Genomic DNA, 109,301 nt, shown 5'->3' on the forward strand with positions numbered 1-109,301 from the left:
CGAAGACGTCGCGGCGCAGCGCGGCGCCGCCGCGACCACGGGTCAGTCCGACGGCGCCGCTGACGACGTCGATGCCGAGCACCACGCCGCCGCGCTCGGCGAGCGCAGCGGTCAGCCGGCCCGGGCCACACCCGACGTCGAGCGTCGGGCCGGTGCACCGGGCGAGGATCTCGTGGTCGTCGGCGTCGGCGGGCCGGTCCCACTCGTCGAGGCGGAGCCGAACGGTCGGCAGGTCGATGCTCATGCGGGGCGGGCCTCTCTCCAGGCGCGGGCGAACTCCCCCGCGGCGGCCTCGGCGGCGACCGCCTCGGCGTCCTCGACGGTGTCGACGTCGCGCAGGGTCGCCGTCACTGCGACGTCGAGGCCCTCGCCCACGAGCGCCGCGCGGGTGTCGTCGTACGTCGTGGGCGTCGACATCGGTACGTCGTGCAGCGAGCGCGCCGCGGTCGGACGGCGGAGCGCGAGGACCCACCAGCCGCCGTCCTCCGCGGGCCCGAGCACCGCGTCGTGGAGCTCGGCGGCGGCCGCGACCTCGGTCAGCAGGGCGGGCGTGACCTGCGGCGTGTCCATGCCGACCTGGACCACGGGTCCGCCGGGCGGGACGTCGAGGTGGGCGTTCGCGAGCCGCTCGGCGAAGGTGCTCCCTCGCTGCCGGGCGACCGACCAGCCGTCGACGGCGCGGGTCAGCTCGTCGCCGCGCACGGCGTCGGCGAAGTCGCCCTCGATCGAGAGCAGGCAGGCGTCCGGGCCGAAGGCGGCGCGGCACGCGGCCATGGTGTCGAGGAGCGCGGCGGCGGCGATCTCGGCCGCCGACGCCATTCCGATCTCGGCCCCGAGGCGGGTCTTCACGCGCCCGGCGATCGGAGCCTTGGCGACGACAAGCACTCGCGAGTCGGTCATGTCAGCACCTTCCAGAAGTCGCGGGCGGCGCGGACGGTGCCCCGCACCGAACCCGAGACCTTCGAGCGGGTGCCGACCGCGCGCGGCCGGTAGGAGACGTCTCGCTCGGCGAACCGCCACCCCGCGGTGGTCGCCTTCTGCAGCAGCTCCACCGGGTAGCCGAACCGTCGGTCGCGGACGTCCAGTGCCAGGAGTTCGTCGCGACGGCAGATCCGGATGGGTGCGATGTCGTGCGCGGCCATCCCGATCCGGCGGCGCAGCCACCACACGATCAGGCCGTTGCCCAGCCGGGCGTGCCACGGCCAGACCGCGCGGGAGACGGGCCTGCGACGGCCGACGGCGAGGTCGGCGCGACCGGACCGGACGTCGTCGAGCATCGGCAGCAGCTCCGCCGGGTCGAACGAGTCGTCGCCGTCCATGAACGCGACGTAGTCCCGCGTCGCCGCGAGCAGGCCGGCGTGCACGGCCGCGCCGTACCCGGGCCGGTCCTCGGTCACCACGGTCGCGCCGAGACCGCGTGCGACGTCGGCGGTGCCGTCGGTCGAGCCGTTGTCCGCGACGATCACCGCGAACTCCGCCGGGACGGCGGGCAGCAGGGTCCGGAGCGCTGCGGCCTCGTCCCGGCACGGGAGCACGAGGTCGCAGACGGGTTCCATGACCTGAAGGTTGACAGGTTGTCGCTCCGGCAAACTCCAGGAGAACTTACGAAGCCGTGACGTCCACCGTCCGGCCTGGGTCCACCCCCTAGGGTCGGGACCATGCCGACGACGCGAGCGCGCGCGCCCTGGGTGGGCTTGGCGGCCGCGCTGGTGCTCGTGGCGGTCGCGTTCGCCCTGCCGCCGCTCCTCGACTGGGAGGTGTGGGCGCGCGCGCCACGCAGCCTGCACACGGGCGAGCTGCCGCCGCTGCACGGCTACTGGGACCCGAAGCTCTTCGGTGCCGGCACGCTGCCCGCGATCGCGATCGCGCTGCTCGGCTGGAGGTACGCCGTCGACCTCGCGGAGCGGCTGTCCTGGGGGCGGCTCCTCGCGACGTCGTACGTCGTCGGCCTGGCCTGGCTGCTCGCTCTCGCACTGGTCGACGGCAGCGACGGCATCTCGCGCGTGCTCGGAGACAAGTACGAGTACCTCCGCAGCGCCCGCGAGGTGACGAACCTCCACACGTTGCTGTCGACGTACGCCGACCGGATCCCCTACTCGGCGCCGGACAACTGGCCGACCCACCCGGCCGGACACCCGCCGGGCGCGCTGCTCTTCTTCGTGGGGCTGGTGAAGGTCGGCCTCGGCGGCGACCTCGCCGCCGGACTCGTGGTGACGGGAATCGCGGCGGCCACCGCGGTGGCCGTGCTCGTGACGCTGCGGGCACTGGGTGCCGAGACGGTGGCCCGCCGGGCGGCGCCGTTCCTCGTGCTGACCCCTGCCGCGGTCTTCATGGCGGTGTCGGCGGACGCGGTCTTCGCGGCGGTCGCCGCGTGGGGCCTGGCCTGCCTCGCGATCGGCGCGACCTCCGCGTCGCGTGGCCGGCTCGTCGCGTGGTCCGCGCTGGCGGGGCTGCTGCTGGGCGCCGGCGTGATGATGTCCTACGGCCTGCCGCTGGTGGGCCTGCTCGCCGTCGCGGTGCTCGTGCTCGCGCGGTCGTGGCTGCCGCTGCCGGTGGCCGCGGGCGCGGCGCTGGTCGTGGTGCTGGCGTTCGCCGCAGGTGGCTTCTCGTGGTGGTCGGCCTACCCCGTCCTCAACGACCGCTACTGGGACGGCATCGCCGCGGACCGGCCCGCGGCGTACTGGATGTGGGGCAACCTGGCCGCCCTCGTCGTCTGCGCGGGACCACTGCTGGGCGCCGGCCTGGCGCAGGTCGTCGCCCTGCGCCGGCGCGCGGACCGCGTGGTGCTGTGGCTCGTCGGCGCCGCAGCCCTGGCGATCGCTCTCGCCGACCTGTCCCGGATGAGCAAGGCCGAGGTGGAGCGGATCTGGCTGCCCTTCGTGCCGTGGCTGCTCGTCTCGACTGCCCTGCTGCCGGAGCGCTGGCGACGCTGGGGCATGCTCGTGCAGGTGGTCAGCGCCCTGCTCGTGCAGCAGCTGCTCTACACGAGCTGGTGATCACGCTCTCAGGGGTGCGGTCGCGAACTCGCGCAGCCCGTCGGCGGGCCGGACCGACGCCGCGAAGCCGAGCTCGGCGCGCGCCTTCTCCGGCGAGGCCACGATGTGCCGGACGTCGCCGAGGCGGTAGCCGCCCGTGACCTCCGGCGCGATGCCGGCGGCCGTGCCGGCGCCGACCATCTCGGCGACCCGGAGGATCGGGACCGGCTCGCCGGAGGCGACGTTGTAGGCGTCGTACCTCCCCGCGTCCGAGGCGACGACCGACTCCAGCGCCGCCACGTTGGCACGCGCGACGTCGGCGACGTGCACGAAGTCGCGCATCTGCCCGCCGTCCTCGAAGACCCGCGGCGCCTCGCCCCGCTCCAGCGAGGAGCGGAACATCGCCGCCACCCCGGAGTACGGCGTGTCCCGGGGCATGCCGGGGCCGTAGACGTTGTGGTACCTCAGCGCGACGGCCGAGGCGTCCGCCTGGCGCACCCAGGCGTAGGCGTAGTGCTCCTGCGCGACCTTGCTGGCGGCGTACGACGAGCGCGGGTCGAGCCGCGCGCTCTCGTCGACGAGCGACCAGCCGAGGACGGCACCGCAGACCGGGCAGTGGTTCTCGAAGTCGCCGCCCTCGAGGGCGGCGACGGCCCGCGGCGGCGGGGCCTGGTCGCCGTGCTCGGCGCAGGTGTAGCGGCCCTCGCCGTAGACGACCATCGAGGAGGCGAGCACCAGGCGGCCGACGCCGGCCTCGTGCATCGCGGCCAGCAGCACGGCCGTGCCGAGGTCGTTGTGGCCGGCGTAGTCGGGCAGGTCACCGACCTTCACACCGGCCCCGACCACGGCGGCCTGGTGGCAGACCGCGTCGACGCCGTCGAGCAGGTGGGTCCACGAGCCCGCGTCGCGGACGTCGAGCTGGTGGGTGCCGTCGGGCGCCGAGGACGAGCCGTGCGCCATCGGCAGCATCAGGTCGACCCGGACCACCTCGTGGCCGTCGCCCTCGAGCGCCGCGCCGATCGCCGTACCGATGAAGCCGGCGGAGCCGGTCAGGAGGACCTTCACGACGGCACGTCGTAGGTCAGGTCGATGCCGTCGGCCCACGTGGAGCACGAGCAGCCGTCGGGGTCGGGCAGCGTCTCGATGGTCCTGGTCAGGATCCCGGTCAGCCGCTCGAGGTTGGCCTTGAAGAGCGCGAAGACCTCCTCCTGGCCGACCCCCTCGCCGCTCTCGGCGCCGGCGTCCATGTCGGTCACGAGCGCGATCGCGGCGTAGCACTGCCGCATCTCCCGGGCCAGCGCCGCCTCCGGATGGCCGGTCATGTTGATCAGCGACCAGCCGGACTCGGCATAGCTGCGCGACTCGGCGCGCGTCGAGAAGCGTGGGCCCTCGATGACGACCATCGCTCCCCCGGACGTGATGACCGGGTCGGCGGCGGTGACGGCCGCGGAGAGCCGGTCGCAGTAGGGGTCGCCGAAGGGCAGGTGCACCGCGCCGGTCTCGACGTACGACGGGATCCGGCGGTAGGTGCGGTCGACGAGCTGGTCGGGCACCACGATGTCGCCGGGCGCGACCTCGGGTCGCAGGCCGCCGACGGCGCACGGCGCCAGCACCTGGCGTACGCCGAGCGAGCGCAGCGCCCAGAGGTTGGCGCGGTAGGGGATCGCGTGCGGCGGGAAGTCGTGGTGCAGCCCGTGCCGCGGCAGGAACGCCACCGACCGTCCGGCGACCGTGCCGACGGCGATCGGGGCCGAGGGCGCGCCGTACGGCGTCTCGACGGTGTGCTCCTCGTACTCGTCGAGGAAGGCGTAGAAACCCGTGCCGCCGATCACGGCCACGTCAGCAACAGTCATGGGCTCACCCTGTCAGCCGCGGTCAAGCCCGTCGTGGTGGCACGGGCGCCGAACCCGGCGATGGCGACCAGCGCGACCAGGCCGATCGAGCAGAGGGTGAGCGCGGGGTAGCCCCACGCGTCGACGACCAGTCCGGCGAGGCCGCCGGCGGCGGCCGCGGTCAGCCCCATCACCAGGTCGCTGGCGCCCTGCACGTCGGTCCGTGCCTCGAGCGGTGCGTGCTGGGCGATCAGGGTCGAGGCCGACACGGTCGCGAACGACCAGCCGAGGCCGAGCAGGAAGAGCCCGGCGAAGATCTGCCAGGAGCTGCCCTCGGGCGAGCGCGCGCAGAGCACCATCGCGGCCAGGAGCAGCACGGCTCCGGTGACCAGGGTGACCGGCCGTCCGTAGCGGTCGGCCAGGAACCCGACGACCGGCGAGAAGGCGAACATGCCGAGCACGTGCAGGCTGATCACCAGCCCGATCACCTCGAGCTCGGCGTGCCCGTGCTCCATGTGCAGCGGCGTCATGATCATCACGCCGACCATCGCCGCGTGGGCGCAGGCCATCCCGAGCATCGCGAAGAAGAGCACCGGACGCTCGCGTGCGGCCACGATCGCGCGTGCCCAGGCGGTGCCGGTCGGCGGCGTCTCGGCGACGCCGGCGACCTCGCGGGCGAGCAGCAGCGGGTCGGGTCGGAGCATGACGCCGACGACGACGGCGGCGACGACCATGCCGATCGCGCCGAGGGCGAACGGACCGGTCAGCTCGGGGATGCCGAGCACGTCGGCCAGCCAGCCCGCCGGCCCCGTGAGGTTGGGCCCGAGGACCGCGCCGATCGTGGTCGCCCACACGACCGTCGAGAGCGCCCGGCCCTTGTGGGCGTCCTCCGCGAGGTCGGTGGCGGCGTACCGCGCACTGTTGTTGGCGGCCGTCGTCGAGCCGAGCAGCAGCGCGCCGACGAGGAGCAGCGGCATCGAGCCGACCACCCCGGCGAGCACGGCAAGGACCGCTCCGGTGGCGCCGAGCAGGTAGCCGGTCACCAGGCCGATCCGGCGCCCGCGGTGCGACATCAGCCGGGCCAGGAGGTACGCCGCGAACGCGGTCCCCAGCACCTGGGCGGTCTGCGCGAACCCGGCCTGGCTCTCGGAGCCCGACAGATCGCGGGCCAGCAGCGAGGCGGTCGCGATGCCGATGGTGATGCCCAGGGCGCCGACCGCCTGGACGACGACGAGGGTCCGGATCGTGTGCCGCTGGACCGCGGCGAGGTCGCTCATTTCTGGGAGGCAGGCAGGTCGAGGGTGCGCCAGACCGCGAGCCAGACCTCCTTGGGCGGGACCCCGGCGTCGATGGCCTCCTGGGCCGTGCGACCGTCGAGCTCGCGCATCACGAAGCTGCCCGCCCACGACCGCGCGTACGACGGTCCGAGCGCCTGCTCCATCCGCACCCAGAACTCGGTGTGTCTCACGCGCGGACCGCCCGCACCTCGAGCCAGGGCTGGCCGGTCTGCTCACCGAGCCGGGTCTCCAGCGACGTGACCCGCCAGCCGGCGCCGTCCAGCACCGCCCGCAGCGGGTCGGCGCGCCAATAGACGAACTGCCGCGGCGCCGCGACGTGGCCGTGCGTCGAGGTCGACTCCCCGTCGCCCTCCTTCAGCGAGAGCGCGAGGACGCCGCCCGGCCGGACCGCTGAGGCCAGGCGCGACAGCACGGTCGGCAGGTCAGCCCGCGCGACGTGGAGCAGGCAGGCCGCCGCCCACACCCCGTCGTACGGCGTGCCCGGTCGCGCGGGGTCGTCGAGGTCGTCGGTGAGCGGGTCGAGGACGTCGGCGTCGTGGCCCGTCTCGCGCAGCAGCTCGACGAACCCGGGCGTGATGTCGGTGCGGCGGACGCTGAGCCCGGCCGCCTCCAGCTCGGCGGCGTCGCGGCCCGGTCCGCTGCCGACCTCGAGCACCCGGCCGCCGGCGCCGACCTCGGCGACGAACGAGCTGACCTGGTCGGTGACCCAGGCCGGCGTCGCCGGGATGCCGTCGCGGTAGGCCGCCGCGTGCGCGTCGTAGGCCTCGACGGTCGCGCGGGCGGCCGCGGCGCGCACGTCCCACGCGTGGTGGACGATGTCGTGCAGGTGGTAGAGCCCGATGCTCTCGACCGTGAACTCGCTGCCGTTGCTGCGGAACCCGCGCCTCCCCCAGGCGCCGGGAGGCACGGACTCGTAGCGCTCGGCCACGGACTCGGCGGCGTCGAGCAGCTCGGTCGCGACGGTCGCCGGGTCCTGCTCGGCGTACCTCTCGGCGAGGGCGGTCTCGTCCTGGTCCCAGTTGGCGAAGGTCGGGTCGTCCTGGTCGAGCATCAGCCCGACCCGCAGGTCGAAGATCCGGTGCACGTCGCGGACGTGGCAGGCGTACTCGAGCGGCGACCAGGTCGTCGGCTCCGGGCGCGCCGCGGCGTCATCGAGGGTGAGGACGGCCTCCCAGGTCGTCGCGTTGTCGCGGACCACGCTCGGGATCCGGTCGACGGTGACCGTCGCCGCCTCGAACCCGCACTCGGGACACGGCTGGTCGAGGACCCAGGTCCAGTCCTTGGTGTCCGGCTCGATCGTCATGGCGCCCATCCTTCCAGCCGGGTCCGACGGTCCGCGCGCGAGTTCCGGCCAGCGTCCGCGAAGATGGCGCCATGCTCGTCCGCCCCGCCACGGAGACCGACCTGCCCGCGATCGCGGCCATCTACGACGTCGAGGTCCGCACCGGCATCTCGACCTTCGCGACCGAGCCGCCGGGGCTCGACTACTGGCGCGAGCGGCTCGGCAGCACGCAGCCCGGCGACCACCTGCTGGTCGCGGACGACGGCGGGACGGTTGTCGGCTACGCCTTCTCGGGCAGCTACCGACCTCGGGCGGGCTACGCCCACACCCGCGAGACGTCCGTCTACCTCGCCGGCAGCGCCCGAGGTCGCGGGCTCGGCCGGCTCCTGTACGACGAGCTGCTCGACCGGATGCGCGTCGACGACGTACGTCTCGTGGTCGCCGTGATCGCCCTCCCCAACGACGGCAGCCAGGGCCTGCACCGGGCGTGCGGCTTCGAGCGGGTCGGCGTGCTGCACGACGTGGGCTGGAAGCTCGACCGGTGGATCGACACCGAGCTCTGGGAGCTGCGGCTGGGAGGCACGGCATAGTAGGACCGTGAGACTCGGGCTGAGGGTGACGGCCGCCGGCGCGCTCGCCGCGGTGAGCCTGTGCGCGGCCGGGTGCGACGACGGCTCCGCCACCGCCGTGGCCGGTGACGACGCCCTCACGGTGTACGCCGGCGAGCTCGGCCAGGTGCTCGTGCTCGAGAACGACGTGGGTCCGGACGGCGAACCGGTCCGCGTCTGTGACACCCGTGACGGGCGCGACGAGGGGCTCCGCTACCGCTATCTCGACGGCGCCCTGATGGTGGAGGCCGGGCTGCGGGCCGAGCCAGGCGACCACGACCTGTCCTACACGGCGTGCGCAGGGACGGCGAAGGAGCGCGCAGACGTCCGGGTGACGGTCCTGGAGCGGCCAGCCGTCACGGTCGTCCGGACCTCGCAGCCCGGACGGCTGCGCGTCACCAATCCCGCCGACGTGGCGATCCGGGTCGACTACGGGCACGTCGACGACGACAACATGGGCCCGGACGGACATCTCCGGGTCGGGCCCGGCGGGTCGAGGGAGTTCACCGTGCAGCGGCACACGATCAGGTGGACCGCCTTCGGAGGCCCGGCCGACGGCCCGAGCTTCGGCTCCGACGGCAGGGTCACCGGGATCGAGCTCCCGCCGGGGGTCGAGCCGCTCCCGGGTCCGCGCGCCCCCGGGGCGAGCTGACGGCGCCCGGGCTCAGCCTCAGCGCAGCTCGGTGAGGAACGCGTCGACGTCGTCGATGCTGAGGGTGAGCTCGCGCAGCCGGACCGGTACGCCGAGGACGCGCCCCGCGGCCGGCGGCTCGATGGTCACCCGCACCAGCGGTCCGGAGGCGGTGTTGACCAGCCAGCGGCCGCGCCAGCCGTGGGCGCCGATGCTGAGACGGCGCCACGGGACCGCCGCGACGGCGGCGACCGACGCCCGCGGGACGACGGTGCGGAAGGACCAGCCGAGGGTGACCACCAGGGAGCTCGGGGTCACCTCGACGCGCGGCCAGATCAGCAGCATCGCGAAGAGCGCGCGCAGCACGGGGTTGCCTCGTGGCATCGGGTGCCGGCTCACGTGAGCAGCAGCCCGTCGAGACGGCGGCCGACGATCCTGAGGCCGATGACGCCCATGGCGACGAGGTAGACCACCGAGATCGCGGAGCCCCACGACAGTGCACCGGTGGTGAGCTCGCGGCACAGCACGACACCACGGTAGAGCGGCGTCAGCTCGACGACCCAGCGCACCACGGTCGGGTAGGCCTCGACCGGGAAGAACGTCGCGGAGAAGAGGAACATCGGGATCGTCGCCAGCGTCACCCACTCGAAGTCCTGCCACGAGCGCATCCAGGTCGTCAGCGCCATGCAGACGCCGCCGAACGCCAGGCCGATCAGGAGTGCCGCCGGCACGACCAGCAGCGCCCACCACGACGACACCAGGTCCATCGCGACCATCACCAGCAGGAAGCCGGCGGAGTAGATGCCGCCGCGCAGCAGCGACCAGGTCAGCTCGCCACGGGCGATGTCCATCGTCGTCAGCGGCGTGGCCAGCATCTGGTCGAACAGCTTGTTGTACTTGAGCTTGAAGAAGAAGTTGAAGGTGCTGTCGAGCAGCGAGCCGTTCATCGCGGACGCGGCCAGCATGCCGGGCGCGACGAACTCGGCGTACGGGATGTCCTGGCCGTTGAACTCGAAGCCGGTGATCAGCTGGCCGACGCCGACGCCGATGGAGAAGAGGTAGAAGACCGGCTCCAGGAAGCCGCTGGCGAAGATGTACCAGGCCCGACGGTAGGCGAGGTAGTTGCGGTAGACGAGGAGGCCGGTGGCCTCGCTCGGGGAGAGTGGGCGGGCGGCGGAGCGGCCGACGGCGCTGACGGTGAGGGACATCAGCCGACCATCCGCTTCGTCAGCCGGCGGACCGCCCAGAACCAGCCGAGCACGGCGAGCACCACCAGGTAGGCGACGTGCACGAGCGCGGTGCTGCCGTCGAGGGTGTCCAGGGTCAGCATCCGGGTCAGGTCGACGCCGTGCCACAGGGGCGTCGCCCTCGCCAGCGCCGCCATCCAGGGGTCGAGGTTGTCGATCGGGAAGAAGGCACCGGAGAAGAGGAAGAGCGGGATCATCCCGAGCCGGAAGACGAGCGCGAACGGGCTCTCGTCCTTGAGGCCCGCCGACAAGGCGTAGATCGGCGTCGCGAACGCGAGCCCGAGGAGGAACTGGACGAGGTAGGCGAGCACCGCTCCCCACACCGTCGCGAACACCCCGAACGGCGCCATCACCAGCGTGAACACGCCGCAGGTGAGGCCGACCCGGAACATCACGAAGCCGAGGTGTCCGAGGATCACCTCGCTCACGGTGAGCGGTGACGCCGTCATCCCGAAGTAGGTCTTGTGCCACTTGACCATGCCCATGACCGGGTAGGTGACCTCGCCGAAGACGGTCTGCATCGACTGGGCGGCGAGCAGGCCCGGGGCGATGAAGACGAGGTACGACGTCGCGCCCTCCAGCTGCGCCGGGTCGCCCTCGACGTAGTCCCCGAGCAGCACGCCCATCGCCAGCACGTAGAAGAGCGGGGTGACGAACGACGAGATCGCCGAGCCCTTCCAGGTCCGCCTGTATACGATCGCCCAGTAGTCGACGAGCCGGGCGGCGCCGGCGAACGGGTGGGACGGAACTGTGCTCCGGCTGTCGCTCATCAGTCGACCAGCGTCCGGCCGGTGAGGCGGAGGAAGACGTCCTCCAGGGTCGCGCGGCGTACCAGCGTCGCGACCGGCTCCAGGCCGCGCTCGTGCACCTTGGCGACCGTCTCCTCGCCGTCGGCGGTGTAGAGCAGCAGCCGGTCGGGCAGCACCTCGACGCGATCGGCCAGGTCGGCGACCTTGTCGGCCGCGGCCTCGTTGTCCCCGACCCCGAAGCGGAGCTCGGCGACCTCGCGGGTGGAGTGCTCGGCGATCAGGCTCAGCGGCGAGCCCTCGGCGACGATCAGGCCGTTGTCCATCACGACGAGGCGGTCGCAGAGCTGCTCGGCCTCGTCCATGTAGTGGGTCGTGAGGACCAGCGTCACGCCCTGCTGCTTGAGCCGGAAGAGGCGGTCCCAGACGACGTGCCGCGCCTGCGGGTCGAGCCCGGTCGTCGGCTCGTCGAGGAGCAGGATCTCGGGGCGGTTGATCAGGCTGCGCGCGATCGTCAGCCGTCGCTTCATGCCGCCGGAGAGGTCCTCGACCATCGAGCCGGCCTTCTCGGTCAGCTGCACGAACTCGAGGAGCTCGTCGACCCGCTCGCGGACCTCCTTGCGCGGCAGCCCGAAGTAGCGGCCGTAGACGAAGAGGTTGTCGCGCACGGTGATCTCGAGGTCGAGGGTGTCCTCCTGCGGGCAGACCCCGATCCGCGACCGGATCTGCGGGCCGTCGCTCGCCGGGTCCATGCCGAGGATTCGCAGCGTCCCACCGCTGACCGGCGACACCGCCGCCACCATCCGCATCGTGCTCGACTTGCCGGCGCCGTTGGGGCCGAGGAACCCGAACGCCTCGCCCCGCCGTACGTCGACGTCGATGCCCTTGACGGCCTCGAACTGCCCGAACGACTTGCGCAGGCCCTGGGCCAGGATCATGGAGTCCGAGGTCACGAACGACGACCCTACAAAGGTCCGCCGACATCGCTCACCTGGATATCGGCGGCCGGCGCCCTCGCGCGTGCTCCGCGTCTGCCGTTGGTGACCAAACGTGGTGTGGGAGCGCCCCAGATCTGCGGTTGGTGACCAAACGACGGCCCTAGGCTGCGACCATGACCCGCACCTCCGCCCGCTCCGGCTCCCCGTTCGAGACCTCCATCGGCTTCAGCCGCGCCGTCCGGGTGGGCAGCACCATCGCCGTGAGCGGCACGGCGCCGGTGTGGCCCGACGGCAGCGTCGACCCGGATCCGGCGGTCCAGGCCCACCGCTGCTGGGAGATCATGCTGACGGCCCTCGAGGAGCTCGGCGGCACGGTCGACGACGTCATCCGCACGCGGCAGTACGTCGTGGACGCGGCGGACGGGGACGCCGTCGGTGCCGTGCACGGCGAGGTCTTCGGCGACGTGCGCCCGGCCAGCACGATGGTCGTCGTCAAGGAGCTGCTCGACCCGCGCTGGAAGGTCGAGATGGAGCTCGACGCCGTCGTCGACTGACCGGTGGACGCCACCGCCCTCGTCCTGACGCTGCTCGCCGCGGTCGTCCACGCCGGCTGGAACCAGCTGCTCTCCGGTTCCCGCGACCCCCAAGCACGCGTGGGCGTCGCGATGCTGGTCGGGGCCGTCGCGACGGCCCCGTTCGCCCTCGTCGGCTTCCGGTGGGACCCGGCGGTGTGGCCGTACGTCGGGGCCTCCGTCGCGTTCGAGCTCGCGTACGTCGTGCTGCTGGCGGCGGCGTACCGCGTCGGGCCCATGTCCACCGTCTACCCGGTCGCCCGCGGCAGCGCCCCCGTGCTGGTCCTCGGCGTCGGCGCCCTCCTCGGCGTGCAGGTCGGGCCGCTGCCCGCGCTCGGGGCGGTCCTGGTCGTCGCCCGCATCCTGCTGGTCCGCACGCCCTCGGCCACCTCCGCCCGCGGCCTGCTGATGGCGCTGGCCGTGGGCGCCTGCATCGCCGGCTACACGCTGGTCGACGCCCACGGCGTCGACCACGCCAGCGTGCCGGCGTACCTCCTGGTGGTCCTCGGCCTCACGGCCATCGCCCAGGTCGTGGTCGCGGCGCGGGGCCGCGGGGTCGACGACCTGGTCCGGGCCGCGTTCGCCCGCGACGAGTGGTGGCGGACGGTCCTGGTCGGGCTCGGCTTCTTCCTCGCCTACGGGCTCGTCCTCCTCGCCCTGCGTACGGCGCCCGCCGGCCCGGTCGCCGCGATCCGCGAGACCAGCGTCGTCATCGCCGTGCTGATGCTGACGGTCACCGGACGGGAGCCGCTGCGCACCCGGACGCTGGTCGGCGCGGCCGTCGTCACCGCCGGCGTCGCCCTCGTCGTCCTGTGACTCAGGTGGTGGCGATGACCTCGGCCACCACCCGGCCGAGCTCCGGGCCGGCGTCCTCCTGCAGGAAGTGGCCGGCACCGGCGATGGTGACGTGCCGACGACCGCGCGCACCGGGCACCCGCTCCTGGAACACCGCGTCCCAGCCCCGGGTGGCCGGGTCGCCGTCCGAGTAGGCGGTCACGAAGGGCCGGTCGAACTCCTCGAGCGCGCGCATCGTCCGGCGCCCGATCCGCGCGCCGACGTCGTTGCGGGTCAGCGGCAGCAGCGCGATCATCTGGCGCAGCCCGGCGGTGTACTCGGCACTCGGGTACGGCGCGTCGTACGCCGCCAGCACCTCGGGGGTCGGTGGCGTCGTCGTCGCGGCGCCGACGAAGTCGCTCGGGCGCAGCACCGGCGCCCGCTGCGTGTGGAGCAGGTAGTCGACGAGCCCCTCCTCGATCACCACCCGCGACTCCCCCACCCCGTGCACCGCCCACGTGAGCCGGTCCGCCAGCGCCGGGTCGGCCGTGTGCAGGATCGTGTTCGCAGCGACCACCCGGGCGAACCGGCCCGGCTCCGCCGCCAGGACGCTGAACCCGATCGGCCCGCCCCAGTCCTGGGCGACCAGCGTGACGTCGCGGAGGTCGAGCCGGGTGACCAGGCTCCGGGTCCACTCGATGTGCCGGGCGAACGTGTAGTCGGTCGCCACCGCCGGCTTGTCGGAGCGGCCGTAGCCGATGTTGTCGGGCGCGATCACCCGGACGCCCGCCGCCACGAGCACCGGTACGACGGTCCGGTAGAGGTAGGACCAGGTCGGCTGACCGTGCAGCAGCAGCGCCACCGGCCCGTCCGCCGGACCCTCGTCCAGGTAGTGCATCCGGACGGGGTCGAGCCCGGACGCCTCCACCTCGACGTACTGCGGCCCGAAGGGATAGCCCGGCAGTCCCACGAACCGCTCGTCCGGGGTCCGCAGCACGTCGCTCACGCGGGTCAGTGTGGCGCAACCGTGCACGATCGTCGGCCGATCGCCCGCTAGGTGCCCGACTTCGCCTTCGGCACCGGGTACGGCGTCCTGCCCTCGGCGAGGGCATCGGTGAGCTGCTGGATGCGGCGTGCACGGGTCTCCGGACGCACCGCGGTCTGGACCCGCTGCACGAACGCGAAGCGGTTGCGGCCGTCCAGCGCGGCGTAGACGTCGGTGAGGCCGCGCGTGGCCAGGGCGGCCTCGAGGTCGTCCGGCACCACTGCGGTGGCGGGGCCGTCGTACGCGGCGTCCCAGCGGCCGTCCGCCATCGCCCTCTCCACCTCGGCCACGCCGGCCGGGCGCATCCGCCCCTCGGCCGTGAGTCGCTCGATCCGCTCGCGGTTGATCTTCGACCAGACGGACCTCGCGCGCCGCGGGGTGAACCGCTGCACGTAGCAGTCGTCGTCGATCCTCCGGGCGATGCCGTCGATCCAGCCGAAGCAGAGCGCCACGTCGACGGCCGTCGTCCAGTCGATCGACGTGACTCCGGAGCCCTTCTTCGCCATCCGCACCCAGACGTGCGAGGCGGTCGACGCGTGGGCGTCGAGCCATGCCTCGAACGCCCCGTCGTCCTCGAAGAACACCGCGTCGGAGTGGTCCATCGACATGCCGGCACCCTAGCCTCGGGCACCGACACACCTGCCGCGAGACGGTGGGCGCCGGCTCAGGCCGTGAAGGCGAGGAGGTCCGCGACTCCGGCACGGATCGCGTCGTACGCCTGTCGCAGCGTCGCAGGATCGGTCGACACGCTCACCACGTCATCGGGCGAGTGGAACTCGCGGAAGTTGCCGGCGACGGAGAGCAGCGGCACGCCGTCGCCGAGCCGGTCGTGCCAGACCTGTCCCTCGCCCGGCCACTTCGCGGCGACGCCGATGTTCGCGACCGACAGGTCGTCGACCAGGTCCGGGACGGTGGCGTTCGCGGGCTGGCTGTAGGCGGCGCGGGGGCCGAGCACGCGGGAGCCGTCGGGCTGCTGGCGGGTGGCGCCGATCGCGGAGCCGAGGTGGAAGACGGCTCGGGGCTCGAGGTCGAACTCCTCGGCGAGGTACCTCCGGGCCCCGTAGTTGTACAGCTCGTGGGCCGTGTTGCCGACGAACAGCACCGGATGCTCCTGCGCGAGGTCCGTCGCCAGCTCCAGCGCGACGGCGAGCCCGGTGGCGCGCTCGGCGGCGCAGTTGAACCAACCGGTGAGCGGCGTCGTGACGACCACCGGGTCGGCGACGGGCTTCCGGGTCCCGAACCAGGCGGTGACGACCCGCGTCCGTCGCGTGGTGGTCCGTGCCGAGAACTCGACCTCGGCGCCGTACGCCGCCAGGTCGTTGGCGACCCGACCGGGGACGAGCAGGGTCGGGACGCCCGTCTTGGGGAGGTCCGGGTCGCTGTTGTAGCCGATCAGGCCGTCGTACGACGGGTTCGTCCCGAGGGCGGCGTTCGTCGCGAGCACGGCGAGCCGGGCGCCGGCGGCCTTGGCGTCGGCGAGCGCACCGAGCACTGCCGGGTCGTTGCCGTCCAGCTTGGTCGTGACCGGGCGCACGAAGTCGGCTCGGCCGGAGAAGCTGCCCTCGCCCTCGAAGTAGAGCGGCACGGTGTCGACGCGGTGCTGCCCGACCCGCACGTCCGCGTGCCAGTCGTAGAACGGGAAGTCGTAGCCCCAGCTCCCGACGCGACCACCGCGGCGCCTCAGCTCCTGCTCCAGCCACCCCAGGGCCTGCTCCTGCGAGGGCGTGCCGGTCCGGTGGACGCCGAACTGGCTGTAGCCGCGGACGGACGTGTGCAGCGACTCGTCGAGCCCGGGTTGCTGGCCATGACGCCCGGCCACCCGACCGGCACGGCCGAATGCCGGGGTCACGCCGAGAGCCACGGTGCCGGCGAGGCCCGCGGTCGCGACGACGGCGCGGCGCGAGAGCCGGCCCGTGCTTGTTCCGAGTGGAGCGGCCATGTCTTCTCCCGAGATGTCGTGACGCCCGATGATCAGTCGACTATATCGACTGTATTTGTAGGCATTCGATCGGGGCAGGATGACCCGCATGACCCTGACCACGCCGACGCTGATCACCGAGCGCCTGCGGCTGCGCCCGTTCACCGACGCGGACTCCGACGACGTCTACGCGCTGCACTCGGACGCCCACGTGCTGCGCTACTGGGACTCCCCGCCGTGGACCGACCGGGCACGGAGCGAGCAGTTCGTCGCGCGGTCTCGGGCGATGGCCGAGGAGGGCAGCGGGGCGCGGCTGGCGATCGAGCTGGGCACCGACGGGACCTTCGTGGGGTGGTGCAGCCTCAGCCGCTGGAACCCGACGTACCGGAGCGCGGCCCTGGGCTACTGCTTCGGCGAGACAGCCTGGGGCCACGGGTACGCGACGGAGGCGGCACGCGCCGTCCTCGCCTGGGCGTTCGGGACGCTCGACCTGAACCGTGTCCAGGCCGAGACCGACACCCGCAACCTCGCCTCGGCAAGAGTGCTGGAGAAGCTCGGCTTCCAGCACGAGGGGACGCTCCGCGAGGACTGCGTCGTGGACGGCGTGGTCTCGGACTCATGGGTCTACGGGCTGCTCCGGCGCGAGTGGCCGGACGGCCAGTGAAGCGCATCGTCACGATCGTCGCCGTCGCGGCCGCGCTGCTCGCCGCGGTCGTGACCTCGCTCGTCGTGCGCGGGTCCGCCGACGAGCCGGCTACCGGCCTCACCGTCGGCTGGGGCGGCGGCGAGGGGCGCCCTGCTTGCGTCTACGCGGCAGGCGACGACAGCGCGCACGCCACGATCGCGATCGACGGCTCGGTCCCCCACGAGCAGTCGGTGACGATCACCGTGACGGCGTACGCCGACGAGAACACCTCCGACCTGGTCGGCACCGGCACCAGGACCGTGGAGGTCGACGGGGACGTGCACGAGTCGGTCGACGTCACGATCCCGGTCGACCGGCCGCCGCACGTCGACGAGGACGGCGTCGCCGCCTGCGCCCTCGACTGGACGTACTGACGACCGGTCGACCGGGACTCGCCTCAGAGCACCTTCGCCGTGAGGTCGATGGCCGTGTCGTACCGGTAGCCACACTCCGAGTAGACGGTGCCGACGGTGCCGCTCGGGCAGAGGCTGTTGTTCTCGGCGTGCTGGACGTAGAGCATCTTGCCGGCCGAGTCGACCGAGACCTTGCCGCCCGTGCCGATGTTGAGCTTCACGGCGCCCAGCGTCACGGTCGCCGTGGCGTCGCGCGGCCCGCCGCACTTGACGTCGCCGCCGCTGTCGGTCACCAGCTTGCTCACGGTCCAGTGGGCAACCTCCCGGATCGCGGTCTCGGTGAGGTCGCTGAGCTTCTTGGGCAGGGGGACGAAGTCGATGGCCAGATCGAGGATGTCCCCACGGTGGCTCGCCGGCTGCTTGAAGCAGGCGATGCCGGCGAAGGTGAGCGTGGCCGTGCCCGAGCTCTTGAGGGCCGGCCCCGGCTGGATCCCCCAGCCCGTCTGGCTGTAGACGGCCTTGCCGTCGCTGCGGGTGACGTCGACGTCCGTCAGGTTCACCCCGGTGAACGGGAGCACGATGTCGCGCGCGTACCACCCGTCGTCGTTCTTGCAGGTGGTGATGTTGTACGTGAGCGCACCGAGCCCGTTGTCGGCGGAGTCAGTGGGGGCGTCGGTGGCCTCCCCGCCGGTCCGGTAGTCGTAGTACACCCGGGCGGAGTACTTGACCGAGGACGAGATCTTCACCTTCTGGATCTCCTGGCAGGGCTGGGGCTTGTCCTCGGCGGACGACGGGCCGGCGACGCCGCCGGTCAGGGTGGTGGCGGCGATGGCTCCGGCGAGCGCCAGACGCAGGTGCTTCATGGTGCCTCTTTTCCGAGATTCTCCGAGAGATGGAATGTGACAATAACGTGTCAAACTTCGTCAAGTCACGCGGTTCTCGGAGCTGTCGGTGCCGTGAGCAAAGATGGTCCGGTGACCGGTCCCCTCGCCCGCTTCAGCGAGCCGACCCGCACCTGGTTCGGTGCGGCGTTCGCCGAGCCGACGCCTGCCCAGGTGGGGGCGTGGGACGCGATCGGGGCCGGCCGGCACGCGCTGGTGGTGGCGCCCACCGGCTCCGGCAAGACGCTGAGCGCGTTCCTCTGGTCGCTCGACCGGCTGCTGAGCACCGAGGAGCCGCCGGAGAAGTCGAAGCGCTGCCGGGTCCTCTACATCTCCCCGCTCAAGGCCCTCGGCGTCGACGTGGAGCGCAACCTCCGGGCTCCCCTGACCGGCATCCGGCACACCGCCGACCGTCTCGGCACCCCCGTGCCGGAGGTCAGCGTCGGCGTCCGCTCCGGCGACACCCCGGCGGCCGACCGCCGCAAGCTCACGACTACGCCGCCCGACATCCTCATCACGACGCCCGAGTCGCTGTTCCTGATGCTCACCAGCCAGGCGCGCGAGTCGCTGCGCGGCGTCGAGACGGTCATCGTCGACGAGGTGCACGCGGTGGCCGGCACGAAGCGCGGCGCCCACCTCGCCGTCAGCCTGGAGCGCCTCGACGCCCTGCTCGACAAGCCCGCGCAGCGCGTCGGTCTGAGCGCCACCGTCCGCCCGCTCGACGAGGTGGCCCGGTTCCTGGGCGGCACGGCGCCGGTCGACATCGTCGCCCCGCCGAGCGAGAAGGAGTGGGACCTCAGGGTCGTCGTACCCGTCGAGGACATGACCGCCCCCGACGACTACGACGAGGACAGTGACGACCCGCAGCGCGCCCAGAGCATCTGGCCCCACGTCGAGGAGCGGGTCGTCGACCTGATCGAGCAGCACCGCTCGACGATCGTCTTCGCCAACTCGCGCCGGCTCGCCGAACGGCTGACCGCCCGGCTCAACGAGATCGCCGCCGACCGGGCCGGCGTCGCCGTCGACACGGAGGGCGAGGCGCCCGCCCAGGTGATGGCGCAGTCCGGGCAGTCCTACGGCGCCCAGGCCGTGGTCGCGAAGGCCCACCACGGCTCGGTCTCGAAGGAGCAGCGGGCGCTGATCGAGGATGACCTCAAGCGCGGCCGGCTCCCCTGCGTCGTGGCGACCAGCAGCCTCGAGCTCGGCATCGACATGGGCGCCGTCGACCTGGTGATCCAGATCGAGAGCCCGCCGAGCGTCGCGAGTGCCCTCCAGCGGGTGGGCCGCGCCGGGCACCAGGTCGGCGAGGTCTCACGAGGCGTGCTCTTCCCCAAGCACCGCGGCGACCTGGCCCAGACCGCGGTTGCCGTCGACCGGATGCGCACCGGCTCGATCGAGTCGCTGCGGGTGCCGACCAACCCGCTCGACGTGCTCGCGCAGCAGGTGGTCGCCACCACGGCGCTCGAGGCGTGGCAGGTCGACGACCTCTTCGAGCTGGTGAAGCGGAGCGCGCCGTTCGCGCAGCTCCCTCGCAGCGCCTACGACGCCACCCTCGACCTGCTCAGCGGCCGCTACCCCTCCGACGAGTTCGCCGAGCTGCGCCCGCGCGTGGTCTGGGACCGGGTGACCGGCTCGATCACCGGCCGGCCGGGCTCCCAACGCCTCGCGGTCACCAGCGGTGGCACCATCCCCGACCGCGGCCTGTTCGGGGTCTTCCTGGTCGGGGGCGAAGGTCCCGGCCGTCGGGTCGGCGAGCTCGACGAGGAGATGGTCTACGAGTCGCGGGTCGGCGACGTCTTCGCGCTCGGCGCGACCAGCTGGCGGATCGAGGACATCACCCATGACCGGGTGCTCGTCACCCCCGCGCCCGGCATCCCCGGCCGGCTGCCGTTCTGGAAGGGCGACACCCTCGGCCGCCCGGCCGAGCTCGGCCGGGCGATCGGCTCGTTCACCCGCGAGCTCGGCGCGCTCCCCCGCGAGCGTGCCGAGGAGCGCGTCCGCGCCGACGGCCTCGACGAGTACGCCGCCGCCAACCTGGTCGGCTACCTGCACGAGCAGCTCGAGGCGACCAACCTGCTGCCCAGCGACCAGACCCTGCTCGTGGAGCGCTTCCGCGACGAGCTCGGCGACTGGCGGCTGGTCGTGCACTCGCCGTACGGCGTCCCGGTGCACGCGCCGTGGGCGCTCGCGATCAACGCCCGCCTGCGCGAGCGGTACGGCGTGGACGGCCAGGCGGTCGCGTCCGACGACGGCATCGTGATCCGGATCCCCGACACCGACGCCGACCCGCCCGGCGGCGACGTCATCGTCTTCGAGCCCGACGAGATCGACACGATCGTGACCCAGGAGGTCGGCGGCTCGGCGCTCTTCGCCTCCCGCTTCCGCGAGTGCGCCGCTCGAGCGCTGCTGCTCCCCCGGCGCGACCCCGGACGTCGCTCGCCGCTGTGGCAGCAGCGCCAGCGCTCGGCGGCGCTGCTCGAGGTCGCCGTGCAGTACCCGTCGTTCCCGATCGTCCTCGAGGCGGTCCGCGAGTGCCTCCAGGACGTCTACGACCTGCCGTCGCTCACCGCCCTGATGCGCGGCATCGACCGCCGCGAGGTGCAGGTCGTCGACGTCGCGACCCACCAGCCGTCGCCGTTCGCCCGCACCCTGCTCTTCGGCTACGTCGCGCAGTTCATGTACGAGGGCGACTCCCCCATCGCCGAGCGCCGCGCCGCCGCCCTCGCACTCGACCAGGGCCTGCTCGCCGAGCTCCTCGGCCGCGCCGAGCTGCGCGAGCTGCTCGACCCCGAGGTGCTGGTCGAGGTCGAGGCCGAGCTGCAGCGGATGGCCCCCGACCGCCGCGCCCGGGACGCCGAGGGCGTGGCCGACCTGCTCCGCCTGCTCGGTCCGCTCGCGACCGCCGAGGTGGCGGCGCGCTCGCTCGACGGCGCCGACACCGACGGCTGGCTCACCTCGCTCACCGAGAGCCGACGCATCGTCGAGGTCCGGATGGCCGGCGAGGAGCGGTGGGCGGCGATCGAGGACGTCGGTCGCCTCCGCGACGGGCTCGGCGTCCCGGTGCCGCCCGGCACTCCCGACGTCTTCGCCGAGCCCGTCGACGATCCGCTGGCCGACCTGGTCGCCCGCTTCGCACGCACGCACGGCCCGTTCACCGTGGACGACGTCGCGGCGCGCCTCGGCCTGGGCGTCGCGGTCGTCCGTCTCACACTGCAGCGGCTGGCCGCCCAGGGCCGGGTGCTCGACGGCGAGTTCCGGCCGTCCGGCTCCGGCACCGAGTGGTGCGACGCGGAGGTGCTGCGCAAGCTACGACGGCGGTCGCTGGCCCGGCTGCGGCAGGAGATCGAGCCGGTCGAGCCGGCCTCCCTCGGTCGGTTCCTCACGACCTGGCAGCACGTCGGGGGCCGGCTGCGCGGCGTCGACGGGGTGGTCAGCGTCATCGACCAGCTCGCCGGCTGCCCGGTGCCCGCCTCGGCGCTCGAGCCGCTGGTGCTCGGCTCACGGGTGCGCGACTACGAGCCGTCGTACCTCGACGAGCTGACCGCCTCCGGCGAGGTCATCTGGGCGGGCCACGCCGCCCTGCCCGGCGCCGACGGCTGGGTGTCGCTGCACCTCGCCGACCAGGCGGCGCTGACGCTCCCCGATCCGACGCCGATCGAGTTCTCCGCGCAGAGCGAGGCGGTCCTCGAGGCGTTGCGACCCGGAGGCGCATGGTTCTTCCGGCAGCTGTCCGACGCCGTCGGCTCCACCGACGACGCTGCGCTGTCCGCGACGCTGTGGGAGCTCGTCTGGTCGGGCCGGATCAGCAACGACACCCTCACCCCGCTGCGGGCACTCACCCGCGGCGGCACCCCGGCACACCGCAGCCGACGACCACCGCCGCGCACCAGCCGCCCCGGCCGGCCGACCCGCACCGGCCCTCCCGAGACGGCGGGTCGCTGGGCGCTGCTGCCCGAGATCGACACCGACCCGACCCGACGCGCGCACGCGACCGCCGAGCGACTCCTCGACCGGCACGGCGTCGTGATCCGCGGTGCCGTGGTGAGCGAGCGGGTGCCCGGCGGGTTCGCGGGCGTCTACAAGGTGCTCTCGGCCTTCGAGGACTCCGGCCGCTGCCGCCGCGGCTACTTCGTCGACGGGCTGGGCGCCGCCCAGTTCGGCACCGCGGGCGCGATCGACCGACTGCGCACCTTCTCCGAGGTCCCGACCGACGCCAAGCCGGTCGCCGTCGCGCTCGCCGCCACCGACCCCGCGAACCCCTACGGCGCAGCCCTGCCCTGGCCGGAGACGAGCGGGCACCGACCGGGCCGCAAGGCCGGGGCGATCGTGGTGCTGGTCGACGGCGTCCTCACGTTGTACGTCGAGCGCGGCGGGCGCACGCTGCTCACCTGGAGCGAGGACGCGGACCAGCTGACCCCGGCCACGGCGTCGCTGGCCGAGGCGGTCCGGCGGGGCTCGCTCGGCCGGCTCACCGTCGAGAAGGCCGACGGCGAGCCGCTGCTCGGGTCAGGCTCGACCCCGCTGCGCGAGGCGCTCCAGGCGGCCGGCTTCGTGGCCACCCCGCAGGGATTGCGACTGAGGTCCGCCGGTGCCTGAGGGCGACGCGGTCCGCCGCGCCGCACAGCGACTGCAGCGCGGGGTCGCGGGCGAGGTGCTGACCCGCACCGACTTCAGGGTCCCGCAGCACGCGACCGCCGACCTGACTGGCGGCACCGTGGTCGAGACCGTGTCGCGCGGCAAGCACCTGCTGACGCGCATCGACACCGCCGACGAGCAGTACACGCTGCACACCCACCTCAAGATGGAGGGCAGCTGGCGGATCCGCGACCCTGGCTGGGACAGCCGGTCCCACGAGGTACGGGTGGTGCTCGGGACCGAGCGGGCAACCGCCGTCGGTTCCCTGCTCGGCATCGTCGAGCTGATCCCCCGCGACTGGGAGCCCGAGGTCGTCGGACACCTCGGCCCAGACCTGCTCGGACCCGACTGGGACGAGGATGAGGCGTTGCTCCGGCTCCGACGGGAGCCGGAGCGGCCGGTGTTCGAGGCGCTGCGCGACCAGACTCTGCTGGCCGGTGTCGGCACGATCTACGCCGCCGAGGCCCAGTTCGTGATGGGCGTGGCGCCCGGGACACCGATCGGCGAGGTGGCCGACCTGCCCCGCTTGGTGCGCAGGGTGCGCCAGATGCTCGACCAGGAGTGGTCGCGGTCCAACCGTCTCTGGGTCTACCGGCAGCGCCTGTGTCGTCGCTGCGGGACTCGCGTGACGATCACCGCCTTCGGCCGCCCCGGGCAGGAGCGTACGGCGTACTGGTGCCCCAGCTGCCAGCGTTGACCAGCGCTCAGGCGGCGGAGTTGACGACCTGGCCCGCGCGGGGAGCGACCGGGATGCGCGTGAGCGCCGCCGCGGCCTCCTCGAGGGCGACCAGGTCGGAGACGTCGCGCAGGACGTCGGAGAGGGGGACGTCGAGGGCCGCACACAGCGAGGCGAGCAGCTCGGAGGACGCCTCCTTCTGGCCGCGCTCGATCTCGGAGATGTAGCCCAGGCTCACCCGGGCGTCCGCGGAGACCTCGCGCAGGGTCAGCCCGCGCTGCATCCGGGCGTCACGAAGCACGTCGCCGAGCAACCGACGAAACAGCACCATGCGCGCCTCCTTCTCCGACAGAACATCGGCAGACATCACGTCAACCTGTGGGGCAACGCTACCCGAGAGGTGTTTCTTCCCGCCGGAGGACCTGCTCAAAGGATGAGAGCGCTTCCCGGCAGGTGCGGTCCTGGATCTGCCCGCGCCTGCCCCGCAGCTCGAGTGCCACCGCCGCGACCAGGTCGGGACCGGCGATCCCCACGAAGACCGTCCCGGCGGGCTTGCCCTCCTGCTCGGCCGGCCCGGCGACCCCGGTCGTCGCAACGCCGTACGTCGCCCCGGTCAGCGCCCGCACCCCGGCGGCCATCGCCTGGGCGCACTCCGACGACACCACGCCGTGCTCCTCGATGACCCGCTCCGGGACGCCGAGCAGCGACGCCTTGAGCTCGGTCGCGTAGGTGACGACGCCGCCGACGTACACGTCCGATGCTCCGGGCACCCCGGTCAACAGCGCGGCCAGCCGACCGCCGGTGAGCGACTCGGCGGTCGCGACCGTCTCCCCCGCCGCGCGCAGCAGCGCGTGCACGCTCTCGACCGGATCCTTCACACCCCGAACGTTAGTGTCCGAGCATGGCGCTTCCCATCGAGGACTACGCACTGGTCGGCGACCGGCGCAGCGGGGCGCTGGTCGGCCGCAACGGCTCGGTCGACTGGCTGTGCCTGCCGCGCTTCGACTCCCCCGCGTGCTTCGCCGGCCTCCTCGGCACCGACGACCACGGTCACTGGCAGCTGTGCCCCGTCGCCGAGTACGACGTACGCCGGCGCTACCTGGACGCCTCCGCGGTCCTGGAGACGACCTTCACGACCGCGACCGGTGAGGTCACGCTCACCGACGCGATGCCGCAGGGCGACGGCCGGGCCGACCTGGTCCGGAGGGTGACCGGGGTCCGCGGCACGGTCTGGATGCGACACGAGTGGAGGGTTCGCCTCGACTACGGCGCGATCCTGCCGTGGGTGCGCCGCCAGACCGTGGACGGCGAGGACGTCATCACCGCGACCGGCGGCCCGGACCGCCTGGTGCTGCGCGGGCCGCGGCTGCCCCGCGCCGACGACCACCGCCACGTCGACGAGTTCGACGTCACCGAGGGCGACGTCCTGACCTTCTCGACGACCTGGCTGCCGTCGTACGCACCGCTCGACGGGATCGGCGCCTCGGACGACCAGATCGAGGCGTCCGTGCACGAGAGCACCCGCTGGTCGGCCCACTGCCGCGCCGACGTGCCGCGCGTCGAGGTCGTCCGCCGCTCGCTGCTCACCCTCCGGCTGCTCACCGACGAGCAGTCAGGTGGCATCGTCGCCGCGCCCACCACGTCGCTGCCCGAGGACCCGGGCGGCGAGCGCAACTGGGACTACCGCTACTGCTGGCTGCGCGACGCCGCCCTCACGATCGGCGCCCTGATCCGCGCCGGGCACGTCGACGAGGCCCAGCTGTGGCGCGGCTGGCTGCTGCGCGCCGTCGCGGGCGACCCCGACGACCTCCAGATCATGTACGCCGTCGACGGGCGGCGCCGCCTGACCGAGGAGACCCTGCCGCACCTGCCGGGCTACGCCGGGTCGACCCCGGTGCGGATCGGCAACGGAGCCGCCCTCCAGCGCCAGCTCGACGTGCTCGGCGAGGTGATGGTCGCGCTCGAGCAGACCCGCCAGGCCACCGGGCACGCCGACCGCGACGCCTGGGCCGTGCAGCGTGCACTGGTCGGCAACCTCGCCGAGAACTGGCACCGCAAGGACCACGGGCTGTGGGAGATCCGCGGCCCGCAGCAGCGGTTCACGCACTCGCAGGCGATGGTCTGGGCGGCGTTCGACCGCGCCGTGCGGGCCGTCGAGGAGTTCGACCTCGACGGGCCCGTGGACGAGTGGCGTCGGTTGCGCGACAAGGTCAGGAACGAGGTGCTGACCCACGGCTTCGACGCCGAGCGCAACACCTTCGTGCAGTTCTACGGCAGCACCGAGGTCGACGCGGCACTGCTGGTGCTCCCCCAGATCGGGATCGTGGCCGGCGACGACCCGCGGATGCTCGGCACGATCGAGGCGGTCGAGCGCGACCTGCTGCGCGACGGACTGCTGCTCCGCTACCGCACCGAGACCGGCGTCGACGGACTCGCCGGGGACGAGCACCCGTTCCTGGCCTGCTCCTTCTGGCTGGTCTCGGCGTACGCCGGCGCAGGGCGCCTCGACGACGCCACGGCGCTCTTCGAGCGGCTCTGCGACCTGACGAACGACGTCGGCCTGCTCTCGGAGGAGTACGACCCCGCCGGCAAGCGGATGGTCGGCAACTTCCCGCAGGCGTTCAGCCACCTGGCGCTGGTGCACGCGGCGTTCGACCTCGAGGCCGCGCGCACCAGCAACCCGGTCAGAAGAGCTTGATCACCCGGACGTTCACCGTCTGGCTGCTCGGTGCGATCGCATCGGTGCCAGCGTAGGTGACCGTCACCGGCTGAAGGCCGGCCTGGGTGAACGGTCCCACCAACGTGGTGGCGTAGCCGCGGACGAGGCGCACCTGCTTCGTGTGCCCCTCCCAGCCGACCGTGACCGAGCCGGTCGGCGTGCCTGCGGCCGACGTCACCTTGACCACGAGTCCGACCGGGGTCAGCTTGGCGATCGCCACCTGCGGGACCGCCGTGGCGGTGACGGTCGACGGCGCCTTGATCGCGGGCAGGTCGAGGCCGACGACCTCCGGGTCGTGGTCGGAGGCCCGGTAGGGGTCGGGCTCGTAGAAGTCCGTCGCGTTGTAGTTGTAGCGGCTGTACTCGAACGCGATCGACTCCTCGGCGTTGATCTGCCAGACGTCGGTGCCGGTCACCATGGCCTCGGCGGCCGAGTTCGCGAGCACGTGGTCGAGCGAGCCCGCGAGACCGTCGAAGTTGTACGTCGTCTCGCCGCCGTTGAACTGGGTCTGCAGATCGACGTAGCCGTCGCCGTACAGCACCTGGAGCGGGTCCTCCTGGGTGTAGGAGTTGAAGTCGCCCGTGAGGAAGATCTTGTCCGTGCCGAGGTCGTCGGCGAAGCCGTCGGCGAAGTCGCTGAGCGCGTGTGCCTGGGCGACCCGGTCGGGGTTGGCGTTGCCCTGACCGGTGCCGTCGTCGACACCCGAGCCCTTGGACTTGAAGTGGTTGACGATCACCGCGAAGGCGTCCGAGTCCGGGGCGCCGGTGGCCTTGAAGCCCTGGGCGAGCGGCTCGCGGGCGTCGGCGAAGGCGGCCGATCCGGTCAGCACCTTCGAGCCGCCGACGAGCACGACGTCGGCAGGCTTGTAGATGAACGCCGTCCGGATCACGTCCTGCTCCTCGGTCGGCGGCAGGTCGGCGGCGGCCGGCGACGGGGCGAAGGCCCAGGTGCCGGCACCGGCGGCTGTGTTGAGCGCATCGACCAGGGTCGAGACGCCGGCGTCGCGGTCCTGACCGAGCTTGACCGAGTTCTCGATCTCCTCCAGCGACACGATGCTCGCGCCGAGGTCGTTGATCGCGCTGACGATCTTGGCCTGCTGGCGAGCCAGGCTCTCTTCGGTCGCGGCGCCGCGCGGGCCGGGGCTCGCCTCGGTGCCGCAGGTGTTGTCCGTGATGTGGTTGCCGGCCCGGTCGTCGTAGTAGGTGCAGCTGCCCTGCCCGGAAGCGACGTACTCCTCACCGGTGGTCGGGAAGTAGTTGAGCACGTTGAACGTCGCCAGCCGGATGTCGCCGCCGACGTCCTCCGGGGCCGCGGTGCGGGTGTTGGTGAACGTCGCGACGTCCGCGCCGGAGTCGGTCACCGGGCTGGTGGGCTGGAAGTTCCAGAGGCTGTTGCGGTACTCGAGGATCACCGGCTCGTGGAAGCTGACCGCTGAACCGACGCGTACGGGGTTGGTCTTCGAGAGCCACGGCAGCGGGGTGCCCTTGTTGGCGGCGCTGTTGAAGTTGACGCTCTGCCCGTCGTCGAGGGTGACCGCCTTCGCGGCATTCTCGGCGCTGATGGCCGCGATCGCGGCCGTGTCCTGGGCGTCGGCGACGTCGGTCGGCTGGACGAGCGGCGTGTCGCCGGAGGCGAGCGTGAACGACGCGTAGTAGTTGGTGTCGTAGTTGTCGGTCACCGTGAAGTCGCCCTGGGGAGCCACCAGCTCGCCCTCGTGGGACTCCTTCTCGGCCGGCGTGTCGAGGTCGCTCCACGGGACGGTCAGCGGGGTGACGGTCCCGAGAGATTCGGGCAGCACCGCGACGTCGTCGGCACCGACGCCGGTGATCTCGGTCGTGCCTTGGTACTCGCTCACATCACCGGTCACCTCCACGCTGTCGCCGATCTCGACCTGCGCGGTGGCGGCGCTCCCGTAGACGAACACTCCGTCGGAAGCACCGGGGGTGTCGGGGGTTCCCGGCGTCTCGAGGTAGAAGCCGCTGAAGCCTCCGGTCGGGTATGCCGCCGTCACGACACCCTCCGTGGTCACGGCCTGACCCACCAGGGGCGAGGCATCGCCGGTGCCCTGGATCTCGGCGATGGTCGCCTCGGTCGGGTCCGGGTCGTCCGGCGGGGTGACCGTGCCGGCGTTCTGCGGGTTCGGTGCGCCGACGGCGAAGTCGGCCGCGTTGTCGTCGGTATCGCCGGCCGTGCGGCTCGCGGACGTCGCGTTGGCGGTTCCGGCAGCCTTGGCCGTCTCGAAGGTGTTGCTGTTGACGCCGACCAGGTCGACGATCCCGGTGCGGGTGGTGGAGCCGTCGGCGGTCGGGTTGAGTGCCGTCGTGCCGGTGGCGAGCCAGACCGTGAAGGCGGTTCCGGACATCGCGACGGTGCCGGTGGCGTCCGGCGTCGGCAGGGGCGTCGTTCCCCCCGTGCCGGCGGCCTCCTGCACGAGGTAGTGGCCACCGGCCGGGACGCTGCCGCTGAGGGCCGTCACGCCGGTGGCGGCGGCAGTCCCGGCCGAGCTGCGGTACTGGACCGACATCCCGGCGACGCTGATCGGCGCCGAGGTCGGGTTGTAGAGCTCGATGTAGTCGTTGGTGTACGTCGCGCCGGCGTTGCCGCCACCGCCGTACACCTCACTGATGACCAGCCCGGTGCTCGCCGCACCGGCCGGAGCAGCCGCGCCGAGGGCGAGGCCGGAGGCTGCGACGGACAGACCGGCGACGAGCGCCAGTCCGCGCCGCGACGCCCGAGACGTCGTGAACATGGAGAACCTTCCGAGAGGACCTGCGTGATGGAGGAGGAGGCACGGCGTCGGAGCCCACCGAGTCGATGGGCCCCGACGTCGGCCTAGCGGTGCCTGACGACCCTGACCTTCAGCGAGGTCGCCGACGGCAGCGTGTTGCTGGTGCCGAGGTAGCGCACCTTGACCTTCTTGATGCCCGTGGTGCGGAACGGCTTGAGGGTCGCGACGCCCAGTCCGCGCTCCAGCCGGAGTCGGTAGAGCTTGCCCTGGGCCTGGACCAGGACTCTGCCCGGCGCGGTGGCGCGACCGGCCCGGACCCGCACGATCACCGTCACTCGGGTCTTCTTCGCCACCGCCTTGACGGGACGGAGCCTGGCCGACAGCGACGACGTCGCCTTCATGAGCTTCACCGGCACCGCGACGGCGCTGCCGGTCTGCTCGCCCGTGACGGTCAGCGTCTTGGTGCCGACCGGCACTCCGGCCGGCAGTCGGAACGAGACCGACGCCGTGCCGGCCTCGTCGTCGGTCGCGCCGGGCGCGACCGTGTTGTCGACCGGGAAGGAGCCGAGCTTGAACCGCCCGAGCGACACCGCGACCTTCGAGTCCTGCAGGTCGCCCGCCCCGGTCATCGCCAGCGACGAGAGGTCGAACGCGACCCGCTGGCCGGCACGGTACGACGACGGCGCACCGGAGGGGAACGTCAGCCCGACCGCGCGCTGGCCGTAGTCGACCGGGAGGGCCGTGCTGCTGGCGAACGCGGACATGTAGTCGACCATGCCCTCGAGGTCGGTCTTGCCGGTGTCCTGCTTGCCGGTGCCACCGGCGAACGCCCCGAAGTTGTCGCCGCCGGTGGACAGGAACGAGTTGACCGTGACGGAGAACGTGTCGGATCCGGTGATCCGGGTGCCCTTCAGCCACATGCCGGTGACCTTCTTGGTCGCCGGGTCGTAGGTGTAGGTGAACCCCTTGGACACCCCGAGCCGCAGGAACGGACGCGATGCACCGGCGGGCTGCCACTGCTGCTCGAGCGCGTCGCGGATCTGAGCGCCCGTCAGGTCCATGTTGACCAGTGTGTTGGCGAACGGTTGGACGTTGGCCGCCTGCTTGTAGGTCAGCGTGGTCGGGTAGGTCCCGGGGGTGTTCCCGACCATGTCGGCGCGCAGCCCGCCGGGGTTCATGAACGCGATCTGGGCGGAGCCGGTGGTCGCCGACTCGGTCGCCCACCGCTGCGCCTCGGCGACCAGGTTGCCGAGCGACGACTCGCCGCCGCGGTTCTCCTCGGTCGCGGTCGGGTCCGCGGCCTTCGGCCGCGCTGCCCGCTTGAACGGGCCGGCGATGTCACCGAGCGGCACTGCGCCCTTCACCTCGGCACTGGCAACGGCTGCGTCGACGATCGACTTGGTCGCCGAGTCCGCCGGGTAGTTGGGCGTGTAGGTGGGCGACGACGTCGTGCAGCCTGCGGTGCAGGTCGCCAGCGGGAGGATGCCCTGGTCGATGCTCAGGATCTGTCCGGTGTCGGAGTCGACGGACATGTCCAGCTGGTTGAGGTTGTAGCCGTACTGGCCGGCGGACACGACGGGGCGCTCCGTCACCGGTCGGCCTGCCCAGCCGGCGACCGGGAAGTGGCAGTTGTAGGCGAGGTGGGTGTGCCCGGAGACGATCGCGTCGACGTTGTCGTTCACCCCCGCGATGATGCTGCCGAAGTCCGAGGTCGGGTCGTCGTCCATCGTCGCGCAGTCGGTGCTGGCGGCCCCCTCGTGGACGAGGAGCACGATGACGTCCACGCCGCTCGCCTTCAGGGCGTTCGCCTCGGTGTTCACGGCCGTCGGGATGTCGGTGACGGAGATGTCCTGGATGCCGCCGGGCGACACCAGCTCGGGCAGGTGCTCGGTCACGGCTCCGATGAAGCCGACCTCGACGCCGCCCATGGTCTTGACGAAGGTCGGGTCCAGCGCCGGATTGCCGGACGCCTTCATCTTCACGTTCGCGCCGATGTACTTCCACGATGCTCCGCCGTCTGGATTGCTCGGCGAAGCTGGCGCCATCACCCGGTTGACCAGGTCGTTGTAGCCCTTGTCGAACTCGTGGTTGCCGACCGCGGAGACGTCCAGGCCCGCCTCGTTCAACGCATCGATCGTCGGCTTGTCGTTGTTGATGAACGACTCGAACGTCGATGCGCCGATCAGGTCGCCGGCAGCGGCGAAGACGGTGTTCGGCTGGGCGGTCCGGATCTGCTTGACCGCGCCGGCGAGCACGGCCGCGCCGGCCTCGACGCCGTTCGACTTGATCCGGCCGTGGAAGTCGTTGGTGGCGAGGATGTTGATGTCGACCGGAGTGACGGCCTGAGCGGGCGTCGCGACGAACACCAGCGACGTCGCCGCGACGGCACAGCCGGAAATGACGGCAAGAGCACGCATGCCCCTGCGCGCCCGAGAACTGGGGGGCACTAGGTGAACCTTTCGGTGGTCTGGACCGATGTCCTCGCCACCTAACCCCAGGCACCAGCAGAAAATCCAGGCCTCGTCGATAACGGGAGGTAAACATTTCGGCTGGAGCCGTCGCCAGCAGGAGGGACGCCTGCATGACCTCGATCTGGCAAGAGCAGATCTCTACAAACGCCCGCCTCCGGAGTTGCGCAGCGTTGCCCGCTGCTTCCAGACGTCGCGGTAGAACTCCCACCCGGACCACAGCGTCAGGGCGACCGCGACCGCCAGGAACGCCTGAGCCAGGTAGAAGATCACCTCGCCGGGGACCTCCAGCCCGCTGGGCAGGTCGGGGTCGCGCAGCGGCAGGCAGAGCGTCGCCAGGGCGACGGCCTGGAAGGTCGTCTTGATCTTGCCCAGGTCGGCGGCCGCGATGACCACCTTGGAGAGGATCGAGAGCCGGAGCAGCGTGACGCTCCACTCCCGGATCAGCACGACGATCGTCACCCACCACCAGATGTCGCCGACGATCGAGAGGCCGATGAAGGCCATGCCGGTGACCGCCTTGTCGGCGATCGGGTCGGCGATCTTGCCGAAGTTGGTGATCAGGTTGTGCTTGCGGGCCAGGTCACCGTCGATCTTGTCGGTGATCATCGCGAGGGAGAAGATCACGAACGCGACGCAGCGCCAGGTGATCGAGTCGCCGCCGTCGACCAGCAGTGCCCACGCGAAGAACGGGACCGCGACGATCCGTGCCGTCGTCAGCACGTTGGGGACGTTCCAGTTGCTGGGCTGCGCCTGCGTCGCCTCTGCCATCACAGGACCCGAGCGTAGAGGTCGGCGCCGTCGGACTCGACGACCACCGCGCGGACCAGGTCGCCGACCTGGGCGTCCGAGTCGAGCAGGTAGGTCGAGCCGTCGACCTCGGGGCCCTGGTGGATGGCCCGTCCCTCGACACCCTGCCCGTCCTCGGCGCCGACGTTCTCGACGAGCACGTCGACGGTCTCGCCGATCCGCTCGGCCGCCCGCTGGGAGGTGAGCTCCTCGACCAGGTCGCCCACGTGCTCGACCCGGGCCCGGACCTCGTCGTCGTCGAGCTTGCCGTCGTACGTCGCGGCCTCGGTGCCGTCCTCGTCGGAGTAGCCGAACACGCCTGTCACGTCGAGGCGGGCGGCGACCAGGAAGTCGCAGAGCGTCTGCAGGTCCACGTCGCTCTCGCCGGGGAAGCCGACGATCACGTTGCTGCGGACGCCGGCCTCGGGCGCCAGCGCCCGGATCTGCTCGAGCAGCGCGAGGAAGCTCTCGGGGTCGCCGAAGCGGCGCATCCGACGCAGCACGCCCGCGCTCGCGTGCTGGAAGGAGAGGTCGAAGTACGGCGTGACGCCGGGCGTGCCAGCGATCGCCTCCACCAGCCCGGGCCGGGTCTCGGCGGGCTGGAGGTAGGAGACCCGCACGCGCTCGACGCCGTCGACGGCGGCCAGCTCGGGCAGCAGCGTCTCGAGGAGTCGCAGGTCGCCGAGGTCCTTGCCGTAGGACGTGGAGTTCTCGCTCACCAGGAAGAGCTCGCGCACGCCCTGCTCCCCCAGCCAGCGTGCCTCCTGGAGCACGTCCGAGGGCCGGCGGCTGACGAACGAGCCGCGGAAGGACGGGATCGCGCAGAAGGAGCAGCGCCGGTCGCAGCCGCTGGCCAGCTTGAGGGACGCCGTCGGGCCGGAGTCGAGGCGGCGGCGCAGGGACGCCGGGCCGGACGCGTGCCCGGGGACCGGCGTCGTCGACAGCGCGCGCTCGACGGGCGTGATCGGGAGCAGCAGCCGGCGGTCCTGCGGCGTGTGCGCGGCGTGCGACTCCCCCGCCACGATCGAGCGCAGCCGTGCGGCGATGTCGGGGTAGTCGTCGAAGCCGAGCACCGCGTCGGCCTCGGGCAGCGACTCGGCCAGCTCCTTGCCATAGCGCTCGGCCATGCAGCCGACCGCGACGACGGCCTGGGTGCGACCGGTCGCCTTGAGGTCGGCAGCCTCGAGCAGCGTGTCGACCGAGTCCTTCTTCGCCGACTCGACGAAGCCGCAGGTGTTGACCACGACGGTGTCGGCGTCGGCCGGGTCGCCGACGAGCCGGAACCCGTCGGCCTCCAGCCGGCCGGCCAGCTCCTCGGAGTCGACCTCGTTGCGCGCGCACCCGAGGGTCACCATGGCGACCGACAGCAGTTCGCGGGCGGGGGCAGGGCTGACAGTCACGCTGTCGGATGAGGTCGTCATGTCCGACCGAGTATGCCAACCCGGGCCCGCCCCGGACGAACTCGCGCGGGGCTCAGGCGGGCTTCACGGCGAGCACCGGGCAGGCCGCGCCGAGCAGGATCCGCTGCGCGACGCTGCCCATGATCAGCTTGCCCACCGGCGTACGCCGGCGCAGGCCGAGCACGATCAGCGACGCGTCGACCTCGGCCGCCACGTCCAGCACCTGGTCGCCGACGTCGAGGCCGACCGACTGGCGCACGTCGTAGGACAGGCCGGCCTCCTCGAGCTCGGCCCGGACGCCCGCCAGCTCGTCGTCGCTGGCGAACCGGTCGTCGACCAGCGCATCGCCGCGCGAGGCGTTGACCACCACCAGCCCCAGCCCGCGCATCCGGGCCTCGGCCACCCCGGAGGTCAGGGCCGACCGCCCGAACTCGTCCGGCGACCACGCCACCACGACACGGGTCATCGCTGCACCTTCTCGTCGTCGTTCTCGAGATCCCGGGCATGGGCGACCTCGGCAGCCGGCGTGTCCAGGTCGGGCCGGACCCGCTTGAGGACGATCGGCACCACGACCACCAGGGCGGTGATCAGGTAGACCGCCACGGCGAGCGGCTCACTCCACAGACCGGACAGGTCACCGTCGGAGATGGTGAGCGCCTCACGGAGCTTGAGCTCCATGATCGGCCCGAGGATGACGCCGAGGATCAGTGGCAGCACCGGGAGTCCGAAGCGCCGCATCGCCAGGCCCAGCAGGCCGAACACCAGCAGGAGGAAGATGTCGAACGCGTCCTGGTTGGCCGCGAACGCGCCGAGGCAGGCGAAGAACAGGATGCCGGCGTAGAGCTGCGGGCGCGGGATGCGCAGCAGCTTGGCCCACAGCGGAGCCAGCGGCAGGTTCAGCACCAGCAGCAGGGTGTTGCCGATCAGCAGGCTGGCCAGCAGCGTCCACACCAGGTCCGACTGCTCGGTCATCAGCTGCGGCCCCGGCTGGATGCCGTAGCTGGTCAGCGCGGCCAGCATCACCGAGGCGGTCGCGGTGACCGGAATGCCCAGCGCGAGCAGCGGCACGAACATGCCGGCCGCCGACGCGTTGTTGGCGGCCTCCGGGCCGGCCACGCCCTCGATGGCGCCCTTGCCGAACTCGTCGCCGTGCTTCGAGAGCCGGCGCTCGGTGATGTAGGAGAGGAACGTCGGGATCTCCGCACCGCCGGCCGGGATCGCACCGAACGGGAAGCCCAGCGCGGTGCCGCGCAGCCACGGCTTCCACGACCGGCCCCAGTCGTCGCGCCCCATCCAGGGCCGGCCGACGGGGATCACCTGGAGCGGCTTGCGGCGCAGGTGCGCGGCGACCCAGAACGCCTCGCCGAGGGCGAAGATGCCGACGGCCACCGCCACGATCTCGAGCGGGTCGCGGAGCTGGGCGACCCCGAGGCTGAGGCGGGCCTGGCCGGTGTTCAGGTCGAGGCCGACCAGCCCGATCGTCAGGCCGAGGAAGAGCGCGAGGAAGCCGCGCACCTTCGAGGAGCCGAGCAGCGTCGTCGTCATGACCAGCGCGAAGAGCAGGATCGCGAAGTACGACGGCGCGCCGATCGTCACGGCCACGTCGGCCAGCATCGGGGCGAAGAACGCGACCAGCAGGGTGCCGATGGTGCCGGCGATGAAGGAGCCGATCGCCGCGGTCGCGAGCGCCTGCGCCGCTCGACCGGCCTTGGCCATCTTGTTGCCCTCGAGCGCCGTCATCACCGACGCCGACTCCCCCGGTGTGTTGAGCAGGATCGACGTGGTGGACCCGCCGTACATGCCGCCGTAGTAGATGCCGGCGAACATGATGAAGGCCGAGGTCGGCTCCAGGCTGAAGGTCACCGGCAGGAGCAGCGCCACCGCCATCGCGGGGCCGATGCCGGGCAGCACGCCCACGAACGTGCCGAGCAGGACGCCGATGGCGGCGTACATCAGGTTCTCGGGGGTGGCCGCCGACTGGAGGCCGCCGAAGAGGAGGTCGAGGTCGCCCATCACAGGATCCCGTCCAGGATGCCCGCGCTGAGCGGGATGCCGAGGCCCGAGTAGAAGGCGTACCAGCTGACGACCGCCAGGACGCAGCCGACGATCACGTCGCGCACGAGCGTGCGGCTGCCGAGCGCCCAGGCGGAACCGGCGAAGAGGATCGCCCCGCTGATCGCCCAGCCGAGGAAGCCGATGGTGGCGATCGTGATGCCGATGATGCCGACCAGCTTGGCGACCGTGACCCAGTCGGCCCGGACGTCGAGGTCGACGTCCTCGCCGCCCTCGGCCTCGGGGCGGTCGCCGCGCAGGGCGGCGACGACCAGCAGCGCGCTGGTGACCAGCAGGCCGGTGCCGATGGCGTAGGGGAAGATCCGCGGCCCGACCGGGTCGGCGAAGCCGACCTGGAGCGTGCTGGCGTCGTAGATCGTGTAGGCACCGATGACGGCGGTGACCGCGGCGAGCCCGATCTGGGCCAGGTCGCGCCGCGGCGCGTCTCCGGGCGTCGCGACCTGGTGGTCGCGGTGCGTCGTGCTGCTCATATGAGTCCCAGCTCCTCGAGGGTCGAAGCGACACGGTCGTCCTGCTCCTGCAGGAATGAGGTGAAGTCGTCACCGGTGACGAAGGCGTCCGTCCAGCCGTACTTCTCGAGGGTCTGCTGCCACTCGGGGCTGTCGTGCATCTCGGTGAGGTAGGCGATCAGCTCGTCGCGGCGCTTCTCGGAGATGCCCGGTGGGGCGAGCACGCCACGCCAGTTGGTGAAGACGAGGTCGATGTCGGACTCGGTCAGGGTCGGGATGTCCTTGAGCACGTCGCTCTCGAGCCGCTCCTCCCCCGACACCGCGAGGGCGCGCAGCTCGCCCGACTCGATCTGGCCCTCGAACTCGCCGAGACCGGAGAAGCCGACCTTGATCTTCTTCCCGACCAGCGCACTGGTCAGCGGGCCACCACCGTCGTACGGCACGTAGAGGACGTCCTTGGGGTCGATCCCGACCGTCTCGGCCAGCTGCATCGGGAAGAGGTGGTCCGGGCCGCCGGGCGACGAGCCGCCGCCGACGGCGATGGAGCGCGGGTCCTTCTTCCAGGCGGCGACGAAGTCGTCGATCGTCTGGTACGGCGAGTCCGCGGGGACCAGCACGCCCTCCTGGTCCTCGATCAGCTGGGCGAGCGGCGTCGCGTCGTCGAGGCGGTCCTCGAGGCCGAAGGAGTAGAGGGAGCCGACCACGCCGAGGCCGACGGTCATCATCGTGTGCTCGTCGCCCTCGGCGCCCATCAGCCGGGTCATCGCGACCGAGCCGCCGGCCCCCAGGATGTTGGTGACCTCGAAGTTGCCGCCGGTGACGTCGTCCTGCTCCATGACGGACACCGCTGCGCGGCCGGTCTGGTCGTAGCCGCCGCCGGGGCTGTTGGGGATCCACATCGCGACGTCCTTGGTGTCGTCGCCGCGGGTGACCCCGCAGGAGGACGTCGCGGCGGCCAGGGCCAGCGCCGTCAGCACGGCGAGGGCGGCGCGGGCGGGTCTGCGTCGCGCTCGCGGTCGGGTGGCCATGACAGGCTCCTCTCGGTGGTCGGTCCTGCCGATCGTTCACCCCCGCTGTGGCGGGCGTCACCCTTGAGCACGTAAAGGAGGTTGTGGAACTTGTGGTCACCAGCGCGGGCTCCACGGCCACGCACCCTCGCCGGTCAGTTCCTCGCGCTCCAGGCCGTGCTGCTCGTCCTCGTCGTCGCCGTCACGAGCGTGGTCTCCTTCCGCCAGAGCGATGCGGACTTCCGCGACGCCCGGGGCGCCCGGCTCCGGGCGAGCGCTGAGAACCTCGCCAGCACCGCCGCCGTGCAGGTCGGGATGGCCAGCGCGGGCCAGCGGCGCGCACTGACGATCTACGCCCAGCAGCGCCAGGACGACTCGGGTGCCTCGGCCGTGCACCTGACCGACACCTCCGGCACCATCCTCGTGTCGACCGACCCGACCCGGACCGGCGGTAAGGTCGACCTCGGCCCCGGCGTCGTCGACGGCCGTGCGTGGACCGGTGACCTCGACGACCGCGGCGAGCGGGCGATCGCGGCCCAGGTCCCGGTCGTCGGGATCCAGCGGGACGTCGACGCCGGCGAGGTGGTGGGGGTCGTGGTCGTCACCGAGCGCTACCCGTCCCTGACCGAGCGGTTCCGGCAGACGCTGCCCGACATGGTGGCCTTCCTGGCCGTCGGCCTGGCGCTCGGGCTGGCCGGCGCCTGGCTGCTCGCCCGCCTGATCAAGCGACGCACCCGCGGGCTCGAGCCGGCCGAGATCGCGGACCTCGCCGACCAGCGCGAGGCGCTGCTGACCTCGCTGCGCGAGGGCGTGCTGGCTGTCAACGAGGCCGGCGTCGTCACCCTGCTGAGCGAGAGCGCCCGCCAGCTCCTCGACCTGCCGCCCGACAGCCAGGGCCGCCAGCTCGCGGACCTCGACCTGCCCCTGCGCGTCCTCGAGCTGCTGCTCGGTGACGACGACGTCCGCGACGCCCTCGCGGTCGTGGCCGGGCGGGTGCTGGTCCTCAACAGCAACCGGGTGGTCCAGGACGGCCGTCCAGCCGGGACGGTCACGACCCTGCGCGACCGCACCGAGCTGCTGGCGCTCCAGAGCCAGCTGAGCGCCCGCGAGAGCGTCACGGAGACGCTGCGCGCGCAGACCCACGAGTTCGCCAACCAGCTGCACACCATCTCCGGGCTCCTCGAGCTCGAGGAGTACGACGAGGCCGGCCGGCTGATCGGCACGCTCACCCGTCGGCGCGCGGAGATCAGCGACTTCGTGCTCGAGCGCGTGGAGGACCCGTCGGTCGCCGCGCTGCTGGTCGCGAAGACCAGCCTCGCCATCGAGCGCCGCGTCGAGCTCGCGCTCAGCGTCGACAGCCGACTCCAGCGCCTCGCCCCGGACGCGTCCGCCGACGTCGGCACCGTCCTCGGCAACCTGGTCGACAACGCGATCGACGCCGCGGCAGGCGCCGACGCCGCGCGCGTCGACGTACGCCTCACCACCGACGGGGGCGACGCCGTCGTCCAGGTCGCGGACTCCGGCCCGGGCGTGCCCGCCGAGCGGATCGACGACATCTTCGACCGCGGCTTCAGCACCAAGCCCAGTGACGCCAGCGGACGCGGCGTCGGCCTCGCCCTCGTGCAGGTCGTCTGCGAACGCCGAGGTGGTTCGGTGTCGGTGCACAATGACGGCGGCGCGGTCTTCACCGCGCGGCTGCCCGTCACGACCGAGGACCCGGATGACCGACGATCCTGAGCTCACCGTGCTGGTCGTGGACGACGACTTCATGGTGGCCTCGATCCACACCCGCTTCGTCGAGCGGAGTCCGGGCTACCGGGTCGTCGGCACGGCGGCGACGGGCGCGACCGCGCTGAGCGAGATCGACCGGCTCGTCCCCGACCTGGTGCTCCTCGACGTGCACCTGCCCGACATCAGCGGGATCGAGGTGCTGCGCCGGCTGCGCGGCGCCGGCAACGACGTCGGTGTGCTGGTCGTGACGGCCGCGCGCGAGGCCGACACGGTGCGCGCGGCGGCCGCGGCCGGAGCGGCGCACTACCTGGTGAAGCCGTTCGAGTACGACGACCTGGCCACCCGCCTGGCCGCCTTCCGCAGGACCCACCGAGCGCTGACCGGCGTCGACCGGGCCGGCCAGGACGACATCGACGCGGTCTTCGCTCCCCTGGGCACCGGCCGCGAACTGCTCCCCAAGGGCCTCAGCGCCGAGACGGCCGAGGCGGTGCTGGCCGCCCTCGGCGGAGGCCGCGAGGCCTCGGCCAGCGAGTGTGCCGAGGAGGTCGGCCTGTCCCGGGTCAGCGCGCGTCGCTACCTCGAGCACTTCGTCGCCCGCGGGCAGGCGGTCGTCCGGCTCCAGTACGGCGGCAGCGGCCGCCCGGAGCGGCGCTACCGGCTCCGGGACTGACCTCTACTGCGACGCGGCGTAGGTGTTCTGCGAGGGCTGGCCGTCGGCGCCGAGCGGACCGCGCTTCTGCCCGTCGACGGTCACCTGGAGCGCACCGTCCGAGGACTGCACGTGCACGGGCGGCGCGGCCTTCACGGTGCGCTTCTCGCCGAACGCCAGGTCGCCGTTGAAGACCACCTCGCCGGCGCCGTCGCGGACCACCACGTGGGTGCCGCCCGAGGCGGCGTCGAGCAGCACGGGCACGGCGGGGCCGAGCTTCGTCTGCGCTGACGGGGACCCGTTGAGCACCGGCTTGCTGGTCAGCTCGACCGGGCTGTCCATGATCAGCCGCGCGATCGACCAGGCCAGCACGAGCGCCATCACCGCGGCGATCAGCACCGACCAGTTCGGGCCGCCGCGCATGCTGCGGATCGGACCCTCGGCACCGGTCGCCAGCTCGGCTTCGAAGACCCGGCGGGCGTCGATCGGGGCGTCGGCGTAGCGCTCGTCGTACGACGTGAGCAGCGGCGCCGCGTCCACGCCGAGCACCCGCGACAGGGTGCGCAGGTGGCCCCGGGCGTAGAAGTCGCCGCCACAGGGAGCGAAGTCGTCGACCTCGATGGACTCGATGACGTGCGGGCGGATCCGGGTGCGCTCGGCGAGCTGGTCGACCGACAGCGCGAGCCGGGTGCGGGCGGCGGCGAGCACCGGTCCGACCACCGGGTCGTCCGCAGGCTCGATCTCGGGCTCGGCAGGCACGTCCTCGAACACGAAGTCCTCGTGGCGGCGCAGCTCCGCGAGCTCGGGCAGGCTGGTGGCGTGGTCCTCGCCGTCGGCGGGGTCGAGCTGCAGCGCCGCCGCCCCCTCGAACCTGGCCTCGACCCGCGAGCCGCCGACGGGGTCGCGCAGCGGCAGCGGCGTCGCACTGGCGACGACCAGCGGCACGGTGTGCTCGGGGCCGTTCGCGACCGGCCCGGCCGGGAGGGCCGGCTCGGGCTCGCGGTGCGGACGCAGCCGGTCGGCCAGGAAGCCGATGCCACGGGCCAGCGCGGGACGCGGGTCGTGCATGACCGGGTGGGGGTCGTCCTCGACCCAGTCCTGGTCGGTCTCCTCGTCGTCCCACTCCTGCTCGTCGTGCTCGTCCCAGTCGTCCACGGGCTCGTCGTCGCCGACCTCGACGACCACGGCCGGGTCGTCCGCGAGACGCTCGAGGGCCAGGGTCAGGCCCTCGTCGGCCCCGGCGACCCAGGTGGAGAGGGACAGCGGGACCGAGAGCTCGGTGTCCGCGTCGCGGGCGAGCACCACCAGGCGCCCGTCGCGCAGCAGCCCGCGGCGCGGCACGTGGGCGACCTCGTCGAGCGCCGCCCACGGGAAGCCGTGCCAGCGCCGGCCCTTGCGGATCCGGATGCCCTGCTCGTCGGCGACCAGCAGCGGCGTACGCGCGTCCAGGCACGCCTGCAGGTAGGCGACCGCGACGGCCCCCATCGCGAGCGCCAGCAGCCAGTCGAGGACGGAGCCACCGCCGATCGCCCGGGTCAGGTAGGCGAGCGCGACGACGGCAGCGACCACGCCGATGCCGCCGGAGAGCGCGCCGTTGCGGCGGACCTCCACCGGCTCGGGCGCCGCCTGCACGTCGGTGGGCTCCTTGAGGTCTGCGCTGAGGCTGCTCACATCTCCCCCTGCAGGGTCGCGATCACACCATCGATCTCGTCGGGCTTGACCAGCACGTCGCGGGCCTTCGAGCCTTCGCTCGGCCCGACCACGCCACGGCTCTCCATGATGTCCATCAGGCGGCCGGCCTTGGCGAAGCCGACCCGGAGCTTGCGCTGGAGCATCGAGGTCGAGCCGAACTGCGTGGAGACCACGAGCTCGATCGCCTGGATGACCAGGTCCATGTCGTCGCCGATGTCGTCGTCGAGGTCGCGCTTGGCCGCGGCCGGCGCCGTGACGTCCTCGCGGTAGGTCGGCTCCAGCTGGGTCTTGCAGTGCTTGACGACCGCGTGGATCTCGGCCTCGGTGACCCAGGACCCCTGCACACGCACGGCCTTCGACGAGCCCATCGGCAGGAAGAGCCCGTCACCCTGGCCCACCAGCTTCTCCGCACCCGGCTGGTCGAGGATGACCCGGCTGTCGGCGAGGCTGGAGGTCGCGAACGCGAGCCGCGACGGCACGTTGGCCTTGATCAGGCCGGTGACGACGTCGACCGACGGCCGCTGGGTCGCCAGCACCAGGTGGATGCCGGCCGCACGGGCGAGCTGGGTGATCCGGACGACCGAGTCCTCGACGTCGCGCGGGGCGACCATCATCAGGTCGGCGAGCTCGTCGACGATCACCAGCAGGTAGGGGTACGGCGTGAGCTCGCGCTCGCTGCCCGGGGGCACCTGCACCTTCCCGGCCCGCACCGCCTTGTTGAAGTCGTCGATGTGGCGGAAGCCGAAGTTGGCGAGGTCGTCGTAGCGCATGTCCATCTCGCGCACGACCCACTGCAGCGCCTCGGCGGCCTTCTTGGGGTTGGTGATGATCGGCGTGATCAGGTGCGGGACGCCCTCGTAGGCGTTCAGCTCGACCCGCTTCGGGTCGACCATGATCATCCGGACCTCGTCGGGCGTGGAGCGCATCAGGATCGAGGTGATCATCGAGTTGATGAAGCTCGACTTGCCGGAGCCGGTGGCGCCGGCGACGAGCAGGTGCGGCATCTTCGCCAGGTTGGCGACGACGAATCCGCCCTCCACGTCCTTACCGAGCCCGGCCACCATCGGGTGGTGGTCCGAGCGCGCGGTGTTGGAGCGGAGCACGTCGCCGAGGGAGACGATCTCCTTGTCCAGGTTGGGGATCTCGATGCCGATCGCGGACTTGCCGGGGATCGGGCTGAGGATCCGGACGTCGGCGGACGCCACGGCGTACGCGATGTTCTTGGAGAGCGCGGTGACCTTCTCGACCTTGACCGCGGGGCCGAGCTCGACCTCGTAGCGGGTGACGGTCGGGCCACGGGTGTAGCCGGTGACCTGCGCGTCGATCCCGAACTCCTCCATCACCTGGGTGAGCCGGTCGACGACCGCGTCGCTCGCCTTGGAGCGGGCCTTGTGCACCGACCCGGGCTTGAGGACCTCGTTGGCCGGCAGCGTGTAGGCGATGTCGCCGGACAGCGCGAGCTGCTCGACGCGCGGCGGGAGCGGCGTGTGCGGCGGGGGCTCGAGCTCGACCTTCTCCTCGACGACCGGCGCTGCGACCTCCGTCGGCGCCTCGGGCGCGAAGATGTCGAGGCCCTCCTCGGTGGTCTCGAGGCGCTTCTTGCGCTTGCGCAGCTCGCGGTCGCTGAGGACCGGGCTGTCGTACGCCGGGTCGCCCATGTCGGGGTCGATCTCCCCGGCCTGGTCCGTCTTGCGCTTGCGGCTGCGGACCGCGGGCATGGCCTGCGTCTCGTCGGGGTCCTCGGCCAGGTCGTGCTCGCGACCGAGCAGCTGGTCGCGGGCCGCGGCGAGCCGGGCGGGGACCTGGTAGAGCGGCGTCGCGGTGATGATCAGGACGCCGAAGAAGGCGAGCAGCGCGAGCAGCGGCACCACGACGTACGCCGAGCGCAGCAGGTCGAGCAGCAGGCTCGCGACGACGTACCCGACGGCGCCGCCGGCGCGCTGGAGGTCGCTGGTGTCGCCGAGGTCGGGCTGCGGGTTGCCCTCCGCGATCTGGACGATGCCGAGGATGCCGAAGGAGAGCGATGCCCAGCCGATGACCTGGCGTCCCGCGGGGCCGGTGTGCTCGGGGTCGCGCATCGTGCGCCAGCCGACGAAGAGCAGGGCGAGCGGGACCAGGAAGCCGACCTTGCCGACCGAGCCCTGGACGACGGTGCGGGCCGCGTCCATGACGGACCCGGGCAGCTGCCACCACACGGCGGCCGCGACGATGACGGCTCCCCCGAAGAGGAAGAGGCCGAAGCCGTCGCGACGGTGCTCGGGCTCGAGGTCGCGGGCGGTGTGCCCGATGCTGCGCGCGACGGCACCCAGGCCGTGCGCGATGGCGAGCCAGACCGCGGCGACGCCGCGGAAGACCAGCACGAAGAAGCGGGCGATCGGGCCCGGCCCGCTGCGCACCGCACGCGGTGCCGGGCGCTTGGCCGCGGGACGCCGCGGAGCAGGCTTGCGCTTGCTCGCGGCGGTCTTGGCCGTACCCTTCTTCGGGGCAGGCTTGCGCTTCGGGCTGGTACTCCGGGATCGGGTGCTCGAGCCGCTGGTGCCCGGACTACGGGTGGTGCTCGTGGTCCGGGTGCTGGACGTGCTCTTGCTCCGCGACCCCGGCGGGGAAGACGTACGGGTCGCCATAGTCCCCACCCTACGCACGGGCCACACCAGTCACACGCACCACAGGAGCGCGTGTCTTCATCGGAAGAGTTTTGTCGGCTGGCCGATGAAACTCACGCTTGGACGATGAAGTTTCGTCGTCCAGGCGTGAGTTTCATCGGTCGACCGACAAAACTCTTCACGCCTCGATCACGACCGGGATGATCATCGGGCGGCGGCGGTGGGTGTTGCTCACCCAGCGGCCGACCACACGGCGCATCGTCTGCTGCAGCTGGTGCGCGTCGGTGTTGCCCTCGGCGATGGCCCGGTCGAGCGCGTCGATGATCGGCTGCCGCAGCTCGTCGAACGTCTCGCCGTCCAGCGCGTTGCCCCGGGCGTGGATCTCCGGGCCGGCGGCGACCTTGCCGCTGACCGAGTCGACGACCACGATCACCGAGATGAAGCCCTCCTCGCCGAGGATCCGGCGGTCCTTGAGGTCCGACTCGGTGATGTCACCGACCGACGAGCCGTCCACGAAGACGTAGCCGCAGTCGACCTTGCCGGCGACCTTCGCGACCCCGCCGACCAGGTCGACGACGACGCCGTCCTCGGCGATCACGACGTTCTCGACACCGGTGGCGCGGGCCAGGTCGGCGTTCGCGAGCAGGTGCCGGATCTCGCCGTGCACCGGCATCACGTTGCGCGGCTTGACGATGTTGTAGCAGTAGAGGAGCTCGCCGGCGCTCGCGTGGCCGGAGACGTGCACCATCGCGTTGCCCTTGTGCACGACGCGGGCGCCCCACCGGGCCAGCCCGTTGATGACGCGGTAGACGGCGTTCTCGTTGCCCGGGATCAGGCTCGAGGCGAGCAGGACGGTGTCGCCCTCCTCGATGTGCACGAAGTTGTGGTTGCGCTGCGCGATCCGCGACAGCGCGCTCATCGGCTCGCCCTGCGAGCCGGTCGAGATCAGCACCTGGCGCTCCGCCGGGAGGTCGGCGAGGTCCTTGGTGTCGACCAGCACGCCCGGCGGCACCTTGAGGTAGCCGAGGTCGCGGGCGATCGCCATGTTGCGGACCATCGAGCGGCCGACGTACGCGACCTGGCGCTCGTGGGCGTACGCCGCGTCCAGGACCTGCTGCACGCGGTGCACGTGCGAGGCGAAGCAGGCGACGATGATGCGCTGGTTGGACTCGCGGAAGACCTGGTCGATGACCGGGGTGATCTTCTTCTCCGACGGCGTGAAGCCAGGCGTCTCGGCGTTGGTCGAGTCGGTGAGGAAGAGGTCGACGCCCTCCTCCCCCAGCCGACCGAAGGCCCGGAGGTCGGTGATCCGGCCGTCGAGCGGCAGCTGGTCCATCTTGAAGTCGCCGGTGTGCAGCACCATGCCGGCGCCGGTGCGGATCGCGACCGCGAGCGCGTCCGGGATGGAGTGGTTGACCGCCACGAACTCGAGGTCGAAGGGCCCGAGCGTGAGCCGGTCGCCCTCCTTCACGACGTGGTGGACGGTCTCGCGGAGCCGGTGCTCGCGCAGCTTGCTGTCGAGCAGCGCGAGGGTGAGCTGGGAGCCGACAAGGGGGATTTCGCGCCGCTCGCGCAGGAGGTACGGCGTCGCGCCGATGTGGTCCTCGTGGCCGTGCGTGAGGACCAGCGCCTCGACGTCCTCGAGGCGGTCGCTGATCGAGGACCAGTCCGGGAGGATCAGGTCGATGCCGGGCTGGTGGTCCTCGGGGAAGAGCACGCCGCAGTCGACGATCAGGAGGCGACCGGCGTACTCGAACGCGGTCATGTTGCGGCCGACCTCGCCGAGGCCGCCGAACGGGATGACCCGGAGGCCGCCCTTCTTCAGCTTGCCGGGCGCGGACAGCTCGGGGTGGGGGTGGCTCACAGGAGACCCGCCGCCGTCAGACCTTCGCGGAGTGCGGCGACCTCGTCGTCGTCGAGCTCGACGAGCGGAGATCGGACATGTCGGTTGTCGGTCACCCCGAGGAGCTGGAGCGAGGCCTTCGCCGTCGTGGCGCCGTAGTTGGGCACGCCCATCACCGCCTCCATCGCCGGCAGCAGCCGCTGGTACGTCGCGAGAGCGCCCTGGTGGTCGCCCTCCAGGAACTGGTCGATCATCGAGGCGAGCTCCTTGCCGGCGGCGTGGCCGACGACCGAGACGAGGCCGCACGCGCCGTGCGCGAGGAAGCCGAGGGTGTTGATGTCGTCGCCGGAGTAGACGGCGTAGCCCAGCTGGGCCAGCTTGGCGGCGCGGGGCATGTCGCCGACGGCGTCCTTGACCGCGATGACCGACTCCCAGCCGGCCATCTCCTCGTAGGACTCGAGCGCGATGGTGCTGCCGGTGCGGCCGGGCACGTCGTACATCATCACCGGGATCTCGGCGGCGTCGACGACCTGGCGGAAGTGGTGGAGCATGCCGCGCTGGCCGGGCTTGTTGTAGTACGGCGAGACGAGCAGCACGCCGTCGGCGCCCCGCTCACGGGCCTGGTTGGCGAGGAAGACCGAGGTCGCGGTGTCGTTGGTCCCGACGCCGGCGACGAGCTTGACGTCGGGGCCGACCGCCTCGCGGACGGCGGCGAGGGTCTCGCCGTCCTCCTCCTTGGTCGTGGTCGGCGACTCGCCCGTCGTGCCGGAGACGACCAGGCCGTCGTGGCCGTGGGCCACGAGGTGCTTGGCCACCCGCTGCACTCCGTCGAGGTCCAGGCTCCCGTCGGGACCGAAGGGGGTCGCCATCGCGGTGAGCATGCGGCCGAACGGCGCAGCAGGTGCAGACGTCATAGGTGCCAGGTTAGTGCGTCGGAGTCCTCAGGCGACGTGCGGCATGACGTCGCGCGCCACGAGTCGCAGGTGGTCGAGGTCGGAGAGGTCGAGGACCTGGAGGTAGAGCCGCTCGGCGCCGAGCGCGGCGTACCGCCCGATCTTGTCGACCACCTCCTGCGGCGTGCCGGCGATGCCGTTCTCCCGCAGCTCGTCCTTCTCGCGCCCGATCGCGGCGGCCCGGCGCTCGACCTCGGCCTCGTCGGCACCGACGCAGAGCACCAGCGCGTTGGACCAGCGCATCGTCGCCGGGTCGCGGTCCTGCGCCTCGCAGGCCTCACGGACCCGGGCGAACTGGGCCTTCGTGGTCGCCTCGTCGACGAAGGGCAGGTTGAACTCGTCGGCGTACGTCGCCGCCAGGGCCGGCGTGCGCTTCTTGCCGACGCCGCCGATGAGGACGGGCGGCTTGGCCTGGGTGGGCTTGGGCAGCCCGGGGCTGTCGACGACCTGGTAGTGCGTGCCGTGGTGGGTGAACCCGCCCTCGGTCGCCCAGAGCCCGGTGATGATCGCGAGCTGCTCCTCGAACCGGTCGAACCGCTCCCCCGTGCTCGGGAACGGGATGCCGTACTTCGTGTGCTCCTGCTCGAACCAGCCCGCGCCGATCCCCAGCTCCACGCGACCGTTGCTCATCTGGTCGACGTTCGCGACCGAGATCGCCAGCGGGCCTGGGTGCCGGAAGGTCGCGCTGGTCATCATCGTGCCGAGCCGGATCGTGCTCGTCTCCCGGGCGATGCCGGCCAGCGTGATCCAGGCGTCGCTCGGCCCGGGCAGCCCTTCCGTCCCCATCCCGAGGTAGTGGTCGGAGCGGAAGAACGCCCCGAACCCGAGTCGCTCGGCCTCCTGGGCGACGGTCACCAGGTCGTCGTACGTCGCGCCCTGCTGGGGTTCGGTGAAGATGCGCAGCTCCATGGCGTCAGCCTGTCAGATGCTGCACAACGCCGATGATCTCGCGTGCCAGGACGTCGGGCTCGGCGGTGGCGAGCGGCTCGTCGGGCAGCACGCCACGGAGCTGGAAGACGCCGGCCAGCAGCGCGAAGACCAGGTCGGCGCGCAGGCGGGCGGTGTCGTCGCCGCCGATCAGTCCGGCGAACGCGTCGATGGCCGAACTCAGGGCCTGCCGGCGCAACGCTCCGACGCGGTCGTCGTCGATGTCCCGCAGGAGCAGGACCATCGGGTTGACGTGGTCGAACTCCGGCCAGGCGTCGGGACGCAGCGAGTCGGCCAGCGCGACGGCCAGGTCGTCGATCGAGCCCGGCTGCCACGGCTCCATGAGCTCCGCGGAGTCCTCGATGACCGCCGCGAACAGGCCCTCCTTGGAGCCGAAGTAGCGCGAGATCAGGGCGACGTTGACCCCGGCGTCGGCCGCGATGTCTCGGGTCGTCGTGCGCTCGTAGCCCAGGACGGTGAAGCGGCGGCGGGCGACGCGCAGCAGGTCGAGGCGGGTGGCCTCGGCGTTGCGGGGGCGGCTGGTCGGATCGACAGGCGGCATGCCGCCATTGTGACCTATGTAATCGCTTGTTGACTTAGGCCCGGCGTACTCGTTAGGTTCGCGACCGCCCCGTGCCGTGCCCAGCCCGAAGGACCCCGATGAACCAGCAGGTCCCCCCCATGCGCGCCAACCTCGAGATCGGGGCCATCGGCCTCGGCGCGCTGATGGCCGCCCTCGCGCAGACGCTGGTGATCCCGGTGCTGCCGGTCATCGAGGCGGACCTCCGCTCGTCGACGACCGAGTCGCAGTGGCTGCTGACCTCGACGCTGCTGGTCGCGGCCGTGTCGGTCCCGATCGTCGGCCGGCTGGCGGACATGTTCGGCCGGAGGCTGATGCTGCTGGTCGCGCTCTCGTGCCTCTTCGTCGGGTCCCTGATCTGCGCGCTCACCAGCAACATCGACGTGATGATCTTCGGCCGCGCGCTGTGCGGGGTCTCCAGCGCCGCGATCCCGCTGGGCATCAGCCTGCTGGCGACCGTGCTGCCGCCGGAGCGCCGCGGCTCGGCGACCGCCCTGATCAGCGCGATGCTCGGCATCGGCGGCGCGCTCGGGCTGCCGCTGGCCGGCCTCTTGGCCGACAACGTCGACTACCACGCGCTCTTCTGGATCGGCGCCGTCGGCGGCGCGGCCAGCGCGGTGGCCGTCCTGCTCCTGGTCGAGGAGCCGGCGCAGCGCAGCGGCGGGGCGATCGACTGGTACGGCATGGTGCTGCTCGCCACCGGACTCGTCGCCCTGGTGCTGCCGCTCTCCCAGGCCTCGTCCTGGGGCTGGGGCTCGGCGCGGGTCCTCGGTCTGCTCGTCGCCTCCGCGCTGCTGCTCGGTCTCCTCGTCGTCGTCGAGCGCCGCGTCGTCAGCCCGCTGGTCGACATGCGCACCCTGGGCCGGCCGCCGATCCTGATCACCAACGTCGCCTCGATCTTCTTCGGCTTCGCGCTCTTCGCGAGCTTCGTCGGTACGGCGACCTACGTGCAGATGCCCGAGGCCACCGGCTACGGGTTCGGCGCCTCGGTGCTCGTCGCGGGCCTCTGCCTGCTGCCGAGCGGCATCCTGATGCTGCTGCTGGCCCCGGTCACCGCGCGGCTCAGCGTCGCCTGGGGCGCCGCCCGCGTGCTCTCGCTCGCCGGCCTGATCCTGGTCGTCGGCCTGGTCTTCCGGATCGTCTTCGTCGACGCGCTCTGGCAGGTCGTCGTCGGCACCGCGATCATCGGCGCCGGCACGGGCATCGGCTACGCGACCCTGCCGACCCTGATCAACAGCCACGCCCCGGCCGCCGAGCTGGCCGCCGCCAACGGCATCAACACCCTCGCCCGCTCGCTGGGAAGCACGCTGGCCAGCGCCATCGGCGGCACCCTGCTCGCCTCGATCACGATGGACCTGGGTGGCGTGGCGGTGCCGTCGCTCGCGGCGTTCCGGGTGCTCTTCGCGATCTGCGCCGGCGCGGCCCTCGTCGCCAGCCTCGCCGGGCTCCTGCTCACGTCGTCCCGGGTCGACCGTCCTCAGGACCTCGAGCCGGCGCTGCCCTGAGCCGTGGAGCCGTGGGCCGTCCGGCGCTACAGCCGATCCGCCGCGCGCACCAACCGCACTCGCTCGTACCCGTCGAAGACATCCCGGGAGGACTCCAGCCACGCAGCAGCGTCGTACGCCGGGTAGAGCACGTCGCCCTCGGGCTCCAGGGGGATCTCGCTGAGCACCTGCTCGGTGGCGAGGGGCAGCGCGGCGGCGTACACCTGCGCCCCGCCGACCACCATCACGTCGCCGGGGAGCGTGGCGGCGAGGGCGAGGGCCGCGTCGAGGTCGTGGGCGACGAGCACGCCCTCCCCCGACGGGCCGGCCGACCACGCCGGGTCCCGGGTCAGGACGATCGTGGTGCGGCCGGGCAGCGGGCGGCCGATCGACTCGTACGTCGTCCGGCCCATGACCAGGGTGTGCCCCATGGTCAGCTCCTTGAAGGCGCGCTGCTCGCCCGGCACCCGCCAGGGGATGTCGGGGCCGTTGCCGATCACCCCGTTGCGGGCGACGGCGGCCACCATCACGATCCTCATACGGCCTCAGACAGCAATGGGCGCCTTGATCCCCGGGTGCGGGTCGTAGCCCTCGACGGCGATGTGCTCGAGGTCGAAGGCGTCCAGTTCGGTGACCGACGGGTCGAGCCACAGCGTGGGCAGCGGCCTCGGGTCGCGGGTCAGCTGGAGCTGCGCCTGCTCCAGGTGGTTGAGGTAGAGGTGGGCGTCGCCGAGGGTGTGCACGAAGTCGCCCACCTCGAGACCCGTCACCTGGGCGACCATGTGGGTGAGCAGCGCGTAGGACGCGATGTTGAACGGCACGCCGAGGAAGACGTCCGCTGAGCGCTGGTAGAGCTGGCAGCTCAGCCGGCCGTCCGCGACGTAGAACTGGAACATCGTGTGGCAGGGCGCGAGCGCCATGTCGGGGATGTCGGCGACGTTCCACGCGGAGACGATGTGGCGACGCGAGTCGGGGTTGCTGCGGATCTGGTCGACGACCTGCGCGATCTGGTCGACGTGCCGACCGTCGGGGGTCGGCCAGGACCGCCACTGGTAGCCGTAGACCGGCCCGAGGTCGCCGTTGTCGTCGGCCCACTCGTCCCAGATCGAGATACCGCGGTCCTGGAGCCACTTCACGTTCGTGTCGCCGCGCAGGAACCACAGCAGCTCCCCGAAGACCGAGCGGGTGTGCACCTTCTTCGTGGTCACCAGCGGGAAGCCGGCGGTCAGGTCGAAGCGCATCTGGTGCCCGAACACCGAACGCGTGCCGGTGCCCGTGCGGTCGCTCTTCTCGACGCCCTCGTCGAGGATCCGCTGGAGGAGGTCGAGGTAGGACTGCACGCTCCGAGCCTAGACGTCAGAGCTCGACGGTTCCGGCCACGGTCGTCCGAGTGTCGCCCCCCACCCACAACTCCGACCCCTCCAGCACCACGTGCACCCGGCCGGCCCGCTGCAGGACCGTCCCCTGGCTCGCGACGTACGACGTCGGCAGCCGACCGCCCGCCAGCCACTGGCCGATCCCGGCGTTGAGCGAGCCGGTCACCGGGTCCTCCGGCATGCCGTAGCCGGGGCAGAACGCACGCACCTCGACGGCCAGCGGACCGTCGGCGTAGGGGCCGACGACGCCGATCTTCAGGTCACCGAACGCCGCCCAGTCCGGGTCGAGGGCCAGGACCGCGGCGGCGTCCTCGAGCAGCACGCCGACCCAGCCCGGCCCGTTGTCGATCCAGGTCGACTCGACGATCGCGGACTCGGGGACCCGCAGGGCGCGGCAGATCCCGGCGACGTCGGCGGCGTCGACCGGGCCCGAGCGCACCAGCGGCGGCGCGGCGAAGGCGAGGGTCTCGCCGCGTCTGATGGTCACCAGGCCCGCGCCACACTCCTGCACGAGGTCCTCGCCCGCGGGGACTCCCCCGGCCTCGAGCCACGCGTGTGCACTGCCGAGCGTCGGGTGGCCCGCGAACGGCAGCTCGCCGCCTGGTGTCCAGATCCGCAGGCGGTAGTCGGCGGCGGGGTCGGTCGGCGTCAGCAGGAACGTCGTCTCCGACAGGTTCGTCCAGCGCGCGAAGGCCGCCATCTGATCGTCGGTGAGGCCGTCGGCGCCGTGCACCACGGCCACCGGGTTGCCGCGCAGCGGCTCGCTGGCGAAGACGTCGACCTGGCTGAAGCGCATGCGCTCACGCTAGTGGGCGAGGACCGCCGCGTCCGTCCCGGAGGGCACCGGCGCGACGTCGGTGCACTGCGCGCTGGTCAGGTCGCAGGTGCGGAGCACCAGGAGCGGGTCCACGTTGCCGTCCAGGTCCGACCCGCCGGCGAGGTCGGAGACCTGCGCGACCAGGTAGACGGCCGTGTTGTTGCGCCCGAACGTCGCGTCCACGGCCCTCTCGCCCGGCCCCACGCCGCTGGGCTTCCGGTCGCCGGAGCGTGCGTCGTACAGCAGCGGCCGGAACGGCCGGCCGTCGGCGACGCCCGGCCCCTCGGCCTTGCTGATCACCAGGATGCCGGCGTCGGAGAGCTGGGCGCCGACGCCCGGGAGGACGAACGAGACGCTGAAGAACGACTGCTCGATCTCGATGCGGCCCGGTGCCAGCTGGTAGACCCGGTTGGCGGACTCGACGTCGAGCAGGCCGTCGCGGACCACCGGCACCGGCCGCTCGACCCCCGGGGTCCAGGCGTAGCCGCCCTCGGAGTCCGCGTAGAAGACCTGGTGCTGGTCGATCGCGATCGGGCGCGTGTCGGGCGGCACCCCCTTGGCGTCGAGCAGCGACCCGTTGCTCACGTCGTAGACCACCAGCGCGGGTGGCTGCCCCTCGTCCGACCCCGGGTCGACCCACGAGACCCAGCCGTCGGCAGTCGAGGCGACCAGCGGGGTCGTCGGGTCCTTGTCGCCGATCTCGCGACGCTTCCCGTCCGCGGCCACGAACGCCACGGTCCCCTCGGCGTCGCCGTAGACCGCGCCGCCGTTGATCTCGACCAGGTCGGTCACCCCGGACACCGCCACCGCGACGTGGTCGAGGTGCAGCTGGCCGTTGGCGTACCACGCGACCCGCACCGGGTTCTGCTCGCGGGTCACGCGCGCGGGACCGAGCTCCTCGGAGGGCGGGTCCTCACGGTTCGCGACGAAGGTGAGGACGCCGATCACGAGGGCGGCCGCCGCCACGGCGACCCCGACGACCCGCCACCGGCGCCGGCGCTGCGCCCGCGCGTCCGCGACGACGTCGTCGTACGGCGTGGTGGGCACCGCGATCGACTCGCCGGCCCGCCGGAAGGTCTCGGCGGGCGCCGCGTCGAGGTGGAGCCGGCCGAGGCCGTGGGTGATCCGCGCCTGGACGGACTCCAGCGACACGTCGCGGGCGGCGGCCACCTGGGACTCGTCGAGCTCGGCGACGAACCGGAGCACCAGGCTCTCGCGCTCGTCGGGGTCCGCGTGCCCCAGCTGCTCGAGGAGTGCCTCGCGCAGCAGCTCGTCGTCGGTGGGCTCGTCGGGCAGGGGCTCCGGCGCGGGCGGCGGGACCCGCCGCCGGTGTCGGTGCAGGCGCGCGAGGACGACGCCGTAGACGTAGGCGTCGACGTCGTCGGAGCGGCGTACCCGGTCCCATTCGCCGTAGCAGCGCGCGGCACCGTCGCGGGCGACGACCTCCGCCTCGGCCCGGGTGCACCCGAGCAGCACCAGCGTGCGGACCAGCGACGGCCAGCGGGCGGCCAGGTAGGCAGCGAAGTCCGCGTCGTCGCCGGGCATGGGAGCATCCTGCTCCCTGGCGGTCAGGCGTGCAGCGACATCGGCCCGTAGATGCGCCGGTCGTGCTCGAAGAGCACCACGGCGTCGACGCCCTCGGCGGCCAGGTCCGACCAGAGCTCACCGACCCACGACTCGGCGTCGGCCTGGCTGGCGAAGCGCTGCTCCCCGAGCTCGCCGGTCACCGACACCTCGGCGCCGGTGTTGTCCTCGAGCCGCCACCACCAGGGGCGCTCGGCGGGCGACGGGGGGCGGAAGGTCGGCGGCTGCTCGGGCAGGTTCATGAGGTCAGTCCTCTCGTACGGACGGGTCGAGGAAGGGCGGCTTCACCAGCTGGAAGATCTCGCGACGGCCGCGGATGTCGACGCCGACCTCCGCCTCCGGGTCGACGAACGACGGCACCAGGGCCAACCCGATGCCCTTGCGCAGCGTCGGGGAGAAGGTGCCGGAGGTGATCTCTCCGAGGGGTACGTCGGCGGTGAGGCTGACCGTCATGTGCGGGCGCGGGATGCCGCGACCGGTGGCGACCAGGCCGCGCAGCACGCGCTCCGGCCCGGCGGCACGCTCGGCGCTCAGCACCTCGCGGCCCCAGAACGCGTCCTTCTTCCAGCCGACCGCCCAGCCGAGCCGGGCCTGGTTGGGGGTGACGTCGAGCGAGATGTCCTGGCCGTGCAGCGGATAGCCCATCTCGGTGCGCAGCGTGTCGCGGGCGCCGAGCCCGCAGGGCAGCACGCCGTACGGCGCACCGGCCGCCATGATCGCGTCCCACAGGGCGACGGCGACGTCGTTGGGCGCGATCAGCTCGTAGCCGCGCTCGCCGGTGTAGCCCGTGCGGCACACCACGACCTCGGCACCTTCGAACTGCGCGACCGCGAACGACATGTAGTCGTGCCCGGTCGGGAGCCCGACGGCGTCGAGCACCTCGTCGGACTTCGTGCCCTGGACGGCGAGCACCGCGTGGTCGCGGTGCTCGTCGGTCACCGTGACGCCGTCGGGGGCGGCCGCGGCGAGCCGACGGACGACCTCGGCGGTGTTGGCGGCGTTGGGGACCAGCAGCACGCGGTCCTCGGCGTACACGTAGGCGATCAGGTCGTCGACCACGCCGCCGGTCGCGTCGTCGCAGCACAGGGTGTACTGCGCCTGGCCGGGCCCGATCCGGCGCAGGTCGTTGCTCAGCGTGCTGTTGACGAAGTCGACCGCGCCGGGCCCGGCCACGACGGCCTTGCCGAGGTGGCTGACGTCGAAGACGCCGACGGCCTCGCGGACCGCCGTGTGCTCCTTGACGACGCCGGAGGGGTACTCGAGCGGCATCGACCAGCCGCCGAAGGCCGAGAACTTCGCGCCGAGCGCCTCGTGCCGGTCGTGGAGAGGGGAGCGGAGCAGGTCGGACATGTGGCGACCCTAGCCGAGCGGGTCGGCCGCCAGGCGCGGACTATCCTGCCCCGGTGACGACGTACACCCTGCGCAGCGCCAGCCCCGCCAAGACCAAGTGCGATGCCGTGGTCGTGGGGGTGGTCCAGGCGGCGAAGGGTGCCGAGCTCGCCGACGGTGCCGACGACGTCGGCAAGGCCTACGGCCGCAAGCTGCGTCCCCTCCTCGCGACCCTGGGCGTCACCGGCAAGACCGGTGAGGTCGTCAAGATCCCGACCGGCGGCACCCTCGGCTCGCCGCTCCTCGTGCTCGTCGGCCTCGGCCGCACGGTCGACGCGGTCGCCGTACGCCGTGCGTCCGGCGTCGCCGCCCGGGCCGTCAGCAACGCCGCGTCCGTGGCCGTCGCGCTGCCGGGCGGCTCGCCCGAGCTGGTGCGCGCCGCGACCGAGGGTCACCTGCTGGGTGGCTACTCCTTCACCGAGTACAAGAAGGAGTCGAAGAGCACCGCCCCGGGCGAGGTCGTCGTCCTCAGCGAGGGCGCGAGGCGCAAGGACGTGCAGGCGGCGTTCGAGGAGGCGCAGGTCGTCGCCCGCGCCGTCGCCGTCACCCGCGACTGGGTGAACACGCCGCCCAACGACCTCACGCCGCCGGCGTTCGCCGACGCGGTCGCCGAGGCGACGAAGACCCTGACCAAGGGACGCGGCGCCCCGAAGGTCGCGATCACCGTCCACGACGAGAAGGCGCTCGCCGAGCTCGGCTGCGGCGGCATCCTCGGCGTCGGCGGCGGGTCGTCGGCCGCGCCCCAGCTGGTCGAGCTGAGCTACGCCCCCAAGGACGCGAAGCACCACCTGGCGCTGGTCGGCAAGGGCATCACCTTCGACTCCGGCGGCCTCACCATCAAGCCCGCCGGCAGCATGAGCGAGATGAAGTCGGACATGGCCGGCGCCGCCGCGGTCGTCCAGGCGACGTACGTGATCGCGACCCTCGGGCTGCCGATCAAGGTCAGCACGTTCGTGCCGATGGCCGAGAACATGATCTCGGGCAACGCCGTGCGACCGGGCGACGTCCTCACGATCTACGGCGGCACCACCGTCGAGGTGACGAACACCGACGCCGAGGGGCGGCTCGTGCTGGCCGACGCCCTGGTGCGCGCCACCGAGCTGAAGCCCGACGTGCTGCTGGACGTCGCGACCCTGACCGGGCACATGGTCGTCGCCCTCGGCGACCGGGTCGCCGGCGTGATGGGGTCGACCGAGGTGGTCGACGACGTGCTGGCCGCCGCCACCACCGCCGGCGAGGAGATGTGGCCGATGCCGATCCCGGAGGCGATGTCCGAGCGGATCCACAGCAGCAAGGTCGCGGACCTGGCCCAGCACGACTGGATCCGCTGGGGCGGCGGGCTCTTCGCCGCGGCCTTCCTGCGCGAGTTCACCGCCGGGATCCCCTGGGCGCACCTCGACATCGCCGGCCCGTCGTACAACTCCGGCGGCGCGTGGGGCCACGTCACCCCGGGCGGCACCGGTGTCGCTGTCGGCACCGTCGTCGACTTCGCCCGGGCGCTGGCCGCCTCGGAGTAGTCGTCAGCCGCCGAGCTTCTTGCGGCGGTTGTAGTCGCGCATCCGCTGCGGGACGCCCACGACGGCCGCGTCGTACGACGGGATCTGCTGCTTGTTGCAGAACTCGTGCGCCCACTTGGCCGACGGCACCCGGCGGCGGGTCCACTCGCCGTCGTGCGCAACGAGGAGCAGGGTCACGTCGCTGACCGCGGTCCGCGGCTCGACGAAGCCCTCGACGCCTCGCCGCTCGGCCGACCACGTGAAGAGGTGGTCGAGGTCCATCGAGTCGGCGGCGCGGACCCGTGTCGAGCCCGTGCGCGTCGCGTCCCGGGCGGGTCCACTCGTCTTCGGCCCGCGCCGGAACCGGTCCATCCATGCCATGGGGACAAGTGTGCCCGTAGGACCTACTGATGCGTAGTGAGGCCGGTGTGGACACGCTGGGCTGAAGTGGAAGGATGGGCCCGTGGCCGACACCGACTTCGACGTACTGATCCTCGGTGCAGGCTCGGGCGGCTACGCCTGTGCACTGCGCGCCGCCCAGCTCGGGCTGAACGTCGGGCTGGTCGAGAAGGGTCCGCTCGGGGGCACCTGCCTGCACGTCGGCTGCATCCCGACCAAGGCGCTGCTGCACGCCGCCGAGATCGCCGACCAGACCCGCGAGTCCGAGACGTTCGGCGTCCGCGCGACGCTCGAGGGCGTCGACATGGCCGGCGTCAACGCCTACAAGGACGGCGTGGTGTCCCGCCTCTTCAAGGGCCTCACCGGCCTGATCAAGGGCCGCGGCATCACCGTGATCGAGGGCGCCGGCCGGCTGACCGGCCCGAAGCAGGTGACCGTCGGCGACACGACGTACTCCGGCCGCACGGTCGTCCTGGCCTCCGGCTCCTACGCCCGGAGCCTGCCCGGCCTCGAGATCGACGGCGAGCGCGTCATCACCTCCGAGCACGCCCTCAGGCTCGACCGGGTGCCCGCGTCCGTCGTGGTGCTCGGCGGCGGCGTCATCGGCTGCGAGTTCGCGAGCGTGTGGCGCAGCTTCGGTGCCGAGGTGACGATCGTCGAGGCGCTCCCCCGCCTGCTCGCCGTCGAGGACGAGGCGTCGTCCAAGGCGCTCGAGCGGGCCTTCCGCAAGCGCAAGATCGACTTCCGCACCAGCACCCCCTTCCAGAGCGTCAAGCACACCGACACCGGTGTCGCCGTGACCGTCGAGGGCGGTGACGTGATCGAGGCTGACCTGCTGCTGGTCGCCGTCGGCCGCGGCCCGGTCACCGAGGGCCTCGGGTACGACGAGCAGGGCGTCGCCATGGACCGCGGCTTCGTCCTCGCCGACGAGCGGTGCCGCACCAACCTCGAGGGCGTGTACGCCGTCGGCGACATCGTGCCCGGGCTGCAGCTCGCGCACCGCGGCTTCCAGCAGGGCATCTTCGTGGCCGAGGACATCGCCGGCCTCGACCCGCAGCCGATCGACGAAGCAGGCATCCCGCGGGTCACCTACTCGCACCCCGAGGTCGCCTCGGTCGGCCTCGACGAGGCCGCCGCGACCGCGACGTACGGCGCCGACGGGATCGAGACGCTGACCTATGACCTCGGCGGCAACGGCAAGAGCCAGATCCTCAAGACCCAGGGCTTCGTGAAGCTGATCCGCCGCAAGGACGGACCGGTCATCGGCGTCCACCTGGTCGGCGACCGGGTCGGCGAGCTCATCGGCGAGGCGCAGCTCATCTACAACTGGGAGGCGTACGCCGATGACGTCGCTCCCCTGGTGCACGCGCACCCGACCCAGAACGAGGCGCTGGGCGAGGCCCACCTCGCGCTTGCCGGCAAAGCACTGCACGCCCATGCGTGACGCAGCCTGATAAACCAGACCTACCAGAACTCGAAGCGAAGGAACTCCATGGCCACCGAAGTCAACCTCCCGGCACTCGGCGAGTCCGTCACCGAAGGCACCGTCACCCGCTGGCTGAAGCAGGTCGGCGACTCGGTGGCGGTCGACGAGCCGCTGCTGGAGGTGTCGACCGACAAGGTCGACACCGAGATCCCCTCCCCGGTGGCCGGCACGCTCCTGGAGATCAAGGCCAACGAGGACGACACGGTCGAGGTCGGCGCCGTGCTGGCCGTGATCGGTGACGAGGGTGAGGGCGGTGGTGACGGCGGCGGCGAGTCCGCGCAGGCCGAGCCGGAGCCCGAGCCGGAGCCCGAGCCGGAGCCCGAGGAGGAGAAGGCCCAGGAGCCGGAGGCCGCCGAGGAGCCCGCTCCCGCGGCCGAGGAGGCCGAGAAGCCCGCCGCCGAGGCCAAGCCGTCCGGTGGCGGTGGCGGTGGTACGTCGGTGACGCTGCCCGCCCTGGGCGAGTCGGTCACCGAGGGCACGGTCACCCGCTGGCTGAAGTCGGTCGGCGACGACGTCGCCGTCGACGAGCCGCTGCTCGAGGTCTCGACCGACAAGGTCGACACCGAGATCCCCTCGCCGGTCGCCGGCACGCTGCTGGAGATCAAGGTCCAGGAGGACGAGACCGTCGAGGTCGGTGCCGAGCTCGCCGTGGTCGGCTCGGGCGACGCCGCGCCCGCGAAGACCGAGGAGAAGGCACCGGAGCCGGAGCCCGAGCCCGAGCCGGAGCCCGAGCCGGAGCCCGAGCCGGAGCCCGAGCCGGCCCCCGCCGCCGAGGAGAAGAAGCCCGAGCCGGCAGCTGCTCCCGCGCCGAGCGCCCAGTCGCCCACGACCAAGGACCCGGAGCAGCCGGTCGGCGGCGGCGACGGTCCCGGCTACGTGACCCCGCTGGTCCGCAAGCTCGCCACCCAGCACGGCGTCGACCTGGCCTCGGTCAGCGGCACCGGCGTCGGTGGCCGGATCCGCAAGCAGGACGTGCTCGACGCAGCCGCCCGCGCCCAGCAGCCGGCCGCCGCGGCCCCGGCGGCCGCGCCCGCCGCTGCTGCTGCCGCCTCGCCGGTCCCCGTCGCGCCGTCGCCGCTGCGTGGCAAGACCGAGAAGATCTCGCGCCTGCGCAAGATCATCGCGAGCCGGATGGTCGAGTCGCTCCAGACCTCGGCCCAGCTCACCCAGGTCGTCGAGGTCGACGTCACGAACATCGCGCGGCTGCGCGAGAGCGTGAAGGCCGACTTCCTGGCCCGCGAGGGCGTGAAGCTGACCTACCTGCCGTTCTTCGCGAAGGCGGCGATCGACTCCCTCAAGCAGCACCCGGCGCTCAACGCGACCATCGACACCGAGGCCGGCGAGGTCACCTACTTCGACCGCGAGCACGTCGCCTTCGCGGTCGACACGGAGAAGGGCCTGCTCACCCCGGTCGTCAAGGACGCGGGCGACCTGTCCGTGGCTGGCCTGGCCAAGAAGATCGCCGACGTCGCCGAGCGCACCCGCACCAACAAGATCGGCCCCGACGAGCTCTCGGGTGGCACGTTCACGATCACCAACCTGGGCAGCTTCGGGGCCCTGTGGGACACCCCGATCATCAACAAGCCCCAGGTCGCGATCCTCGGCCCCGGTGCGGTCGTGAAGCGCCCGGTCGTCATCGACGACCCGAACCTCGGCGAGACCATCGCCGTGCGCTACATGGTCTACCTGGCCCTGACCTACGACCACCAGCTGGTCGACGGCGCCGACGCCGGCCGCTTCCTGCGTGAGCTCAAGCAGCGCCTGGAGGCCGGTCAGTTCGAGGTCTGAGCGCAGCCGGGCACGACGAAGGGGTGCCCGGCGTCGCGCGACGAGGTTGAGGAGGCCGGGACGGTCCCGAACGGAGTGAGGGACCGACCATCGGCCGTCTCGAAACCCCGCGAGCCAAGAGTGGGCGTAGAGCCCGCCGAGTCGGGACTTCTGGTCAGTCGAGTCCGGGCTTCTGGTCAACCGGGACCGCGACCCGGGTGACCACAACTCCCGACTCGGGTGACCACAACTCCCGATTCGGGTGACCAGAAGTCCCGACTCGGCGTCAGGGGCCTCTAGCGCATCCAGGCGCTGGCCTCGACCAGCTCGTCGATGGCGCCGGCGACGGCGGTGCGGAGCTCTTCGATCTCGCGCACGTCGGGCACCTCGCCCTGCTGGGCCCGCAGCTCCAGGTCGAGGCAGCGGCGCGCGAGGCTGCTGAGGCCGACGTTGTCGGCGCTCCCCCGCAGCCGGTGGGCCTTCTCGGCGATCGCGTCGGCGTCGTCGGCGGCGGCCGCGGCGGCGAGCTCGACCATGGTCTGGAGAGCGCTCGAGCCGAACCTGTCGACGATGCGCAGCACCAGGTCGGCGGTGAAGCCGTCGTCGACGAGCTCGCGCAGCCGGCTGTCCGCGGTCGACGCCTCGCCGACCAGCGCCGGGTCGGCCGCGGGTACGGCGGCCTCCCACGGCAGCCAGCGCTCGAGCGTGGTCGCGAGCAGGTCGGCGTCGACCGGCTTGGGCAGGAAGTCGTCCATGCCGGCGTCGCGGCAGCGCTCCCGCTCCTCCTGGGTCGCCGAGGCCGTCATGGCGACGATCGGCATCTGCTCGAGCGCGCCGCCCATCGCCCGGATCGCGCGGGTGGCGTCGAAGCCGTCCATCACCGGCATCTGGCAGTCCATCAGGATCGCGGCGAAGGCCTCCGGGGCGTCCGCGACGACGGCCACCGCCTGGGCGCCGTCGGCGGCGATCACGACCTCGCAGCCCAAGTGGCGCAGCATCCCGGTCGCCACGAGCTGGTTGACCGCGTTGTCCTCGACGACCAGCACGCGCCCGCGTACGGCGTCGGTCGGCGACTCGGGGATCGGCGCCCGGTCCGGGCGGTGCGGGTCGAAGCGACCGCCCAGCACCGCGAGCTCGTCGAGCAGTCGCGAGGCGAGGATGGGCTTGGAGACGAACGTGTCGATGCCGGCGTTCTCGAGCCACCCCGAGCTGGGCGCCATCGCCGAGGACAGCAGTGCCAGGCGCAGCGCCTGGAGCCGTTCGTCGGAGCGGATCGCCCGCGCGAGCTGCTCCCCGTCGACGTCCGGCATCATGTAGTCGAGCAGCACCACGTCGTACCCGTCGGAGCGGCGCAGCGACCCGTCGAGCTCGCCGAGCGCCTCCTGCGCCGACGCCGCGACCGTGACGTCGACGTCCCAGGCCCGCAGCTGCTCGGCCAGGATGAAGCGGTTGGTGGCGTTGTCGTCGACGACGAGCACCCGCAGGCCTGCGACGGCGCCCTCCCGCAGCGCGGGTGAGCCAACGCCCGTCGGCGGGAGGAACGGCGCGGTGAACCAGAACGTGCTGCCCTCACCGGGGACGCTGTCGACGCCGATGGTGCCGCCCATCGCGGTGACGATCCGCTCGCTGATCGCGAGCCCGAGACCGGTGCCGCCGTAGCGCCGCGTCGTCGAGCTGTCCGCCTGCGAGAACGCCGTGAAGAGGTGGCCCTGGACGTCCGGGTCGATGCCGATCCCGGTGTCGCTCACCTCCACCCGCAGGGTCGACGGCCCGGTGCCGCTGGCACGGACGACGACCTCGCCGGCGTCCGTGAACTTCACGGCGTTCGCGACGAGGTTGGTGACGACCTGGCCGAACCGCACCGGGTCGCCGCGCACGAGGGTCGGCATGTTGTCGACGCTGGAGATCACCAGCTCGAGGCCCTTGCCGGTCGCGCCTTCGGCCACCATGGCGACGCTGCGCTCGATCACGTCGCGGGGGTCGAAGTCGACCTCCTCGAGGTCGAGCTTGCCGGCCTCGACCTTCGAGAGGTCGAGGATGTCGTTGACGAGGGCGAGCAGGGCGCGGCCGGCCTGGTCGATGCCGTCGGCGAAGCGGCGCTGGTTGTCGGTGAGCTCGGTGCGGCTGAGCAGCTCGGAGAGTCCGATCACGCCGTTCAGCGGGGTCCGGATCTCGTGGCTCATCGTCGCGAGGAAGTCGGACTTCGCCCGGGACGCCGCCAGCGCGTCGTCGCGGGCGCTGGCCAGCTGGGCGGACACCTCCTCGCGCTGCGCGACGGTCGCGAGGAGCGCGAGCATCTGCATGAAGATCGCGAGCTCGTAGGGCCGAGGCGTGCTGGCCGCGCGGCTGTCGGAGACGACGATGCAGGCCAGGCGGTCGCGGACCAGCGCCGGCCCAGCGACGAAGACGGTCCCCGTCGGCCCGATCCGCTGGATGATGTCGCGACGCACGGTCACCTCGTCGGCCATCGCCCGCGCGAACGCGAGGTCCTCCTCACCGAACTCGCGCCAGCCGGCGTCGAAGTGCACCAGCGTGTCCGGGTCCTCCACCGTTGGGGCGGACACGATGATCGCCGGCCACTGGGTGAAGGGCCGCACGATCGTGTCGGCGGCGACCAGGGCGTCGCCGAGCGTCGGCGCCTCGTTGGCCGCCGCGGCCATCGCGCTCAGGAAGGCGAGCCCCTGCTCGGCCTCCTTGCTCTCGGTGATGTCCTGGACCGTCCCGGTCGCCCGGATCAGCTGGCCGGCCTCGTCCTTCGTCGCGACGCCTCGCACCCGCACCCACTGCACCGGCTCGCCGTGCACGGGCTTCAGCCGTACGTCGAAGCCCATCGGGTCGCCGGCGTCCGCCATCGCGGCGTACGCCGCCTCCGTGATGGCACGGTCGTCCGGGTGCAGCCGCTCGAAGAGCGTCTCCCCGGTGGGCACGAAGGACCGCGGCTCGAACCCAAACACCCGGTAGAGCTCGTCGGACCAGCGCAGCACCTGGTCGGCGGCGGTGAACTCCCAGCTGCCGATCTTCGCGATCGCCTGGATCTCCGCCAGCTCCCGGTTGCTGCGCTCGAGCTCCTCGACCAGCGCCTCGCGGGAGCGATCGTCGGTCTCGGGGCGCGCCATGGGCCGATGTTCCCCCATCTGCCGTCGGTCTGCACGCACCCGGTCGTCCTGGAGCGGATTGGGCGCGGCGTGCTTGGCTGGGGTCATGGACGCGCGGACGGTCGTGATCGCGGGGGCGTCGGGATTCCTCGGCTCCCACCTGAGCAGGGAGCTGGTGGAGCGCGGGCACGCGGTCGTCGCCCTCACCCGGCGCCCGACCTCGGCGCCCGACGAGTCGAGCTGGGACCCGTACGCCGGGGTCTACGAGCGTGACGTCATCGAGCGTGCCGACGTCGTCGTCAACCTCGCGGGGACGCCGACGATCGGCAACCCGCACTCGAAGCGCTGGGCGCGTCAGCTCCGCGAGAGCCGGGTGACCACGACGCGGGTGCTGGCCGAGGCGGTCGCAGACAGCGACCGCCGCCCGGCGTTCCTCGCCGGCAACGCCATCGCCTGGTACGGCGACCACGGCGACCAGCCCGTCACCGAGGCGTCCGACAGCCGCGGCGACAGCCTGATGACCACCGTGACGCGGGACTGGCAGGCGGCCGCCGACCCGGCGGTCACCGCCGGCGCGCGGGTCTGCTTCCTGCGCACCGCGCCCGTGATGGACCGCTCCGCAGCGCCCCTCAAGCAGCTGCGGCTGCTCACGAAGCTCGGCCTCGGCGCCCGCCTCGGCGACGGTCGCCAGCGGATGGCGATGATCTCGCTGCGCGACTGGGTCGGCGGCGTCACGCACCTCGTGGAGCACGACGACGTCTCCGGGCCGGTCAACCTCTGCTGCCCCACGACGCCCACCAACGCCGAGTTCACCGACGCGCTGGCGCGTGCGGTCGAGCGCAAGGCGTTCCTGGTCGCCCCCGGCTTCGCCGTCCGGCTCGGCGCCGGGCCGGTGGCCGGCGAGGTGCTCGGGTCGATCGACCTCCGTCCCACCGTGCTCGAGGGCAGCGGCTACTCGTTCCGGGACCGCACCGTCCACGAGGTCGTCCGCACCGCGCTCGCCTGAGCGACCCGCCACCCGTCCCCGTCGCGCACGAGGACGACGTGGCTCGTGGTGGGACGGTCCCGCGGCAGCGGCAGCCGTACGCCGGGCCCGCGCGCGACCGCGCCGCTCAGCCGGTCCGTCACGAGCAGGTCGAGCCGCGTCGCCGTCGCCCGGCGTACGTCGAGCGAGAGCACCTGCGTCCGCAGCTCCCGCACCCGCAGCCCGCGCTCCCGCCAGGCGCGCAGCATCGCGACGTCCGCACCGCCGGTGGTCGAGCCCGGGACGTAGAGCGACCGCAGCGCGTCCGGGTCCTGTGCCGCCCACGCCGCCGCCCTCCGGGCGTCCCAGTCGTGCAGCACCGCGGAGGCGCCCGCCGGGGTGGACCACGCCACTGACACCGACATCAACCCGCACAACCAATCCAGCATCATCGGCGTCTCCTACCCGTGTCGATGCCACCCCAGCAGGTTCTCCACAGGAGACTGACCCCGTGCTGAGCCGCCGGACCCTCCTCGTCGGCGGCGCGGCCGCCACCGGGGTCGTCGTCGCCGGAGCCGCCGCCGGCGTCGGCATCGAGCAGGGTGTGCTCCCCGGCCGACCCACCATCCAGGCGGCGCTCGGCCTCAACGGGCCCGCCGGGCACATCCCGCACGACGTCGAGCCGGTCCTCGGGCTCGTCAACTTCTTCCACTCCCGCGACCGGCTCGGCGCGCGCGTCGGCTGGACGCTCTTCCAGCCTCCCGACGCCGGCCCCGACCTTCCGGTCGTGGTCGCGCTGCACGGCCTCGGGCAGGACCACGACTCCGCGGCCTCCACGTTCGGGCTCGGGTCGTTCCTGGCGTCGGCGATCGCCCACGGGGTCCCGCCGTTCGCCATCGCGGCCCCCGACGGCGGCACGTCGTACTGGCATCCCCGCCCCGACGGCGAGGACGCTGGCGCGATGGTCGTCGACGAACTGCTGCCGCGGCTCGCCCGTCGCGGGCTCGACGTCTCCCGGATCGGTCTGATCGGCTGGTCGATGGGTGGCTACGGCGCCCTGCGCCTCGGCGGCCTGCTCGGGCCGGACCGGGTCGCCGCGGTCGTCGCCTCGAGCCCGGCGATCTGGCAGCACGCCGAGGACGCGTCGCGGTCCGGCTTCGAGGACGCCGCCGAGTACGAGGCGTTCACCGTCGTCGGCCACCAGCACGACCTCGACGGCATCGCGGTGCGCATCGACTGCGGGACCGGCGACCCCTTCTACCGCGACGTCCAGGACTACGCGGAGGACTTCGCCCGCGACGCCGGCCTGGTGAGCACGTTCGAGCCCGGCGCCCACGACGCGGCGTACTGGCGCCGCATGCTGCCCGCGCAGCTGGCCTTCCTGGGGCGCGGCGTAGTCTCGTCAGCGTGAAGTTCGAGCACGTCGGGACGATCGACTACCTCGCCGCCTGGGAGCTCCAGCGCGAGGTCCACCAGCGGGTCGCGGACGGCGAGCAGGCCGACACGACGCTGCTGCTCGAGCACCCGGCGGTCTTCACCGCCGGCAAGCGCACCCAGCCGCACGACCGGCCCGCCGACCCGCACGGCGCGCCCGTCATCGACGTCGACCGCGGCGGCACGATCACCTTCCACGGCCCCGGCCAGCTGGTCGGCTACCCGATCGTCACGCTGCCCGACCACGTCAAGGTCGTCGACTACGTACGCCGGGTGGAGGAGGCGCTGATCCAGGTCTGCGCCGACCTCGGGGTGACCACGGCCCGGGTGCCGGGCCGCAGCGGCGTGTGGCTGCAGGCCGACGACCGCGGCCCGGAGCGCAAGATCGCCGCGCTCGGCATCCGGGTGAGCCGCGGCGTGACCATGCACGGGTTCTCGCTCAACTGCGACGTCGACCTCACGTGGTTCGACCGCTTCGTGCCGTGCAGCATCGACGACGCCGGCGTCACCTCGCTCAGCCAGGAGCTCGGCCGCGACGTGACGACGGCCGAGGTGCTGCCGCTGGTGGAGCGCCACGTCGGCGAGCTGCTCGCGTGGGCGCCGTACGACGCGACGCCCGACTACGAGGCGCGCCCCGACCCCGCCAAGCAGCCGCGCATCGAGCTGCTCACGCCCAGCCGGACCTGAGCCACCGGCGCGTTTCTCCCTCGCTGCAACCGAATCGGTGGTTGGGTCGTCCAACGACCGACCCGGGAGGACGTGCATGAGCGAGCTGGTCATCGAGACCCAAGGGCTCCGCAAGGAGTACTACACGAGGCGTGGGCACCAGGTGGCCGTGCAGGACCTCGACCTGGCCGTGCCGGCCGGAGGGGTCCACGGGTTCCTCGGCCCCAACGGGTCCGGGAAGACGACCACGATCCGGATGCTCCTCGGCCTCGCGCACGCGACGGCGGGCACCATGCGGCTCTTCGGCGAGCCGGTGCCCGCCCGGCTGCCGGCGGTCGTCGGCCGCGTCGGCGCCGTCGTGGAGAGCCCGAAGTTCTCCCCCAACATCACGGGTCGGCAGAATCTCCTGCTCCTCTCGCGCTCCATCGGCGCGCCCGACACCCGGGTGGACGCCGCGCTCGACACGGTGGGCCTCGGCGGCCGCGGGAAGGACCGCTACAAGGGCTACTCGCTCGGCATGAAGCAGCGCCTCGCGATCGCGGCGACGCTGTTGAAGGACCCGCAGCTGCTGATCCTGGACGAGCCGACCAACGGGCTCGACCCGGCCGGCATCCGGGAGGTCCGCGACACCATCCGCGGGCTCGGTGAGCGCGGCGTCACCGTGCTGCTCTCGTCGCACATCCTGGTCGAGGTCCAGCAGGTCTGCTCCGCCGCGACGATCATCGGCCACGGCCGGATGCTGGCCTCCGGACGGGTCGAGGAGCTGGTCGGCAGCAGCACGGCGTACCGCGTCGAGGCGCCGGACCCCGCCGCCGCGCGGCAGGTGCTGGTCGATGCCGGCTTCCGCGTCGGCGAAGGGCTGGTCGTCGAGACCGACGAGCCGGCGGGCGTGACCCAGGCGCTCGGCACGGCCGGCATCTGGCTGACCGAGCTCACGCCCGTACGCCGCGACCTGGAGTCGGTCTTCCTCGAGCTGACCGCCGGCACCCAGATGGGGGTGGCCGAGTGATCGGGCTGCTGAGGGTCGAGCTGACCCGCCTGCGGTGGCGCCGGGCCGTCCTGCTCCTGCTGGGCGCGACGGTCGCGATCCCCGCGATCATCTTCGCGTTCCTGGTGCACGACACCCGGCCGCGCCCCCAGGAGTACGCCGACTACCAGTACTACTACGCGCAGCTGAGCATCGTGGAGGAGCGCACCGGCGGCTCCGGCATCGCGGTCGCGCTGATCCTGGCGATGCTCTTCGTGCTCGTCGGCACGACCTTCGTCGGCCACGACTGGAACACCGGCTCGATGAGCAACCAGCTGCTGTTCGAGCCCCGCCGCGGCCGGGTCTGGCTGGTCAAGGCCGTGGCGCTCGCCGCCGTCGCCCTGGTGATCTCGCTGGTGGTGCTCACGGCGTACTGGAGCGGCCTGTGGGCGATCTCGGTGCACCGCGACATCGACATCCCGGACCACGCCGTCAGCGCGGCGTACAAGCAGGGCGTCCTGGGGGCGTACTTCGCCTCGGCGGCGGCGGTCTTCGGGTACTCGCTGACCATGTTCTTCCGGAGCACCGTCGCGACGCTCGGCGTGCTCTTCGGCGTCGCCGTCGCAGGTGGTGCGCTGGTCGGCGCGACCGGGCTCTCGGACCACGCGCAGGTGATGCCGTGGACCAACTACGAGGCCTTCATGGTCGGGTCGTCGACGACCTACGACTGGGACTGCTTCCCCAACGACGGCTTCGTCGACGACGATGCGTGCACGACGGTCGTGACCAGGGCCGAGTCGCTCCCGTACTTCGGCGTGGTCGTCGCGGTCGCCGCCGCCGGGTCCGTGATCATGTTCCGCCGCCGGGACGTGCCCTAGCCCGAAAGTTGGCTGCGGTAGTGCTCGGCCATCGCCGGGTAGTAGTCGCGGTCGAAGTCGATCGCGGCGACGTCTCCCCCGGTCTCGGCGGCGACCAGCCGGTCCAGGTAGTACTCCCAGCCCGGGCCGACGCTGTCGGCCATGGTCGGGTCCAGGTCGGGCTGGGTGAAGGTCAGCGTCGTGACGCCGTCGGCCTCCGCCAGGTCGAGGTCCAGGTCCCACCAGTCGTCGCCGACCTGCGTGGACACCGCGAGCCGCCGCGGCGGCACGCACTCGCGGATCCGCATCCCGTCCTCCGGCGCGCCCTCCTCGGCGGTCATCGTGAAGAGCACCTCGCCGGTCTCCGGGTCGCCCCTCCAGGTCCCGATCCAGCGTCCGAGCCGGTCCGACTCGGTGACGGCCGCCCACACGTCCTCGATCGGCGCGCGGAACTCACGCACGATCGTCAGCCGGGCGCGCCCTCCGACGGTCTCCAGGGTGCCGGTCGGTTCCTTGCTCATGCGGTCTCCTGCTCATGTGTCGGTGTCGTACGCCGGTCGCGCGCGACGCGGCGCACCTCGGTGTCCAGGGCGTCCAGCGCGTTGGTGGTCAGCGGGGCCGGCAGCAGCAGCCCGTCGACGTACGACGTGAGCGGCGCGAGCCCCTCGCGACGCAGGCCGTAGTGGCGCTCGCGGCCCCGGTCCTCGGCCGCCACGAGGCCCGCCTCGGTCAGGAGGCGCAGGTGCTTGCTCACCGCGGGCCGCGAGATCGGCAGCCCGTCGGCCAGGTCGACGACCCGGCGCGGACCGGCGGCGAGCGCGCGCAGCAGCGAGCGTCGTACCGGGTCGGCGAGGGCCGCGAAGACGTCCATCGCAACAGGTAACCATATGGTTACCGATCATGCAACGGGCCGATCGTGGGAACCCTGGGTCACCCGCGTAGGCTGGCTCCCGTGACGCAGGTGGCCCCAGAAGGACGCAAGCTGCTCCGACTCGAAGTGCGCAACGCGGAGACCCCGATCGAGCGCAAGCCGGAGTGGATCAAGACGAGGGCCAAGATGGGCCCCGAGTACAAGCACCTCCAGAGCCTGGTGAAGTCCGAGGGACTCCACACCGTGTGCCAGGAGGCCGGCTGTCCCAACATCTTCGAGTGCTGGGAGGACCGCGAGGCGACGTTCCTCATCGGCGGCGACCAGTGCACCCGCCGCTGCGACTTCTGCCAGATCGACACCGGCAAGCCGCAGCCGCTCGACCGCGACGAGCCCCGCCGGGTCGCCGAGTCGGTGCAGAAGATGGAGCTGCGCTACGCCACGATCACCGGCGTCGCGCGCGACGACCTCGAGGACGGCGGCGCCTGGCTGTACGCCGAGACCGTGCGCGCCATCCACGAGCTGAACCCGGACACCGGCGTCGAGAACCTGATCCCCGACTTCAACGGCAAGCCCGACCTGCTGCGCGAGGTCTTCGAGTCGCGCCCCGAGGTGCTGGCCCACAACGTCGAGACGGTGCCGCGGATCTTCAAGCGGATCCGTCCGGCGTTCCGCTACGAGCGCTCGCTCGACGTGATCACCCAGGCCCGCGACTTCGGGCTGGTCACCAAGTCCAACCTGATCCTCGGCATGGGCGAGACCCGCGAGGAGGTCTCGCAGGCGCTGCGCGACCTGCACGGCGCCGGCTGCGAGCTGATCACGATCACCCAGTACCTGCGCCCCTCGGTGCGCCACCACCCGGTCGAGCGCTGGGTGAAGCCCGAGGAGTTCGTCGAGCTCCGTGACGAGGCCGACCAGATCGGCTTCGCGGGCGTGCTGTCCGGACCGCTCGTCCGCTCGTCGTACCGGGCCGGTCGCCTGTACCGTCAGGCGATGGACGCCCGCGCGGGCGTCGCGACCGCCTGAACAACCACCTAGAACGAGGCACAGCAGAAGATGGCGAAGGACCCGAAGCCCGTCGACCCCGACAAGATGAGCCGGGGCAAGCAGTTCGTCGAGACCTACCGGATGGCCAGCAAGTCGGACCCCCGGCTCGGCCTCTGGATCATCGGCTCGTTCGTGGTCGGTGCGGCCGTCGGCTTCGCCGTGTTCTGGATCCTGCCCGGCTCGGGCTGGCTCGGCACCGTCATCTCCGTGGTCGGCGCGCTCCTGCTCGGCACCCTGCTGGCGATGATCGTCTTCGGCCGGCGTGCGCAGCGGGCGGCGTACTCCCAGATGGAGGGTCAGCCCGGCGCCGCCGCGGCCGCGCTCCGGATGCTGCGCGGTCGCAGCTGGAAGACCGACCCGGTCATCGCCTTCACCAAGCAGCAGGACGTCGTGCACCGCGTGGTGGGACCTCCCGGCATCATCCTGGTCGGCGAGGGCAACCCGCACCGGCTGCGCCAGCTGATGACCAGCGAGCGCCGCAAGCACGAGCGGGTCGCCGACGGCATCCCGATCCACGAGGTCTTCTGCGGCAACGGCGAGGGCGAGGTTCCGCTCCCGAAGCTGGCCCGCCACGTGCAGAAGCTCGGCCGCCAGGTGAAGCCGGCCGAGATGACCGACGTGCTCTACCGGCTCAAGGCGCTCGACGCCAACCGCTCCGCGATCCCGATGCCCAAGGGCCCGGTCCCCACCAGCATGAAGGGCATGCGCGGCCAGATGCGCGGCCGCTGAGGTCGGTGGTTGAGGCGCGAAGGCCGCCAGGCCTGAGCCTCGAAACCACCCTCAGCTCGCGGTCGTCCCCGGCATCATCCCGGACGGCATCTCCATCACGTCGCTCGCCGGCGGCGCCGCGATGTCGACCGGCTGACCCCAGTCCGAGAGCGTCATGGTGACGCTGCCCAGGTCACCCATGGCGATCTCCGTCTGCGTCAGCATGCCGTCGTCGTCGGTCCAGAGGTCGTAGGTCAGCACGCTCGGGAGCTTGTCGGCAGCCCCGGCCCCGGCGGCGCCGAGCTGGTCCTCGAGCTCGCGGAAGGCCTGGCTGCGCACCGTCATCGTGTAGTGCTTGCCGACCTCGTCCTCACCGACGTACTCGACCTTGGTGACGGCGTCCTTCATCGACTCCAGCTGGGTCTGCGGGTTCATCTGCTTGAGCAGGTCGTCGCCGATCGGCGAGCCCTTGCCATCGAGGTCCATCTTGATCCACTTGCCGTTGCCGAGCTGCGGCATCTGCATGTACATCACGCCGTCGACGAGGCGGACCTGGACCTCACCGTCGCCGAGCATCGCGTTCTTCATCGACATCGACATCTCGGGCGGCGTCTTCGAGTAGTCGACGTCACCCTCCATGGTCATCTCCGCGGGGCCGCCCTTCATGCTCATCGACAGGTGGGCGGTGCTGGCGTCGACGAGGCCGCCCAGCACGTCGTCGACGAACGCGGCGGGGTCGACCGTCTCCCCGCTCGCGGCGGCCGACGGCGACTCGGACGACGACGTCGAGGTCGTCGAGCTGGTGTCGGCGGCGTCGGACCCCTTGTCGTCCCCGCACGCGGCGAGGCCGACGGCCAGGAGGGGCAGGACCGCGGCAGCGGCCAGGCTGCGACGGAGGGTACGGCGGGCGGCGAGCGAGCGAGTCATGTCTCCAGCATCTCCCCGACACCCAAGGACCGGAACCCCCGGGTGGGCTATTGCGTCTGGCCCGTGGCCGTCTGCAGGGTGACCGTCGCCGTACCGGCCGCGATGTCGTGGAGGCCGCGCCGGTCCGGGCGGAAGACCAGCGGCGGGATCACCAGCGCGACCAGGATCGAGCGGGCCAGCGAGCGCAGCGGGTCGAGCCGACCGCCGTTGTCGACGCGCACGACGCGCAGCCGGGTCGCGAGCTTGCCGAAGGAGCCGCCGACGGTGCAGGTGAGCACGGCGGACTCCAGGACGAAGACGATGAGCACGTAGAGGCTGCCCGGGCTCCCGGTCCTGGCGTAGTCGTCCCAACCCATGAAGAAGACCACGACGAGGGTCGAGGCGAACCAGTCGACGAGCAGCGCGACCACCCGCCGTCCCCAGGACGCGGTGTCGTACGGCAGGGACGCGGGGTCAGGCACGTCGCACAGCGTAGATCCCCGCTCCGGGGCGCTCCCCTGGTGGGCACCTGTTACACGGGAGAAACAAACCCGATACGGTCGAGAAACGACCCGTACGTAGTTTCGGGCTGGTCCGGCGCAGCGTTGCACCGGGTCCTGGATCCGCACGCACGCCGGCCGCCGCCTCCCGGGCGCGGCCAAGGAGGACGAATGTTCCAGAACAGCGACGAGCTGCTCAAGTTCATCAAGGACGAAGGCGTCGAGATGGTCGACGTGCGCTTCGTCGACCTGCCCGGCATCGAGCAGCACTTCACCGTGCCGGTCTCGTCGTTCGACCAGTCGGTCTTCGACACCGGCCTCGCCTTCGACGGGTCCTCGATCCGCGGCTTCCAGGCGATCAACGAGTCCGACATGGCGCTGTTCCCGGACCCGAGCACGGCGTACGTCGACCCCTTCCGTACGGCGAAGACGCTGAACCTGAGCTTCTTCATCCACGACCCGATCACCGGTGAGGCCTACTCGCGCGACCCGCGCAACATCGCCCGCAAGGCGCTGGCCTACCTCGAGACGACCGGCATCGCGGACACCGCGTTCTTCGCGCCCGAGGCCGAGTTCTACATCTTCGACAGCGTCCGCTACTCCACCGCTGCCAACGAGGGCTACTACCACATCGACTCGATCGAGGGCTGGTGGAACTCGGGCAAGGAGGGCGACAACCTCGGCTACAAGACCCGCTTCAAGGGTGGCTACTTCCCCGTCGCGCCGTACGACCACTACGGCGACCTGCGCGACGAGATGGTGAAGAACCTCGAGGCCTCCGGCCTGCTCGTCGAGCGCGCCCACCACGAGGTCGGCACCGCCGGCCAGGCGGAGATCAACTACAAGTTCGACACGCTGCTCAAGGCCGCGGACGACGTGATGAAGTTCAAGTACCTCATCAAGAACACCGCGTGGAACAACGGCAAGTCGGTCACCTTCATGCCGAAGCCGATCTTCGGTGACAACGGCTCGGGCATGCACGTGCACCAGTCGCTGTGGGCCGGCGGCGAGCCCCTGTTCTACGACGAGACCGGGTACGGCGGCCTCTCGGACATGGCCCGCTGGTACATCGGCGGCATCCTGAAGCACGCCCCGGCGCTGCTGGCCTTCACCAACCCGACGGTGAACTCCTACCACCGCCTGGTGCCGGGCTTCGAGGCCCCGATCTCGCTCGTCTACTCCTCGCGCAACCGCTCCGCGTCGGTCCGGATCCCGATCACCGGCTCGAACCCGAAGGCCAAGCGCATCGAGACCCGCTTCCCGGACCCGTCGGCGAACCCGTACCTCGCGTTCTCCGCGCTCCTGCTCGCCGGTGTCGACGGCATCAAGAACAAGATCGAGCCGGCCGCGCCGATCGACAAGGACATCTACGAGCTCCCGCCGGACGAGATGGCCGAGATCGACCAGGTGCCGACCTCGCTCGGCGCCGTCCTCGAGGCTCTCGAGGCCGACCACGACTTCCTGACGGTGGGCAACGTCTTCACGCCCGACCTGATCGAGACCTGGGTCGACTACAAGCGCACCCACGAGATCGCCCCCGTGCAGCTGCGCCCGCACCCGCACGAGTTCGAGCTCTACTACGACATCTGAGTGCCCCCAGCCTGAGCTTGCGAAGGCTGGGACCCAGGCGCCAGGTTGAGGAGCCGCGCGAGCGAGGCACGAGCTCGCGACCGGCGTCTCGAAACCACGTCGTAGCCGCACGTCGATCGGCTCCCACCTTGCTCAGCAGGGCGGGAGCCGATCTGCGTCGTACCTGACCTCAGAGTCGTGGAACGGCCGATCGACAGCTCTTACGTCAGGTACCTGACCTGACAGCACCCGATCCGCGGGCATGCACGGGAGGTCATACGGGTGGAGCAAGCGGATGCTCCAGCCGTATGACGTCCGGCGACGGGACGCTTCTTGAGCTTGCCGACCTTCCCGCTCGCGGCCGAGAACGCGTGGGGCCGTCCACTGCGTCCACGACGCCCACGAAGATGGACGCGACGGTCGGCTCATGCCGGGGCGCACCACGGGTACCGATGTCCCATGACCACGACACCGAACGAACCGCTTCCCGAACCGGAGGTCGTGCCGTCGGGCGACCCGATCCCCACCGACCCGGGCGACGACCCCGGGGTGGACCCGCCGCCGGACGACCCGCAGCCGGAGATCACGCCGCTGCCGTAGACGTCAGCCCTTCCTGCGCTTCGCCTTAGCGATGGTGTCCTCGACGATCGAGTTGATCCTGGCGCCGTTGGGCCAGCCGGCGTAGTGGCACAGGAAGATCACGACCTCGCGCAGCTGCTCGTCGTCGAGCTCGCCGGCGGCGTACGCCGCGGGGATCTGGATCGTCAGCACGTCGTGGCCGCCGCTGCCGGCGAGCAGCCCGATCAGCAGCAGGCGGCGGTCGCGGTCGGTGAGACCCGGCCGGGTCCAGATGTCGGCGAAGAGGTGGTCGGCAGTGATCGCGAAGAAGTCGCCGGCACCGTCGGTCATGTCGAAGCCGTAGACCTGCTCCATCTTCTCCAGGCCGATGCGGCGCTTCTCCGGGAGGTCGTCGAACTTGCCCATCACAGTCCCAGTCCCTTTCCGAGGCGGTCCAGCGCCTCGCGTGCGAGCGGTACGTCGACGTCGAGCTGGTCCGCGAGCTCGATCGCGAACGTCAGGTCCTTCTCCCCCAGCGCGGTCACGTGCGAGAAGACGCCGTACCAGAAGTCGTCGGGGTCGATCGGCGCCGTCGTCGCGCGGTGCATGATCGCGCCCGGACCGCCGGTGATCGCGTCGGTGTGCCGCACGACCTTGCCGAGCTCGACCAGGTCGAGGCCGGCCGCCTCAGCGAGGCGCTGCGCCTCGGTCGCGGCGGTGAACGACACGAAGTGCATCATGTTGCGGGCCAGCTTGAACCTGGTGCCGGCACCGATCGGGCCGGCGTGCGTGACCAGCGAGCCCATCGCCTCGAGCGCCGGCCGCGCGGCGGAGAACGCCTCGTCGGAGCCGCCCACCATGATCGCCAGCGTGCCGTCGGCGGCACCCATCGCACCACCGCTGACCGGTGCGTCGAGCACCTTCACCCCGTGGCGCGCGGCGGTGTCAGCCAGCTCGGCGGGCGTGCCCGGCGCGACGGTCGAGTGGATGACGACCGTCTGCCCGTCGCCCGCGACGCCCAGGACCTCGCCCAGCACGTCGCGCACCTGGTCGTCGTCGCGCACCATCACGCAGATGACGACGACGCGCCCGGCCAGGGCGGCCACACTGTCGGCCGCCCGGGCCCCCGCCTTCTCGAGCTCGGCGACCGGGTCGGGCGCCACGTCGTACACCGTGAGCTCGATGCCCTCGGCCGCCGCGAGCCGCAGCGCCATCGGCTTGCCGATGTTGCCGAGCCCGACGAAACCGACCCGGGTACTCATGCCCGGAACGTCTGTCCGCCGTCGACGGCGATGATCTGACCGGTCACCCACGCCGACTCGTCGGAGAGCAGGAAGAGGCAGGCGCCGACCATGTCCTGGGGCTGGCCCATCCGCTTGAGCGCGAGGCCCTTGACCAGGTCCTTGGCGGCGTCGCCGGCCTGCTTCTGCGTCGCGGCGGTGTCGGTGGGGCCGGGCGCGATCGCGTTGACCCGGATCTTCAGCCCGCCGAGCTCGTGGGCGAGCTGCTGGGTCAGGCCGTTCACGCCGACCTTGGCGAGCCCGTAGAAGCCTGCGTAGAGGTACGCCGCGGTCGAGCTCTGGTTGACGATCGAGCCGCCGCCGCGCTTCTGGATCTCCGGGTAGACCGCCCGGGTCATCACCAGGGCGCCGTCCATGTTCACGGACATGAACTTCTTGTAGTAGTCCCAGTCGACGCTGATCAGCAGGTCGAAGGCCATATCGCCGTAGATCGCGGCGTTGTTGACCAGCCCGTCGATCCCGCCGTACGCCGCGACGGTCGCCTCGACCAGCGCCGCCGCGTCCTCGTGCGAGGACACGTCGCACCTGACGAAGAGGCCGCCGATGTCGGCCGCGACCTTCTGGCCGGCCTCGGCGTTGAGGTCCGCCACGACCACCGACGCACCCTCGGCTGCCAGCGCGCGGGCGTAGGCCTCCCCGATGCCCTGCGCCGCGCCGGTGACGACGACGACCTTGTTCTCGAAACGCATGTTCATCCCTTCGCGGGTTCGGCAATGGTCTTGGTCTCGAGGTACTCCTCGAAACCGGCGACACCCATCTCGCGACCGATGCCGGACTGCTTGTAGCCGCCGAACGGTGCGTCGGGGCTGAACCAGACGCCGCCGTTGACGGCGATGGTGCCGGTGCGGATCCGGGCCGCCACCGACTTCGCGCGCTCGACGTCGCCGGAGTCGACCGACCCGGAGAGGCCGTAGGCCGACTCGTTGGCGATGCGTACGGCGTCGTCGTCGCCGTCGTGCGGGATCACGACGAGCACGGGGCCGAAGATCTCCTCCTGCGCGAGGCGCGAGGAGTTGTCGAGCCCGGCGACGACGGTGGGCTGGATCCAGAAGCCGGGCTGGTCGATGACCGCACCGCCGGTGGCGAAGGTGCCGCCCTCCTCGACCGCGACGCGCAGGTACTCCTTCACCCGGTCGCGCTGCACCTGCGAGATCACCGGTCCGCAGATCGCGCCGGGGTCGGCCGGGTCCTTGGCGCCGATGGACTCCATCGTGGCCGCGGCGACCTGCACCGCCTCGTCGTACTTCTCCCGGGGTACGACGAGCCGCGTCGTGATCGCACAGCCCTGGCCGGCGTGGATGCACGCGGCGAACGCCGTCGCACCCGCGGCCGACCCGATGTCGGCGTCGTCGAGCACGATCGCGGCCGACTTGCCCCCGAGCTCGAGGAAGACCTTCTTCAGGGTCGGCGCGGCCGCGGCCATGATCGCCCTGCCCACGGAAGTCGAGCCGGTGAAGGAGACCATGTCGACGCGCGGGTCGGTGGACAGCAGCGCGGCCACATCGTTGGAGCGGGGCGTGACGACGTTGAAGACCCCGGCCGGGATGTCGGTGTGCTCGGCCACCAGGCGTCCGAGCTCGGCCGCCACCCAGGGAGTGTCCGGCGCCGGCTTGAGCACGACGGTGCACCCGGCCGCGAGTGCGGGACCGATCTTGGCGAGGTTGATCTGGGTCGGCACGTTCCACGGCGTGATCGCGGCGACGACGCCGACCGGCTCGCGGCGCACGGTCCGCTGGCTCTTGATCCCCATCGGCGCGGCCACGCCGAGGTCGGTCTCGAACTCGTAGATCTCGAGCAGGTCGGTGACCCACTTCAGCCCGTCCACGGGCACGTCGAAGCCGGCCGCGCCCATCATGAAGCCGGGCATCCCGACCTCGACCGTGGTCAGCGCCTTGAACGCGTCCGCGTCGTCCAGCAGGGCCTGGTGGAGCTGGCGCAGGCAGCGCACCCGCAGGTCGCGGTCGGTCGCCCACCCCGACTCGTCGAAGGCCCGTCGGGCCGCAGCGATCGCCCCCTCGACGTCCGCCGCGGTCCCGTCCGGTGCCTGCCCGATCTCCTCGCCCGTGGCCGGGTTGAGGATCGGGTACGTCGTGCCGTCCGAACCACCGACGAGCTTGCCGTCGATCAGCTGCTGGGCCGGCGGCGGCAGCGCGGTCATCGGGCCTCCTCCTGCGTGAGGAACTCGCCGGCCTCGACCGGCGGGGGCCACACGGTCGACGGCAGGTCCTCGGGCCGGTAGTGCCCAGGCACGCCGAGGCCGAAGACCTTGAGCCGCTCGTGCAGGGTGTCCGGCGCCTTGCCCGACTTCAGGATGGCGCCCATCGTGTGGGCCATCGCCCCGAAGTCGAACCAGTCGCGCTGCCACGCGAACTTGAGCTGACCGTCCCCCTGGCGCTCGACGCCGAACCAGCTGCCGCCGAGTCCCGGGATCTCGAACTCCTTGCCGGTCGCGTCGTCGGTGATGCCGGCGCGCTGCTTCCAGAAGCCGACGACCATCGCGTTCTTCTCGTCGATGACGGTGGCCTGGTAGTCGTAGTGCCAGCCGTCGAAGCCGTCCATCTCGATGCCGATCGCCCAGTCCCGGATCTGCTCGCGGCCGACCGCCATGAAGTGCTCGTCCGGCGTCAGCATCCAGCCGTACGTCGCGTCCTCGGCGTACCAGTCCGCCATCACCCGCCAGTCGCCCGACTGCTCGGCACGGCGGTTGACGTCGAGCCAGCTCTCCCAGAACTCCTCGATCTCTGCTCGCGTCAGCGACACGGTCACTCCTCCTCGATGGCCAAGGCCATGGCCGGGCAGTACGTCACGGCCGACTGCACGTCGGACCGCAGGGAATCGTCGGGGTGCTCCTGGAGCACCGTCACCTGGTCGGTGTCGTCGTCGAAGCCGAAGACGTCGGGCGCCTCGCCCTGGCACATCTGGTGGCCCTGGCAGAGCCCGAGGTCGGCGACCACGCGGTAGCTCATCGCGTCGCTCCGGTGGTGGTTTCGAGGCTCGTCGCTAGCGCTCCTCGCACCTCAACCACCGCGTCGATGGTCGTTAGCGCTCCTCGCACCTCAACCACCGCGTCGGTGGTTGAGGTGCGAGCGGAGCGAGCCTCGAAACCACCTCTCGAGCCCATCACTTCTGCCGCCTCCGGTACCTCACCCGGCAGGGCTGCTGGAGCTGGATGACCATCTTCGAGACGTCGTCGCGGTAGGACTCCGGCGGCTGCACCATCTCGAACTCGTAGTCGCGCAGGATCACGGAGAAGATCGCCTTCATCTGCATCATCGCGAAGGCGTTGCCGACGCAGCGGTGCTTGCCGGCGCCGAACGGGATCCACGTCCACCGGTTCTGCAGGTCCTCCTGGCGCTCGTCGAGGTAGCGCGTGGGGTCGAACCGCTCGGGCTCCGGGAAGTCTGCGGCGATCCGGTTCGAGACGCGCGGCGACGCGGCGACGACCGTGCCCGGCGGGATCACGTGCCCGGCGAGCTCGATCTCCTCCTGCACGACCCGCATCAGGATGATCAGCGGCGGGTGCAGTCGCAGCGTCTCCTTGAGCGCCGCCTCCAGCTGCGGGATGGACCGCAACGCCTGGAAGGACACCTCCGACCCATCGGCGTACAGGTCGTCGAGCTCGGCGACGACGTCCTTCATCACGCCCGGATTGCGCATCAGCTCGATCAGGGCCCACGACGCCGTGCCGGACGAGGTGTGGTGGCCGGCGAACATCATCGAGATGAAGATGCCGGTGATGTAGTCGGCAGTCATGTCGATCGAGATCAGCACGTCCAGCAGGTCGCGGTCCTCGCGGGCCACCGTGCCCCGCTCCTTGCGGCGGTCGATGATCCCCTGCACCAGCTCGACCAGCTTCTCGCGCGCAGCGTCCCGGATCCGGAAGGACTCGATGTCCATGTAGGGGTCGACGTACGCCAGCGCATCGGTGCCGCGCTCGAGGTCGTGGTAGTGGTGCGCGAAGGACGAGTCGAGCTCCTCGCGGAACGGCTTGCCGATCAGGCAGGACGAGGTCGTGTAGATCGTCAGCTCGGCGAACCAGTCGAGCAGGTCGATCTCGCCCTCGTCGCCCCAGTCGGCGACCATCCGGTTGATCTCCGCCTCGATCGTGGCCGCGTGGCCGCGCATCATGTCGCCGCGCAGCGCCTGGTTCTTCAGCATCTGCTGGCGCTCCTCGGGCGAGGCGTCGAAGACCACGCCCTTGCCGAAGATCGGCGTCATGAAGGGGTACGCCGCGGCCTGGTCGAGCGTCGAGTCCGGCGCCCGGAAGAACTGCTCCTGGGCCTCCGCGCCGTACACCAGCACGACGTCCTTGTCGGCGAGCCGGAACCGACCGATGTCACCGCACTCGTCGTACACGCGCTGGAAGAGACCGATGGGATCGACCCGCATCTCGGCCAGGTGGCCGTGGCCGTCGTCCTCGACGGCGTAGGAGACCTCCGGGATCTGGCTGGTCACTGGTCCTCCTTCTCGGACAGGGGTGCCTCGGGCGAGACCTCGATCAGGTTCAGGTGGACGCCGCGTGGCGCGCTGACGACCGTCGTGATGGCGTCGGCGATCGCGGTCGGCTTCAGGAAGTGCGGGTGCCGCGCATGCCCGAAGCGCACCCACTGGTTGAGCACGAAGGCCGCCTCGTCGACGTCCCAGTCGGTGCCCATCTCGCTCCACGTCGGGCCGGGGCGCACGATCGACGCGCGCACGCCGGTGCCCTCGAGCTCCATCTGCATCGCGTGCGCCATGCCCTCCAGGCCCCACTTGCCGGCGGCGTACGACGACATGAAGGGCCGCGCGCGGACCGCGACGTCGGAGGACACGAAGACGACGTCACCGCGGCGGCGCTCGACCATGCCGGGCACGAAGGCCCGGACCAGCCGGTGCGCACCGCTGATGTTGAGGTCGAGCTCGCGGGCGAATCGCTCGGTCTCGACCTCGTGGATCGTGCCGGGCCCGACGGCGCCGGCGTTCGAGATGACGACCTCGACGTCACCGAGGTCGGCCGTCACCGCCTTCGCGAACGCCGTGACCGACTCGCCGTCGGTGACGTCGAGCGCGTGCACGCTCGCCTCTCCCCCGGCATCGCGGATCGCGGTCGCGACGTCCTCGCACTTGTCGGTACGCCGTGCGCCGAGGGCGACCGGGTGACCGGCCGCGGCCAGGGCGAGCGCGGTGGCCGCGCCGATGCCCGAGGACGCGCCGGTGACGACGGCCGGGCGACGGTCGGGCTGGGAGTACTTGCCCATCAGCGTGCCACCACCGTCATCGGGGCGACCGCGAAGCCGCGGACGTTGACCGAGTGCACCCGGCGGCAGGCGTTGTGGTCGACCTCGATGGAGCGGGCCTTCTCGACGAGCGCGGTCAGCGCCACCCGGGCCTCGAGGCGCGCCAGGTTGGCGCCGAGGCAGAAGTGCCGGCCGCCACCGAAGGACAGGATCTTGGCCAGCTCGTCCGCGTCGCGGGTGATGTCGTAGTCGGTCGGACGGGAGAAGACGGACTCGTCCCGGTTGGCCGAGCCCAGGCACAGCAGCAGCTTGGACCCCTGGGGCGCGACCCGGCCGTGCAGCTCGACGTCGCGCAGGAGGTAGCGGGCCAGGAGCTGGCTGGAGGTGTCGAACCTCAGCGTCTCCTCGACCCACGGGGCGACCAGGCCGGTGTTGCCTTCGCCGCCGAAGACCAGTGCGTGCTGGTCCGGGTGCCGGGTCAGGTGGAAGGCCGCGTGCCCCAGCAGCTTGGTCGTCGTCTCGTTGCCGGCCACGACCATCAGGAAGAGGAAGGCGATCACGTCGTCGTCGTCGAGCCGCTCGCCGTCGATCTCCGCCTCGATCAGGGCACTGGTCAGGTCGTCGGTCGGCTTCTTGCGGCGCGCGGCGACCATGTCGATGAAGTAAGAGACCATCCAGAGCGACGCCTCGGCGCCGGCCGGAGGCACGTCGTACACGCCGTCCTCGCGGTGCACGACGATGTCGGCCTGACGGCGGACCTCGGCGCGGTCCTCCTCCGGGACGCCCATCATCTCGGAGATCACGTCCATCGGGAGCTTGCCGGCGAAGTCGGCGATCCAGTCGAAGCTGCCCGTCTCCAGGCACTCGCCGAGGTAGCGGTCGGTCAGCTCCTGGATGCGCGGGAGCAGGTCGTGGACGCGGCGCGGCGTGAAGCCGCGGGACACCAGCGAGCGCAGCCGCTTCTGGCGCGGCGGGTCCATGCCGAGGATCGACATCACCTTGTAGGCGTACGGGCCCCACGCGGACTTCTCGATCGCGACGCCGTACGAGTTGGAGTAGGTGCCCTCCGTGCGCAGCGCGTCGGCGATGTCCTCGTGGCGGGTCAGCGCCCACAGGTCGAGCTCCGGGTTGTGGTGCAGCGGCTCGTGCTCGCGGAGCCACGCGTAGACCGGGTAGGGATCGTCCTGGAACCCGTAGTCGTAGGGGTCGAGGACCGTCGGACTGCTCTGCACGATGGTCATCCGTCAGTTGCCCTTCATGATCACGGCGACGACCGCATCGAGCCGGTCGGCGAGCTCGGGGTAGGTCATCAGGCCCATGCCGGCCTGGAGCAGCGCACCGGAGAACGCCAGCGCGACAGTCTCGACGACCGCAGGATCGGCGTCCTCACCGAGGGCGCTCCGGAACCGGTCGACGAACTCGGCACCGATGCGCAGCCGCAGCCGCTCCACGTCGGGGTCCGAGCCGAGCAACGCCGGGGTCACCGCGGCCGCGAGCTCGGGCGCCGCAGCCTGCATCTCGGCGAGGTGCCGGGTGACCGACTGCAGCCGGGTCAGCGGCGAGCCCCCGCTCGGCCGCCACTCCTCGTCGGCGACGAGGTAGCGCAGGTAGAGCTCGGCGAAGAGGTGGTTCTTCGAGGCCAGGTAGGTGTACGCCGTCGCCGGCGAGACGCCGGCGCGCTGGGCGACGGTGCGCACCGTCAGCGCCTCGTGGCCGACCGCCCGCAGCTCGTCGTGGCCGGCCGCGAACAGCCGCTCGGCCGTCTCGGCCTGGCGGGCGTTCAGACCTTGCCGCGGAGAGACGGACACCTGGCTGGACACGTGTCCAATCTAGAACGTGTTCTCCAGCGGCGCAACTGGTTGGTCCGGTGTCAGAGCTTCTTCTTGAGGAGCGTGACCTTGACGATCGTCGTGCGGACGGCGGCCTTCGGGCCGGTGGGGGCCGCGATCGCGACCTTGGCAGCCAGCCTGCCGCGCTGCTTCAGCAGCCTCTGCCCCTTCTTCGTCAGGGCGACCTTGAGCCGTGTGGACTTGCCCTTCGCGGTCTTGACGACCGCGGCACCGACCACGGCCGAGCGCACCTTCGTCTTGCCCTTGACCTTGACCTTGTAGGTCGCGACGGCCTTGAGCTTCGTGGTGCAGGACGCAGCCTGGAAGCCGGCCGGGCACTTCAGCACGCGCCCGGTGTCGACTACCTTCCGCTGCTGCTTGGCCTTGCCGGCCCTCACCAGGCTGGCCGACGGCGGGGGCTGCGTGACGACCGGACGGTTCGCGCCCGCCTGGCCGATCGCGATGCTGCGCAGCGCGCTTGTCAGCGCCCCGAGGTTCGTCGCCTGGCCGGTCGCGAGGTCGAGCGTGTAGAGGCCGGGCGTCCCGACGACGGTCAGTGCGGCGTACGCCGACCCGGTGGCCGCGACGTTGCTGGTGTCCACCGTGACGTCCTCGGGGATGTCGAGCCCGACGAGCGCGCTGAAGTCGAGCGTGCTGCCGCCGAGCGTGATCGGAAGGGGTAGCGTCGCCACGCCGTTGTTGGGCGGGTTGAGGACGACCAGCTGGTCGGCGTCGGGGTCGACGCCGTACAGCGTGGTGGGTCGACCGGTGAGCTCGCCGCCGTACGCGTTGGTGTAGCTCGCGGCGGTGATCGGTTGGGTGGTCGGGCTGTCGGCCGGCACGACCGGTGCGCCGGTGGACGGGTTGATCCGTGCGTTCAGGCCATTGCCCGCGGTGATCCGCACCCGGTCGACGGCGGGGTTGACGTCCATCCCGTAGCCGACGACCGCCGGGTTCGGCAGCTCCGTGCCGGCCCACGCGACCGAGCTGGCCGCACCGATGGCGGCGAGTCCGCCACCCTGCGGGTCGACCAGGTAGAGCGTCCCGGTGTCGGTCGCGGGGTTGGACCCGAAGCCGAGGAGCTGGCCGGTCTGGGGCCGCCAGGCGATGTCGACGAGGGTCTCGCCAGCCGTGAGCCCGGTGACGTTCGCCGTGGTCGCCGTCCCCGGGGAGGTCGAGGAGAAGCGGGACAGCTGGGTGCCGGCCTCGTTGAGACCGATCAGCGGATAGCCCTCGTCGACGTCGCGCTGGAGGGCGAGCCCCTGGATCGGCAGCAACCCGTTGCCGATCGGGCCGATCGCCGTGGCGGCGCCGCTGACGAGGTCGATCGAGTACAGCCTCGTGGCGCCGGCGACGGTCAGCGCGGCGTAGCCCACCCCGGACGCCACGGGCGTGCCGGACACGAGCGTGTCGACGCCGGTGGCGATGTCGAATCCGCCCTGCGCGGTGAAGTCGAGGTTGCTGCCGCCGAGCGTCACCGCGGCGACGAAGTTCTGGGTGCCGCTGTTGGCCGGGTTCTGGATGTAGAGCGAGTTGGTCGCCGCGTCGAGCGTGTAGAGCGTCGTGACGTTGGCCGTGGTCGGCAGGTTGTTCGTGTACGCCGACCCGTCGACCGTCGTCGTGCCACTGTTGGTCGGCCCGTCGGGGTTCGTGCCGGTCGCCACGCCACCGCCGTTGTTGCCGTCCACGGGCGCCCCGGTGTTGGGATTCACCCGGAAGTTGAGGGACCCGGCCGTGACCCGGATCCGGTCCACGGCGGGGTTGATGTCGAACCCGTAGCCCACCGTCGCGGGGTCCGGCAGGTCGACGGTCGTCGCGCCGTCCGTCGTGAAGGAGACGCTGCCGGGAGTGCCGACGACCGCGGCGTACCCGGTCTGCTCGTGCACGACGTACACCGTCGCGGTGTCAGCGGTCGCGTTCACGCCGAGCGCGTAGAGCTGCCCGTTCTGCGGGCGGACGTCGAGGCCGACCAGGGTGTCCCCCGCCGCGACGCCCGTGATCGGCTTGGCCGTGACATCACTGGGATCGGCGGTGGCGAAGCTCAGCAGGCTGGAGCCGTTGAGTGCGTACGCCGTGTCGGCCGGCGCTGCGTGGGCGGTCGACGTGGTGGCGCCGACGACTGTCAGGGACGCCAGAGCGACGGCCCCGGCTGCGACGAGCGGCAGAGAGCGCATGCCGCAGCGTAGGACGGAGCGGGCCGCGGCGTCCCGGCTTCAGCCCGGGATCTCCCCGGAGCGCCGCGGGTAGCGGTTGCGCTCTGCGACGGTGCCGTCGATCCGCCGGATGACGTGAGCGACGCCGCGGATGCGGGCCTCGTCCCGCCCGACCTCGACGGCCGCCGCCTGTCCGCCGTACGTCCCCGGCAGCGGTTCGCGCCCGCGCATGCGGTTGCGCCACTCCCCGTCCTCGCAGTAGGTCTCGATCGCCTCTCCCACGATCTCTCCTCCCGTCGCGGCCTACGCCGCGGTCGTGCTCGCGCCTGCGCGTGCCCGCAGGTCGGCCAGGATCCGGCTCAGCAGCCGCGACACCTGCATCTGGGTGACGCCCAGCTCGTCGCCGATCTCCTGCTGCGTCCGGCTCTCGAAGAAGCGCAGGTAGAGGATCAGCCGGTCGCGGGGCTTGAGCTCCGTGACCAGGGTGCGGACCAGGGCTCGCGCCTCCGCTGCCTCGAACTCGTCCACGTCGTCGTCGACGAGGAGGTCACCCAGCGGCTCGCCGGAGGCGATCGCCGGGGCGTCCAGCGATGACGGGTGGAAGCAACCCTGCGCCTGGAGTGCGTCGCTCACGTCCTTGAGCGGCAGGCCGAGCCGTTCGGCGAGGTCCTGTGTCGTGGTGCCTCCCCCGCCCTCGACCGGTACGACGTCCGCGGACTGGATGAGGGACTGCACCTCCTGCACCCGGCGTGGCGGTCGCACCATCCACCCGTGGTCACGGAAGTAGCGTCGGATCTCGCCGCGGATCGTCGGTACGGCGTAGCTCAGGAAGTCCTCGGCCTTGGCCGGCTCGAACTTGTTGGCCGCCCGGACCAGGGCGAGGTAGGCGACCTGCTCGAGGTCCTCGACCGCGACGCCGCGGCCCCGGTACCGCCCGGCGATCGAGCGCGCGACGGGCAGGTTGAGCACGATGACCTCGTCGATCATCCGGCGCCGTTCCGCCGGTCCTGCCGAGCTGGCTTCGTCGAAGAGACGATGGGTCTGGGTCTGGCGCTCCAGGGTCATGGATTTTACGTTCCGCCCCTGGTGGGGCGACAAACCAGGGACCCTTCACCCACCGGGGTGATTTTCCGCTGTCGGCGGATCTGTGAGCGGCGGATCCTCGTACTGACGGCGCTCCGACTCGTCGAAGTCGGGCTGGTCCGGACGGTTGAGCTGCTCGTCCGGCTCGGCATCGACGCGGTCCGCGCTGTCGGCCGTCGAGACGTCCTCCTCGTCGGGGACGCCCTCGAGGTCCAACGGGCGTTCTTCCTGCACCGGCTGCTTGGTGTGCTCCTGCTCTCCCATGTCGAAGCAGTACCCAGCACGGAGGGAGGCAATCGACACGACCGGCGGATCAGGGGGTGAAGACGACCTTGATCATCCCGTCCTCCTTCGCCCGGAACGACGCGTACGCCTCTGGGGCCTCCGCCAATGGGAGCCGGTGGGTCACGAAGTCCTCGGTGCCGAGCGCGTCGTCGTCGACGACGAGCGGCAGCAGGTCGTCGGTCCAGGCACGGACGTTGGCCTGACCCATCCGCAGCTGGAGCTGCTTGTCGAACATCTGCATGAGCGGCATCGGGTCCGCGGCTCCGCCGTACACGCCCAGCAGAGAGACCGTGCCGCCACGTCGTACGGCGTCGATGCTGGCGTGCAGCGCCGCCAGCCGGTCGAAGCCGACCGAGGTCATCAGCGGGCGTGCCACCGCGTCTGGAAGCAGGCCGACGGCCTTAATCATCTTCTCGGCAACGGGGTTGCCGTGCGCCTCCATGCCGACGGCGTCGATGACGGCGTCGGCGCCGCGGCCGCCGGTGCGGTCCCGCACCTCGGTCGCGAGGTCGTCGACCGCGTCAAGGTCGATCGTCTCCGCGCCCCTGGCGCGCACGCGCTGCAGGCGCTCCGGCACCCGGTCGACCACGATCACCCGGTGTCCCTCGTGCAGGGCCATCCGCGCCGCCATGTCGCCGATCGGGCCGGCGCCCATCACCAGGAGCGTGCCGTTGTCCGGGAGGTCGGCGTACCGGAGGCCCTGCCAGGCCGTCGGGAGGACGTCGGAGAGGAAGACGAAGCGGTCGTCCGGCGGGCCCTCGGGCACCTTGATCGGGAGGAAGTCGGCGAACTGCACCCGGAGCAGCTCGGCCTGCCCGCCGGGCACGGCGCCGTAGAGGCTGCTGTAGCCGAGCAGGCTCGCACCGGTGCCCTGGTCGCGGTTCTGAGTGGTCTCGCACTGGCTGTGCAGGCCCCGCGAACAGGTCCAGCAGCTGCCGCAGCTGATGTTGAACGGCACGACCACGCGATCCCCGACCGCCAGGTCGCGCACCTCGGGACCGACCTCCTCGACGATGCCCATCGGCTCGTGGCCCACGATGTCGCCCGGCGTCATGAACGGCGCCAGCGGCTCGTAGAGATGGAGGTCCGAGCCGCACAGGCCCGTCGTCGTGACCCGGATGATGGCATCCGTGCCGTCGATGATCTGCGGGTCGGGGACCTCCTCCACGCGCATGTCGCGGGGCCCCTGCCAGGTGACTGCCTTCATGCCTGCTCCTCGTCCATCGTCTTCGTCGTCTTCGTCCGGAGACCGCAGGTCGCGGGCCCCTCGAGCACGTCACCGTCGCTGTCGAACCTCGACCCGTGCAACGGGCAGTCCCAGCTGCCCTCGGCGTCGTTCCACCGCACGACGCCACCGAGGTGGGTGCACACGACGGAGCCGCGCTCCCGCCGGGGCGGCGTGAGCCACCCGAGGGTCAGCTGGACGCCGACCTCGCCGTTGGCGACGGCTCCGCGGGCCAGTCCCCTCACCTCGCGCGGTGACCAGGTCCGGAAGGCGGACGCCCACTCCTGGTGCCCCCCGAGCACCTGGCCGGCGATCGCGAGTGCCGCCGCGACACCGTTGGTCATGCCCCACTTGGCGAAGCCGCCCGCGACGAGCACGTGGTCGCTGCCGGGGAGGACCGGGCCGGCGTACGGCAGGGAGTGATGGGTGAGGTAGTCCTGCGCCGACCAGGCGTGCGTCTCGTCGGCGCCGGGGAAGTGCTCGGCGGTCCACCGCCGCAGCTCCTCCACGCGCTCCAGCTCGGAGCTGGTCCGGCCCGTGGTGTGCCCGTTGCCGCCGACCAGGAGCAGGTGGTCCCCGTCGGTCCCTGGCGCGGTCCGCAGGGAACGGGAGGGCGGGTCGACCGAGAGGTACATGCCGTCGACGGCGGGCCCCGGGGTGCGGAAGGCCAGCCCGTACGAGCGTGCCGGGGTCATCCGTGCGAAGAACCCACCACGGTCCAGCATCGGCATCCCGGTCGCGACGACCACCCGGTCCGTCGCGAGCTCGCGACCGTCTGCGAGCAGCACGCGGAGCGGGCCGCGGCCCTTGACCGAGTGGACCCGGGCACCCTCCACGACCTGCACGCCGTGCGCCACCGCCGCGTCGGACAGCGCCGTCACCAGCTCGAGCGGGTCGAGCTGGAGCTGGTCGTCGAGCCGCACCGCGCCGTACGTCGGGAACGGCAGCGCCACGTCGTCGACGACGCGCGTGCGGAGACCGGCGTCGGTGGCAGCCCCGTGGATGCGGTCCACCAGGCGGCGGCCGGACTCGCCGTTCGCGTAGGCGTGGTCGGGTCGTCGCTCGAACGCGACTCCGTGCTCCTCCGCGAACCGGCCGACCCAGGCCTGGGCCTCGCGGTTGGCGTCGACGTACGACCGGAGGACACCGGCAGACTGTCGCGAACGGATCCCGGCGAGGCGCGAACCCTGCAGGACACTGAGCTTGGCGGTGCTGCGACCCGTGGTCCCGGAGCCCAGCTGCCGGGCCTCGAGGAGCACGACCCCGCACCCGGCGCGCGCCAGCAGCAGTGCCGTGGTGAGCCCCGTGAGCCCTCCCCCGACGACCGTGACCTCCGCGCGGCCCGGCAGAGTCTGGTCCGATGGAGCGCGGCTCTGGCCGCGCGTCTCCCACACCGAGGTCAGCACCATGCCCCGTGGTACCCGACGGTCCAATACCCATGCGGTCGACACCGTCCCCGAGCGCCGGTTCACGGCCGTCCTGGCTAGAGTCCTGGCGTGGGTGGGAGTGGACCGATCCGGATCGCGGTCGTCAACGACTACGAGCTCGTCGTGCTCGGCGTGGCCTCCGCGCTCGCGCCGTACGGCGACCGGATCGAGGTCGTCGAGCTCGACAGCCAGCTGCCGCTCCTCAGCAGCGTCGACATCCTCCTCTACGACACCTTCGGCCAGGCGCAGGGCGACGCGATCGACCTCGACGCCCTCGGGGCGTCGTCGAGCAGGCGGGTCGTGATCTTCAGCTGGAACACCGACCCCCACCTGGTCGAGCGCGCCCTCGACGCCGGGGCCGATGGCTACGTCTCGAAGGCGATCGGCGCCGACGAGCTGGTCACCCTGCTGGAGCGGGTGCACCGCGGGGAGGTCGTGCTGCCGCCGGCCTCCGCCGAGCTCCCCGACGACGAGTTCGGCCGTTGGCCGGGCGACCGGGAGGGTCTGTCCGCGCGCGAGTCGGAGATCCTCAGCCTCATCACGCAGGGCCTGTCGAACGACCAGATCGCCGAGCGCGCCTTCATCACCAAGAACACCATCAAGTCCCACGTCCGCTCGATCTACCGCAAGATCGGTGTGGAGCGCCGGGCGCAGGCGGTCGTCTGGGGTGTCCAGCACGGCATGGCGCCGCACGCGCGCCGTACCGTCGGCGAGGACGTGCAGGCCCGGGCGCGGGACGTCCTCGACCCCGGCTGACCGGAGTCCGCGTCGCGCACGCGTGCATCGTGCGTCCTCGGGTACCCGACGCGCATGGCCACCAACTCGCTGACCCTGGACACCACCCCGCCGAGCGCGGTCTGGGACGTGCTCGCCGACGGCTGGCTCTACCCCCTGTGGGTCGTCGGTGCGTCCCGGATGCGGGAGGTGGACGACCACTGGCCGGAGGTGGGTGCACGGCTGCACCACTCGGTCGGGACCTGGCCGCTGCTGGTCGACGACGTCACCGAGGTCACCGACGTGGTGCCGGGGCTGTCGCTCACCCTCCACGCCAAGGCCCGGCCGACCGGGGTGGCCGCGGTGACGATCCGGCTCGAGCCGGTGGCGTCCGGCACCAGGATCCTCATCGAGGAGGACGCCCTCAGCGGGCCTGCCCGACTCGTGCCCAAGCCGCTGCGTGACGTGCCCCTGCACTGGCGCAACACCGAGGCCCTGCGCCGCTTGGCGTACGTCGCCGAACGACGAGCCCGCTGATCGCTCGGAGCCTGCCGATGGAGCCGATTCTTGAGACCTGCCAGGCGATCCTCGACCTGGACGCACTGGCGGCCGACGACGACCTGCTGGAGCGGCTGGTCGCGGAGAGTGAGCAGGTGCAGGCATTCGTGCCGGACTGCATCGCGATGAGCGTGACGCTGGTCGAGCACGGCGTGACGTTCACCTTTCTGGCCGCGTCCCACGCCAGCATCATGAGCAGCCTGTCGCTCCCGCTCGCCGAGGGCGGCGTCGTGGACCTGTACGCGACCACCCCGCACGCGTTCGGCGAGCACCACCAGCGTCTCGCGGAGGTCCTCGGTGCCTCTGCGGCCGGAGCCGTCAGCGACGCCGACCTCGGCTTCCGGACCCACGACGCGGCCCGACGGGCGCCTGAGGTCCTCCGGGAGACGGTGACCGTGGAGGTCGCCACCGGCATGCTCGCCGGGCTGCTCGACATCGAGGTGGACGACGCGCACGTGCGCCTGACCCGCTCCGCCACGCGCGTGGGCATCGCCGAGCCCGTCCTCGCCCGGGCCGTGACCGACCTCGTCCGAGGCGACACCGGCGCACCGTGACCGCCGATCTCGTCTATCTCGTCGCCGGGGCGAGCCTGCTGCTCGCGATCGTGCTGCCCGAGCTGCTCTCCCGGTGGGCCGTGTCCGCGCCGATGGTGCTGGTCGGCGTCGGGATGCTGATCGGCCTCACCCCGCTGCCCGACGACCTCCCGCTGGACCCCCAGCAGAACCGCGCAGCCATCGAGCACGTGACCGAGCTCGTGGTGATCGTCGCACTGATGGGCGTCGGGCTCGCACTCGACAGGCCACTGTCCCCGCGCGACCCGGCCAGCTGGCGTCGCTGGTCGAGCACCTGGCGCCTGCTCGCCATCGGGATGCCGATCACGATCGCCGCCGTGGCGCTGCTCGGCTGGACCGCCGGCCTCGCGCCGGCCGCCGCCGTGCTGCTCGGCGCGTGTCTGGCCCCCACCGACCCGGTGCTCGCCTCGGACGTCCAGGTCGCCGGCCCGCAGACCGGCGACCTCGAGGTCGACGAGGCCGACGAGCTCCGGTTCACGCTGACCTCGGAGGCCGGTCTCAACGACGGGCTCGCGTTCCCGTTCGTGTACGTCGCGATCCTGCTCGCCACCGAGGGTGCGGTGTCGCAGTGGGCGTTGACCTGGGTGGGCTACTACCTCATCGGCAAGATCGTCATCGGCGTGGTCGCCGGCATCGTCGTCGGCCGGGCGCTCGCCTACCTCGCCTTCCGATCCAGCAACCGCTCGCTCCGCGTCGCCGAGCGCGGCGAGTCGTTGCTCGCGCTCGCCGCCCTCATCGCGTCGTACGGCGTGGGCGAGGTGCTGGGAGGCTACGGGTTCCTCGCCGTCTTCACCTGCGCGATGACGTTCCGCTCGGCGGAGCGCTCGCACGACTACCACGCGGCCATGCACGAGGTCGCCGAGCGCCTCGAGCGGCTGCTGACGCTCTTCGTCCTGCTGGTCCTCGGCATCGCGCTGACCCGCGGCCTCCTGGACGCCCTGGACTGGCGCGGGGTCGCCATCGGCCTGGCGCTCATCCTCGTGGTGCGTCCGCTCGCGGGGATCCTCGCGCTCGCGCCCTGGTCCCGGTCCTCCGACGACGCCGGCGGCCTGACCCGCCCGCAGCAGTGGGCGGCGGCGTTCTTCGGCGTCCGCGGCGTCGGGTCGCTCTACTACCTCGCGTACGCCGCGGGCCAGGCACCCGAGCTGGGTGGGGACTGGCTGTGGTCCACGGTCTCGTTCACCGTGGTGGCCTCCGTGCTGGTCCACGGGGTGCTGTCGACGCCCGTGATGATGCGCCTTGAGCCGTCCCGGACCTGACCCGTTTGCCGCTCGGCCGTCCGGGCACCGGGTGTCATGGCCGAGATCGTCTACGAGGGCGGACTGCGACGGCTCCGGATCGCGGGCACCTGTACCGCCCGGGAGTCCGCCGCCGTGCGCGAGGCGGTCGAGCACTACGGTCGGTCCGCACCCCGCCTCACCGTCGACCTGACCGGGGTCGCGACGATCGCCTCCGAGGTGGCGTCCGCCCTCGTGTCCTCGGTCGACGACGTCGAGGCGGCCGGGTGCCGGGTGACCATCCTGCGCAAGCGCGAGAGCCACGTCGACCGCGCGCTTCGCGAGCTGCACCGGTGACGAGGCCTCGGGGCCGGTCCAGCTGCGTGAGTGAGGTCGGCCCCGAGGCCCGCATCACCTGGCCCACCGGTAACCCCGGTGCGGGCCGGGACTCTCACCCGTTGGGGTGGAAGTGGCCGCCACCGCGGTGGGCACCGAGACGCAGATACGGCTCCCGTCGGGAGGGAGCCACGGACGAAGGAGACCGTCATGGCCGGAAAGATCTCGTTCCTCGTCGGGTTCGGTGCCGGCTACGTGCTGGGTGCACGAGCCGGGCGGGAGCGCTACGAGCAGATCGCGAACAGGGCGCAGGGGGTGTGGCAGGACCCCCGCGTGCAGCGCCGCGCCGGTCAGGCCCAGGAGGTCGTGAAGGAGAAGGCCGGCGAGGCGGGCGCCAAGGTCGCCGAGAAGGCGAGCGAGGCCGGCTCGAAGGTGGCCGAGAAGGTATCGGAGAAGGTCGGCTCTGACTCACCGACCACCGCCCCGCCCACGGGGACCGGGCGTTGACCCACGTCCTCGAGCCGGACTCATCCCAGAAGCCGGACTCGCCGGGAGACCTCACGAGGCCCTCGTGGGCCTACGTCGTGCGCAAGACAGTGCGGGAGTTCTCCGACGACCAGTGCACGGACCTCGCGGCCGCCCTCACCTACTACTCGGTGCTCGCCCTCTTCCCCGCGGCCATCGCGATGCTGTCGCTGGTCGGCCTCGTGGGCGAGGGGCCGGACACGGTCGACACGGTGCTCCAGGTCCTGCGCGACGTCGGCGCCTCGAGCGCCGCGGACACCCTCGAGCCCACGTTGACCCAGCTGAGCCAGAGCCAGGACGTCGGGCTCGGGCTGGTCATCGGGCTCGCGGCCGCGCTCTGGTCCGCGTCGGGGTACGTCGGCGCCTTCGGTCGAGGCATGAACCGGATCTACGAGGTCGACGAGGGTCGACCGATCTGGAAGCTGCGACCGGCGATGCTCCTCGTCACGCTCGTCACCGTCGTGCTGACCGCGGTCGTCGCCCTCGGCCTGGTGCTCACCGGGTCCGCGGCGCAGGCGGTCGGCGACGCGATCGGCGTCGGGTCGGCCGTCGTGACGACCTGGAACATCGCCAAGTGGCCGGTGCTGCTCGCCGTCGTCGTGCTCATCGTGGCGCTGCTCTACTACGCCACCCCGAACGTCCGGCAGCCGAAGTTCCGCTGGATCAGCGTCGGGGCCGTCGTCGCCATCCTCACCTGGGTGGTCGCGTCGGCGCTGTTCGGCCTGTACGTCGCGAACTTCTCCAGCTACGACCGGACCTATGGGTCGCTCGCCGGCGTCATCGCGTTCCTGCTGTGGCTCTGGATCACCAACCTCGCCCTGCTGTTCGGCGCCGAGCTGGACGCCGAGCTCGAGCGCGGCCGCGAGCTCCAGGCCGGCATCGCGGCGGAGGAGGTGATCCAGCTGCCCGCCCGTGAAACCCGCAAGAGCGAGAAGTCCGCGCGCAAGGAGCAGCAGGACATCGACCGGGGCCGGCGCCTGCGCCAGACCCGGGGCGCCGACCAGGACTCATGACGCCCGCGCGCCGTGGCGGGACCGACATCGCGTGGTTGCACGCGGTGGTCGACGTACCCACCGATCGGCTCGCGGCCGCGGGACACTTCTGGGGGGCCGCCCTGGACTGGCCGGTCGGCGATCCCTGGCCCGGGCATCCCGAGCTGCGCAGCTTCGACCCGCCGGCCGGCGACGCGTACGTGCACCTTCAGGAGATCGACGGCCCCCCGCGGGTGCACCTCGACCTCGAGTGCGCTGACCCCGGGGGCACCGTCCGGCGCGCCGCCGACGCCGGCGCCGTACCCGTCGCGCAGCGCGACCGTTGGCAGACGCTCCTCTCACCCGGCGGACTCCCCTTCTGCGTGCTCCCGGCGACCGACCACGACCCCGCGCCGCCGCGGGCCTGGCCCGACGGGCACCGCAGCCGGATGGTGCAGGTGTGCGTCGACTCGCCGGCGCGACTGCACGAGGCGGAGGTGGCGTTCTGGCGCGCACTGCTCGGCGACCGCTGGGCGGAGTCGCCGGCGCCGGAGTTCGCCGGCAAGTGGCACAACGACGCCGGCTCTCCTCTCCAGCTGCTGTTCCAGCGTCTCGACGACGCGGAGGGGCAGGTGCGAGCGCACCTCGACCACGGGACCGACGACTCGTCCGCGGAGGTGGACCGGTTGCTCTCGCTGGGCGCCGAGGACGTCGGGCCGGGGCACGGATGGCACGTCCTGCGCGACGCGGCAGGACTCCTCTTCTGCGTCACCGAGAACTCGCCCGGTCACGAGCGCCGGGACCTCGGTTAGCCCTTCGCGAGCAGCCGGGCAGCGACCGCGAGGTCGCCGACCAGCGCGTCGTACGCCGTCGCCCGATTGTCCGCGCGCAGGACCGACGATGGGTGCGTCGTGGCCACGACCCAGGCCGGCGGGCGAGCGAGCGGGAGATCGGCCGGCCAATCGAGATCGCCGCCACGGGCGTCCCCCACCCGGAACGACGAGCCGTAGACCGCCTTCCCCGCGGTGGCGCCGAGCAGCACCACCCCGTCGGGGCGCACGACGTCCATCTCCGCCTGCAACCACGGCGCGCACGCCGCGACGTGCGCCCGCGTGGGCGACTGGTGGATACGCCGCTTGCCCCGGGTCCCCGACCACCTGAAGTGCTTGACGACGTTGGTCGTGAAGACGTCGGAAGGGTCGATCTCCGCTGCTGCCAGGGCGTCGTCGAGCAATCGGCCCGCCGGGCCGACGAACGGCCGTCCCTGCCGGTCCTCCTGGTCGCCGGGCTGCTCGCCGAGGAGCAGGAGACGCGCCCGTCTGCGGCCTCGACCCATCACGACCTGCGTCGCGTCGCGGTAGAGCTCGCACCCGTGGCAGGCCGGTGCGGCCTCGCGCAGGGAGCGCAGGCTCAGCCGCTCCGGCACCCAGGCCGCGGCTCCCGGACGGCCGTCCTCACCCATGCCGGAGCGGTACCCGCCGGGGGCGTCCTCATGACCCGCATGCCGCCGCACCGATCGGGCACCGAGCGGGGCACCGGGCCAGCGAACCAGACGAGGAGACAACGCATGAAGATCGGCTACTTCCTGTCCACCGAGGAGTACTCCCCCGCGCAGCTCGTCGAGCAGGCCGTCGCCGCGGAGCGAGCCGGCTTCGCCGGCCTGTGGATCAGCGACCACTTCCATCCGTGGAACAACGAGCAGGGCAACAGCCCGTTCGTGTGGAGCGTGATCGGGGCGATCAGCCAGGCCTGCGACCTGCCCGTGACGACCGCGGTCACCTGTCCGACCGTGCGCATCCATCCGGCCGTCATCGCCCAGGCCGCCGCCACGTGCGGGGAGATGCTCGACGGACGCTTCACGCTCGGCGTCGGCACCGGCGAGGCCCTCAACGAGCACGTCCTGGGCGGCCCGTGGCCCTCGCTCGACCTACGCCTCGAGATGCTCGAGGAGGCGGTGTCGCTGATCCGCCGGCTCTGGAGCGGGGAGGTCGTCACGAAGCGTGGTCGCCACTACGCCGTGGACCACGCCCGCATCTACAACCTGCCCGAGACGCCGCCGGAGATCTACGTGTCGGCGTTCGGGCCCAAGGCGGCCGAGGTGGCGGCCCGGATCGGCGATGGCTACATCGGGACCGCTCCGGACGCCGACCTCGTCACCCGCTTCAAGGACGCCTCCGGCGGTCGCCCCGCCCAGGCGGGTGCGAAGGTCGCCTTCGCCCCGACCCAGGAGGAGGGGTGGGAGCACGCCCACCGACTCTGGCCCAACGCCGGCCTGCCGGGCGAGCTGGCCCAGGTGCTGCCGACCCCAGAGCATTTCGAGCAGGCGAGCGAGCTCGTCACGATGGAGTCGACCCGCTCGTCGGTCGTCGCCGGCAACGACCCCGAGGCACACCTCCGGCAGGTCCGCGAGTACGCCGACGCCGGGTACGACGAGCTCTACGTCGCGAACATGGGCCCGCACTTCCTCGACATGATCGAGTTCTACAAGACCGATGTGCTCCCCGACGCCGGCTGAGCCCGTCTCGACGAATGTCGGAGGTGCACGCGGGTACCTCGTCGGCAAGTACCGAGATCGGACGAGGAGGACACCCATGCCTGGTGGCAAGTCGGCGAACGTGAAGAACGAGAAGCAGTACGAGGCTCTCAAGGACAAGGGGATGTCGAAGGAGCGGGCGGCCAAGATCGCCAACTCCCCCGACGCCTCCAAGCACGGTGGCGAGCAGAGCGGCAAGGGCGGCGACAGCAGCCAGGGCGGCACGACCGCCCAGAAGAAGAAGGCAGGCCGCAAGGGCGGCAAGGCGAGCCACTGAGATGACACGCTTCGGCTACACCCTGATGACCGAGCAGAGCGGCCCGCGCGAGCTGGTGCGGTACGCCGTCGCTGCCGAGGACCTCGGCTTCGACTTCGAGGTGATGAGCGACCACTACTCGCCCTGGCTCACCGAGCAGGGGCACGCGCCGTACGCGTGGACCACGCTTGGGGCGGTCGCGCAGGCGACCTCGAGGGTCGGGCTGATGACCTACGTGACCTGCCCGACGTTGCGCTACCACCCGGCCGTCGTGGCCCAGAAGGCGGCGACGCTGCAGATCCTGGCGGAGGGCCGCTTCACGCTCGGCCTCGGCAGCGGCGAGAACCTCAACGAGCACGTCGTCGGCGAGGGCTGGCCCGCGATCCAGGACCGCCAGGACATGCTCGCCGAGGCGGTCGAGATCATCCGGGCGCTGCACACCGGCGAGCTCGTCGACCACCGCGGCGAGTACTTCCAGGTCGACTCCGCCCGCGTCTGGGACGTCCCGGACGAAGGGGTCGAGATCGGCCTCGCCGTCGCCGGCGACCGGGCCATCGAGGCGCTGGCGCCCCTGGGCGACCACCTGATCGGCGTCGAGCCGGAGTCGTCGCTCGTCGAGGGCTGGAACGCGGTCGACGGCGCGAAGCGGATCGGCAGCGACGCCCGGGCGATCGGGCAGATCCCGATCTGCTGGGACCCCGACCGGGACACCGCCGTGAAGAAGGCGCACGAGCAGTTCCGCTGGTTCGGTGGCGGGTGGCCGGTGAACGCCGACCTGCCCACGCCGGCAGGCTTCGCGGGTGCGACCCAGTTCGTGCGCCCCGAGGACGTCGCCGACTCGATCCCGTGCGGTCCGGACCTCGACGCGGTCGTCGAGGCGGTGTCGGCGTACTGGAAGGCCGGCTTCACCGACATCGCGCTCGTGCAGATCGGCGACGACGGCCAGGACCGGTTCCTCGCCGAGGCGGCTGGTCCCCTGCTGGAGAAGCTGCGGGCGGCAGCCCCCGGAGCGACCGGATGAGCTCGGCCGTCCTCTTCGACATCGACGGCACCCTGGTCGACTCGACCTACCACCACGCCGTCGCGTGGCACCGCGCCTTCACCCGGATGACCGAGGTGCCGCCGCTGTGGCGGATCCACCGCACCATCGGCATGGGTGGCGACCGGCTCGTCGCCGAGGTCGCCGACGACGAGACCGAGGACGAGTACGGCGACGACCTGCGCGACGCCTGGCGCGAGGAGTACCTCGCCCTGCGCGCCGAGGTGCAGCCGCTCCCCGGCGCAGCGGAGCTCGTCCGCTGGCTCGCCGACGCCGGCTTCGTCGTCGCGCTGGCGTCGTCCGGCGACCCGCAGTTCGCGCAGGAGGCCGTGGACCTGCTGGACATCGGGTCCGCGATCAGCGCGCTCGTCACCTCGGAGGACGTCGACGACTCCAAGCCCGAGCCCGACCTGGTGGAGGAGACCCTCGGACGGCTCGGCGACGTGGAGACCGCGGTCTTCGTCGGGGACACCGTGTACGACGTCGAGGCAGCCGCACGTGCGGACCTCGGCTGCATCGCGTTGCGCTCGGGTGGCTTCGGCCGCGCCGAGCTGCTCGACGCCGGGGCGCTTCAGGTGGCGGAGCTCCCCCACGACCTGCTCACGATCGACTGGACCCAGGAGATGAACCGATGACCGACACGCCGCTGCGCGCCCTGGTGCTCGTCTGCACCCTCAAGCCCAGCCCCGCACCGTCCAGCTCCGACCTGCTCGGGCGCCAGGTGCTGGAGGAGCTCGAACGGCTCGGCGCGAGCGGCGAGGTGGTGCGGGTGGTCGACCACGACGTGAAGTTCGGCGTCAGCACCGACGAGGGCGACGGCGACGGGTGGCCGGAGATCCGGGCCGCGATGCTGGCCAGCGACATCCTGGTGGTGGCGACGCCCATCTGGATGGGGCAGCCCGCGTCCGTCTGCAAGATGGCGCTCGAGCGCCTGGACGCCGAGATCAGCGAGACCGACGACGAGGGCCGGATGCTGACGTTCGGCAAGGTCGCCGTGGTCGCCGTCGTCGGCAACGAGGACGGCGCGCACCACGTCGTCGCGGAGGTGCAGCAGGCCCTGTCGGACACCGGCTTCACGACGCCGGCCAACGGCAGCACCTACTGGGTCGGCGAGGCCATGCAGTCCACCGACTACCTCGACCTGGACTCCGTGCCCGACAAGACCGACGAGACGACCAAGACGGTCGCCCGCAACGCCGTGCACCTGGCACGCCTGCTCAAGGACGCGCCGTACCCCGCCTCCTGACTACGAGGCGACCTCGATGCGCTCGCCCGCGACCCCGGCGCGCTCGCGCATCGTCGCCAGCAGCTTGGCCAGGATCCGGGACACCTGCATCTGGGTGACCCCGATCTCCGCACCGATCTCCGACTGCGTCCGTCCCTCGACGAAGCGCAGGTAGAGGACCAGGCGCTCGCGCGGCTTCAGCTCACGGGTCAGGGTGTCGAGGAAGACCCGCGCCTCCACCCCGTCGAACTCGTCATACCCGTCGCCGACCAGCGTCGCGCCCAGCGAGTCTCCACCTTCGTGGACGGGGACGTCGAGCGACGCGGGAGCGAAGCAGCCCTGGGCGCCGCGCGCTGCGCGTACGTCGTCGACGGTCACGCCGAGCTGGGCGGCCACGTCGTCGTCGGACTCCTCGCGTCCCGCGTCCGCCGAGAGCCGGTGGATCGCGGACTGGAGCTCCTGGATGCTGCGCGGCGGGCGGACGGCCCAGCCGTGGTCGCGGAAGTGGCGGCGCACCTCGCCGCGGATGGTCGGCACGGCGTACGAGAGGAAGTCGTCGGCCTTGGCCGGGTCGAAGTTGTTGGCGGCTCGCACCAGGGCGACGCAGGCGACCTGCTCGAGGTCCTCGGTGGGGATGCCGCGGTTGCGGTACTTGCGGGCGATCGACCGGGCGACCTCGATGTTCGCGACGATGACCTCGTCGATGAGGCGCTGCCGCTCGGGGGGAGTCGCGTGCTGCGCCTCGCGCAGCAGGTGGTTCGTCGTGTTCTGTCGGGACTGGGTCGCACTGACCCGCACTGCCTCCGGGATGGACATGCTGGTGTCCTCCCCCGGGCGGGTACCGAGCAAACGGTTGAGCGTTCACCCATCGGGGTGACTTCTGCGCGTTCGTCGGACGGGTGAGCGTGCCGCCGGTGTCGACGGGTACCACCCGAACATGGAGCTCCCCACCCCACGCGGCCCGCTGAGCGAGGCCCTCTTCGCCGGCCTACGGTCCGGAGACGACTTCCTGCCCGTGCTCGCCGAGGTGTCCGGCGCGTCCGTCGACGACGGCACGCTCTGCCTGTGGGTGCTGCACCAGCTCCACTACCGGGCGGTCAACGGCGTGCCCGACGAGCTGGAGTGGGACCCCCAGCTGCTGCGGTTGAGGGTGCTCCTCGAGGACGACCTCGAACGCCGACTCCGCGCCCGCTTCACCCCGCCCACCGACCGCTCCTTCGTCGACGACTTCTTCGCCTGGGTGGATGAGCACGATGGCGCGTCCCTGGCGACGTACGTGCACCGCGACGCGACCCGCGACCAGGTGCTCGAGATGCTGCGGGAGCGCTCGCTCTACCACCTGATGGAGTCCGACCCCACCGCGTGGGTGGTTCCCCGGCTCGGTGTCCGGGCCAAGGCGGCCCTGATGGAGCTCCAGTACGACGAGTACGGCGCGGGCGACCCGAACCGGCTGCACCACCACCTCTTCGCGCTCGGGATGGAGGCGAGCGGCCTGGACGCGACGTACGGCACCTACGTCGACGACGCCTCGACGGAGACGCTCGAGCAGAACAACGCGATGACGATGCTCGGCCTGCACCGCCGGCACCGGGCCGCGGCCCTCGGCCACCTCGCCGCCTTCGAGGCGACCAGCTCGCTGCCGTCGCGGCGGATGGTGCAGGGCCTCGAGCGGCTGGGCTTCCCGGCCGAGCTGGTCGACTACTACGCCGAGCACGTCGAGGCCGACGCGGTGCACGAGCAGCTCGCCGTCCGCACCGTGCTCGGTGCCGTGCTCGAGGAGGAGCCCGAGCTCGAGGAGGACGCCTGGTTCGGCGCGTTCACGTGCCTGGACCTCGAGGACCGGGTCGCGCGACGGATGCTGGACCGCTGGGGTGTCTCCGAGCAGCGGGACGTCGCATGACCACGTCGTACGAGCACCCGGAGACGCTCCTCTGCCCTGGAGGCCCGATGCTGCTGCGCGGTCGGCACGTCGTCGAGGACCCGGAAGGCGTGCCGCACGAGACGACCCGGCCGGTCACGGCCGTCTGCCGGTGCGAGAAGTCCTCGTCGCTCCCGTGGTGCGATGGCACCCACAAGGTGCTGCCCGAGCGGCTGCGACCTGGGACGCCTTGATCAAGTCCGTGGTCGGCTGATCGCCGCCATGCACGCACGCTGGCCGCGTTGCCGCCGCTCGGAAGACGAACGGGTATGCCATCGCGACGGACGCCTTGCCATCGCACGCGCCTGACGACGCTCAGCTCGACCGAGACTTGATCAAAACGTCCTAGCTGAGGTCCAGCCGGACCAGCACGCCGCGCTCGCCCTCGCGCACCTCGGCGATCACCAGGCCAGTGCCGGCGAGCTCGAGGCGCAGCCGGTCGACCTGCTCGAGCGTCCCGATCTGGAGCACCACCGACCCGTCCGGGTGCAGGTGCCGGCGCGCGACGCCGAGGCACAGCCGGGCCACGTCGAGACCGTCGTCGCCGCCGTCGATCGCGAGCACCGGGTCCTCGGGGTAGCGCTCGACGTCGGTGCGCCGTACCCACGGCGGGTCGGCCACGACCAGCGCGAACCGCTCGTCCTCGCGGAGCACGGCGTCCATCGAGCCCTCGCGGACCTCGACGCGGTCCGCCATCCCGGCAGCCTCGGCGTTGCGCCGCGCGTAGTCGCACGCGACCGGCGACAGGTCGACGCAGACGAGGTGCCGGTCGGAGTCGGCGACCGCGAGGAGACCGATCTGCCCCGCTCCGGCGCAGAGCTCGAGCACCGCGCCCTCGGGCGCGGTCGTGATCAGCTCGGCCGCCCACCGCGACTGGTCGGCCGTCCACGCCCGGGGCCGCAGCACCCGGTCGTCGAAGGCGATGCGCAGGGAGCCGAAGTCCACGTGCTGGGTCTGGAGAGCGGTCACGTCGGATCGGTGTCCGCCCGCGGGCCTGGCAACCTCACCCGGTCAGGTGAGTGCCGCATGACCGACCGCGCTCCCGGGCACCGGAGCGACATGACGCAACCGACGCAACCGTCCACGGGAGAGCTGGTCTCCCAGCTCTCGACGGAGCTCTCGCAACTCGTCCGGGACGAGCTGCGCCTCGCCCAGGTCGAGGTGTCCGGCAAGGCCAAGCAGGCCGGCATCGGGGCCGGCATGTTCGGCGCCGCCGGCCTCCTGGCGCTGTACGGCGTGGGCGCGCTGATCGCGACCGCGATCCTCGCGCTCTCCCTCGCCGTCGACGCCTGGCTGGCCGCGCTGATCGTCGCCGTCGTGGTGCTGGCCGCCGCCGGTGTCGCGGCGCTCCTCGGGAAGAACCGCGTGACCAAGGCTGTCCCGCCGGTCCCGACGCGAGCCGTCGAGGGCGTCAAGGAAGACGTCGAGACCCTTCGCCACCACAGGAGCGACTCATGACCGAGACGAACCCGACCCCGATCGCCGCGGACCTGGAGGCCGACATCGAGCGCACCCGCGCCGAGCTCGCCGACACGGTCGACCAGCTCGCCGCACGCCTCGACGTGAAGAGCCGCGTCCGCGACCGGTTCGTGACCTCCGACGGTCGACCGACGCAGACCGCCTTCGTGGCGGGCGGCGTCCTCGCGCTCGTCATCGCCCTCGCCGTGGTTCGCGGCGTACGACGGAAGGACCACCGATGACCTCGACGCAGCCCGAGAAGCGGTCCAGCCGGTCCGCCAAGATCCTCTACCGCCCGTGGGGGCTGGTCGCGAGCGTGCTCGGCGGTCTCATCGCGGGCCAGGTCTTCCAGCAGGTCTGGAAGCGGGTCGACCCCACGAGCACCGACGACCCGCCCAAGCCGCTCGAGTCGGAGTACCCGCTGCAGAAGATCCTGCTCGCGGCGCTCGTGCAGGGCGCGATCTTCTCGGTGGTCCGCGCCCTGATCAACCGCGGCGGCGCCCGGCTCTTCGAGCGCTGGACCGGTGAGTGGCCGGGCGACTGAGCCGCACCGTCACTCGGAGGACTCGAGGAACTCCTTCGACTTCGCGATCGCGAAGCCCCAGCCCTGCTCCAGGGTCGGCTTCGGCGGGATCGCGATCTCGTCGGGGTTGGTGAGCACGTCCAGCAGCACCGGCCCAGGGTGGGTGAGCGCCTGGAGCACGGCCTCCTCGACGTCGTGCGGGTCCTCGACCCGGATGCCGCGCATCCCGATCGCCTCCGCCACCGCGGCGAAGTCGGGGTTCTCGAGCTTCGTGCCGTACGGCGCCAGGCCGACCTGCTCCATCTCGAGCTTCACCATCCCGAGGCTGCCGTTGTCGAAGACGACGAGCTTGACCGGCAGCTCGTGGGTGACCGCCGTGATCAGGTCGCCGAGCAGCATCGAGAGGCCGCCGTCGCCGCAGAACGCGACGACCTGGCGGTCCCGGTCGAGCGCCTGGGCGCCCAGCGCCTGCGGCATCGCGTTCGCCATCGAGCCGAGGTTGAAGGAGCCGAGCAGCTGGCGGTGCCCGCGCATCCGCACGAACCTGGCCAGCCACGTGGTCGCCATGCCGGTGTCCGTCGTGAAGACCGCGTCGTCGGCGGCCTGACGGTCCACCACCGACGCCAGCAGCTCGGGACGGATCCGGTCGTCCGGGTTCTCAACCTTGCGGCGCAGCAGCCCGACCGGCTTCCGCTCGTAGTCGGGGTCGGTGAGGTGCTGCTGCCGCTCGCGCCAGGACTCGTACGACGAACGCGCCTTGTCGAGCAGCGACGTGTCGGTCCGCGCCTCGAGCAGCGGCAGCAGGGCCTGCAGCGAGACCCGGGCGTCGCCGACCACCGCGTGGTCGACCGGGTGCCGGCGGCCGATGTGCTCCCCCAGCGCGTCGACCTGCACGACGACCTTGCCGGACGGGTAGAACTCCTTGTACGGGAAGTCCGTGCCGACCATCAGCAGCACGTCGCAGCCGTCGAACGCGACCGCGCTGGCGTGGTTGCCCAGGAGGCCGGACTGCCCGACCTCGAACGGGTTGTCGTGCTCCAGCCCCTCCTTGCCCTTGAGGGTGACGACCATCGGCGCCGAGAGCCGGTCGGCGACGGCGAGCACCTCGGCCCGCGCCTCGCGGGCGCCGGCACCCACCAGCATCGTCACCCGGCCCTGGTTGATGGCGGCCGCGGCCGCGGAGACCGAGGCGGCCAGCGGCGGCACGGGTGGGAGGTCGGTGACGAAGCGCGGGACCGGCGTGTCCTTGGGCAGGTCCATGCCGCCCACGTCTCCGGGCAGCGTGAGCACGGCGACGCCGCGCTGCTGGAGCGCGGCGTTGCCGGCCCGCTCGATCAGGGCGGGCAGCTGCTCGGGGCTGCTGACGGTGGCCGTGAAGACCGCGACGTCCGCGAAGAGGACGTCGTTGTCGACCTCCTGGAAGAAGTCGCTCCCGATCTCGGGCCGCGGCACCTGCCCGCAGATCGCCAGCACCGGCGCGTGCGACTTCTTGGCGTCGTAGAGGCCGTTGAGGAGGTGGATCGAGCCCGGCCCGACGGTGCCCATGCAGACGCCCAGACGTCCGGTCAGCTGGGCCTGGGCTCCGGCGGCGAAGGCGCCCGCCTCCTCGTGCCGCACGCCCATCCAGGTCACCCGGTCGCTGTGGTGGATGGCATCGGTGACGGGGTTGAGCGCGTCCCCGACGACACCCCACACCTGGGTGACGCCGTGCTCGGCGAGGGCGTCCACGAGCAGCTCGGCAACGGTGGGCATGGCTCTCCTTCGGGTCGGTGCAGAGGTGTCAGGGCTGGAAGCGGTCCGGGTCGGCCGCCAGCCAGTCGCGCTCCCAGGCGGCCGGCGGTGAGCCGAGCAGCTCGCCCGGCTCGAGGTGGTGGAACAGCTCGGCGTACGACGAGATCTCGCCGTCGTGCACGCGCCGCCGCAGCATGTGCGGACGGAGCTCGTCGAAGGACGAGAGCCCCATCGAGGCGATCACCTGGGTCGCCTGGTCCACGACGGCGGCCTGGTAGCGGACCACCCGCTCGGTCTTCGTCGGCACGTCCAGCGCGCGCATCCGCTTCGGGTCCTGCGTGGCGACGCCCACCGGGCAGCGGTTGGTGTGACAGCGCTGCGACTGGATGCAGCCGACGGCCTGCATCATCGCGCGGGCGGCGTTCGTGTAGTCGGCGCCCTGGATGATCCGCTTCACGACGTCGATGCCGCTGCTCACCTTGCCGCTCGCCCCGATCCGGACCCGGTCGCGCAGCCCGACGCCGACCAGGGCGTTGTGCACGGTCATCAACCCCTCGGTCAGCGGCATCCCGACGTGGTCCTCGTACTCGAGCGGCGCCGCGCCGGTGCCGCCCTCCGCGCCGTCGACGACGATGAAGTCCGGGGTCACGCCCTCCTCGACCATCGCCTTGCAGATCGCGAGCACGTCGACGCGCGAGCCCACGCAGAGCTTGAACCCGGCCGGCTTCCCGCCGGCCAGCTCGCGGAACCGGGCGATGAAGCGCACCAGCTCTCGCGGGGTCGAGAAGACGTGGTGGTACGCCGGCGAGATGCACTTCTCGCCCTGCGGGATCCCGCGCGTGCTGGCGATCTCGGCGCTCACCTTCGCCGCCGGCAGCACCCCGCCGATCCCGGGTTTCGCGCCCTGGCTCAGCTTGAGGCTGACCATCTTCACCTGCGGGTCGGCGGCCTTGTCCGCGAACTGCGCCTCGTCGAAGTGGCCGTCGTCGGCGCGGGCACCGAAGTAGCCCGACCCGATCTCCCAGACCAGGTCGCCGCCGTTGCGGTGGTAGGGGCTGATCGCGCCCTCACCGGTGTCGTGGGCGAAGCCGCCCTGCGCGGCGCCGCGGTTGAGGGCCTCGATCGCGTTGGCCGACAGCGACCCGAAGCTCATCGCGGAGACGTTCAGGAGCGCCATGTCGTAGGGCCGGGTGCAGTCCGGGCCGCCTATCCGCACCCGAGGCGTGTGGTCCATCGGCGGGACCGGGGCGGTCGAGTGCACGAGGTACTCGTAGCCGACCGACTCGAGGTCGCGCTCGGTGCCGTAGGGCTGCTCCTCCTTGACGCCCTTCGCGCGCTGGTAGATCGCGGAGCGGGTGTCGCGGTCGTAGGGCCGGCCGTCGAAGTTCCGCTCGATGAAGTACTGCTGCAGCTCCGGCCGGATGCCCTCGAGGAGGAACCGCAGGTGGCCGAGCACCGGGTAGTTGCGCAGCACCGAGTGGCGCTTCTGCAGCAGGTCGTAGCAGCCCAGGGCGAGCAGTCCGAGGAGGACCGCAGCCAGCACCCACCACCCCCAGCCGCCGATCGCCGCCGCCAGCACGGTGAGGGCGCCGAGGACCACCAGGCCCGCGAGCACGAAGAAGCGCAGCACGCCCCCGACGTACCCGGTGGGGCGCCTTCCCATCCGTCCTCAGGCGGTGTCCCACGACTGCTCGGTGCGCGCGATCAGGTCGTCGACCACCCCGGCGACGTCGCCGGTCCGCTCGTACGCCGCGCGCTGGCGGGCCGCACCGCCGTCGTGGAGGGACTCGGCCAGGCCCTGCTCGACCCGCGTGGTGTCGCCGGCGTCCGCCAGGGCCGTGGAGACGTGGTCGACCAGGGCGTCCAGCACCTCGCGGGCGGGTCGCACCTCACCGAGCACGGGGTGGACGAGCGAGCCCGTCGGCCCGAAGCGGGCCGCACGCCAGTGCGCCACCCGCAGCGACTCCGCGCGCCACGCCGGTGCAGGCGCACCGTCGGCCCACTCCCGGGCGGCCGTCTCCACGAGCGCCCGGGCCAGGGCGGCGATCACGACCGCGTGCCCCTGGTCGGCGCACACGTCGCAGACCCGGATCTCGACCGTGGGGTGCTCGACCGCCAGGCGGGCGTCGAAGTAGAGCATCCCGGCGTCACGCGCGGCACCCGAGGCGAGCATCACGCGGCAGACCTCGCGGTAGCCCTCCAGCGACCCGAAGGCCTCCGTCGGGCCGGCGCTCGGCCACCGCGACCACACCTGCGCGCGCCACGAGGCATAACCGCTGTCGCGCCCGTCGACGTACGGCGAGTTGGCGCTGAGCGCGAGGAGCACCGGGAGCCACGGCGCGATCCGGTCGATGACGGCGACGCCCTCCTCGTCGGAGTCGATCGCGACGTGGACGTGCATCCCGCAGGTGCCGCCGGTGCGCGCGACCTCGCCGTACGTGTCGACCATGTCGCGGTAGCGGTCGCCGGGCGTGACGACCGAGCGGTCCCCCGCCAGCGGGACGATCGCGCACGCACCGATCGCGAGCCCGCTGGCGCGCGCCGCCTCCCCCGCCGTACGACGCGCGGCGGTCAGCTGCGCCACCACGTCGTCGAGGTCGGTGGTCGGGTCGGTGCGGGTCTCGAGCTGGTGCCGGAAGAGCTCCTGGTCGACGTCGTCGGACGCCGCCGTCGACGGCTCGCGGCCGCTCCCGTGCTCGTGGAACTCCTTGAGCACCCGGGGCGCCGCCGGCACCACCTCCCGGGTCTCGGGGTCGAAGAGCAGCAGCTCCTCCTCGACCCCGACGCTCCGGACGGTCACGATGTCAGGAGCTCGCGTGGGTGTCCGTCTCGACCACGGGGTCGTCCGCGTCCTCCTTGGCCGCGTCGTCCTGCGCACCGGGAGCACCGAGGTCGGCGTCCGCGCGGACCAGCTCCTCGATCTGCTTGGCCGTGTCCGCGTCGACGCGGTGCCAGTAGGCCAGCGCGCGGTCGAGCACTTCGCCCTCGACGCCGCCGAGCAGGTGGCCGGCGACGGTCTTCACGAAGTTCCCGCGGATCTCGTCGTCCCAGACGTCCCGGACCAGCGTGCCGGCCTGGGCGAAGTCGTCGTCGTCCTCGCGCAGCGTGTAGGCCTGGCGGACCATCGCACCGTCGGCCTCCCAGCCGGGGTCGACCTCGCCGACGTTGTCGGCGTACCCGCGACCGAAGGAGTTCGGCGCGTAGACCGGCTCGTCACCACGGTGCTCGTAGGCCATCGGGCCGTCCTGCGTGTAGGTGTTGAGCTCGACCTTGGGACGGTTGACGGGGAGCTGGAGGTAGTTCGGCCCGATCCGGTGCCGGTGCGTGTCGGCGTACGCGAAGGCGCGGCCGAGCAGCATCTTGTCCGGCGAGAAGCCGATGCCCGGCACCAGCGCCGAGGGCTCGAACGCGGCCTGCTCGATCTGGGCGAAGAAGTTGTCCGGGTTGCGGTTCAGGGTCATCGTGCCGACCTTCACCAGCGGGTAGTCACTGTGCGGCCAGATCTTGGTGAGGTCGAACGGGTTGATCCGGTAGGTCTTCGCGTCGTCGTACGGCATCAGCTGCACCGACAGCGTCCACGACGGGAAGTCGCCGGCGTCGATGTGCTCGTAGAGGTCGCGGCGGTGGAAGTCGGCGTCCTCGCCGGCGATCCGGGTGGCGTCCTCGTCGGTGAGGCCCTCGACGCCCTGGTCGGTGTGGAAGTGGTACTTCACCCAGTGCTTGTCCCCGGCCTCGTTGACCCAGAGGTAGGTGTGCGAGCCGTAGCCGTTCATGTGGCGGTAGCTCTTCGGGATGCCGCGGTCGCCCATCAGGTAGGTCACCTGGTGCGCCGACTCCGGGTTGAGGCTCCAGAAGTCCCACTGCATGTTGTTGTCGCGCAGCCCGTTGCCGCCGCGCCGCTTCTGCGAGCGGATGAAGTGCGGGAACTTCATCGTGTCGCGGATGAAGAACACCGGGGTGTTGTTGCCGACCAGGTCGTAGTTGCCCTCGGACGTGTAGAACTTCAACGCGAAGCCGCGCGGGTCGCGCCAGGTGTCCGGCGAGCCCATCTCGCCCGCCACCGTCGAGAAGCGGGCCAGCATCTCGGTCGTGGTGCCGGGCTGGAAGAGCGCCGCCTTCGTGTACGCCGAGACGTCCTCGGTCGTCGTGAACTCTCCGAACGCGCCCGAGCCCTTGGCGTGCACGTTGCGCTCCGGGATGCGCTCCCGGTTGAAGTGCGCCATCTGGTTCAGGAAGTGCACGTCGTGGAGCACGATCGGCCCGTCCGGCCCGACCGTCAGCGAGTTCCGGTCGCTGGGTGCCGGGGCGCCGGTCTCGGTGGTCGACCCGAGCTGCGCCTCCTCCGAGGGGCCGGTCGCGATCGAGGTGCCGTCGGTCGGCTGGGGTACGTCGGTCATCGTCTCTCCTGCTGGTCGAGTGCGTCGTCGTACACCTCGGACGGTGACCGTTCCCCGGGCCCGGCAAACGCCGCGACCAGCCCCCGAGATCAGCGCGGGCTCAGCCTCCGAGCGACCCCACGGCGAAGGCGACCAGCACCAGCGACGTGAGCAGCGCCGCCGTCGCCTGGACCCCCATCAGGACCTTGGCCCGGCTGGTGAGCGGCATCGTGTCGGTCGGGCTGAAGGCGCTCGAGTTGGTGAGCGACAGGTAGAGGTAGTCGACGAAGATCGGGACCCAGCCCGAGGCCTTGCTCGACGTACGGCTCACCTCGACGACCGTGCCGTCGTTCTCGTCCTGGGAGAAGCGCCAGTCGGCGTCGGGCAGCTCGGCGCGCTTCTCGCTGCGACGAGCGACCGGGCCACCGCGGTCGAGCTCCCAGTAGAGGAGCGCGAAGCCGATGACGTTGGTGAGCCAGATCTGCATGGCGGCGACCAGGAGCTCGGTGCCGCTCGGTCCCGAGCCGGTCAGCTCGGTGACGAGCAGCGCCAGCGCGCCGAGGTTGGTGAGGATCACGACCGCCGCCAGGGCCGCCGAGACCCACCGCGACCACCGCGTCTCGCGGGTCATCCGGCGCGGGTTGGTGACGACGAGCGCGACCAGGAGGAGCACCTCGACGGCCGGGATGATGAGCCGGTTGGTCAGCAGCACCGAGCTGGGCAGCAGGGCGTAGACCACGATCGCGACGACCACCGCTGCCGCCGGCGGCAGCCGGTTCTCGCCGCCCGCGGTGCGCGGCGTCATGCGCGTTCGCCGGCCCGGGCGAGGTAGGTGGGCACCCCGAGGAGCAGCCCGGCGACGGCCGCGCCCACGGCCACGCCGGCGACGAGCGCGACCGACCGGTCGATGACCATGTCGAAGGTGAAGAAGATGATCCCGACGATCATCAGCGACAGCGTCGTCATCGCAGCGGCCACCAGCCGGCTGGCCGCGGCGAGCACGAGACCCTTGACGTGCTCACCCGAGAGCCGGCGATGGATCACGACGGGCGTGAGCAGGAGCAGGGTCGTGGTCGCGGCGAGGACGACCAGGACCAGGTACGTCGTCAGCTGGAAGTCGTCGAGGTCCTCGAACCTCTTCTGGAACGGCAGCGTCAGCAGGAAGCCCGCCGTCAGCTGGGCACCC

113 protein-coding genes (2 of these 113 cut by a window edge) are annotated in these 109,301 nt (G+C 71.9%); 43 read left to right on the plus strand and 70 right to left on the minus strand.

Annotated features, from left to right (window positions below):
- The 3 genes in view from ACFPYL_RS18255 to ACFPYL_RS18265 are tightly spaced (each overlapping or abutting the next) and all read right to left on the minus strand, a layout consistent with a single transcriptional unit that may run on beyond the window.
- Nucleotides 1-244, minus strand: partial view of a methyltransferase domain-containing protein gene (locus ACFPYL_RS18255; RefSeq protein WP_379157499.1) — the 5' end (the start) only. It extends 326 nt beyond the left edge of the window; only the first 244 of its 570 coding nucleotides appear in the window; the start codon lies at nucleotides 242-244; its stop codon lies off the left edge, out of view.
- Nucleotides 241-900 (minus strand): TIGR04282 family arsenosugar biosynthesis glycosyltransferase, encoded by a 660-nt coding sequence (locus tag ACFPYL_RS18260; protein WP_379157500.1) that lies wholly within the window; start codon nucleotides 898-900, stop codon nucleotides 241-243. The genes ACFPYL_RS18255 and ACFPYL_RS18260 overlap by 4 nt, the downstream gene beginning before the upstream one ends.
- Nucleotides 897-1,556, minus strand: a complete 660-nt coding sequence (locus ACFPYL_RS18265) for a glycosyltransferase family 2 protein (protein WP_379157503.1) — start codon at nucleotides 1,554-1,556, stop codon at nucleotides 897-899. The genes ACFPYL_RS18260 and ACFPYL_RS18265 overlap by 4 nt, the downstream gene beginning before the upstream one ends.
- 102 nt (nucleotides 1,557-1,658) lie before the next feature.
- Between ACFPYL_RS18265 and ACFPYL_RS18270 the strand changes: the two genes are divergently transcribed.
- Nucleotides 1,659-2,996, plus strand: a complete 1,338-nt coding sequence (locus ACFPYL_RS18270) for a hypothetical protein (RefSeq protein WP_379157506.1) — start codon at nucleotides 1,659-1,661, stop codon at nucleotides 2,994-2,996.
- Here the strand turns inward: ACFPYL_RS18270 and ACFPYL_RS18275 are convergent, their stop codons facing one another.
- Genes ACFPYL_RS18275 through ACFPYL_RS18295 form a run of 5 tightly spaced genes read right to left on the minus strand, consistent with a single transcriptional unit; the run spans nucleotide 2,997 to nucleotide 7,408 of the window.
- Complete coding sequence (locus tag ACFPYL_RS18275) at nucleotides 2,997-4,040, minus strand: NAD-dependent epimerase/dehydratase family protein (RefSeq protein ID WP_379157509.1); 1,044 nt, start codon at nucleotides 4,038-4,040, stop codon at nucleotides 2,997-2,999.
- Nucleotides 4,037-4,828, minus strand: coding sequence for an S-methyl-5'-thioadenosine phosphorylase (locus tag ACFPYL_RS18280; protein ID WP_379157512.1), 792 nt, complete (start codon nucleotides 4,826-4,828; stop codon nucleotides 4,037-4,039). The genes ACFPYL_RS18275 and ACFPYL_RS18280 overlap by 4 nt, the downstream gene beginning before the upstream one ends.
- On the minus strand, nucleotides 4,825-6,084 hold the full coding sequence (locus ACFPYL_RS18285) for an MFS transporter (RefSeq protein ID WP_379157515.1): 1,260 nt from the start codon (nucleotides 6,082-6,084) through the stop codon (nucleotides 4,825-4,827). Before ACFPYL_RS18285 ends, ACFPYL_RS18280 begins: the two co-directional genes overlap by 4 nt.
- Nucleotides 6,081-6,275, minus strand: coding sequence for a DUF3046 domain-containing protein (locus ACFPYL_RS18290; protein ID WP_379157518.1), 195 nt, complete (start codon nucleotides 6,273-6,275; stop codon nucleotides 6,081-6,083). Before ACFPYL_RS18290 ends, ACFPYL_RS18285 begins: the two co-directional genes overlap by 4 nt.
- A complete protein-coding gene (locus ACFPYL_RS18295) occupies nucleotides 6,272-7,408 on the minus strand; it encodes a methyltransferase domain-containing protein (protein ID WP_379157521.1) in 1,137 nt (378 codons plus the stop codon). The genes ACFPYL_RS18290 and ACFPYL_RS18295 overlap by 4 nt, the downstream gene beginning before the upstream one ends.
- A 71-nt stretch (nucleotides 7,409-7,479) precedes the next feature.
- Between ACFPYL_RS18295 and ACFPYL_RS18300 the strand changes: the two genes are divergently transcribed.
- Together ACFPYL_RS18300 and ACFPYL_RS18305 are read left to right on the plus strand one after the other, a co-directional pair.
- Nucleotides 7,480-7,977 carry a GNAT family N-acetyltransferase gene (locus ACFPYL_RS18300; RefSeq protein ID WP_379157524.1) on the plus strand — a complete coding sequence of 166 codons (498 nt, stop codon included), beginning with the start codon at nucleotides 7,480-7,482 and terminating at the stop codon, nucleotides 7,975-7,977.
- Nucleotides 7,978-7,984: 7 nt separating this feature from the next.
- Nucleotides 7,985-8,647 carry a hypothetical protein gene (locus tag ACFPYL_RS18305; RefSeq protein WP_379157527.1) on the plus strand — a complete coding sequence of 221 codons (663 nt, stop codon included), beginning with the start codon at nucleotides 7,985-7,987 and terminating at the stop codon, nucleotides 8,645-8,647.
- Between the two features lie 18 nt (nucleotides 8,648-8,665).
- Here ACFPYL_RS18305 and ACFPYL_RS18310 read toward each other — a convergent pair whose 3' ends face one another.
- Genes ACFPYL_RS18310 through ACFPYL_RS18325 form a run of 4 tightly spaced genes read right to left on the minus strand, consistent with a single transcriptional unit; the run spans nucleotide 8,666 to nucleotide 11,572 of the window.
- Complete coding sequence (locus tag ACFPYL_RS18310; protein ID WP_379157530.1) at nucleotides 8,666-9,010, minus strand: hypothetical protein; 345 nt, start codon at nucleotides 9,008-9,010, stop codon at nucleotides 8,666-8,668.
- An 11-nt stretch (nucleotides 9,011-9,021) separates the two neighbouring features.
- On the minus strand, nucleotides 9,022-9,834 hold the full coding sequence (locus ACFPYL_RS18315) for an ABC transporter permease (RefSeq protein ID WP_379157533.1): 813 nt from the start codon (nucleotides 9,832-9,834) through the stop codon (nucleotides 9,022-9,024).
- A complete protein-coding gene (locus tag ACFPYL_RS18320) occupies nucleotides 9,834-10,643 on the minus strand; it encodes an ABC transporter permease (RefSeq protein ID WP_379157536.1) in 810 nt (269 codons plus the stop codon). The genes ACFPYL_RS18315 and ACFPYL_RS18320 overlap by 1 nt, the downstream gene beginning before the upstream one ends.
- Nucleotides 10,643-11,572 (minus strand): ABC transporter ATP-binding protein, encoded by a 930-nt coding sequence (locus tag ACFPYL_RS18325; protein WP_449289721.1) that lies wholly within the window; start codon nucleotides 11,570-11,572, stop codon nucleotides 10,643-10,645. The genes ACFPYL_RS18320 and ACFPYL_RS18325 overlap by 1 nt, the downstream gene beginning before the upstream one ends.
- A 158-nt stretch (nucleotides 11,573-11,730) precedes the next feature.
- On the opposite strand from ACFPYL_RS18325, the gene ACFPYL_RS18330 reads away from it, so the two are divergent.
- A complete protein-coding gene (locus tag ACFPYL_RS18330; RefSeq protein ID WP_379157539.1) occupies nucleotides 11,731-12,111 on the plus strand; it encodes a RidA family protein in 381 nt (126 codons plus the stop codon).
- Nucleotides 12,112-12,114: 3 nt separating this feature from the next.
- The gene (locus ACFPYL_RS18335) at nucleotides 12,115-12,945 is read left to right on the plus strand and encodes an EamA family transporter (protein WP_379157542.1); all 831 of its coding nucleotides are present in this window, start codon (nucleotides 12,115-12,117) and stop codon (nucleotides 12,943-12,945) included.
- A 1-nt stretch (nucleotide 12,946) separates the two neighbouring features.
- On the opposite strand, the gene ACFPYL_RS18340 is transcribed toward ACFPYL_RS18335, so the two are convergent.
- The 3 genes from ACFPYL_RS18340 to ACFPYL_RS18350 are packed head-to-tail and all read right to left on the minus strand — an operon-like array spanning nucleotide 12,947 to nucleotide 15,887.
- Nucleotides 12,947-13,909 (minus strand): haloalkane dehalogenase, encoded by a 963-nt coding sequence (locus ACFPYL_RS18340; RefSeq protein WP_379157544.1) that lies wholly within the window; start codon nucleotides 13,907-13,909, stop codon nucleotides 12,947-12,949.
- Nucleotides 13,910-13,956: 47 nt separating this feature from the next.
- Nucleotides 13,957-14,556 (minus strand): YdeI/OmpD-associated family protein, encoded by a 600-nt coding sequence (locus ACFPYL_RS18345; RefSeq protein WP_379157547.1) that lies wholly within the window; start codon nucleotides 14,554-14,556, stop codon nucleotides 13,957-13,959.
- 56 nt (nucleotides 14,557-14,612) lie between these two features.
- A complete protein-coding gene (locus tag ACFPYL_RS18350) occupies nucleotides 14,613-15,887 on the minus strand; it encodes a hypothetical protein (protein ID WP_379157550.1) in 1,275 nt (424 codons plus the stop codon).
- Between the two features lie 88 nt (nucleotides 15,888-15,975).
- On the opposite strand from ACFPYL_RS18350, the gene ACFPYL_RS18355 reads away from it, so the two are divergent.
- Nucleotides 15,976-16,530, plus strand: coding sequence for a GNAT family N-acetyltransferase (locus ACFPYL_RS18355; protein ID WP_379157552.1), 555 nt, complete (start codon nucleotides 15,976-15,978; stop codon nucleotides 16,528-16,530).
- A complete protein-coding gene (locus ACFPYL_RS18360; RefSeq protein WP_379157555.1) occupies nucleotides 16,527-16,925 on the plus strand; it encodes a hypothetical protein in 399 nt (132 codons plus the stop codon). The genes ACFPYL_RS18355 and ACFPYL_RS18360 overlap by 4 nt, the downstream gene beginning before the upstream one ends.
- 23 nt (nucleotides 16,926-16,948) lie before the next feature.
- Here ACFPYL_RS18360 and ACFPYL_RS18365 read toward each other — a convergent pair whose 3' ends face one another.
- Nucleotides 16,949-17,767, minus strand: a complete 819-nt coding sequence (locus ACFPYL_RS18365) for a hypothetical protein (RefSeq protein ID WP_379157558.1) — start codon at nucleotides 17,765-17,767, stop codon at nucleotides 16,949-16,951.
- A gap of 111 nt (nucleotides 17,768-17,878) precedes the next feature.
- Here ACFPYL_RS18365 and ACFPYL_RS18370 point away from each other — a divergent pair, with 111 nt between their 5' ends.
- Both ACFPYL_RS18370 and ACFPYL_RS18375 read left to right on the plus strand, forming a co-directional pair.
- Nucleotides 17,879-22,381 carry an ATP-dependent helicase gene (locus ACFPYL_RS18370; protein ID WP_379157560.1) on the plus strand — a complete coding sequence of 1,501 codons (4,503 nt, stop codon included), beginning with the start codon at nucleotides 17,879-17,881 and terminating at the stop codon, nucleotides 22,379-22,381.
- Nucleotides 22,374-23,117, plus strand: coding sequence for a DNA-formamidopyrimidine glycosylase family protein (locus ACFPYL_RS18375; protein ID WP_379157562.1), 744 nt, complete (start codon nucleotides 22,374-22,376; stop codon nucleotides 23,115-23,117). The genes ACFPYL_RS18370 and ACFPYL_RS18375 overlap by 8 nt, the downstream gene beginning before the upstream one ends.
- A 7-nt stretch (nucleotides 23,118-23,124) precedes the next feature.
- Here the strand turns inward: ACFPYL_RS18375 and ACFPYL_RS18380 are convergent, their stop codons facing one another.
- Complete coding sequence (locus tag ACFPYL_RS18380; protein WP_379157564.1) at nucleotides 23,125-23,427, minus strand: helix-turn-helix domain-containing protein; 303 nt, start codon at nucleotides 23,425-23,427, stop codon at nucleotides 23,125-23,127.
- Between the two features lie 58 nt (nucleotides 23,428-23,485).
- On the minus strand, nucleotides 23,486-23,974 hold the full coding sequence (locus tag ACFPYL_RS18385) for a CinA family protein (protein WP_379157566.1): 489 nt from the start codon (nucleotides 23,972-23,974) through the stop codon (nucleotides 23,486-23,488).
- A gap of 23 nt (nucleotides 23,975-23,997) precedes the next feature.
- Between ACFPYL_RS18385 and ACFPYL_RS18390 the strand changes: the two genes are divergently transcribed.
- The gene (locus tag ACFPYL_RS18390) at nucleotides 23,998-25,794 is read left to right on the plus strand and encodes a glycoside hydrolase family 15 protein (RefSeq protein WP_379157568.1); all 1,797 of its coding nucleotides are present in this window, start codon (nucleotides 23,998-24,000) and stop codon (nucleotides 25,792-25,794) included.
- Here ACFPYL_RS18390 and ACFPYL_RS18395 read toward each other — a convergent pair.
- The 8 genes from ACFPYL_RS18395 to ACFPYL_RS18430 all read right to left on the minus strand — a co-directional run bounded on the left by ACFPYL_RS18395 (nucleotide 25,781) and on the right by ACFPYL_RS18430 (nucleotide 36,750).
- Nucleotides 25,781-28,564 carry an ExeM/NucH family extracellular endonuclease gene (locus tag ACFPYL_RS18395; protein WP_379157570.1) on the minus strand — a complete coding sequence of 928 codons (2,784 nt, stop codon included), beginning with the start codon at nucleotides 28,562-28,564 and terminating at the stop codon, nucleotides 25,781-25,783. The two genes, ACFPYL_RS18390 and ACFPYL_RS18395, sit on opposite strands and share 14 nt — an antisense overlap.
- Before the next feature lie 83 nt (nucleotides 28,565-28,647).
- A complete protein-coding gene (locus tag ACFPYL_RS18400; protein WP_379157573.1) occupies nucleotides 28,648-30,960 on the minus strand; it encodes a bifunctional metallophosphatase/5'-nucleotidase in 2,313 nt (770 codons plus the stop codon).
- Nucleotides 30,961-31,152: 192 nt separating this feature from the next.
- Nucleotides 31,153-31,782, minus strand: a complete 630-nt coding sequence (gene pgsA / locus ACFPYL_RS18405; RefSeq protein ID WP_379157575.1) for a CDP-diacylglycerol--glycerol-3-phosphate 3-phosphatidyltransferase — start codon at nucleotides 31,780-31,782, stop codon at nucleotides 31,153-31,155.
- On the minus strand, nucleotides 31,782-33,167 hold the full coding sequence (gene rimO, locus ACFPYL_RS18410) for a 30S ribosomal protein S12 methylthiotransferase RimO (protein ID WP_379158155.1): 1,386 nt from the start codon (nucleotides 33,165-33,167) through the stop codon (nucleotides 31,782-31,784). The genes pgsA and rimO overlap by 1 nt, the downstream gene beginning before the upstream one ends.
- 106 nt (nucleotides 33,168-33,273) lie before the next feature.
- Nucleotides 33,274-33,666 (minus strand): universal stress protein, encoded by a 393-nt coding sequence (locus ACFPYL_RS18415; RefSeq protein ID WP_379157578.1) that lies wholly within the window; start codon nucleotides 33,664-33,666, stop codon nucleotides 33,274-33,276.
- Nucleotides 33,663-35,213, minus strand: a complete 1,551-nt coding sequence (locus ACFPYL_RS18420) for a tripartite tricarboxylate transporter permease (RefSeq protein ID WP_379157581.1) — start codon at nucleotides 35,211-35,213, stop codon at nucleotides 33,663-33,665. Before ACFPYL_RS18420 ends, ACFPYL_RS18415 begins: the two co-directional genes overlap by 4 nt.
- The gene (locus tag ACFPYL_RS18425; protein ID WP_379157584.1) at nucleotides 35,213-35,743 is read right to left on the minus strand and encodes a tripartite tricarboxylate transporter TctB family protein; all 531 of its coding nucleotides are present in this window, start codon (nucleotides 35,741-35,743) and stop codon (nucleotides 35,213-35,215) included. The genes ACFPYL_RS18420 and ACFPYL_RS18425 overlap by 1 nt, the downstream gene beginning before the upstream one ends.
- Nucleotides 35,740-36,750, minus strand: a complete 1,011-nt coding sequence (locus tag ACFPYL_RS18430) for a Bug family tripartite tricarboxylate transporter substrate binding protein (RefSeq protein WP_379157587.1) — start codon at nucleotides 36,748-36,750, stop codon at nucleotides 35,740-35,742. The genes ACFPYL_RS18425 and ACFPYL_RS18430 overlap by 4 nt, the downstream gene beginning before the upstream one ends.
- A gap of 90 nt (nucleotides 36,751-36,840) precedes the next feature.
- Between ACFPYL_RS18430 and ACFPYL_RS18435 the strand changes: the two genes are divergently transcribed.
- Both ACFPYL_RS18435 and ACFPYL_RS18440 read left to right on the plus strand, forming a co-directional pair.
- Nucleotides 36,841-38,466, plus strand: a complete 1,626-nt coding sequence (locus tag ACFPYL_RS18435) for a sensor histidine kinase (protein WP_379157590.1) — start codon at nucleotides 36,841-36,843, stop codon at nucleotides 38,464-38,466.
- The gene (locus ACFPYL_RS18440) at nucleotides 38,450-39,130 is read left to right on the plus strand and encodes a response regulator (protein WP_379157593.1); all 681 of its coding nucleotides are present in this window, start codon (nucleotides 38,450-38,452) and stop codon (nucleotides 39,128-39,130) included. Before ACFPYL_RS18435 ends, ACFPYL_RS18440 begins: the two co-directional genes overlap by 17 nt.
- A 3-nt stretch (nucleotides 39,131-39,133) precedes the next feature.
- Here ACFPYL_RS18440 and ACFPYL_RS18445 read toward each other — a convergent pair whose 3' ends face one another.
- From ACFPYL_RS18445 to ACFPYL_RS18470, 6 genes are all read right to left on the minus strand, one after another.
- Nucleotides 39,134-40,780, minus strand: a complete 1,647-nt coding sequence (locus ACFPYL_RS18445; RefSeq protein ID WP_379157594.1) for a helix-turn-helix domain-containing protein — start codon at nucleotides 40,778-40,780, stop codon at nucleotides 39,134-39,136.
- The gene (locus ACFPYL_RS18450; RefSeq protein ID WP_379157597.1) at nucleotides 40,777-43,425 is read right to left on the minus strand and encodes an FtsK/SpoIIIE family DNA translocase; all 2,649 of its coding nucleotides are present in this window, start codon (nucleotides 43,423-43,425) and stop codon (nucleotides 40,777-40,779) included. Before ACFPYL_RS18450 ends, ACFPYL_RS18445 begins: the two co-directional genes overlap by 4 nt.
- 157 nt (nucleotides 43,426-43,582) lie before the next feature.
- Nucleotides 43,583-45,268, minus strand: a complete 1,686-nt coding sequence (locus tag ACFPYL_RS18455) for a ribonuclease J (protein ID WP_379157600.1) — start codon at nucleotides 45,266-45,268, stop codon at nucleotides 43,583-43,585.
- Nucleotides 45,265-46,161, minus strand: coding sequence for a 4-hydroxy-tetrahydrodipicolinate synthase (gene dapA, locus ACFPYL_RS18460; RefSeq protein ID WP_379157603.1), 897 nt, complete (start codon nucleotides 46,159-46,161; stop codon nucleotides 45,265-45,267). The genes ACFPYL_RS18455 and dapA overlap by 4 nt, the downstream gene beginning before the upstream one ends.
- A gap of 27 nt (nucleotides 46,162-46,188) precedes the next feature.
- Nucleotides 46,189-47,109: an LLM class F420-dependent oxidoreductase gene (locus ACFPYL_RS18465; RefSeq protein WP_379157606.1), complete on the minus strand. Its 921-nt coding sequence runs from the start codon at nucleotides 47,107-47,109 to the stop codon at nucleotides 46,189-46,191.
- A gap of 4 nt (nucleotides 47,110-47,113) precedes the next feature.
- Complete coding sequence (locus tag ACFPYL_RS18470) at nucleotides 47,114-47,689, minus strand: TetR/AcrR family transcriptional regulator (protein ID WP_379157609.1); 576 nt, start codon at nucleotides 47,687-47,689, stop codon at nucleotides 47,114-47,116.
- A gap of 119 nt (nucleotides 47,690-47,808) precedes the next feature.
- Between ACFPYL_RS18470 and ACFPYL_RS18475 the strand changes: the two genes are divergently transcribed.
- Nucleotides 47,809-49,212, plus strand: coding sequence for an MFS transporter (locus tag ACFPYL_RS18475; protein ID WP_379157612.1), 1,404 nt, complete (start codon nucleotides 47,809-47,811; stop codon nucleotides 49,210-49,212).
- Nucleotides 49,213-49,238: 26 nt separating this feature from the next.
- Here the strand turns inward: ACFPYL_RS18475 and ACFPYL_RS18480 are convergent, their stop codons facing one another.
- Genes ACFPYL_RS18480 through gcvT form a run of 6 tightly spaced genes read right to left on the minus strand, consistent with a single transcriptional unit; the run spans nucleotide 49,239 to nucleotide 54,318 of the window.
- A complete protein-coding gene (locus ACFPYL_RS18480; protein WP_379157616.1) occupies nucleotides 49,239-49,730 on the minus strand; it encodes a dihydrofolate reductase in 492 nt (163 codons plus the stop codon).
- A gap of 6 nt (nucleotides 49,731-49,736) precedes the next feature.
- Nucleotides 49,737-50,531 carry a thymidylate synthase gene (locus ACFPYL_RS18485; RefSeq protein WP_379157619.1) on the minus strand — a complete coding sequence of 265 codons (795 nt, stop codon included), beginning with the start codon at nucleotides 50,529-50,531 and terminating at the stop codon, nucleotides 49,737-49,739.
- A 16-nt stretch (nucleotides 50,532-50,547) separates the two neighbouring features.
- Nucleotides 50,548-51,363, minus strand: coding sequence for a PhzF family phenazine biosynthesis protein (locus ACFPYL_RS18490; RefSeq protein WP_379157622.1), 816 nt, complete (start codon nucleotides 51,361-51,363; stop codon nucleotides 50,548-50,550).
- Between the two features lie 9 nt (nucleotides 51,364-51,372).
- Nucleotides 51,373-52,929, minus strand: a complete 1,557-nt coding sequence (locus ACFPYL_RS18495; protein WP_379157625.1) for a hypothetical protein — start codon at nucleotides 52,927-52,929, stop codon at nucleotides 51,373-51,375.
- A 23-nt stretch (nucleotides 52,930-52,952) separates the two neighbouring features.
- Nucleotides 52,953-53,210 (minus strand): hypothetical protein, encoded by a 258-nt coding sequence (locus ACFPYL_RS18500; protein ID WP_379157628.1) that lies wholly within the window; start codon nucleotides 53,208-53,210, stop codon nucleotides 52,953-52,955.
- Nucleotides 53,211-53,214: 4 nt separating this feature from the next.
- The gene (gcvT, locus tag ACFPYL_RS18505; RefSeq protein WP_379157631.1) at nucleotides 53,215-54,318 is read right to left on the minus strand and encodes a glycine cleavage system aminomethyltransferase GcvT; all 1,104 of its coding nucleotides are present in this window, start codon (nucleotides 54,316-54,318) and stop codon (nucleotides 53,215-53,217) included.
- 53 nt (nucleotides 54,319-54,371) lie between these two features.
- On the opposite strand from gcvT, the gene ACFPYL_RS18510 reads away from it, so the two are divergent.
- Nucleotides 54,372-55,874, plus strand: coding sequence for a leucyl aminopeptidase (locus ACFPYL_RS18510; RefSeq protein WP_379157634.1), 1,503 nt, complete (start codon nucleotides 54,372-54,374; stop codon nucleotides 55,872-55,874).
- Between the two features lie 3 nt (nucleotides 55,875-55,877).
- Here ACFPYL_RS18510 and ACFPYL_RS18515 read toward each other — a convergent pair whose 3' ends face one another.
- Complete coding sequence (locus ACFPYL_RS18515; protein WP_379157637.1) at nucleotides 55,878-56,234, minus strand: hypothetical protein; 357 nt, start codon at nucleotides 56,232-56,234, stop codon at nucleotides 55,878-55,880.
- 82 nt (nucleotides 56,235-56,316) lie between these two features.
- Here ACFPYL_RS18515 and lpdA point away from each other — a divergent pair, with 82 nt between their 5' ends.
- Both lpdA and sucB read left to right on the plus strand, forming a co-directional pair.
- Entirely contained in the window at nucleotides 56,317-57,696 is a 1,380-nt protein-coding gene (gene lpdA, locus ACFPYL_RS18520; protein ID WP_379157640.1) for a dihydrolipoyl dehydrogenase, read from the plus strand.
- Between the two features lie 48 nt (nucleotides 57,697-57,744).
- A complete protein-coding gene (gene sucB / locus ACFPYL_RS18525) occupies nucleotides 57,745-59,526 on the plus strand; it encodes a 2-oxoglutarate dehydrogenase, E2 component, dihydrolipoamide succinyltransferase (protein WP_379157643.1) in 1,782 nt (593 codons plus the stop codon).
- 275 nt (nucleotides 59,527-59,801) lie between these two features.
- Here sucB and ACFPYL_RS18530 read toward each other — a convergent pair whose 3' ends face one another.
- Nucleotides 59,802-62,621 (minus strand): hybrid sensor histidine kinase/response regulator, encoded by a 2,820-nt coding sequence (locus tag ACFPYL_RS18530; RefSeq protein ID WP_379157646.1) that lies wholly within the window; start codon nucleotides 62,619-62,621, stop codon nucleotides 59,802-59,804.
- Between the two features lie 85 nt (nucleotides 62,622-62,706).
- Between ACFPYL_RS18530 and ACFPYL_RS18535 the strand changes: the two genes are divergently transcribed.
- The gene (locus ACFPYL_RS18535) at nucleotides 62,707-63,606 is read left to right on the plus strand and encodes a TIGR01777 family oxidoreductase (protein WP_379157649.1); all 900 of its coding nucleotides are present in this window, start codon (nucleotides 62,707-62,709) and stop codon (nucleotides 63,604-63,606) included.
- Here ACFPYL_RS18535 and ACFPYL_RS18540 read toward each other — a convergent pair.
- Nucleotides 63,552-63,977 carry a hypothetical protein gene (locus ACFPYL_RS18540; RefSeq protein WP_379157652.1) on the minus strand — a complete coding sequence of 142 codons (426 nt, stop codon included), beginning with the start codon at nucleotides 63,975-63,977 and terminating at the stop codon, nucleotides 63,552-63,554. The two genes, ACFPYL_RS18535 and ACFPYL_RS18540, sit on opposite strands and share 55 nt — an antisense overlap.
- 98 nt (nucleotides 63,978-64,075) lie before the next feature.
- On the opposite strand from ACFPYL_RS18540, the gene ACFPYL_RS18545 reads away from it, so the two are divergent.
- The 4 genes from ACFPYL_RS18545 (at nucleotide 64,076) to ACFPYL_RS18560 (ending at nucleotide 67,509) form a co-directional block, all read left to right on the plus strand.
- A complete protein-coding gene (locus ACFPYL_RS18545) occupies nucleotides 64,076-64,975 on the plus strand; it encodes an alpha/beta fold hydrolase (RefSeq protein ID WP_379157655.1) in 900 nt (299 codons plus the stop codon).
- Nucleotides 64,972-65,685 carry a lipoyl(octanoyl) transferase LipB gene (lipB, locus tag ACFPYL_RS18550; RefSeq protein ID WP_379157658.1) on the plus strand — a complete coding sequence of 238 codons (714 nt, stop codon included), beginning with the start codon at nucleotides 64,972-64,974 and terminating at the stop codon, nucleotides 65,683-65,685. The genes ACFPYL_RS18545 and lipB overlap by 4 nt, the downstream gene beginning before the upstream one ends.
- A gap of 76 nt (nucleotides 65,686-65,761) precedes the next feature.
- A complete protein-coding gene (locus tag ACFPYL_RS18555; protein ID WP_379157661.1) occupies nucleotides 65,762-66,673 on the plus strand; it encodes an ATP-binding cassette domain-containing protein in 912 nt (303 codons plus the stop codon).
- Entirely contained in the window at nucleotides 66,670-67,509 is an 840-nt protein-coding gene (locus ACFPYL_RS18560; RefSeq protein WP_379157664.1) for a hypothetical protein, read from the plus strand. The genes ACFPYL_RS18555 and ACFPYL_RS18560 overlap by 4 nt, the downstream gene beginning before the upstream one ends.
- Here ACFPYL_RS18560 and ACFPYL_RS18565 read toward each other — a convergent pair.
- A complete protein-coding gene (locus tag ACFPYL_RS18565) occupies nucleotides 67,506-68,009 on the minus strand; it encodes an SRPBCC family protein (RefSeq protein WP_379157666.1) in 504 nt (167 codons plus the stop codon). The two genes, ACFPYL_RS18560 and ACFPYL_RS18565, sit on opposite strands and share 4 nt — an antisense overlap.
- Nucleotides 68,006-68,359 (minus strand): ArsR/SmtB family transcription factor, encoded by a 354-nt coding sequence (locus tag ACFPYL_RS18570; RefSeq protein WP_379157669.1) that lies wholly within the window; start codon nucleotides 68,357-68,359, stop codon nucleotides 68,006-68,008. The genes ACFPYL_RS18565 and ACFPYL_RS18570 overlap by 4 nt, the downstream gene beginning before the upstream one ends.
- Before the next feature lie 81 nt (nucleotides 68,360-68,440).
- Between ACFPYL_RS18570 and lipA the strand changes: the two genes are divergently transcribed.
- Nucleotides 68,441-69,382, plus strand: a complete 942-nt coding sequence (gene lipA, locus ACFPYL_RS18575; protein ID WP_379157672.1) for a lipoyl synthase — start codon at nucleotides 68,441-68,443, stop codon at nucleotides 69,380-69,382.
- 30 nt (nucleotides 69,383-69,412) lie between these two features.
- Entirely contained in the window at nucleotides 69,413-70,132 is a 720-nt protein-coding gene (locus ACFPYL_RS18580; protein ID WP_379157675.1) for a DUF4191 domain-containing protein, read from the plus strand.
- A 51-nt stretch (nucleotides 70,133-70,183) separates the two neighbouring features.
- Here the strand turns inward: ACFPYL_RS18580 and ACFPYL_RS18585 are convergent, their stop codons facing one another.
- Together ACFPYL_RS18585 and ACFPYL_RS18590 are read right to left on the minus strand one after the other, a co-directional pair.
- Nucleotides 70,184-71,038, minus strand: coding sequence for a DUF6612 family protein (locus ACFPYL_RS18585; protein ID WP_379157678.1), 855 nt, complete (start codon nucleotides 71,036-71,038; stop codon nucleotides 70,184-70,186).
- Between the two features lie 47 nt (nucleotides 71,039-71,085).
- Nucleotides 71,086-71,499 (minus strand): RDD family protein, encoded by a 414-nt coding sequence (locus ACFPYL_RS18590; protein ID WP_379157681.1) that lies wholly within the window; start codon nucleotides 71,497-71,499, stop codon nucleotides 71,086-71,088.
- 189 nt (nucleotides 71,500-71,688) lie between these two features.
- On the opposite strand from ACFPYL_RS18590, the gene glnA reads away from it, so the two are divergent.
- Nucleotides 71,689-73,107 carry a type I glutamate--ammonia ligase gene (glnA, locus tag ACFPYL_RS18595; RefSeq protein ID WP_056158784.1) on the plus strand — a complete coding sequence of 473 codons (1,419 nt, stop codon included), beginning with the start codon at nucleotides 71,689-71,691 and terminating at the stop codon, nucleotides 73,105-73,107.
- 438 nt (nucleotides 73,108-73,545) lie between these two features.
- Entirely contained in the window at nucleotides 73,546-73,686 is a 141-nt protein-coding gene (locus ACFPYL_RS18600) for a hypothetical protein (RefSeq protein WP_379157684.1), read from the plus strand.
- A 3-nt stretch (nucleotides 73,687-73,689) separates the two neighbouring features.
- Here ACFPYL_RS18600 and ACFPYL_RS18605 read toward each other — a convergent pair whose 3' ends face one another.
- The 16 genes from ACFPYL_RS18605 to ACFPYL_RS18680 form a co-directional block, all read right to left on the minus strand.
- The gene (locus ACFPYL_RS18605) at nucleotides 73,690-74,070 is read right to left on the minus strand and encodes a carboxymuconolactone decarboxylase family protein (protein WP_379157687.1); all 381 of its coding nucleotides are present in this window, start codon (nucleotides 74,068-74,070) and stop codon (nucleotides 73,690-73,692) included.
- Nucleotides 74,070-74,906, minus strand: a complete 837-nt coding sequence (locus ACFPYL_RS18610) for an NAD(P)-dependent oxidoreductase (RefSeq protein ID WP_379157690.1) — start codon at nucleotides 74,904-74,906, stop codon at nucleotides 74,070-74,072. The genes ACFPYL_RS18605 and ACFPYL_RS18610 overlap by 1 nt, the downstream gene beginning before the upstream one ends.
- Nucleotides 74,903-75,634, minus strand: a complete 732-nt coding sequence (locus ACFPYL_RS18615) for an SDR family oxidoreductase (RefSeq protein WP_379157693.1) — start codon at nucleotides 75,632-75,634, stop codon at nucleotides 74,903-74,905. Before ACFPYL_RS18615 ends, ACFPYL_RS18610 begins: the two co-directional genes overlap by 4 nt.
- Nucleotides 75,635-75,636: 2 nt before the next feature.
- A complete protein-coding gene (locus ACFPYL_RS18620; protein ID WP_379157696.1) occupies nucleotides 75,637-77,103 on the minus strand; it encodes an aldehyde dehydrogenase in 1,467 nt (488 codons plus the stop codon).
- On the minus strand, nucleotides 77,100-77,705 hold the full coding sequence (locus ACFPYL_RS18625; protein WP_379157699.1) for a hypothetical protein: 606 nt from the start codon (nucleotides 77,703-77,705) through the stop codon (nucleotides 77,100-77,102). Before ACFPYL_RS18625 ends, ACFPYL_RS18620 begins: the two co-directional genes overlap by 4 nt.
- Before the next feature lie 2 nt (nucleotides 77,706-77,707).
- Nucleotides 77,708-77,911: a ferredoxin gene (locus ACFPYL_RS18630; RefSeq protein ID WP_379157701.1), complete on the minus strand. Its 204-nt coding sequence runs from the start codon at nucleotides 77,909-77,911 to the stop codon at nucleotides 77,708-77,710.
- A 154-nt stretch (nucleotides 77,912-78,065) separates the two neighbouring features.
- Nucleotides 78,066-79,400, minus strand: coding sequence for a cytochrome P450 (locus tag ACFPYL_RS18635; protein ID WP_379157704.1), 1,335 nt, complete (start codon nucleotides 79,398-79,400; stop codon nucleotides 78,066-78,068).
- Entirely contained in the window at nucleotides 79,397-80,182 is a 786-nt protein-coding gene (locus ACFPYL_RS18640; RefSeq protein WP_379157707.1) for an SDR family oxidoreductase, read from the minus strand. The genes ACFPYL_RS18635 and ACFPYL_RS18640 overlap by 4 nt, the downstream gene beginning before the upstream one ends.
- The gene (locus ACFPYL_RS18645) at nucleotides 80,182-81,402 is read right to left on the minus strand and encodes a cytochrome P450 (RefSeq protein WP_379157710.1); all 1,221 of its coding nucleotides are present in this window, start codon (nucleotides 81,400-81,402) and stop codon (nucleotides 80,182-80,184) included. The genes ACFPYL_RS18640 and ACFPYL_RS18645 overlap by 1 nt, the downstream gene beginning before the upstream one ends.
- A 3-nt stretch (nucleotides 81,403-81,405) precedes the next feature.
- Nucleotides 81,406-81,981 (minus strand): TetR/AcrR family transcriptional regulator, encoded by a 576-nt coding sequence (locus ACFPYL_RS18650; RefSeq protein WP_379157713.1) that lies wholly within the window; start codon nucleotides 81,979-81,981, stop codon nucleotides 81,406-81,408.
- Nucleotides 81,982-82,031: 50 nt separating this feature from the next.
- Entirely contained in the window at nucleotides 82,032-84,164 is a 2,133-nt protein-coding gene (locus tag ACFPYL_RS18655) for a DUF4394 domain-containing protein (protein WP_379157716.1), read from the minus strand.
- Nucleotides 84,165-84,203: 39 nt separating this feature from the next.
- Nucleotides 84,204-84,425, minus strand: a complete 222-nt coding sequence (locus ACFPYL_RS18660) for a DUF2188 domain-containing protein (RefSeq protein ID WP_379157719.1) — start codon at nucleotides 84,423-84,425, stop codon at nucleotides 84,204-84,206.
- A 21-nt stretch (nucleotides 84,426-84,446) separates the two neighbouring features.
- Nucleotides 84,447-85,208: a sigma-70 family RNA polymerase sigma factor gene (locus ACFPYL_RS18665; protein WP_379157722.1), complete on the minus strand. Its 762-nt coding sequence runs from the start codon at nucleotides 85,206-85,208 to the stop codon at nucleotides 84,447-84,449.
- A gap of 45 nt (nucleotides 85,209-85,253) precedes the next feature.
- Entirely contained in the window at nucleotides 85,254-85,490 is a 237-nt protein-coding gene (locus ACFPYL_RS18670) for a hypothetical protein (protein WP_379157724.1), read from the minus strand.
- Between the two features lie 49 nt (nucleotides 85,491-85,539).
- Nucleotides 85,540-86,718, minus strand: coding sequence for a zinc-dependent alcohol dehydrogenase (locus tag ACFPYL_RS18675; protein ID WP_379157727.1), 1,179 nt, complete (start codon nucleotides 86,716-86,718; stop codon nucleotides 85,540-85,542).
- Entirely contained in the window at nucleotides 86,715-88,145 is a 1,431-nt protein-coding gene (locus ACFPYL_RS18680; protein WP_379157730.1) for an FAD-dependent oxidoreductase, read from the minus strand. The genes ACFPYL_RS18675 and ACFPYL_RS18680 overlap by 4 nt, the downstream gene beginning before the upstream one ends.
- Nucleotides 88,146-88,232: 87 nt before the next feature.
- On the opposite strand from ACFPYL_RS18680, the gene ACFPYL_RS18685 reads away from it, so the two are divergent.
- The 8 genes from ACFPYL_RS18685 (at nucleotide 88,233) to ACFPYL_RS18720 (ending at nucleotide 93,868) form a co-directional block, all read left to right on the plus strand.
- Complete coding sequence (locus ACFPYL_RS18685; RefSeq protein ID WP_379157733.1) at nucleotides 88,233-88,919, plus strand: LuxR C-terminal-related transcriptional regulator; 687 nt, start codon at nucleotides 88,233-88,235, stop codon at nucleotides 88,917-88,919.
- Between the two features lie 54 nt (nucleotides 88,920-88,973).
- A complete protein-coding gene (locus tag ACFPYL_RS18690; RefSeq protein ID WP_379157736.1) occupies nucleotides 88,974-89,414 on the plus strand; it encodes an SRPBCC family protein in 441 nt (146 codons plus the stop codon).
- A 17-nt stretch (nucleotides 89,415-89,431) separates the two neighbouring features.
- Nucleotides 89,432-89,989: a hypothetical protein gene (locus tag ACFPYL_RS18695; protein ID WP_379157739.1), complete on the plus strand. Its 558-nt coding sequence runs from the start codon at nucleotides 89,432-89,434 to the stop codon at nucleotides 89,987-89,989.
- Nucleotides 89,986-91,266: a cation:proton antiporter gene (locus ACFPYL_RS18700; protein ID WP_379157741.1), complete on the plus strand. Its 1,281-nt coding sequence runs from the start codon at nucleotides 89,986-89,988 to the stop codon at nucleotides 91,264-91,266. The genes ACFPYL_RS18695 and ACFPYL_RS18700 overlap by 4 nt, the downstream gene beginning before the upstream one ends.
- A 36-nt stretch (nucleotides 91,267-91,302) precedes the next feature.
- Nucleotides 91,303-91,581, plus strand: coding sequence for a hypothetical protein (locus ACFPYL_RS18705; protein WP_379157744.1), 279 nt, complete (start codon nucleotides 91,303-91,305; stop codon nucleotides 91,579-91,581).
- 189 nt (nucleotides 91,582-91,770) lie between these two features.
- On the plus strand, nucleotides 91,771-92,067 hold the full coding sequence (locus tag ACFPYL_RS18710; RefSeq protein WP_379157747.1) for a hypothetical protein: 297 nt from the start codon (nucleotides 91,771-91,773) through the stop codon (nucleotides 92,065-92,067).
- Nucleotides 92,068-92,144: 77 nt separating this feature from the next.
- Nucleotides 92,145-93,098 (plus strand): YihY/virulence factor BrkB family protein, encoded by a 954-nt coding sequence (locus ACFPYL_RS18715; RefSeq protein WP_379157750.1) that lies wholly within the window; start codon nucleotides 92,145-92,147, stop codon nucleotides 93,096-93,098.
- On the plus strand, nucleotides 93,095-93,868 hold the full coding sequence (locus ACFPYL_RS18720) for a VOC family protein (RefSeq protein WP_379157753.1): 774 nt from the start codon (nucleotides 93,095-93,097) through the stop codon (nucleotides 93,866-93,868). Before ACFPYL_RS18715 ends, ACFPYL_RS18720 begins: the two co-directional genes overlap by 4 nt.
- Here ACFPYL_RS18720 and ACFPYL_RS18725 read toward each other — a convergent pair.
- Nucleotides 93,865-94,518, minus strand: a complete 654-nt coding sequence (locus tag ACFPYL_RS18725) for a UdgX family uracil-DNA binding protein (protein WP_379157756.1) — start codon at nucleotides 94,516-94,518, stop codon at nucleotides 93,865-93,867. The genes ACFPYL_RS18720 and ACFPYL_RS18725 overlap by 4 nt on opposite strands.
- 105 nt (nucleotides 94,519-94,623) lie before the next feature.
- Here ACFPYL_RS18725 and ACFPYL_RS18730 point away from each other — a divergent pair, with 105 nt between their 5' ends.
- The 5 genes from ACFPYL_RS18730 (at nucleotide 94,624) to ACFPYL_RS18750 (ending at nucleotide 98,130) form a co-directional block, all read left to right on the plus strand.
- Nucleotides 94,624-95,571, plus strand: a complete 948-nt coding sequence (locus tag ACFPYL_RS18730) for a TIGR03557 family F420-dependent LLM class oxidoreductase (protein ID WP_379157758.1) — start codon at nucleotides 94,624-94,626, stop codon at nucleotides 95,569-95,571.
- A gap of 76 nt (nucleotides 95,572-95,647) precedes the next feature.
- On the plus strand, nucleotides 95,648-95,866 hold the full coding sequence (locus ACFPYL_RS18735) for a DUF7218 family protein (RefSeq protein ID WP_379157760.1): 219 nt from the start codon (nucleotides 95,648-95,650) through the stop codon (nucleotides 95,864-95,866).
- A gap of 1 nt (nucleotide 95,867) precedes the next feature.
- Nucleotides 95,868-96,866 (plus strand): LLM class F420-dependent oxidoreductase, encoded by a 999-nt coding sequence (locus ACFPYL_RS18740; protein ID WP_379157763.1) that lies wholly within the window; start codon nucleotides 95,868-95,870, stop codon nucleotides 96,864-96,866.
- On the plus strand, nucleotides 96,863-97,519 hold the full coding sequence (locus tag ACFPYL_RS18745) for an HAD family hydrolase (RefSeq protein ID WP_379157766.1): 657 nt from the start codon (nucleotides 96,863-96,865) through the stop codon (nucleotides 97,517-97,519). Before ACFPYL_RS18740 ends, ACFPYL_RS18745 begins: the two co-directional genes overlap by 4 nt.
- Nucleotides 97,516-98,130, plus strand: coding sequence for a flavodoxin family protein (locus ACFPYL_RS18750; RefSeq protein ID WP_379157769.1), 615 nt, complete (start codon nucleotides 97,516-97,518; stop codon nucleotides 98,128-98,130). Before ACFPYL_RS18745 ends, ACFPYL_RS18750 begins: the two co-directional genes overlap by 4 nt.
- Here ACFPYL_RS18750 and ACFPYL_RS18755 read toward each other — a convergent pair whose 3' ends face one another.
- Nucleotides 98,131-98,925: a sigma-70 family RNA polymerase sigma factor gene (locus ACFPYL_RS18755; protein WP_379157772.1), complete on the minus strand. Its 795-nt coding sequence runs from the start codon at nucleotides 98,923-98,925 to the stop codon at nucleotides 98,131-98,133.
- A gap of 121 nt (nucleotides 98,926-99,046) precedes the next feature.
- Between ACFPYL_RS18755 and ACFPYL_RS18760 the strand changes: the two genes are divergently transcribed.
- Nucleotides 99,047-100,009: an iron-containing redox enzyme family protein gene (locus ACFPYL_RS18760; protein WP_379157775.1), complete on the plus strand. Its 963-nt coding sequence runs from the start codon at nucleotides 99,047-99,049 to the stop codon at nucleotides 100,007-100,009.
- Nucleotides 100,006-100,221 (plus strand): CDGSH iron-sulfur domain-containing protein, encoded by a 216-nt coding sequence (locus ACFPYL_RS18765; protein ID WP_379157778.1) that lies wholly within the window; start codon nucleotides 100,006-100,008, stop codon nucleotides 100,219-100,221. Before ACFPYL_RS18760 ends, ACFPYL_RS18765 begins: the two co-directional genes overlap by 4 nt.
- A 151-nt stretch (nucleotides 100,222-100,372) precedes the next feature.
- On the opposite strand, the gene ACFPYL_RS18770 is transcribed toward ACFPYL_RS18765, so the two are convergent.
- Nucleotides 100,373-100,996 (minus strand): methyltransferase domain-containing protein, encoded by a 624-nt coding sequence (locus tag ACFPYL_RS18770; RefSeq protein ID WP_379157780.1) that lies wholly within the window; start codon nucleotides 100,994-100,996, stop codon nucleotides 100,373-100,375.
- A 57-nt stretch (nucleotides 100,997-101,053) separates the two neighbouring features.
- Here ACFPYL_RS18770 and ACFPYL_RS18775 point away from each other — a divergent pair, with 57 nt between their 5' ends.
- From ACFPYL_RS18775 to ACFPYL_RS18785, 3 genes are read left to right on the plus strand one after another with little or no spacing between them, the layout of a single operon-like run.
- Complete coding sequence (locus tag ACFPYL_RS18775) at nucleotides 101,054-101,485, plus strand: phage holin family protein (RefSeq protein WP_379157783.1); 432 nt, start codon at nucleotides 101,054-101,056, stop codon at nucleotides 101,483-101,485.
- A complete protein-coding gene (locus tag ACFPYL_RS18780) occupies nucleotides 101,482-101,727 on the plus strand; it encodes a DUF3618 domain-containing protein (RefSeq protein ID WP_379157786.1) in 246 nt (81 codons plus the stop codon). Before ACFPYL_RS18775 ends, ACFPYL_RS18780 begins: the two co-directional genes overlap by 4 nt.
- Complete coding sequence (locus ACFPYL_RS18785; protein ID WP_379157789.1) at nucleotides 101,724-102,029, plus strand: DUF4235 domain-containing protein; 306 nt, start codon at nucleotides 101,724-101,726, stop codon at nucleotides 102,027-102,029. The genes ACFPYL_RS18780 and ACFPYL_RS18785 overlap by 4 nt, the downstream gene beginning before the upstream one ends.
- Nucleotides 102,030-102,038: 9 nt before the next feature.
- On the opposite strand, the gene ACFPYL_RS18790 is transcribed toward ACFPYL_RS18785, so the two are convergent.
- The 6 genes from ACFPYL_RS18790 to ACFPYL_RS18815 all read right to left on the minus strand — a co-directional run.
- Nucleotides 102,039-103,760, minus strand: coding sequence for a thiamine pyrophosphate-dependent enzyme (locus tag ACFPYL_RS18790; protein WP_379157792.1), 1,722 nt, complete (start codon nucleotides 103,758-103,760; stop codon nucleotides 102,039-102,041).
- A gap of 28 nt (nucleotides 103,761-103,788) precedes the next feature.
- Nucleotides 103,789-105,402: an FMN-binding glutamate synthase family protein gene (locus tag ACFPYL_RS18795; RefSeq protein ID WP_379157795.1), complete on the minus strand. Its 1,614-nt coding sequence runs from the start codon at nucleotides 105,400-105,402 to the stop codon at nucleotides 103,789-103,791.
- 6 nt (nucleotides 105,403-105,408) lie between these two features.
- Nucleotides 105,409-106,539, minus strand: a complete 1,131-nt coding sequence (locus ACFPYL_RS18800; RefSeq protein ID WP_379157798.1) for a carboxylate-amine ligase — start codon at nucleotides 106,537-106,539, stop codon at nucleotides 105,409-105,411.
- A 4-nt stretch (nucleotides 106,540-106,543) separates the two neighbouring features.
- Nucleotides 106,544-108,136 carry a catalase gene (locus tag ACFPYL_RS18805; RefSeq protein ID WP_379157800.1) on the minus strand — a complete coding sequence of 531 codons (1,593 nt, stop codon included), beginning with the start codon at nucleotides 108,134-108,136 and terminating at the stop codon, nucleotides 106,544-106,546.
- A gap of 100 nt (nucleotides 108,137-108,236) precedes the next feature.
- Nucleotides 108,237-108,920 carry a hypothetical protein gene (locus ACFPYL_RS18810; RefSeq protein ID WP_379157802.1) on the minus strand — a complete coding sequence of 228 codons (684 nt, stop codon included), beginning with the start codon at nucleotides 108,918-108,920 and terminating at the stop codon, nucleotides 108,237-108,239.
- Nucleotides 108,917-109,301 carry the 3' portion of a DUF6328 family protein gene (locus ACFPYL_RS18815; RefSeq protein ID WP_379157805.1) on the minus strand. 83 nt of this gene lie beyond the right edge of the window, so 385 of the gene's 468 nt are visible here — the last part of the coding sequence; its start codon lies off the right edge, out of view — the gene reads right to left on this strand; its stop codon occupies nucleotides 108,917-108,919. Before ACFPYL_RS18815 ends, ACFPYL_RS18810 begins: the two co-directional genes overlap by 4 nt.

The organism is Nocardioides hankookensis, from assembly GCF_042658885.1.
Taxonomy (GTDB): Bacteria; Actinomycetota; Actinomycetes; order Propionibacteriales; family Nocardioidaceae; genus Nocardioides; species Nocardioides hankookensis.

Excerpts from the sequence above, each read along its gene's own strand:
- ACFPYL_RS18530 (WP_379157646.1), bottom strand. The coding sequence starts at position 62,621 with ATGGCGCGCCCCGAGACCGACGATCGCTCCCGCGAGGCGCTGGTCGAG.
- ACFPYL_RS18315 (WP_379157533.1), bottom strand. The coding sequence starts at position 9,834 with ATGTCCCTCACCGTCAGCGCCGTCGGCCGCTCCGCCGCCCGCCCACTC.
- ACFPYL_RS18350 (WP_379157550.1), bottom strand. The coding sequence starts at position 15,887 with ATGGCCGCTCCACTCGGAACAAGCACGGGCCGGCTCTCGCGCCGCGCC.
- ACFPYL_RS18270 (WP_379157506.1), top strand. The coding sequence starts at position 1,659 with ATGCCGACGACGCGAGCGCGCGCGCCCTGGGTGGGCTTGGCGGCCGCG.
- ACFPYL_RS18450 (WP_379157597.1), bottom strand. The coding sequence starts at position 43,425 with ATGGCGACCCGTACGTCTTCCCCGCCGGGGTCGCGGAGCAAGAGCACG.
- ACFPYL_RS18570 (WP_379157669.1), bottom strand. The coding sequence starts at position 68,359 with ATGGACGTCTTCGCGGCCCTCGCCGACCCGGTACGACGCTCGCTGCTG.
- ACFPYL_RS18615 (WP_379157693.1), bottom strand. The coding sequence starts at position 75,634 with ATGCGTTTCGAGAACAAGGTCGTCGTCGTCACCGGCGCGGCGCAGGGC.
- ACFPYL_RS18690 (WP_379157736.1), top strand. The coding sequence starts at position 88,974 with ATGGCCACCAACTCGCTGACCCTGGACACCACCCCGCCGAGCGCGGTC.
- ACFPYL_RS18680 (WP_379157730.1), bottom strand. The coding sequence starts at position 88,145 with ATGGTGCTGACCTCGGTGTGGGAGACGCGCGGCCAGAGCCGCGCTCCA.
- ACFPYL_RS18610 (WP_379157690.1), bottom strand. The coding sequence starts at position 74,906 with ATGAGTACCCGGGTCGGTTTCGTCGGGCTCGGCAACATCGGCAAGCCG.
- pgsA (WP_379157575.1), bottom strand. The coding sequence starts at position 31,782 with ATGGCAGAGGCGACGCAGGCGCAGCCCAGCAACTGGAACGTCCCCAAC.
- ACFPYL_RS18515 (WP_379157637.1), bottom strand. The coding sequence starts at position 56,234 with ATGGCATGGATGGACCGGTTCCGGCGCGGGCCGAAGACGAGTGGACCC.
- ACFPYL_RS18665 (WP_379157722.1), bottom strand. The coding sequence starts at position 85,208 with ATGACCCTGGAGCGCCAGACCCAGACCCATCGTCTCTTCGACGAAGCC.
- ACFPYL_RS18390 (WP_379157568.1), top strand. The coding sequence starts at position 23,998 with ATGGCGCTTCCCATCGAGGACTACGCACTGGTCGGCGACCGGCGCAGC.
- ACFPYL_RS18695 (WP_379157739.1), top strand. The coding sequence starts at position 89,432 with ATGGAGCCGATTCTTGAGACCTGCCAGGCGATCCTCGACCTGGACGCA.
- ACFPYL_RS18300 (WP_379157524.1), top strand. The coding sequence starts at position 7,480 with ATGCTCGTCCGCCCCGCCACGGAGACCGACCTGCCCGCGATCGCGGCC.
- sucB (WP_379157643.1), top strand. The coding sequence starts at position 57,745 with ATGGCCACCGAAGTCAACCTCCCGGCACTCGGCGAGTCCGTCACCGAA.
- ACFPYL_RS18580 (WP_379157675.1), top strand. The coding sequence starts at position 69,413 with ATGGCGAAGGACCCGAAGCCCGTCGACCCCGACAAGATGAGCCGGGGC.
- ACFPYL_RS18780 (WP_379157786.1), top strand. The coding sequence starts at position 101,482 with ATGACCGAGACGAACCCGACCCCGATCGCCGCGGACCTGGAGGCCGAC.
- ACFPYL_RS18670 (WP_379157724.1), bottom strand. The coding sequence starts at position 85,490 with ATGGGAGAGCAGGAGCACACCAAGCAGCCGGTGCAGGAAGAACGCCCG.
- ACFPYL_RS18345 (WP_379157547.1), bottom strand. The coding sequence starts at position 14,556 with ATGTCGATGGACCACTCCGACGCGGTGTTCTTCGAGGACGACGGGGCG.
- ACFPYL_RS18280 (WP_379157512.1), bottom strand. The coding sequence starts at position 4,828 with ATGACTGTTGCTGACGTGGCCGTGATCGGCGGCACGGGTTTCTACGCC.
- ACFPYL_RS18400 (WP_379157573.1), bottom strand. The coding sequence starts at position 30,960 with ATGCGTGCTCTTGCCGTCATTTCCGGCTGTGCCGTCGCGGCGACGTCG.
- ACFPYL_RS18480 (WP_379157616.1), bottom strand. The coding sequence starts at position 49,730 with ATGAGGATCGTGATGGTGGCCGCCGTCGCCCGCAACGGGGTGATCGGC.
- ACFPYL_RS18490 (WP_379157622.1), bottom strand. The coding sequence starts at position 51,363 with ATGCGCTTCAGCCAGGTCGACGTCTTCGCCAGCGAGCCGCTGCGCGGC.
- ACFPYL_RS18620 (WP_379157696.1), bottom strand. The coding sequence starts at position 77,103 with ATGACCGCGCTGCCGCCGCCGGCCCAGCAGCTGATCGACGGCAAGCTC.
- ACFPYL_RS18495 (WP_379157625.1), bottom strand. The coding sequence starts at position 52,929 with ATGCCCGGCGACGACGCGGACTTCGCTGCCTACCTGGCCGCCCGCTGG.
- ACFPYL_RS18310 (WP_379157530.1), bottom strand. The coding sequence starts at position 9,010 with ATGCCACGAGGCAACCCCGTGCTGCGCGCGCTCTTCGCGATGCTGCTG.
- ACFPYL_RS18440 (WP_379157593.1), top strand. The coding sequence starts at position 38,450 with ATGACCGACGATCCTGAGCTCACCGTGCTGGTCGTGGACGACGACTTC.
- ACFPYL_RS18475 (WP_379157612.1), top strand. The coding sequence starts at position 47,809 with ATGCGCGCCAACCTCGAGATCGGGGCCATCGGCCTCGGCGCGCTGATG.
- ACFPYL_RS18265 (WP_379157503.1), bottom strand. The coding sequence starts at position 1,556 with ATGGAACCCGTCTGCGACCTCGTGCTCCCGTGCCGGGACGAGGCCGCA.
- ACFPYL_RS18585 (WP_379157678.1), bottom strand. The coding sequence starts at position 71,038 with ATGACTCGCTCGCTCGCCGCCCGCCGTACCCTCCGTCGCAGCCTGGCC.
- ACFPYL_RS18535 (WP_379157649.1), top strand. The coding sequence starts at position 62,707 with ATGGACGCGCGGACGGTCGTGATCGCGGGGGCGTCGGGATTCCTCGGC.
- ACFPYL_RS18395 (WP_379157570.1), bottom strand. The coding sequence starts at position 28,564 with ATGTTCACGACGTCTCGGGCGTCGCGGCGCGGACTGGCGCTCGTCGCC.
- ACFPYL_RS18605 (WP_379157687.1), bottom strand. The coding sequence starts at position 74,070 with ATGGGCAAGTTCGACGACCTCCCGGAGAAGCGCCGCATCGGCCTGGAG.
- ACFPYL_RS18465 (WP_379157606.1), bottom strand. The coding sequence starts at position 47,109 with ATGGAGCTGCGCATCTTCACCGAACCCCAGCAGGGCGCGACGTACGAC.
- ACFPYL_RS18710 (WP_379157747.1), top strand. The coding sequence starts at position 91,771 with ATGGCCGGAAAGATCTCGTTCCTCGTCGGGTTCGGTGCCGGCTACGTG.
- ACFPYL_RS18790 (WP_379157792.1), bottom strand. The coding sequence starts at position 103,760 with ATGCCCACCGTTGCCGAGCTGCTCGTGGACGCCCTCGCCGAGCACGGC.
- ACFPYL_RS18420 (WP_379157581.1), bottom strand. The coding sequence starts at position 35,213 with ATGGGCGACCTCGACCTCCTCTTCGGCGGCCTCCAGTCGGCGGCCACC.
- ACFPYL_RS18755 (WP_379157772.1), bottom strand. The coding sequence starts at position 98,925 with ATGTCCATCCCGGAGGCAGTGCGGGTCAGTGCGACCCAGTCCCGACAG.
- ACFPYL_RS18565 (WP_379157666.1), bottom strand. The coding sequence starts at position 68,009 with ATGAGCAAGGAACCGACCGGCACCCTGGAGACCGTCGGAGGGCGCGCC.
- ACFPYL_RS18810 (WP_379157802.1), bottom strand. The coding sequence starts at position 108,920 with ATGACGCCGCGCACCGCGGGCGGCGAGAACCGGCTGCCGCCGGCGGCA.
- ACFPYL_RS18470 (WP_379157609.1), bottom strand. The coding sequence starts at position 47,689 with ATGCCGCCTGTCGATCCGACCAGCCGCCCCCGCAACGCCGAGGCCACC.
- ACFPYL_RS18285 (WP_379157515.1), bottom strand. The coding sequence starts at position 6,084 with ATGAGCGACCTCGCCGCGGTCCAGCGGCACACGATCCGGACCCTCGTC.
- ACFPYL_RS18355 (WP_379157552.1), top strand. The coding sequence starts at position 15,976 with ATGACCCTGACCACGCCGACGCTGATCACCGAGCGCCTGCGGCTGCGC.
- ACFPYL_RS18740 (WP_379157763.1), top strand. The coding sequence starts at position 95,868 with ATGACACGCTTCGGCTACACCCTGATGACCGAGCAGAGCGGCCCGCGC.
- ACFPYL_RS18330 (WP_379157539.1), top strand. The coding sequence starts at position 11,731 with ATGACCCGCACCTCCGCCCGCTCCGGCTCCCCGTTCGAGACCTCCATC.
- ACFPYL_RS18295 (WP_379157521.1), bottom strand. The coding sequence starts at position 7,408 with ATGACGATCGAGCCGGACACCAAGGACTGGACCTGGGTCCTCGACCAG.
- ACFPYL_RS18705 (WP_379157744.1), top strand. The coding sequence starts at position 91,303 with ATGGCCGAGATCGTCTACGAGGGCGGACTGCGACGGCTCCGGATCGCG.
- ACFPYL_RS18555 (WP_379157661.1), top strand. The coding sequence starts at position 65,762 with ATGAGCGAGCTGGTCATCGAGACCCAAGGGCTCCGCAAGGAGTACTAC.
- ACFPYL_RS18725 (WP_379157756.1), bottom strand. The coding sequence starts at position 94,518 with ATGGGTGAGGACGGCCGTCCGGGAGCCGCGGCCTGGGTGCCGGAGCGG.
- gcvT (WP_379157631.1), bottom strand. The coding sequence starts at position 54,318 with ATGTCCGACCTGCTCCGCTCCCCTCTCCACGACCGGCACGAGGCGCTC.
- ACFPYL_RS18745 (WP_379157766.1), top strand. The coding sequence starts at position 96,863 with ATGAGCTCGGCCGTCCTCTTCGACATCGACGGCACCCTGGTCGACTCG.
- ACFPYL_RS18380 (WP_379157564.1), bottom strand. The coding sequence starts at position 23,427 with ATGGTGCTGTTTCGTCGGTTGCTCGGCGACGTGCTTCGTGACGCCCGG.
- ACFPYL_RS18260 (WP_379157500.1), bottom strand. The coding sequence starts at position 900 with ATGACCGACTCGCGAGTGCTTGTCGTCGCCAAGGCTCCGATCGCCGGG.
- ACFPYL_RS18655 (WP_379157716.1), bottom strand. The coding sequence starts at position 84,164 with ATGCGCTCTCTGCCGCTCGTCGCAGCCGGGGCCGTCGCTCTGGCGTCC.
- ACFPYL_RS18675 (WP_379157727.1), bottom strand. The coding sequence starts at position 86,718 with ATGAAGGCAGTCACCTGGCAGGGGCCCCGCGACATGCGCGTGGAGGAG.
- ACFPYL_RS18805 (WP_379157800.1), bottom strand. The coding sequence starts at position 108,136 with ATGACCGACGTACCCCAGCCGACCGACGGCACCTCGATCGCGACCGGC.
- ACFPYL_RS18775 (WP_379157783.1), top strand. The coding sequence starts at position 101,054 with ATGACCGACCGCGCTCCCGGGCACCGGAGCGACATGACGCAACCGACG.
- ACFPYL_RS18730 (WP_379157758.1), top strand. The coding sequence starts at position 94,624 with ATGAAGATCGGCTACTTCCTGTCCACCGAGGAGTACTCCCCCGCGCAG.
- ACFPYL_RS18365 (WP_379157558.1), bottom strand. The coding sequence starts at position 17,767 with ATGAAGCACCTGCGTCTGGCGCTCGCCGGAGCCATCGCCGCCACCACC.
- ACFPYL_RS18765 (WP_379157778.1), top strand. The coding sequence starts at position 100,006 with ATGACCACGTCGTACGAGCACCCGGAGACGCTCCTCTGCCCTGGAGGC.
- ACFPYL_RS18720 (WP_379157753.1), top strand. The coding sequence starts at position 93,095 with ATGACGCCCGCGCGCCGTGGCGGGACCGACATCGCGTGGTTGCACGCG.
- ACFPYL_RS18425 (WP_379157584.1), bottom strand. The coding sequence starts at position 35,743 with ATGAGCAGCACGACGCACCGCGACCACCAGGTCGCGACGCCCGGAGAC.
- ACFPYL_RS18795 (WP_379157795.1), bottom strand. The coding sequence starts at position 105,402 with ATGGGAAGGCGCCCCACCGGGTACGTCGGGGGCGTGCTGCGCTTCTTC.
- ACFPYL_RS18430 (WP_379157587.1), bottom strand. The coding sequence starts at position 36,750 with ATGGCCACCCGACCGCGAGCGCGACGCAGACCCGCCCGCGCCGCCCTC.
- ACFPYL_RS18600 (WP_379157684.1), top strand. The coding sequence starts at position 73,546 with ATGACCACGACACCGAACGAACCGCTTCCCGAACCGGAGGTCGTGCCG.
- ACFPYL_RS18640 (WP_379157707.1), bottom strand. The coding sequence starts at position 80,182 with ATGGGCAAGTACTCCCAGCCCGACCGTCGCCCGGCCGTCGTCACCGGC.
- dapA (WP_379157603.1), bottom strand. The coding sequence starts at position 46,161 with ATGACGTCTGCACCTGCTGCGCCGTTCGGCCGCATGCTCACCGCGATG.
- ACFPYL_RS18500 (WP_379157628.1), bottom strand. The coding sequence starts at position 53,210 with ATGAACCTGCCCGAGCAGCCGCCGACCTTCCGCCCCCCGTCGCCCGCC.
- ACFPYL_RS18415 (WP_379157578.1), bottom strand. The coding sequence starts at position 33,666 with ATGACCCGTGTCGTGGTGGCGTGGTCGCCGGACGAGTTCGGGCGGTCG.
- ACFPYL_RS18630 (WP_379157701.1), bottom strand. The coding sequence starts at position 77,911 with ATGAGCTACCGCGTGGTCGCCGACCTCGGGCTCTGCCAGGGCCACCAG.
- glnA (WP_056158784.1), top strand. The coding sequence starts at position 71,689 with ATGTTCCAGAACAGCGACGAGCTGCTCAAGTTCATCAAGGACGAAGGC.
- ACFPYL_RS18320 (WP_379157536.1), bottom strand. The coding sequence starts at position 10,643 with ATGAGCGACAGCCGGAGCACAGTTCCGTCCCACCCGTTCGCCGGCGCC.
- ACFPYL_RS18645 (WP_379157710.1), bottom strand. The coding sequence starts at position 81,402 with ATGACCATCGTGCAGAGCAGTCCGACGGTCCTCGACCCCTACGACTAC.
- ACFPYL_RS18735 (WP_379157760.1), top strand. The coding sequence starts at position 95,648 with ATGCCTGGTGGCAAGTCGGCGAACGTGAAGAACGAGAAGCAGTACGAG.
- ACFPYL_RS18760 (WP_379157775.1), top strand. The coding sequence starts at position 99,047 with ATGGAGCTCCCCACCCCACGCGGCCCGCTGAGCGAGGCCCTCTTCGCC.
- ACFPYL_RS18750 (WP_379157769.1), top strand. The coding sequence starts at position 97,516 with ATGACCGACACGCCGCTGCGCGCCCTGGTGCTCGTCTGCACCCTCAAG.
- ACFPYL_RS18785 (WP_379157789.1), top strand. The coding sequence starts at position 101,724 with ATGACCTCGACGCAGCCCGAGAAGCGGTCCAGCCGGTCCGCCAAGATC.